Origin of the sequence: Arthrobacter antioxidans (assembly GCF_023100725.1) — a bacterium.
Lineage (GTDB): Bacteria > Actinomycetota > Actinomycetes > Actinomycetales > Micrococcaceae > Arthrobacter_D > Arthrobacter_D antioxidans.
Genome location: NZ_CP095501.1, coordinates 56,930 through 169,748 on the forward strand (window position 1 = coordinate 56,930; position 112,819 = coordinate 169,748).

At 69.5% G+C, this 112,819-nt stretch carries 109 protein-coding genes and 1 tRNA gene (1 of these 110 only partly in view); 71 read left to right on the forward strand and 39 right to left on the reverse strand.

What is annotated here, in order from left to right; translation table 11 throughout:
- Positions 1-60: 60 nt before the first annotated feature.
- On the forward strand, positions 61-654 hold the full coding sequence (locus MWM45_RS00280; RefSeq protein ID WP_336296685.1) for a recombinase family protein: 594 nt from the start codon (positions 61-63) through the stop codon (positions 652-654).
- 136 nt (positions 655-790) lie between these two features.
- Here the strand turns inward: MWM45_RS00280 and MWM45_RS00285 are convergent, their stop codons facing one another.
- From MWM45_RS00285 to MWM45_RS00310, 6 genes are all read right to left on the reverse strand, one after another.
- Entirely contained in the window at positions 791-1,087 is a 297-nt protein-coding gene (locus MWM45_RS00285; RefSeq protein WP_336296705.1) for a trypsin-like serine protease, read from the reverse strand.
- A gap of 61 nt (positions 1,088-1,148) precedes the next feature.
- Positions 1,149-1,346: a hypothetical protein gene (locus MWM45_RS00290; RefSeq protein WP_247827624.1), complete on the reverse strand. Its 198-nt coding sequence runs from the start codon at positions 1,344-1,346 to the stop codon at positions 1,149-1,151.
- 1,170 nt (positions 1,347-2,516) lie between these two features.
- Positions 2,517-3,242: a GAF and ANTAR domain-containing protein gene (locus MWM45_RS00295; protein ID WP_247827625.1), complete on the reverse strand. Its 726-nt coding sequence runs from the start codon at positions 3,240-3,242 to the stop codon at positions 2,517-2,519.
- Between the two features lie 589 nt (positions 3,243-3,831).
- Positions 3,832-4,269 carry a sortase domain-containing protein gene (locus MWM45_RS00300; protein WP_247827626.1) on the reverse strand — a complete coding sequence of 146 codons (438 nt, stop codon included), beginning with the start codon at positions 4,267-4,269 and terminating at the stop codon, positions 3,832-3,834.
- 366 nt (positions 4,270-4,635) lie between these two features.
- Positions 4,636-5,406 (reverse strand): CHRD domain-containing protein, encoded by a 771-nt coding sequence (locus tag MWM45_RS00305; RefSeq protein WP_247827627.1) that lies wholly within the window; start codon positions 5,404-5,406, stop codon positions 4,636-4,638.
- A 919-nt stretch (positions 5,407-6,325) separates the two neighbouring features.
- Positions 6,326-7,500, reverse strand: a protein-coding gene (locus MWM45_RS00310; protein ID WP_418909711.1) for an IS3 family transposase whose coding sequence is annotated in 2 segments (ribosomal slippage) — positions 6,326-7,227 and positions 7,227-7,500 — 1,176 coding nt in all. Because the reading frame shifts where the segments join, the coding sequence is not laid out codon by codon here.
- Positions 7,501-8,520: 1,020 nt separating this feature from the next.
- On the opposite strand from MWM45_RS00310, the gene MWM45_RS00315 reads away from it, so the two are divergent.
- The 4 genes from MWM45_RS00315 (at position 8,521) to MWM45_RS00330 (ending at position 10,902) form a co-directional block, all read left to right on the forward strand.
- Positions 8,521-9,069, forward strand: a complete 549-nt coding sequence (locus tag MWM45_RS00315) for a sigma-70 family RNA polymerase sigma factor (protein ID WP_247827629.1) — start codon at positions 8,521-8,523, stop codon at positions 9,067-9,069.
- Positions 9,070-9,181: 112 nt separating this feature from the next.
- Positions 9,182-9,961 (forward strand): alpha/beta fold hydrolase, encoded by a 780-nt coding sequence (locus MWM45_RS00320; protein ID WP_247827630.1) that lies wholly within the window; start codon positions 9,182-9,184, stop codon positions 9,959-9,961.
- Between the two features lie 212 nt (positions 9,962-10,173).
- Entirely contained in the window at positions 10,174-10,590 is a 417-nt protein-coding gene (locus MWM45_RS00325; protein WP_247827631.1) for an ester cyclase, read from the forward strand.
- Between the two features lie 9 nt (positions 10,591-10,599).
- A complete protein-coding gene (locus MWM45_RS00330; RefSeq protein WP_247827632.1) occupies positions 10,600-10,902 on the forward strand; it encodes a hypothetical protein in 303 nt (100 codons plus the stop codon).
- 995 nt (positions 10,903-11,897) lie between these two features.
- Here the strand turns inward: MWM45_RS00330 and MWM45_RS17625 are convergent.
- Positions 11,898-12,023: a hypothetical protein gene (locus MWM45_RS17625; protein WP_269076565.1), complete on the reverse strand. Its 126-nt coding sequence runs from the start codon at positions 12,021-12,023 to the stop codon at positions 11,898-11,900.
- Positions 12,024-12,721: 698 nt separating this feature from the next.
- On the opposite strand from MWM45_RS17625, the gene MWM45_RS00335 reads away from it, so the two are divergent.
- Positions 12,722-13,519: a GAF and ANTAR domain-containing protein gene (locus MWM45_RS00335; protein WP_247827633.1), complete on the forward strand. Its 798-nt coding sequence runs from the start codon at positions 12,722-12,724 to the stop codon at positions 13,517-13,519.
- Between the two features lie 55 nt (positions 13,520-13,574).
- On the opposite strand, the gene MWM45_RS00340 is transcribed toward MWM45_RS00335, so the two are convergent.
- From MWM45_RS00340 to MWM45_RS00350, 3 genes are all read right to left on the reverse strand, one after another.
- The gene (locus MWM45_RS00340) at positions 13,575-14,327 is read right to left on the reverse strand and encodes a GAF domain-containing protein (RefSeq protein WP_247827634.1); all 753 of its coding nucleotides are present in this window, start codon (positions 14,325-14,327) and stop codon (positions 13,575-13,577) included.
- Between the two features lie 433 nt (positions 14,328-14,760).
- Entirely contained in the window at positions 14,761-15,654 is an 894-nt protein-coding gene (locus MWM45_RS00345) for a YsnF/AvaK domain-containing protein (RefSeq protein ID WP_247827635.1), read from the reverse strand.
- A 174-nt stretch (positions 15,655-15,828) separates the two neighbouring features.
- Entirely contained in the window at positions 15,829-16,452 is a 624-nt protein-coding gene (locus MWM45_RS00350; protein ID WP_247827636.1) for a hypothetical protein, read from the reverse strand.
- Between the two features lie 328 nt (positions 16,453-16,780).
- On the opposite strand from MWM45_RS00350, the gene MWM45_RS00355 reads away from it, so the two are divergent.
- From MWM45_RS00355 to MWM45_RS00375, 5 genes are all read left to right on the forward strand, one after another.
- The gene (locus tag MWM45_RS00355; RefSeq protein ID WP_247827637.1) at positions 16,781-17,563 is read left to right on the forward strand and encodes a mechanosensitive ion channel family protein; all 783 of its coding nucleotides are present in this window, start codon (positions 16,781-16,783) and stop codon (positions 17,561-17,563) included.
- Between the two features lie 132 nt (positions 17,564-17,695).
- The gene (locus MWM45_RS00360) at positions 17,696-18,010 is read left to right on the forward strand and encodes a DUF3040 domain-containing protein (protein WP_247827638.1); all 315 of its coding nucleotides are present in this window, start codon (positions 17,696-17,698) and stop codon (positions 18,008-18,010) included.
- A gap of 444 nt (positions 18,011-18,454) precedes the next feature.
- Positions 18,455-18,628, forward strand: coding sequence for a CsbD family protein (locus MWM45_RS00365; protein ID WP_247829283.1), 174 nt, complete (start codon positions 18,455-18,457; stop codon positions 18,626-18,628).
- A gap of 331 nt (positions 18,629-18,959) precedes the next feature.
- Entirely contained in the window at positions 18,960-19,904 is a 945-nt protein-coding gene (glsA, locus tag MWM45_RS00370; protein WP_247827639.1) for a glutaminase A, read from the forward strand.
- A gap of 405 nt (positions 19,905-20,309) precedes the next feature.
- Entirely contained in the window at positions 20,310-21,218 is a 909-nt protein-coding gene (locus MWM45_RS00375; protein ID WP_247827640.1) for a DNA/RNA non-specific endonuclease, read from the forward strand.
- 182 nt (positions 21,219-21,400) lie between these two features.
- On the opposite strand, the gene MWM45_RS00380 is transcribed toward MWM45_RS00375, so the two are convergent.
- From MWM45_RS00380 to MWM45_RS00390, 3 genes are all read right to left on the reverse strand, one after another.
- The gene (locus tag MWM45_RS00380) at positions 21,401-22,255 is read right to left on the reverse strand and encodes a hypothetical protein (protein WP_247827641.1); all 855 of its coding nucleotides are present in this window, start codon (positions 22,253-22,255) and stop codon (positions 21,401-21,403) included.
- A 359-nt stretch (positions 22,256-22,614) separates the two neighbouring features.
- Entirely contained in the window at positions 22,615-23,523 is a 909-nt protein-coding gene (locus MWM45_RS00385) for a MerR family transcriptional regulator (RefSeq protein ID WP_247827642.1), read from the reverse strand.
- A gap of 1,245 nt (positions 23,524-24,768) precedes the next feature.
- On the reverse strand, positions 24,769-25,263 hold the full coding sequence (locus tag MWM45_RS00390; protein WP_043442723.1) for a Dps family protein: 495 nt from the start codon (positions 25,261-25,263) through the stop codon (positions 24,769-24,771).
- Positions 25,264-25,479: 216 nt separating this feature from the next.
- Between MWM45_RS00390 and MWM45_RS00395 the strand changes: the two genes are divergently transcribed.
- Complete coding sequence (locus MWM45_RS00395; protein WP_336296706.1) at positions 25,480-26,019, forward strand: SRPBCC family protein; 540 nt, start codon at positions 25,480-25,482, stop codon at positions 26,017-26,019.
- 53 nt (positions 26,020-26,072) lie between these two features.
- Here MWM45_RS00395 and pstS (MWM45_RS00400) read toward each other — a convergent pair whose 3' ends face one another.
- The 5 genes from pstS (MWM45_RS00400) to MWM45_RS00420 form a co-directional block, all read right to left on the reverse strand.
- Positions 26,073-27,182 carry a phosphate ABC transporter substrate-binding protein PstS gene (pstS, locus tag MWM45_RS00400; protein ID WP_336296686.1) on the reverse strand — a complete coding sequence of 370 codons (1,110 nt, stop codon included), beginning with the start codon at positions 27,180-27,182 and terminating at the stop codon, positions 26,073-26,075.
- A 78-nt stretch (positions 27,183-27,260) separates the two neighbouring features.
- Positions 27,261-27,479, reverse strand: a complete 219-nt coding sequence (locus MWM45_RS00405; RefSeq protein ID WP_247827643.1) for a hypothetical protein — start codon at positions 27,477-27,479, stop codon at positions 27,261-27,263.
- 103 nt (positions 27,480-27,582) lie between these two features.
- Positions 27,583-28,380: an SDR family oxidoreductase gene (locus tag MWM45_RS00410; protein ID WP_247827644.1), complete on the reverse strand. Its 798-nt coding sequence runs from the start codon at positions 28,378-28,380 to the stop codon at positions 27,583-27,585.
- A 102-nt stretch (positions 28,381-28,482) separates the two neighbouring features.
- Positions 28,483-28,938, reverse strand: a complete 456-nt coding sequence (locus MWM45_RS00415; RefSeq protein ID WP_247829285.1) for an Hsp20/alpha crystallin family protein — start codon at positions 28,936-28,938, stop codon at positions 28,483-28,485.
- Between the two features lie 219 nt (positions 28,939-29,157).
- Positions 29,158-29,231: transfer RNA gene (locus tag MWM45_RS00420), tRNA-Val, on the reverse strand.
- Positions 29,232-29,426: 195 nt separating this feature from the next.
- Between MWM45_RS00420 and MWM45_RS00425 the strand changes: the two genes are divergently transcribed.
- The 5 genes from MWM45_RS00425 (at position 29,427) to nhaA (ending at position 34,198) form a co-directional block, all read left to right on the forward strand.
- The gene (locus tag MWM45_RS00425; RefSeq protein WP_247827645.1) at positions 29,427-29,678 is read left to right on the forward strand and encodes a DUF2630 family protein; all 252 of its coding nucleotides are present in this window, start codon (positions 29,427-29,429) and stop codon (positions 29,676-29,678) included.
- Complete coding sequence (locus tag MWM45_RS00430; RefSeq protein WP_247827646.1) at positions 29,678-30,349, forward strand: haloacid dehalogenase type II; 672 nt, start codon at positions 29,678-29,680, stop codon at positions 30,347-30,349. Before MWM45_RS00425 ends, MWM45_RS00430 begins: the two co-directional genes overlap by 1 nt.
- Before the next feature lie 96 nt (positions 30,350-30,445).
- Complete coding sequence (locus MWM45_RS00435; protein ID WP_247827647.1) at positions 30,446-31,957, forward strand: TrkH family potassium uptake protein; 1,512 nt, start codon at positions 30,446-30,448, stop codon at positions 31,955-31,957.
- Between the two features lie 7 nt (positions 31,958-31,964).
- Entirely contained in the window at positions 31,965-32,648 is a 684-nt protein-coding gene (locus tag MWM45_RS00440) for a potassium channel family protein (RefSeq protein WP_247829286.1), read from the forward strand.
- A 131-nt stretch (positions 32,649-32,779) separates the two neighbouring features.
- Positions 32,780-34,198 (forward strand): Na+/H+ antiporter NhaA, encoded by a 1,419-nt coding sequence (nhaA, locus tag MWM45_RS00445; RefSeq protein WP_247827648.1) that lies wholly within the window; start codon positions 32,780-32,782, stop codon positions 34,196-34,198.
- A gap of 1 nt (position 34,199) precedes the next feature.
- On the opposite strand, the gene MWM45_RS00450 is transcribed toward nhaA, so the two are convergent.
- Together MWM45_RS00450 and ku are read right to left on the reverse strand one after the other, a co-directional pair.
- Entirely contained in the window at positions 34,200-34,454 is a 255-nt protein-coding gene (locus tag MWM45_RS00450) for a hypothetical protein (protein ID WP_247827649.1), read from the reverse strand.
- Entirely contained in the window at positions 34,454-35,296 is an 843-nt protein-coding gene (ku, locus tag MWM45_RS00455; protein ID WP_247827650.1) for a non-homologous end joining protein Ku, read from the reverse strand. Before ku ends, MWM45_RS00450 begins: the two co-directional genes overlap by 1 nt.
- Positions 35,297-35,365: 69 nt before the next feature.
- On the opposite strand from ku, the gene MWM45_RS00460 reads away from it, so the two are divergent.
- From MWM45_RS00460 to MWM45_RS00475, 4 genes are all read left to right on the forward strand, one after another.
- Positions 35,366-35,860, forward strand: coding sequence for an SRPBCC domain-containing protein (locus MWM45_RS00460; protein WP_052274016.1), 495 nt, complete (start codon positions 35,366-35,368; stop codon positions 35,858-35,860).
- A gap of 77 nt (positions 35,861-35,937) precedes the next feature.
- Positions 35,938-38,499, forward strand: coding sequence for an ATP-dependent DNA ligase (locus MWM45_RS00465; protein ID WP_247827651.1), 2,562 nt, complete (start codon positions 35,938-35,940; stop codon positions 38,497-38,499).
- A gap of 40 nt (positions 38,500-38,539) precedes the next feature.
- Positions 38,540-40,924 carry a phosphoketolase family protein gene (locus MWM45_RS00470; protein ID WP_247827652.1) on the forward strand — a complete coding sequence of 795 codons (2,385 nt, stop codon included), beginning with the start codon at positions 38,540-38,542 and terminating at the stop codon, positions 40,922-40,924.
- 34 nt (positions 40,925-40,958) lie between these two features.
- The gene (locus tag MWM45_RS00475; RefSeq protein WP_247827653.1) at positions 40,959-41,423 is read left to right on the forward strand and encodes an SRPBCC family protein; all 465 of its coding nucleotides are present in this window, start codon (positions 40,959-40,961) and stop codon (positions 41,421-41,423) included.
- Positions 41,424-41,504: 81 nt separating this feature from the next.
- On the opposite strand, the gene MWM45_RS00480 is transcribed toward MWM45_RS00475, so the two are convergent.
- Positions 41,505-42,206 carry a FadR/GntR family transcriptional regulator gene (locus MWM45_RS00480; protein ID WP_247827654.1) on the reverse strand — a complete coding sequence of 234 codons (702 nt, stop codon included), beginning with the start codon at positions 42,204-42,206 and terminating at the stop codon, positions 41,505-41,507.
- Between the two features lie 143 nt (positions 42,207-42,349).
- Here MWM45_RS00480 and MWM45_RS00485 point away from each other — a divergent pair, with 143 nt between their 5' ends.
- From MWM45_RS00485 to MWM45_RS00495, 3 genes are all read left to right on the forward strand, one after another.
- Entirely contained in the window at positions 42,350-43,714 is a 1,365-nt protein-coding gene (locus tag MWM45_RS00485; protein WP_247827655.1) for an SLC13 family permease, read from the forward strand.
- A gap of 61 nt (positions 43,715-43,775) precedes the next feature.
- Entirely contained in the window at positions 43,776-44,999 is a 1,224-nt protein-coding gene (locus MWM45_RS00490; protein WP_247827656.1) for a CaiB/BaiF CoA transferase family protein, read from the forward strand.
- Positions 44,996-46,507: an acetyl-CoA carboxylase carboxyltransferase subunit alpha/beta gene (locus tag MWM45_RS00495; protein WP_247827657.1), complete on the forward strand. Its 1,512-nt coding sequence runs from the start codon at positions 44,996-44,998 to the stop codon at positions 46,505-46,507. The genes MWM45_RS00490 and MWM45_RS00495 overlap by 4 nt, the downstream gene beginning before the upstream one ends.
- A gap of 42 nt (positions 46,508-46,549) precedes the next feature.
- Here the strand turns inward: MWM45_RS00495 and MWM45_RS00500 are convergent, their stop codons facing one another.
- Entirely contained in the window at positions 46,550-47,656 is a 1,107-nt protein-coding gene (locus MWM45_RS00500; protein ID WP_043442766.1) for a GTP pyrophosphokinase, read from the reverse strand.
- A gap of 184 nt (positions 47,657-47,840) precedes the next feature.
- Between MWM45_RS00500 and MWM45_RS00505 the strand changes: the two genes are divergently transcribed.
- Positions 47,841-48,626 (forward strand): alpha/beta hydrolase family protein, encoded by a 786-nt coding sequence (locus tag MWM45_RS00505; protein WP_247829287.1) that lies wholly within the window; start codon positions 47,841-47,843, stop codon positions 48,624-48,626.
- Positions 48,627-48,641: 15 nt separating this feature from the next.
- On the opposite strand, the gene MWM45_RS00510 is transcribed toward MWM45_RS00505, so the two are convergent.
- The 3 genes from MWM45_RS00510 to MWM45_RS00520 are packed head-to-tail and all read right to left on the reverse strand — an operon-like array spanning position 48,642 to position 51,050.
- A complete protein-coding gene (locus tag MWM45_RS00510) occupies positions 48,642-49,430 on the reverse strand; it encodes an isocitrate lyase/PEP mutase family protein (RefSeq protein ID WP_247827658.1) in 789 nt (262 codons plus the stop codon).
- Positions 49,423-50,064, reverse strand: coding sequence for an alpha/beta hydrolase (locus tag MWM45_RS00515; RefSeq protein ID WP_247827659.1), 642 nt, complete (start codon positions 50,062-50,064; stop codon positions 49,423-49,425). Before MWM45_RS00515 ends, MWM45_RS00510 begins: the two co-directional genes overlap by 8 nt.
- An 8-nt stretch (positions 50,065-50,072) precedes the next feature.
- A complete protein-coding gene (locus MWM45_RS00520) occupies positions 50,073-51,050 on the reverse strand; it encodes a ring-cleaving dioxygenase (protein ID WP_247827660.1) in 978 nt (325 codons plus the stop codon).
- A gap of 157 nt (positions 51,051-51,207) precedes the next feature.
- Between MWM45_RS00520 and MWM45_RS00525 the strand changes: the two genes are divergently transcribed.
- The 6 genes from MWM45_RS00525 to MWM45_RS00550 all read left to right on the forward strand — a co-directional run bounded on the left by MWM45_RS00525 (position 51,208) and on the right by MWM45_RS00550 (position 56,402).
- On the forward strand, positions 51,208-51,690 hold the full coding sequence (locus MWM45_RS00525) for a PGPGW domain-containing protein (protein ID WP_247827661.1): 483 nt from the start codon (positions 51,208-51,210) through the stop codon (positions 51,688-51,690).
- Positions 51,691-51,742: 52 nt separating this feature from the next.
- Positions 51,743-52,666: a carbohydrate kinase family protein gene (locus tag MWM45_RS00530; protein WP_247827662.1), complete on the forward strand. Its 924-nt coding sequence runs from the start codon at positions 51,743-51,745 to the stop codon at positions 52,664-52,666.
- 35 nt (positions 52,667-52,701) lie between these two features.
- Positions 52,702-53,229 carry a YbhB/YbcL family Raf kinase inhibitor-like protein gene (locus tag MWM45_RS00535; RefSeq protein ID WP_247827663.1) on the forward strand — a complete coding sequence of 176 codons (528 nt, stop codon included), beginning with the start codon at positions 52,702-52,704 and terminating at the stop codon, positions 53,227-53,229.
- 93 nt (positions 53,230-53,322) lie between these two features.
- The gene (locus tag MWM45_RS00540; RefSeq protein WP_247827664.1) at positions 53,323-54,132 is read left to right on the forward strand and encodes an HAD family hydrolase; all 810 of its coding nucleotides are present in this window, start codon (positions 53,323-53,325) and stop codon (positions 54,130-54,132) included.
- Positions 54,110-54,940, forward strand: a complete 831-nt coding sequence (locus tag MWM45_RS00545; protein WP_247827665.1) for a glycerophosphodiester phosphodiesterase family protein — start codon at positions 54,110-54,112, stop codon at positions 54,938-54,940. Before MWM45_RS00540 ends, MWM45_RS00545 begins: the two co-directional genes overlap by 23 nt.
- Positions 54,941-54,980: 40 nt before the next feature.
- Positions 54,981-56,402, forward strand: coding sequence for a dihydrolipoyl dehydrogenase family protein (locus MWM45_RS00550; RefSeq protein ID WP_247827666.1), 1,422 nt, complete (start codon positions 54,981-54,983; stop codon positions 56,400-56,402).
- A 63-nt stretch (positions 56,403-56,465) separates the two neighbouring features.
- On the opposite strand, the gene MWM45_RS00555 is transcribed toward MWM45_RS00550, so the two are convergent.
- Positions 56,466-57,467, reverse strand: coding sequence for a hypothetical protein (locus tag MWM45_RS00555; protein WP_247827667.1), 1,002 nt, complete (start codon positions 57,465-57,467; stop codon positions 56,466-56,468).
- A gap of 56 nt (positions 57,468-57,523) precedes the next feature.
- Positions 57,524-58,852: a uracil-xanthine permease family protein gene (locus MWM45_RS00560; RefSeq protein ID WP_247827668.1), complete on the reverse strand. Its 1,329-nt coding sequence runs from the start codon at positions 58,850-58,852 to the stop codon at positions 57,524-57,526.
- A 97-nt stretch (positions 58,853-58,949) separates the two neighbouring features.
- On the opposite strand from MWM45_RS00560, the gene MWM45_RS00565 reads away from it, so the two are divergent.
- Both MWM45_RS00565 and MWM45_RS00570 read left to right on the forward strand, forming a co-directional pair.
- Positions 58,950-59,801 carry an SDR family NAD(P)-dependent oxidoreductase gene (locus MWM45_RS00565; RefSeq protein WP_247827669.1) on the forward strand — a complete coding sequence of 284 codons (852 nt, stop codon included), beginning with the start codon at positions 58,950-58,952 and terminating at the stop codon, positions 59,799-59,801.
- Positions 59,798-61,186 (forward strand): aldehyde dehydrogenase family protein, encoded by a 1,389-nt coding sequence (locus MWM45_RS00570; RefSeq protein WP_247827670.1) that lies wholly within the window; start codon positions 59,798-59,800, stop codon positions 61,184-61,186. The genes MWM45_RS00565 and MWM45_RS00570 overlap by 4 nt, the downstream gene beginning before the upstream one ends.
- Positions 61,187-61,195: 9 nt before the next feature.
- Here the strand turns inward: MWM45_RS00570 and pgm are convergent, their stop codons facing one another.
- Positions 61,196-62,827, reverse strand: a complete 1,632-nt coding sequence (gene pgm, locus MWM45_RS00575; protein ID WP_247827671.1) for a phosphoglucomutase (alpha-D-glucose-1,6-bisphosphate-dependent) — start codon at positions 62,825-62,827, stop codon at positions 61,196-61,198.
- Between the two features lie 158 nt (positions 62,828-62,985).
- Between pgm and MWM45_RS00580 the strand changes: the two genes are divergently transcribed.
- Together MWM45_RS00580 and MWM45_RS00585 are read left to right on the forward strand one after the other, a co-directional pair.
- On the forward strand, positions 62,986-63,153 hold the full coding sequence (locus MWM45_RS00580; protein ID WP_247827672.1) for a hypothetical protein: 168 nt from the start codon (positions 62,986-62,988) through the stop codon (positions 63,151-63,153).
- Between the two features lie 46 nt (positions 63,154-63,199).
- The gene (locus MWM45_RS00585; protein ID WP_247827673.1) at positions 63,200-64,405 is read left to right on the forward strand and encodes a glycerate kinase; all 1,206 of its coding nucleotides are present in this window, start codon (positions 63,200-63,202) and stop codon (positions 64,403-64,405) included.
- Here MWM45_RS00585 and MWM45_RS00590 read toward each other — a convergent pair.
- The 3 genes from MWM45_RS00590 to MWM45_RS00600 form a co-directional block, all read right to left on the reverse strand.
- Positions 64,402-65,925, reverse strand: a complete 1,524-nt coding sequence (locus MWM45_RS00590) for a long-chain-fatty-acid--CoA ligase (protein ID WP_247827674.1) — start codon at positions 65,923-65,925, stop codon at positions 64,402-64,404. The genes MWM45_RS00585 and MWM45_RS00590 overlap by 4 nt on opposite strands.
- A gap of 166 nt (positions 65,926-66,091) precedes the next feature.
- Entirely contained in the window at positions 66,092-67,555 is a 1,464-nt protein-coding gene (locus MWM45_RS00595) for a peptide MFS transporter (protein ID WP_247827675.1), read from the reverse strand.
- Positions 67,556-67,600: 45 nt separating this feature from the next.
- Positions 67,601-68,995, reverse strand: coding sequence for an amidase (locus MWM45_RS00600; protein WP_247827676.1), 1,395 nt, complete (start codon positions 68,993-68,995; stop codon positions 67,601-67,603).
- An 84-nt stretch (positions 68,996-69,079) separates the two neighbouring features.
- Here MWM45_RS00600 and MWM45_RS00605 point away from each other — a divergent pair, with 84 nt between their 5' ends.
- From MWM45_RS00605 to MWM45_RS00620, 4 genes are all read left to right on the forward strand, one after another.
- A complete protein-coding gene (locus MWM45_RS00605; protein ID WP_043442810.1) occupies positions 69,080-69,406 on the forward strand; it encodes a rhodanese-like domain-containing protein in 327 nt (108 codons plus the stop codon).
- Positions 69,403-70,383, forward strand: a complete 981-nt coding sequence (gene pheA, locus MWM45_RS00610; RefSeq protein WP_247827677.1) for a prephenate dehydratase — start codon at positions 69,403-69,405, stop codon at positions 70,381-70,383. Before MWM45_RS00605 ends, pheA begins: the two co-directional genes overlap by 4 nt.
- Positions 70,384-70,427: 44 nt before the next feature.
- Entirely contained in the window at positions 70,428-71,402 is a 975-nt protein-coding gene (locus tag MWM45_RS00615) for a DNA topoisomerase IB (RefSeq protein WP_247827678.1), read from the forward strand.
- 87 nt (positions 71,403-71,489) lie between these two features.
- Positions 71,490-71,828 carry a hypothetical protein gene (locus tag MWM45_RS00620; protein ID WP_247827679.1) on the forward strand — a complete coding sequence of 113 codons (339 nt, stop codon included), beginning with the start codon at positions 71,490-71,492 and terminating at the stop codon, positions 71,826-71,828.
- Here the strand turns inward: MWM45_RS00620 and MWM45_RS00625 are convergent.
- Positions 71,825-72,973, reverse strand: coding sequence for a diacylglycerol/lipid kinase family protein (locus MWM45_RS00625; protein WP_247827680.1), 1,149 nt, complete (start codon positions 72,971-72,973; stop codon positions 71,825-71,827). The genes MWM45_RS00620 and MWM45_RS00625 overlap by 4 nt on opposite strands.
- Positions 72,974-73,040: 67 nt before the next feature.
- Between MWM45_RS00625 and serS the strand changes: the two genes are divergently transcribed.
- Together serS and MWM45_RS00635 are read left to right on the forward strand one after the other, a co-directional pair.
- Positions 73,041-74,321 carry a serine--tRNA ligase gene (gene serS, locus MWM45_RS00630; RefSeq protein ID WP_247827681.1) on the forward strand — a complete coding sequence of 427 codons (1,281 nt, stop codon included), beginning with the start codon at positions 73,041-73,043 and terminating at the stop codon, positions 74,319-74,321.
- A 46-nt stretch (positions 74,322-74,367) separates the two neighbouring features.
- A complete protein-coding gene (locus MWM45_RS00635; RefSeq protein WP_247827682.1) occupies positions 74,368-75,204 on the forward strand; it encodes an HAD family hydrolase in 837 nt (278 codons plus the stop codon).
- Positions 75,205-75,233: 29 nt separating this feature from the next.
- Here MWM45_RS00635 and MWM45_RS00640 read toward each other — a convergent pair whose 3' ends face one another.
- Positions 75,234-75,863, reverse strand: coding sequence for a hypothetical protein (locus MWM45_RS00640; protein ID WP_247827683.1), 630 nt, complete (start codon positions 75,861-75,863; stop codon positions 75,234-75,236).
- Between the two features lie 141 nt (positions 75,864-76,004).
- A complete protein-coding gene (locus MWM45_RS00645; RefSeq protein WP_043442822.1) occupies positions 76,005-76,571 on the reverse strand; it encodes an inorganic diphosphatase in 567 nt (188 codons plus the stop codon).
- Positions 76,572-76,743: 172 nt separating this feature from the next.
- On the opposite strand from MWM45_RS00645, the gene dacB reads away from it, so the two are divergent.
- From dacB to dhaM, 25 genes are all read left to right on the forward strand, one after another.
- On the forward strand, positions 76,744-78,177 hold the full coding sequence (gene dacB / locus MWM45_RS00650; RefSeq protein ID WP_247827684.1) for a D-alanyl-D-alanine carboxypeptidase/D-alanyl-D-alanine endopeptidase: 1,434 nt from the start codon (positions 76,744-76,746) through the stop codon (positions 78,175-78,177).
- A gap of 75 nt (positions 78,178-78,252) precedes the next feature.
- A complete protein-coding gene (locus MWM45_RS00655) occupies positions 78,253-79,410 on the forward strand; it encodes a zinc-dependent metalloprotease (protein WP_247827685.1) in 1,158 nt (385 codons plus the stop codon).
- Positions 79,403-80,545, forward strand: a complete 1,143-nt coding sequence (gene tilS, locus MWM45_RS00660; protein WP_247827686.1) for a tRNA lysidine(34) synthetase TilS — start codon at positions 79,403-79,405, stop codon at positions 80,543-80,545. The genes MWM45_RS00655 and tilS overlap by 8 nt, the downstream gene beginning before the upstream one ends.
- A gap of 3 nt (positions 80,546-80,548) precedes the next feature.
- Positions 80,549-81,100: a hypoxanthine phosphoribosyltransferase gene (hpt, locus tag MWM45_RS00665; protein ID WP_043442830.1), complete on the forward strand. Its 552-nt coding sequence runs from the start codon at positions 80,549-80,551 to the stop codon at positions 81,098-81,100.
- 171 nt (positions 81,101-81,271) lie between these two features.
- On the forward strand, positions 81,272-83,341 hold the full coding sequence (ftsH, locus tag MWM45_RS00670; protein WP_247827687.1) for an ATP-dependent zinc metalloprotease FtsH: 2,070 nt from the start codon (positions 81,272-81,274) through the stop codon (positions 83,339-83,341).
- 76 nt (positions 83,342-83,417) lie between these two features.
- The gene (gene folE / locus MWM45_RS00675; RefSeq protein ID WP_052274024.1) at positions 83,418-84,035 is read left to right on the forward strand and encodes a GTP cyclohydrolase I FolE; all 618 of its coding nucleotides are present in this window, start codon (positions 83,418-83,420) and stop codon (positions 84,033-84,035) included.
- An 11-nt stretch (positions 84,036-84,046) separates the two neighbouring features.
- Positions 84,047-84,958, forward strand: a complete 912-nt coding sequence (gene folP / locus MWM45_RS00680) for a dihydropteroate synthase (protein WP_247827688.1) — start codon at positions 84,047-84,049, stop codon at positions 84,956-84,958.
- Complete coding sequence (gene folB / locus MWM45_RS00685) at positions 84,955-85,368, forward strand: dihydroneopterin aldolase (RefSeq protein ID WP_247827689.1); 414 nt, start codon at positions 84,955-84,957, stop codon at positions 85,366-85,368. The genes folP and folB overlap by 4 nt, the downstream gene beginning before the upstream one ends.
- Positions 85,365-85,859, forward strand: a complete 495-nt coding sequence (gene folK, locus MWM45_RS00690) for a 2-amino-4-hydroxy-6-hydroxymethyldihydropteridine diphosphokinase (protein WP_247827690.1) — start codon at positions 85,365-85,367, stop codon at positions 85,857-85,859. Before folB ends, folK begins: the two co-directional genes overlap by 4 nt.
- Positions 85,860-85,865: 6 nt before the next feature.
- Positions 85,866-86,357 carry a DUF3180 domain-containing protein gene (locus tag MWM45_RS00695; RefSeq protein WP_247827691.1) on the forward strand — a complete coding sequence of 164 codons (492 nt, stop codon included), beginning with the start codon at positions 85,866-85,868 and terminating at the stop codon, positions 86,355-86,357.
- A complete protein-coding gene (locus MWM45_RS00700) occupies positions 86,350-86,865 on the forward strand; it encodes a PH domain-containing protein (protein WP_247827692.1) in 516 nt (171 codons plus the stop codon). The genes MWM45_RS00695 and MWM45_RS00700 overlap by 8 nt, the downstream gene beginning before the upstream one ends.
- Complete coding sequence (locus MWM45_RS00705) at positions 86,862-88,571, forward strand: PH domain-containing protein (RefSeq protein WP_247827693.1); 1,710 nt, start codon at positions 86,862-86,864, stop codon at positions 88,569-88,571. Before MWM45_RS00700 ends, MWM45_RS00705 begins: the two co-directional genes overlap by 4 nt.
- Positions 88,558-89,532: a Rossmann-like and DUF2520 domain-containing protein gene (locus tag MWM45_RS00710; protein ID WP_247827694.1), complete on the forward strand. Its 975-nt coding sequence runs from the start codon at positions 88,558-88,560 to the stop codon at positions 89,530-89,532. Before MWM45_RS00705 ends, MWM45_RS00710 begins: the two co-directional genes overlap by 14 nt.
- Positions 89,533-89,596: 64 nt before the next feature.
- The gene (gene panC, locus MWM45_RS00715) at positions 89,597-90,526 is read left to right on the forward strand and encodes a pantoate--beta-alanine ligase (RefSeq protein WP_247827695.1); all 930 of its coding nucleotides are present in this window, start codon (positions 89,597-89,599) and stop codon (positions 90,524-90,526) included.
- A gap of 93 nt (positions 90,527-90,619) precedes the next feature.
- Positions 90,620-92,077, forward strand: coding sequence for a lysine--tRNA ligase (lysS, locus tag MWM45_RS00720; protein ID WP_247829288.1), 1,458 nt, complete (start codon positions 90,620-90,622; stop codon positions 92,075-92,077).
- Between the two features lie 38 nt (positions 92,078-92,115).
- A complete protein-coding gene (locus MWM45_RS00725) occupies positions 92,116-92,268 on the forward strand; it encodes a hypothetical protein (protein ID WP_247827696.1) in 153 nt (50 codons plus the stop codon).
- A gap of 92 nt (positions 92,269-92,360) precedes the next feature.
- Complete coding sequence (locus MWM45_RS00730) at positions 92,361-92,696, forward strand: histone-like nucleoid-structuring protein Lsr2 (protein WP_247827697.1); 336 nt, start codon at positions 92,361-92,363, stop codon at positions 92,694-92,696.
- A gap of 124 nt (positions 92,697-92,820) precedes the next feature.
- The gene (locus tag MWM45_RS00735) at positions 92,821-95,328 is read left to right on the forward strand and encodes an ATP-dependent Clp protease ATP-binding subunit (protein WP_247827698.1); all 2,508 of its coding nucleotides are present in this window, start codon (positions 92,821-92,823) and stop codon (positions 95,326-95,328) included.
- Positions 95,329-95,491: 163 nt separating this feature from the next.
- On the forward strand, positions 95,492-97,519 hold the full coding sequence (locus tag MWM45_RS00740) for a S9 family peptidase (protein WP_247827699.1): 2,028 nt from the start codon (positions 95,492-95,494) through the stop codon (positions 97,517-97,519).
- 181 nt (positions 97,520-97,700) lie between these two features.
- On the forward strand, positions 97,701-98,585 hold the full coding sequence (locus MWM45_RS00745; protein ID WP_247827700.1) for a bacteriorhodopsin-like: 885 nt from the start codon (positions 97,701-97,703) through the stop codon (positions 98,583-98,585).
- A gap of 90 nt (positions 98,586-98,675) precedes the next feature.
- Complete coding sequence (locus MWM45_RS00750) at positions 98,676-99,185, forward strand: amino-acid N-acetyltransferase (RefSeq protein WP_247827701.1); 510 nt, start codon at positions 98,676-98,678, stop codon at positions 99,183-99,185.
- Positions 99,186-99,313: 128 nt separating this feature from the next.
- Positions 99,314-99,490 carry a CsbD family protein gene (locus MWM45_RS00755; RefSeq protein ID WP_104121868.1) on the forward strand — a complete coding sequence of 59 codons (177 nt, stop codon included), beginning with the start codon at positions 99,314-99,316 and terminating at the stop codon, positions 99,488-99,490.
- A 214-nt stretch (positions 99,491-99,704) separates the two neighbouring features.
- The gene (dhaK, locus tag MWM45_RS00760) at positions 99,705-100,706 is read left to right on the forward strand and encodes a dihydroxyacetone kinase subunit DhaK (RefSeq protein WP_247827702.1); all 1,002 of its coding nucleotides are present in this window, start codon (positions 99,705-99,707) and stop codon (positions 100,704-100,706) included.
- Between the two features lie 2 nt (positions 100,707-100,708).
- Entirely contained in the window at positions 100,709-101,359 is a 651-nt protein-coding gene (gene dhaL, locus MWM45_RS00765; protein WP_247827703.1) for a dihydroxyacetone kinase subunit DhaL, read from the forward strand.
- Entirely contained in the window at positions 101,356-102,105 is a 750-nt protein-coding gene (gene dhaM / locus MWM45_RS00770) for a dihydroxyacetone kinase phosphoryl donor subunit DhaM (RefSeq protein WP_247827704.1), read from the forward strand. The genes dhaL and dhaM overlap by 4 nt, the downstream gene beginning before the upstream one ends.
- A 51-nt stretch (positions 102,106-102,156) precedes the next feature.
- On the opposite strand, the gene MWM45_RS00775 is transcribed toward dhaM, so the two are convergent.
- The gene (locus MWM45_RS00775) at positions 102,157-103,179 is read right to left on the reverse strand and encodes an HhH-GPD family protein (protein WP_247827705.1); all 1,023 of its coding nucleotides are present in this window, start codon (positions 103,177-103,179) and stop codon (positions 102,157-102,159) included.
- 82 nt (positions 103,180-103,261) lie between these two features.
- On the opposite strand from MWM45_RS00775, the gene MWM45_RS00780 reads away from it, so the two are divergent.
- Positions 103,262-103,984, forward strand: a complete 723-nt coding sequence (locus tag MWM45_RS00780) for a hypothetical protein (protein ID WP_247827706.1) — start codon at positions 103,262-103,264, stop codon at positions 103,982-103,984.
- Between the two features lie 30 nt (positions 103,985-104,014).
- Here MWM45_RS00780 and disA read toward each other — a convergent pair whose 3' ends face one another.
- The 3 genes from disA to MWM45_RS00795 form a co-directional block, all read right to left on the reverse strand.
- A complete protein-coding gene (gene disA, locus MWM45_RS00785) occupies positions 104,015-105,091 on the reverse strand; it encodes a DNA integrity scanning diadenylate cyclase DisA (protein WP_247827707.1) in 1,077 nt (358 codons plus the stop codon).
- A 219-nt stretch (positions 105,092-105,310) separates the two neighbouring features.
- Positions 105,311-106,696 (reverse strand): DNA repair protein RadA, encoded by a 1,386-nt coding sequence (radA, locus tag MWM45_RS00790; RefSeq protein ID WP_247827708.1) that lies wholly within the window; start codon positions 106,694-106,696, stop codon positions 105,311-105,313.
- 50 nt (positions 106,697-106,746) lie between these two features.
- A complete protein-coding gene (locus tag MWM45_RS00795; RefSeq protein ID WP_247827709.1) occupies positions 106,747-107,874 on the reverse strand; it encodes an FUSC family protein in 1,128 nt (375 codons plus the stop codon).
- Positions 107,875-108,096: 222 nt separating this feature from the next.
- On the opposite strand from MWM45_RS00795, the gene pstS (MWM45_RS00800) reads away from it, so the two are divergent.
- The 4 genes from pstS (MWM45_RS00800) to pstB all read left to right on the forward strand — a co-directional run bounded on the left by pstS (MWM45_RS00800) (position 108,097) and on the right by pstB (position 112,269).
- On the forward strand, positions 108,097-109,218 hold the full coding sequence (pstS, locus tag MWM45_RS00800) for a phosphate ABC transporter substrate-binding protein PstS (protein ID WP_247827710.1): 1,122 nt from the start codon (positions 108,097-108,099) through the stop codon (positions 109,216-109,218).
- A 156-nt stretch (positions 109,219-109,374) separates the two neighbouring features.
- On the forward strand, positions 109,375-110,307 hold the full coding sequence (pstC, locus tag MWM45_RS00805; RefSeq protein WP_247827711.1) for a phosphate ABC transporter permease subunit PstC: 933 nt from the start codon (positions 109,375-109,377) through the stop codon (positions 110,305-110,307).
- 1 nt (position 110,308) lies between these two features.
- Positions 110,309-111,412, forward strand: coding sequence for a phosphate ABC transporter permease PstA (gene pstA / locus MWM45_RS00810; protein ID WP_247827712.1), 1,104 nt, complete (start codon positions 110,309-110,311; stop codon positions 111,410-111,412).
- A 77-nt stretch (positions 111,413-111,489) separates the two neighbouring features.
- Entirely contained in the window at positions 111,490-112,269 is a 780-nt protein-coding gene (gene pstB / locus MWM45_RS00815) for a phosphate ABC transporter ATP-binding protein PstB (RefSeq protein WP_043442895.1), read from the forward strand.
- Between the two features lie 91 nt (positions 112,270-112,360).
- Here the strand turns inward: pstB and MWM45_RS00820 are convergent, their stop codons facing one another.
- Positions 112,361-112,819: the final stretch of an inorganic phosphate transporter gene (locus tag MWM45_RS00820; RefSeq protein ID WP_247827713.1), read on the reverse strand. Its footprint extends 552 nt past the window's final position; 459 of the gene's 1,011 nt are visible here — the last part of the coding sequence; the start codon falls outside the window, past its right edge — the gene reads right to left on this strand; it ends in the stop codon at positions 112,361-112,363.

Consider the following 112,819-nt stretch of genomic DNA (forward strand, 5'->3'; position numbering starts at 1 on the left):
ACATGTCCCGGCAATGTGTCTCACTTCGGGTATTCTCAAGAAAGGGGAAAGAAGCCTTTGATGAGCACGAGGAGCATAGGAATGGGAAGTATCGGGTATGCCAGGGTCAGCACGCTGGAGCAGAACGCTGATTTGCAGCACGCCTCGCTTACAGCGGCGGGGTGCGGCCGGATTTTCACCGAGCACGGGGTGAGCGGGACAGTGTCGAGTCGGCCCGAGTTGGACAAGCTCCTGGATCATCTTCGGAAGGGTGATGAGGTGGTGGTGTGGAAGCTGGACCGGTTGGGGCGTAAAACCCGTAACCTGTTGGCTTTAATCGATGACCTGGAACAGCGTGGCGTGCATTTCCGTAGCGTCACCGAAGGCATCAGCACCACCGGGCCCATGGGTCGGGCCATGCTCACCGTGATGTCCGCGTTCGCGCAGCTCGAGCGCGATCAGCTTGCCGAGCGGACCAGGGCGGGCATGGCCGCGGCCGCCGAACACGGGCGCAAGGCCGGCCGGCGGGAGATCACCGTTGACCATGCGAAGGTGAAGCGTGCCCACGAGTTGAAGGCCCAGGGGTTGGCGCCGGCGGACATAGGGAAGATCATCGGGGCGAGCCGGGCGACGGTGTACCGCTACCTCAGCATGGGAGTGAGCGAGGCACTTTGACCTGACCGAGAAGAGGGGTGTTGCATGTTCAGCTGGCCCGGCCAGCTACGCGCACGAAGACCGCCCCTTTCAAGGGTGTTCACCGTTTTGGCTTCGTCGAGCGTCGGGGTTGGCGCGCGGGTCGGAGTGGGTGCTCTCAGGGATGACGGCGACCTGGCGCGGCTGTAATTGGTGTCGGTGACCGCGACGGTCCGCCGTCCCGGGTGGTTATTTGGTCGGTTGTCAGGACGAGCCAGTCCTGGACGACGGCGGCGTCGGTCCGCTGATACCCGTTGATGGACCGGCAGATGGTGTTGAATCCGGACGAACTCACGGTCACGAGGTAGTCATCGAGGAAGACTGGGCCTCCCGAGTCCCCGGAGCAGGTACCTGCACCGCCACGCGTGTCATTGGGATTGCCCTGCAGCTGGAGGATCTGGCGCCGTGGGTGCAGTGATCATGGAGCTGGTGTGTGTGGCAGAGCCGGCACCTGTCACGGCGGGCCGGAGCCGCCCCTACGCCGCCTCAGCATCGAGTGTCGGCAGTGGTACGGGCAGCGGTATGACCCGCGCCGAGACGCTCTGACGCGGCACGACCTGGATGGGCAGTGGAGGCATCAGCCGGCCCCGCTCGATGAGATCGATGGTCCGCTGGGATTGCGGAATGGGAACCGTCGAGTTGGCGTCGTGGTACTCGCCGGGGCGGGTGATCATGGGCGTGCTCTCTTGTCGGTAGGGCCGAGTCGGCCCTGACTGTGGATTCGTTGCCGCCGGCGCTCAGGCAGGCTCGACGACGTCGATGATTTTTTAGAAGAGGTCCGCGCCGAAGAACCCACGGATGAGGCGTTCGATGACCGTTGGCTCGATCTGTTCGAAGGCCAGCGTCTGACGATACCGGGCCAGGTAGCTCTCAACGAACGCACGATTGTCGTTGACACCTTCGGATTTAGCCCGGTAGGAGAAGCCGCCGAGCCAGCCGTCCTCGATGATGTACTTCCAGGTGAACTGGATCTCCTCCGGGGTGTCAAAGGAACGATCCTCCTAATCAGGGTCAAAGGACCCTGATCAGGAGAGTGGTTTTCAGCCACGGCTAGGCCAGTGCGTTCCTGTTCAACTACTGTCCTCCCTGGCGGGCGCTTGCCTGGCATCTCGGGACTTTGTACCCTACCGGCCCGAACCATCACCGGTTCCGATAGAGCATGACTCAAGGTGCCCGCTATTCAGGCGTGGCCAACTCTGGGACCTAGACAGAAAGACTCACAATATGACCTGCATCAGTGTTCTGTGGCCCACTCTCGACTCCAACGTGCAGCAGTGGCTCCTGCAGAACCCCGGTGCGATGGTCCTGCCCCGCACTTACGTCAACCGGGTCGAAGCTGGCATGGGCGAGTGCCTTTCCCTGAACGAGCATGGAGAGCACTGGTTGTCCCCGGAGGAAATACGCTTTTTGAAGATGAAGAGATCCGAAGCCACGAGCGCCGATGGGCCCCTTCTGGCACCCTCCGTCCACACCTAAGCCGGACCGGGTCCACCTCTTCCACCGGAAGGCCCTCTCCACCTGGTGAAGATTTTTTCGAGCGCTTCGGTAATCATCGAAATGTGATAAATACGGCGCGGTCACAAATTCCGGTGTATTGGAGAGTTGGGCGGAAAGTTCCGGATTAACGTGCGTCGCATTATTGCGCGACCGCGAACAAGTCCGAATCTGGAGGCCTTTCACGGCGGGAGAATCGGTGAGTCCACGTCAGCCTCGCGCCCGTGCTGTACAAGCACCCATACTGGCTGTCCTCCAGAGCTGGTTCCACACGATGCTGTGCTGACGATTTTTCGTCATGGATCACGACTTGCATGTGCGTATCCCTATAGAAACTGATGGAGCGGTCCCTAGCGTGCGGTGTTCTCGTTGGGGAGTTCGCCGCTGGTGATGAGGTAGTCGGCGACATCCCGGAGCTTCAGGTGGGTGCGCTGGCTGGCCATGGACAGCACGATGAACGCCTGCTCGCCGGTGATCTTGTGGCGTTCCATGAGAACGCCTTTGGCCTGGCCGATGGCATCCCTGGAGTCCACCGCCGCGTGGAGTTGCCGGCTCTTCTCGGCCTCGGCGAACGCCACGGCAGCATGGGAGGCGACCAGCAGACCGATGTTCTCCGACTCGTCCGTGAACGCGTTCGCCTCGTACGAATAGAGATTCAGGGCGCCCAGGTCATCGCCTTCGACCCACAACTGGATGGACAGCATCCCCTTGGCGCCCGCCTCGGTGGCCCGCTGCGCGAAGAGCGGCCACCGCGTCTCGAGCGCCATATCCGGCACCCGGACCGTCCGGTGCTCGTACGCCGCTTCCATGCACGGGCCCTCACCGGTCTCCATCTGCAACGCATCGATCCGCACGGGCAGATCCCCCGACGGGGCACGGCATCCGATGGCTCTTCGCCCCAACACGATACTGACGGACCCTTCGTCGACACCGGGGATCAGTTCGAGGGCCGCGTGGACGAACCCGCCAAGGATCGCGTCCGAATCCGGTTCCTGCTGCAATCCTCTGGCCAGCTCCGCCAGCTCCGTAGCGAGATCACGTTCCCGCTCATTACCGCCGTACTGTGACGACGGCATACCCCTATTCACCTCAATATTTTCGGTCATCATGCACACTTTCCAGCAATGAGACCACGATGGGTACGGGCGGCGCTGCGCTCGAGGTAGTGCTCGTCATTGCACACCGAGGCCCGCGGGAATATTCATCAGCCGATCACTCCACTGTACGACTTCTTGCCCCGTTCCCACTGGCCGTTGCCCGCGTGAACCGACCGCCACCCTGTGCCCTGTTCTGGGCGCTGCGGTCGAAGGTTGCTTCCACGCGGAATCCGCTCTTGACTGGGAGGAGTCCTCGGGTCGAGCAAACGGCACCGGGGGCGACGGGAGTGCAGGGCCCACCGCCCTGCACTCCCGTTCATACGTATCAGAGCTCAGCCAGGGTCCTCACGCGCGAAAATGCGAGGCTTGAACCCCTGGCATGAGCGCGACGCTACTGGTGAATGTTGCGGATAATGCTCGCTGAGCTGCTTTCAGCTGTTCAGGCCGATCGGAACATGCAACACCACAGATGGACGAGGTCTGTTCTCATCAACGTCAAAGCAGATTCGCTGTTTAGTTCGCCGGGACTGTCCGATACACGCTGTGGGGGGTTTAGCGAAGGGCGAGGTCAGGGGGTGAGGGTGGCGTAGACGACGTAGTTGTCGTCGAAGTCGCCGGTTTCGGGGTCGTACCCGTCACAGGTAATGAGGCGTAGTTCCCATCCTGGGGTGTTGCCGTACACGGTCTGGGTGGGGAATTCATTCTTGGGGTATTGCTCGCCGCGGTCGAAGGTGAAGGTCGCGGTGCTGCCGTCTTCGCGCAGCACCTTGATGGTGTCGCCGGTGGTGAGGGATCGGAGGTCGGCGAAGATGCCGGGTCCACCGTTGGTGGCGTTGACGTGTCCGAGGAGGACGGCGGGTCCGCGTTCTCCGCGGGTGGGGGACTGGGTGTACCAGCTCGCTGGTGCGCCGGGCCCGTCCGGGGGGACTTCCAGGGACCCGTTGTCTCGTAGTCCCGTGCGGAGTAGGTCTGACTCGGCGCCGGTGGAGGGAATGGCGAACGACACGGGCGCTGAGGCTGGCAGGACTGCCGGTTGAGTTGGCGCGGATATCGTTCCCGGCCCTGGTGCGGAACTCGCTGGCGGGGTGACCGCAGGCGATGGGGCCGCAGTGGGCGGGCTGGCTGTTGATGACTGGGTGGGTGTCACCGAAGAGCTAGTGGTGGTGCTGGTGTCGCTGCCGGTGCTGGTTGGGGGGGGGTGAGCAGCCGGTGAGGAGTAACAGAGCGACCGCCGCAGATACCAGGTGGTGTCTGCGGCGGTCGCTGGGTGAGCTGATCATGTGGTGTCTTCCGTGGTCCGATCAGTTCCTACGGCTGGCACTGTAATGCCGTGCTGCTATCCGACACGGGGCGGATGGATGGTGCTGGTGGGTTATGCGTTGTTGCGGCGAACCATGTAGGTGCCACCGGCTGCTGCGGCCAGGACGAGGCCGCCACCGAGGGCGAGGACGCCGGCGTTGGAGCCGGTTTCCTGGGCAACGCCGGTGTCGGCGCCACCGTTAGGCATGGCACCCATCTGCTGTGCGGAGAGGACTCCACACAGTGCGGGCGAGGTCGCGCCGAGGGGAAGTGAGGGCTCCAGGTCGCTGGGAGCGTTGAAGGCCTCTTCGGTGGCGGTCACCGTGGCGGGGTCCAGACCGTGGACGACGACGACGGCGGTGCCGGCGGCGAGGGCTTCCTGGGTGGCCATGTCGAGCGTGATCTCGCGCTCGACGGTGTAGCTGCCACCCTGGCCGCCGAGGGCGAGGTTCAGGCCCTCAGCGGGGGTGGTGGCACCGGAGGTGGTGAGGGTGGTGAGGATGCCGCCGTAGGATGCGGCGCCGTCGGTGGTGCTGAGGATGCCGTCGCCGTTGGCGTCGTCAGCGACCGTGGGGCACTGGCCCTTTGCGCCGCCGTGGATGTGCTGGACGTGGGGGTACGGGGCATCCATGAAGGTCTCGGCGAGACCGGAGACCTGCAGGTTGACCGTCGCCTTGTCGCCTACGACGTCGAGCGTGATCGAGCCGGAGCCGGTGGTGCCGCTGAGCTGGCCCAGGGTCGAGGAGTAGGTGCCGTCATGGGCGGCCATAGCGGGGGAGCCGGCCATAGCAACTGCGCTGATGGCGAGGGCCGGTACGGCGAGGAAACGCATTTTCTTGTTCATAAGATCAATATCCTTCACTGTGCGATGAGAACGGGCCCGGATCCGGACGCGCACTGGGTGTGATTCGGAGCACTGCGCCGCACGGATTGGTTCCCCCAGAAAACTAATATCTGCCGGATCATTCCGGCGCGCCGTTGTGGCTTCCTCCTGCCCGCCCACCATGGGTACACGCGGATCACAGGAGGAAGCAGGCGTGCGCTGATTGTGACGGGTTTGACCTGCCACAGTGTGCTTACGCTGAAGGGGACTGACACGGTCAGTGCCCTCCGGGACGGGTGGTACCCCTGCCAGAGGGCTCACGGTTACCTCTTGAACCGCGAAACGTTAAATCCCTCGTAGCGGCCAGCTCGAACACGGGTGCAAAGAACTGGTCTAAGATACCCGTCAACCATCCACGAACTCCGCAGGCAGTCGACAGGAATAGAGGGCCGTCGTCAGAAGCGATAGTGCTGGACGGAGGGTCCGGTTCCGCGTTCGTGGCGGCGAGGACCACGTTCCCACTCGGAGGCCGGTTGTTGATCTTTGCGGGTGATTCACAGGTATGGGCTGTACAGTCGTAATACCTTCATGTGCGAGTGAGGATTGACCCGGTCCGCCGGGTCCGAGCGTCGACGAACGTTTAGGGACCTCCATCCCGGATGTTCGCCGGCGCTCCTTCATTTCCCCAAGTGGCACCCGAGGCACCTGCCTTCGCACACATGCGGATACCGCTCTCACGTCGACGATCCTCACACCGGCCGCTTCGGGACGATCGGGCTTCCGCTCCCCCACGGGACGCTCCTATAGCTGTCAATGGCTGGGAGAACGCGCCTTGGGTCGCTGTCCACACCCAATCGCGCTACGCGCCAACAATTACACCACCTTTCGAATAGCCCCAACGACTACCTCCAGCAAAGGGTCATTCGGGACTGCTGAAGGTTTAATTTCCAGTTGGGTGTTGCTGGTTTCTGACTGCTTTAGTGGCGGCTTGTCCTAGTATCTCGAACTCGATCGGGGTCAGTCTGCCGAGGGCTCGCTGGCGGCGTTTGCGGTGATAGGTCCGCTCGATCCAGGTCACGATCGCCAGTCTCAAGTCTTCCTTCGTGGCCCACCGCCGCCGGTCTAGAACGTTCTTCTGCAAAAGCGCGAAGAACGACTCCATCGCCGCGTTGTCTCCGCAGGCTCCGACCCGCCCCATCGACCCGGTCAGCCCGTTGCTCTTGAGCATCTGCACGAAGACCTTCGACCGGAATTGCGACCCGCGGTCGGAGTGCAGGATCGTGTCGACCGGGCCGCGGAGCCGAATCGCGTTCCGCACCGCGGACACGGCCAGAGCCGAGGTCATCCGGTCATCCATCGAGTAGCCGACGATCCGCTTGGAATGCACGTCCTTGATCGCGCAGAGGTAGAGCTTGCCGGTGTCGGTGCGGTGCTCGGTGATGTCCGTGAGCCACAGCTGGTTCGGCCGGTCGGCCCGGAACTGGCGCAGCACGAGGTCATCGTGCACGGGAGGGCCGGCTTTCCGGGTCAGTCCGCGTTTCTTGGCGTGCAGGGACCACAGGCGTTGCTGGGAGCAGATCCGCCAGATGCGCCGTTCGGACGCTCTCACACCGTGGTCGGCGATCTCGTCGGCGACGAACCGGTATCCGAAGGTCGGGTCGTCGTGGTGGATGTCCAGGGCGAGGTTCGTCAGGTGCGCGTCGTCCCATTCCCGTTGCGAGACCGGATCACGGCGCCACTTGTTGAATCCCTGGGGTGAGAATCCCAGAACCCGGCAGGCCACCGTGACGGGAATCCCGTTAGCGGCGAGGTCACGGACCAGCGGGTATTTCATTTTGGGGGCAGCTCACGGGCGAAGAACGCCGCCGCCCGGCGCAGGATCTCGTTCTCTTGCTCCAGCAACCGGTTGCGTTTCCTAAGCTCGCGGAGCTCGGCCGCGTCTGCCTGCGTCACTCCTGGCCGGACACCGTCCTCGACGTCGGCGCGTTTCAGCCAGTTGTTCAGTGTGCCTTCGCTGATCCCGAAGTCCTTCGCGATCTGAGCCAGCGGTGCTTCGCGCTTTCGTGCGACGGATACGACGTCGCGACGGAACTCTTCCGGATACGGCTTTGCCATGATGGCCATCCTTCCAGGAGGACAGAATCCTCACAGGGTAGATGGAAACCGAACCCTCAGCAGTCCCAACGTCACCGAGTAATGAGGTGCAGGGCGAGCTGATGAGGATGTGACACCGAGTCCGACGATCACACGGTCGGTGAGGAATCATTGATAGCCCAGCACAGCCTAGTAACCGGTCCTTCCCTACGGGGCGCGTAGAGCCCGTGTCGCTGCTATCAGCCAGTTCGGTAGGCGCCGACCATCGCCCGGGCCGGCCGCGGTGGGCGCTGCATCTTTCTCGACCCTGGAGGCGGCGGCGCTCCTAACGACGGGGTGAGTGCAGCGCGATCGGCACCTGAATTGGTCGTGGTGCAGGGTGAGTAGCAAACCTCTCGTGCGTCGGGTTCAGCGAGAGGGGGCGGGTGCCTGAGTGTGACACGCGACGAGCACGTGCGACATGCTAGGCGGGTTGCCCTGCTCGATCAGTCGCCGGGCATGCGCGCATTTCGACCTCGAGCCCATCTACTCCCCGGCCGCCACAACAGTGAAACCAGTGGCCCCATCGGTGTGAGGGTATCGACGTTCCCACGACCAAGGTTGAACACCCCGGGATTCACTTCAGTGCCCGGAGCCCATCACTTTCGTGTGGAGGGTCGCGCCGCCACCCCGGCGGGGTCCAGGACCGGTTCAGTGCTTCCTGTCGTCGGTAAGCATTTTCACCAGGTAGACCACCGATAGAGCACCGAATCCTGCGGTGAGAAAGGGCGGGTAGGAAGCTCTGGATCTGTGATCCTCCAACAATTTTTGCTATCGGACCCTGGCGGGGGTGTGCTTGGCTGTCCTCGGGGGAACTAGCAATCAGGCAACCAACGGCGCTCAGGTTGGAACGTTGTCTGGATCAAGCAGATGGTCAGCAGAAGGTCTCACGCACATGCAAACCGCTCAACTCACGATCGTTAGCCGCCCCGCTCCCCGGCTTCTTCCTGCCCTTCGCCCCCATCAGTTGTCGGGCCTGCGGCGGTCGGCGCCGACCGACCGGTGAGCGACATCGATTCCCTCCTCGTCCGAGTCGGGCAGGGCGAATCGCAGGCGCTCGAAGACCTGTACCGGCTGACCTCCGCCCGCGTGTACGGGCTCGCCCGGAAGGTGCTCATCGACGCCGAGATGAGCGCCGAAACGACGCAGGACGTCTTCCTTACCCTCTGGCTGAGCGCCGCCGCTCGGTTCGATCCCGGCCTGGGGACAGGAATGTCCTGGATTATGACCCTTACGCATCGCCGCGCGGTCGACAAGGTCCGCTCCGAGGAGTCCCACCGCACGAGGGACCTGAAGTGGGCGATCAAGAACCAGGACATCGACTACGACCAGGTCGCAGACACCGTCGTCCAGCAATCTGAAGCCGAAGCACTTCGGGCTTGCCTGCACACTCTGTCCGCGGCGCAGCGTGAGGCGATCCACCTCGCCTACTACGCCGGCCTGACCTATGTCGAGGTCGCCGCCCACCTGGGCATCCCCGTATCGACTGCCAAAACGCGGATCCGGGACGGGATCAAACGGCTTAGAGCCTCTCTCCAGGGCACGAACTAAAATCAACGACGCCACGAGCAATAAATGCAGGTGCTCCTTCGCGGGCGATAGAGCGCGAAGGAGGATTTCGCAATGCTCTCGATGGTCACCCATCTGCCTCTACAGTGAATTTATGCTGCACTCGACCCGGCAAGGCTCCGGTAAGCCACTCCTGTTGATTCATGGGCTCGGTTCCAGTAGTGGCAACTGGGACCCGATAATCCCGGCGCTGGCCGCTGAACGCGATGTGATCGCCGTCGACCTCCCCGGTTGCGGCGAATCCGCGCCGCTAACCGGCGAAACCACCATTGCCACGCTGACCCATGCCGTCGAAGCGTTTATCCGCGACGCGGAACTGGGCGATATTGATGTGGTGGGCAGCTCCATGGGCGCCCGGATGGTAATGGAAATGGCACGTCGAGGGCACGCTGGCACCACTGTCGCACTGGACCCTGGTGGATTCTGGAATGACCGCCAGGCAGCGATTTTTGGTGCAAGCATCAAGGCCTCCGTCGCACTGGTGCGCCGCATCCAACCGGCGCTCCCCTTCCTCACGGGCAACCCCGTGGGCCGCACGGCCCTGCTGGCACAGTTCTCCGCCCACCCCTGGAAGCTGCCGCAGGATCTGGTCCTGCACGAGCTTCGCGGGTTCAAGACATCAACCAGTCTGGACCCGGCCCTCAACGCGCTGGTTCACGGGCCCCGCCAGGAAGGCGCGCCGGCCGGTTCACTCAAGGGCAAAATGGTCATTGGATGGGGGCGGAAGGATAAGGTCACCGTTCCCAGTGAGGCAGCGCGAGCGACGGAGCTGTTCCCGGATGCAACGCTGCACTGGTTCGAGAACTGCGGTCACTTCCCGCACTGGGACCAGCCAGCGGAAGCGGCGCGCCTGATCCTCGAGAGCACCGCCTGAGCTGCTCCTGAGCGTCGGCGCGAACCCGCCAGGACCTGCCCGCTGACACGTCGACCCGTGCCGCCGGACCCGCCGGCTGTGGGTTCCGGCCCAGGCGGGCCCGGCCGAACCCGATCCCACTTTCCTTGCTCCCGGGCAGACCAGCGCGCACGATGATAGATAACAATGACCGTTCCGCACGGACCGGCCTAACGACCATAAACGGAGGATTCATGACCAGGGACGCCAATATCCACGCCCAGGAGCGCTTCGGCGCCGCTGTAAACAGCGGCAAACTCGAAGGGTTCGACGACGTCGTCGCGGCCGGCTGTGTCGACCACGACCCGGCACCCGGACAAGGACCGGGCCCACAGGGATTCAAGGACCTGTTCACAGGGTTGCGCTCCTCTTTTCCGGATCTACACCTCGACGTCGAACACCTCACAGCCACCGACGGCGACGTCGCGTTCGCCTACACGATCACCGGGACACATCAGGGGCCGCTGATGGGCCACCCGCCCACCGGCAAGAGCTTCAAAATCCGGGGCATGCAGATCGGACGCTTCGAAGACGGCAAACTCGTCGAGCGCTGGGGCAGCAGCGACCAGCTGGGCATGCTTACCCAACTCGGGCTGTCCCCGCAGCCTTAAAAAGCAGCCATGAAGATGGTCCGCGCACTGGCCACCGGGGCCGCAGCAGGCGCCGCCGGGACCACAGCCCTGAACACCCTCACCTACCTGGACATGGTCTGGCGTGCCCGCCCCGCCAGCAGCACGCCCGAGGCCACCGTCGAGAAACTGGCCGGCGTCACAGGGATCAAGATCCAGGGCACCGAGGAAGAACGCACGAACCGGTTAGCCGGGCTCGGCCCGCTGACAGGGCTTGTCGTCGGCGTCGGCGTCGGCGCGGTCCTTAGCCTTGTCAGGGAGGCCGGATACCGGCCCGGACTCCTCGGTTCCTAACTGACTGCGGCGGCCGGCGCACTGATCGGCAGCAACGGCCCCATGACCGTTCTCGGAATTACCGATCCCCGCACCTAGTCTCCAGCGGACCGGGCCAGCGACATCATCCCGCACCTGGCCTACGGCATCGCGACCGGCGCCACGCTGCACACCCTTGACCCGCCCGCCTCCCGCCCACTGTGAGCTAACGGGCAGACTTCCCCGTTGCACCTCCGACCGTCCAAGACTTCTTCTGGCCGGGCGCAGAAAACCCGGGAACCCGGTTCCCGGCAACACGCCGGTGGGGCAGCGATTGCCCACCTCCTGAGAGGGGGCAGAAGCTCGGTCCATCCATAAGGGTCCCGGGATTATGGGGGTGTTCCTGGCTGGCAGCAGGCGGCAACCAGTCCCCTGATTTCGAGTACATATGCCCTGCCGGGATCGGCGTAACCGAACGGTCAGATTCCGGGGCCCCACCGACTCCGCGACCTGGTTCATGGCAGGCCCCGATCAAGGTGCGATCTCCCACCAAAGTGGGCTCAAGTCAGATTAATAAAATCAGCCGACAGCCGCAGACCCGACAACTGATGCAGGTGGAGGGCAGGCAGAAGCCGGAGGACCGGGGCGGCCGACGATCGGCATTTGAGCGGTGTGCATGTGCGTGAGACCTTCTGATGGGCATCTGCTTGATCCAGACGACGTTCCAACCTGAGCGCCGTTGGTTGCCTGATTGCTAATTCCCCCGAGAACAGCCGAGCACACCCCTGACAGGGTCCGACAGCAAAAATTGGTGGACGTTCGCAGATCCAGGACTTCCTACCCGCCCGTTCTCACCGCAGGATTCGGTGGTCTACCGGGTGAAAACGCTCACGGACGACAGGAAGCACTCAGCGGGTCCCGTACTCCGCCGGAGTGACGGCGCGACCCTCCATACGAGAGGCATAGGGCTGCGGGGCGCTTCGGCTACGACCTTCGACGCGCCCGTATCTGGTGCTCTCTACACCCGGATGTCCCGCTTAGCCTTCGCGGCGGTTCCATGTCCGAGCATCCCGGCGGGCAACGTCGTTCAGAGCGAGGGTGGCGATGATGATCGATACCGCGACGGCGGCCAGGCCGATGTAGAGCCCGGTAAGCATTGCCATCGGTGAACTCGCGTCGGCCAGGAAACTGATCCCTGCCTGGCTCGGACGGACGGGCGAGGGTGGCCCGGGACTGCGCAATGTTGCCGTCCGCCTTGACCTTTCCCTCCCCGTCCATGATCAACTAGTCAGTAGGTTTACTAGTTGGTCAAGAAGCCGGCCAAAGCTTAAGCCTCTCGGGCAGGAGCCGGGATCGTTGGTGCATTAGTCCGGCTCCTGCCCCCGCTTTTCTCCTTGCCCCTTCCGCCTGCGGGCTGGACCGACAGATCGTGCGGGCGGGGGAAGCACCCATCTGCTCCTTGGCACTCAGGCCTTGAACATGCTGGACCGATCTCAGAAGGGCTGGCACCCCAACGCGTCATCCTTCCGCTGGCGTGGTGTCGGTCGAGCTCCGTACAGCCCTTTGGAGCACGAATGGAACGAGAGGATCATTTGCCCTCTGCTCGCTGGCATCGCCCCCGAAGCGCCAACCTTCATTTAGGATCGCCCATAGGCGGATGGCCTTGAGCTCCACCCTTGGGGCTCCACCCGCCCGCAGGTGGATGATCCTCAGCAGTCGTGTCTTCAGCGCCGTCACGGACGAACTCGGTGATCGCGGCGCGGCCCCGCGTGCCGTGGCCGTACCCTTGAGGGTGGCTCCGCCTCTACGGTGGCGGCGTCCGTATGTGTTGTTTCGGACAAAGAGAATCAGGAGGCTTATCGTGCCGGATGAGCGGGAGCTTGCTCGCGAAGTTGAGCAGGACACTGTGACCGCGCGGTTGCAGGACCTGGTGATGGAAAGCGATGACGTCCAGGAGTTCCTGACCGGTTTGGTAACCGTGGCCGCCGAGGCTTTTACCGGCGAGCACGGGGAAGTGTTCTGCGCGGTGACCCTGCTTCGGCCGCACTCCAACGTGTCGGTCGCCAGCAGCAGCGAGGAAGCTCAGCGGATGGACGAGATCCAGCTCGGTTTCGATGACGGTCCGTGCCTTCGCGCCGCCCGCGAGGGGGAAACCGTCCATGTCGCTGATTTCCTGACGGAGACGCGTTTCCCCGAGTACAGGAAGGCCATCGCCGCGAATGGCATCCGTTCCGCGTTGGGTGTCCCGATCAGACTCGATGCGGGAGCCAGTGCGGGTCTCGATTTTTACTCCACCGAACCCCATACATTCAACGAGAAGGGGATCACGGTCGCGGAGGGACTCGCGCGTGATGCCTCGCGGTCGCTGCGCCTTGCCGTGCGTATCGCGCACCTCGGCGAGGAGGCACGGAACCGCCAGAGCGCGATGGAATCCCGTACCGCCATTGATATGGCGGTCGGCGCGATCATGGCGCAGAACCGGTGCGGGCAGGACGAAGCCATTGGCATCCTGCGGCGGGCATCGAACTCGAGGAATGTGAAGCTCAAGGACCTCTCCGAAGGCATCCTGGCCTCCCTCGGTCAGACAGACCCGATCCGCACCCACTTCAGTTCAGCGCCGTCCGTTGCGCCGGAACAGTCCCAGTCCCAGTCACAGTAACCGGAGCAGAAGCAGCACCAGGGGCGCCTGCCGGGCGTCCGGGCAAGACTGGTGATCAGTCGTTGATTTCGTCTTCGACGAGGCCGGCCAGTGTGCGCAGGAACCGCCCGTCCTTGGCTGAGAAGTCACGCGGTTTCTGGTCGATGACGCAGAGCGCGCCGACGGTCCACCCGCGCGGGCCCCGCAACGGGTAGCCGGCATAGAAGCGGATGAAGGGATCCCCGGTCACCAGGGGGTTGGTGCTGAACCGATCGTCCTCGAGTGCGTCCTTGACGATCAGAGGCCCGGCGCTGCGGATCGTCGACTGACAGAACGTGATGTCCCGCGACAGGTCCTGCGCCACGGGTCCGAGCACCGATTTGAGGAACATGCGCCGGTCATCGAGCAGGGCAATGGTCGAGGAGCTGACCTGGAAGTAGTCCCTGGCCTGTTGCGTGTATCGGTCGAACCGATCCTCGGGCACAGAATCGAGCAGCTGGGTTCGCTCCACGGCGGCCAAACGCTCACCCTCCTGCTCTTCGGCATTGAACAGGAACGAGCCGGCAGCGCCGAGCTCCCGCCGGGAGCCCCCACCCGATTGCGCCGCTGAATCGTCGACGTCGACCGGCACCCGGATCTGCACCGGTGTCAGCTCGAGCAACTCATTCGTTGCCTCAGCCACCAGGTTCCGCTCACTCGACGGCAGAGGCAACAGGCCAGCCAGATAGGCGTGCAGCTCGAAGGCGGAGATCGCACCTCCCAGCCCGTAGTACCGGACCCACACATCGTCGATGCTCAGATTCGCTTCTGCCAGGGCGAGGGTGGTCATCCTGATCTGTACTTGCCCGTCCATCAGAACCTCACACCCATCCACCTCGTCATGTAAGAGGCCCTCTGGCAGCGTGTGGCTGAGACCCGAATAATCAGCACCCTTAGTAATCGAAGTCTACTCGCTTCGCAACAGGGGATCGACTGCGGACGGATGACCTCCCCGGCTGCGACCAGTTCAGCCGGGCCTGATAGGACGGTTATTTCTGGGTCCGCAGGGCGACTCTTCGGGGTCGTCGGGGCGGTGATGTGTGGCGTCATCCCCACTGGTGGATTCATTAGTTGGTGGGTTCGGTTGAGGCAGGCAGATCAGCGTGGCCCTGCCACCTTCGTACCTTGTCGGCCCGGCGGCTCGTGGCGTTAACGACCGACGGTGGGGTGCTGCTGTCGCAGCACCCCACCGTCGGTGTGGTTCGTATGGTGAGCGCTAGGTTCTAGCGCTTGTTCTTGGTGCTGTTGTTGATGTCGGTTCCGTCGGCGTCGAGGATCTCGATCTTTTCCTTGCGGACCTCGTCGGTGACGGTTTCCTGGGCAGTGACGGTTTCCTTGTTCAGGCGGACACGCTCGACGGGGACGGCTTCCTTGTCCACGACGACCCGCTCTTCGTTGAGGACGACTTCGTGCTCTTCCTCGCTGATCGCCGGCCCGTCCATGGCGTCGCCGCGGTTGGCGTCCGTGATCGGCTCGCGCTCCACGCGGACCTGTTCCTTACTGACCGGGACGGTCTTGGTGACGTTCTCGGTCACCACGTACTTGCGCATGCGCGCCTTGCCGGCCTCGCGGCGCTCCGTGCCGACACGGAGCTCCTCCTCGGAGCGGGTCATCGCATCATCGGTCGTAGGTCCCGACGTGTCATACCCGACAGTGCCTGGCGCATCCTTGCGGTCGACGCGCTCATCGCCGGCCTGGTAGCCACGCTCATTGCGATCGGACTTGCCGGTCCCGACGACCCCGGTCGTGCCGGTCTTGTCGTTCAGGGCGTCGCCCTTCCGGTCGGCCTGGTCGGTGTGTCCGGAGAGGCCGTAGTGGCGGTAGAGGCGGTTCTCTTCTTCGGGGCTGAGGTCACCATCGGATTCGATCCGGGGTGCGTCCTTGGCCTGGTCCTTGCTGTAGCCGACGTGCACGTCGTGGCCGTTGAGGCTTGCGCCCTGCAGGGGGACGAAGGACTCCGAGGTGCCGAACAGGCCCGTCTTCACGGTGACCCAGCTCGGGTCGCCGGTCTGGTCGTCCAGGTAGACCTGACCGGCCGAGCCGATCTTCGTCCCGTTGGAATCCATCACGGTGCTTTTGCTGGAGAGGATGGTGTTGATGTCGTTCTGCGAAATCATGGAAACTCCTTCATCGTGGTACCGGTTCTTGTACCCGGCGTGAGGTGATTTATGCGGCTAAAGAATCCGCGGTTGAGGGTTCTGCGGTTGAGGGTTTTGCGGTTGAGCTTTTTCGGAGCATCGCACTAGCGGCGCTTGGCGGCTCGGTAGTGCCTCATTGGTGCCTGGTGGCGCTTAGTTGTTGATGCCGGTCTGGTGGTCGATGCCGACCTGGTCGACCTTGCGGTGGAAGCTCATGCCGGCCTTGCCGCCGAGGATCGCCCCGATCAGGGGTACCAGGACGGCGATCGCGAGGGCGATGAGGCCGCTGGCGGTCAGCAGGCTGCCGTCGACGGGGATCTGCGGTGCGCCGCCGATGCTGGAGAGGACGTTGAACTGGTCGCCGGCGATGGCAGCGAGGATCGCGACGATGATCGCGATGATGATGCCCCACACCCACACGGCGACGCCCTGCTTCACGCCGTCGAAGCGGGCCATGCGCCCGGCGACGTACCCGCCGCAGTAGTAGGCGACGAACAGGATGATCGCGAGGACGATCCCGCTGACGATGCCGATGGTTTCGGCGTTCTGGGTGGCCTGGTTCGCCGCGTCCGAGGCGCCGGCCGTGTTCGCGGCTCCGACGCCTGCACCGACTGCGGTGGCGAGGGCGCTGAGCAGGACGGTCAGTCCGATGGCGGTGAGCCAGCCGAAGAACGCCGAGCCCCACTTGATGCCGCCGAAGCGTTCCTTTTCCGCCGCGACGACGTCGTTCCTGCGGCTCTTGGGGGTACTCGCCCCGGAAGTGTTGTTTTCTGCCATGTCGGATCTTCTTTCATCTCAGTCATGCACATGCGGTCTCGTCGGAACCTTCTGCACAGTGCGCTCCGGACAGGGCGTCGGGAGGGGTCTACTGTGGAGGGCCGTGAAAGCGGCACGATGATTGTTCACCCGGATCTGGGCGGTGAAAGAGCCTCTTCATAACTCTTCGTGGAGGCAGCGCCTCCTCGTACAAGAAACTAACCATACTGATAGTAAGGCTACTTGTCTTCTTCGCTTGTCTACCCCTACTGTGGGGTTGACATCTGCTGGTGGCGCTTGGGGGCGCCCGGAAAACCGGCCCCTCACTTACACCACGGAGCATTCACTCATGGAAGAAACACTCAGAAGCGGTCTGGCGACCGTTGTCGAGTTCGTACCGAAACTCGTCCTGTTCCTCGTCATCCTCATCGTTGGCCTGATCATCGCGAAGGTCATCGCGAAGGCGTTGGACAAGCTCCTGGAAAAGGTCGGGTTCGACCGTGCGGTGGAGCGCGGCGGCGTGAAGAAGGCACTCGCCCAGTCCAAGCTCGATGCTAGCGACATCGTCTCGAAGATCGTCTACTACTTCCTGGTCCTGTTCGTGCTGCAGTTCGCGTTCGGTGTCTTCGGACCCAACCCGGTCAGCGACCTGCTCGCGGGCATCATCGCGTTCCTGCCGAAGATCATCGTCGCGATCGTCATCGTCGTCATCGCAGCGGCCATCGCCGCCGCCGTGAAGTCCCTCATCCAGAACGCGCTCGGCGGCCTGTCCTACGGCAAGATCCTCGCCAACATCGCTAGCGTCTTCATCCTCGGCATTGGCATCATCGCCGCGCTGAACCAGGTTGAGATCGCCACGACGGTCACCACCCCGATCCTGATCGCCGTCCTCGCTGCCATCGTCGGCGTCCTCGTCGTCGGTGTCGGTGGCGGACTCATCGGCCCGATGTCCCGCCGCTGGGAGGGCTACCTGAACAAGGCAGAAGAGGAAGCCCCGAAGATCAAGGCTCACGCCGATGCCGCCCCATCAGCCGGCCAGCAGCTCAAGGGCAAAGCCCAGCAGGCCAAGAGCCAGGCAGGCCAGGCGAAGCAGTCCACAGCCAGCGGCCTTGAGGGTGCCCACCGCATCTAGTTCCGCACGATTTGTTCGATTGTGAGCCTCGTGAGCGAGGTCCAATGACAGAGGGTGCTGCCCGAAACGGGCAGCGCCCTCTGTCGTCTCCGTTCGTTGCAGGTCGAGGACAGAGTGTCAGGAGCGATGTACATGCCATTGTCTGAAGAGGAACGCCTGCAGTTGGAGGCCCTGGAACGATCACTGATGGCCGAGGACCCGGCGCTGGCCCGCACCTTTCACCAGGGCAGGGGTTCTGCACATCTATCGGTACGCACCGTCCTACCTGCCGTCGTCGCCGTAGTTGCCGCGTTCGCGGTGGTGATGGCGGGAGTTATCGGCCACCTCCCGGTGCTCGGTATTCTCGGCTTCATCCTGATGATCGTCGGCGGCGCCATGACAGGCCCGTCACATCAGCTGAGCGTGCGCAGTATGCGACAGCCGCGCACCTCCGAAGGCGTCCTGTGACGGGCCACGATGACTCGTCAACGTCCAGCTGCTGACCGTCGCGGCGCGGGCACCCTTCAGCGCCAAGCAACCGAGTACCTCAAAGCCCTCGGACTCGAGCAATGGATGACACGTCCGCCCGTGCTCACCACAACCAGGGCATGATCACCATCACGAGGTAGGGCGAAAAATCCTGGCCACTGTGCAGGACCACCCCCGCGCGTTCCCACCCGAGATCACCGTCGAATCCCTACACCCCGCCCTGCTAGCCGTCATCCAGCGCGCCGCTCGGTCCTCAGTCAAAAGCGCGGAAGTGCCCTGTTCTTACCGGGGTGTAGCTCATCATCGCGGAGATCTCCAGCAGGGCGGCCGGCTCATCGCCTGATGCTAGGGCGTGCCTAGACTGGGCCCATCGGCTGAAACGCCGATCGTATGACCACTGAAGTCAACCCGAAGGAGAGCACCATGGGACTCGATGACAAGATCGGCAATGCCGCACAGAAGCTCGGCGGGCAGGGCAAGGAAGCCACCGGCCACGCGACCGGAGACGAAAACCTGAAAGCCGAAGGCCAGGGCGACCAGGCCAAGGGTGACCTCAAGCAGGCCGGCGAAAAGATCAAGGACGCCTTCAAGAAGTAAGACCCTGTCCCGCACCTGACCCGGCTGCGAGACGATGAACGACAGGGAGGGAGCATGCCTACACCGGGTGTGCTCCCTTCCTCATGCCCCCACTGCAGACGAAGGCGCGTCCCGAAAAGGATGGTTAGCCGGGCGGGTCGAGGCGGAGTGTTACGGAGACGCTGTAGCGGATTCGGTATGGCATCCAGATGCCTAGAACACGCCCGTTCGATGGCAGGGGACGGTCGAGTTGGCCGGAAGTCACTCCTGTCGTCGCAGGCCATTGCCCTGCACGCAGTCGATCGCACCCGTTACTGCCTTTATTCAGCACGGCCTGTGTCATTGTGGACGGATGACACCGGACGCAGGAACCTATGACCTCGAGGATCTGCGGGAGCGGGTCATGCAAGAGAACGGCGGATCGGTGGACGACAGCATCCCCGAACTCGCCGCCGCGGATGCCGACCAATGCGCGCTGGCCCTGGCCCTGCCCGACGGGACGGTGCGCGGCACTACGCAGGCGGAGTCGCTGTTCAGCGTGCAGTCGGCGGTCAAACCGTTCCTGTTCGCCCTGGCCCTGCTGGACACGGACGGCGACGCCCTGGACCTCATCGGAATCGAACCGACCGGCGAAGCCTTCGACGCGATCAAGCTCGAGAGCGGCTCCGGCCGCCCACCCAACCCGATGGTCAACGCCGGAGCGCTGCTCACGGCATCGCTCGTCGACGGCAGCGATGTCGACGAGCGTAACGAGCGGATCCTCCGAGGTCTCTCCGCCTTCGCCGGGCGTCGGCTCGAAGTGGATGAAGGCGTCGCCCACAACGAGCACCTCCTCGGCGACCGCAACCACGCCCTCGCACACCTCATGCGGGCGGAGGGAACCCTGCACGTCGGTGCCGACGATGCCGTCGCCGTCTACGCTCGCGCCTGCGCCGTCCTGGTCGACGTGAAGGCCCTAGCGGTGATGGGGGCGACCCTCGCCTGCGGCGGAGTCAACCCGGTGACGGAGGAGCGCGTCGTCCCGCCGGCCGTGGCTCGCGACGTCGTCTCGGTCATGGCGACCTGCGGTGTGTATGACGGCTCAGGCCGTTGGATGCGTGGAATCGGCATCCCCGCGAAGTCCAGCGTCTCCGGGGCGATCGTGCTCTCCGCCCCCGGGCGGCTCGGTGCCGCGGTCATGAGCCCGCCTCTCGACGAGCAGGGGACGAGCGTGCGCGGGCGAGTCGCCTCCGACCTTCTGAGCGTCGAGCTCGATCTGCACGCCTTCGGCTCCGCGACCGGCGGCGACCGCGGGTAACGCGCGTCCCGCACCGAGCAGTGACCTCGTCGAGCATCGCCACCTCGACCCTGGTGGTCACCGACTTGTCGTAAGTCGCCCTTCCTCGTTGTAGTCGCGCTGGGCGCGCTCTCCGCCGCTCTCGTACGAATGCTCTGACCGAGGAAGCAAATCAGCGGGAGCCTCACCTCTGGTTGCTCTGACATCGTTCGTAACCTGTTGCGCCGAGTACACCTCAGCGCAACAGCGCAGGTCGTCTCGAATCCTGTTGCTCTAGGGTCCCAAGGAGGTTTTTGCAACAGAAGCGAGCGAGGGTCTAGACCCCGTGCAGCGTCCGCGCGCTGCCTCGTGATTCGCTAGGCCGGCTGTCTCACTTCTGGTTGAACTGTTCATCGCGTTGTCACCTGTCGCTGGTAGCTTCACCGAATGGACGCCACCCTGCCCACACCCCAGACCGTGCACACTGCCACGACCGCGGCCCTTGCCGGCCGTGAGGGCTTTGATGAGCGGTTCCTTGGCGTCCCGGTGCCCGTGCCGGTGCTGGCCGGCGTCGAGACGGTTCTGCTCCCGTACACGCACTTCTCTGTGTTGATGCGGCCGGATAAGCGCCTGGCGGCGATCACGGCGCTCGGGATCGAGGGTGCGAAGCTCATGGACCTCGACCGCTCCGGGATTCAGTGGCGGTTGGATCCGCGGTTGCCCGAGGACCAGCAGACGGGGGAGCGGGTCTACACGCGCAACGACATCGACCGCGGACATCTCGTGCGTCGGGCATCAGCGGTCTGGGGTGACCCCCGGGCTGAGGCAGCGACTGCGAACGAGAACACGTTCCATTACACGAACGCTGCCCCGCAGGCCGCGAAGTTCAACCAGGGCCTCGAGCTCTGGTTGGGTCTGGAGTCCTACCTGCTCGAGAACGCCGCCGACAATGGGCGGCGCCTAATTGTGTTCACGGGTCCGATCTTCAGCGACGTCGACCCCGTGTACCGGGGCGTGGAGATCCCGTTGCGGTACTTCAAGGTCGCCGTGTTCCTGCAGGATGGTTCACTGGCCGCGATTGGGTACGTCGTGGATCAGACACCGCAGCTGGCTGACCTCGACGACGTGCCGAAGCCCGGCGCTGTTGGGGATGGCGTACCACCGTTGGGGCCGTTCCGGACGTTCCAGGTGCCGATCCGCGACATCGCCGCGCTCACCGGGCTCGAGCTTGACCAGCTGGTCGGGGTTGATCGGATGCCGATCGCTGCGGCCCTGCCGAGTGTGCGCGTGACCTCGGCCTGGCGGGAGCTTTCCCGCCCTGAGTGCCTTGACCTGGATTTCGACCTCAACGACTGACCTCGAGTTCTCGCGGTTGTGTCCCTGTTACCTGTAAGGGCGATGGTGGATCCTCCACCGAACGACGCTCATCTCGACCAGTCGACAGCGGTGTTTCGCTCGAAGTCTGCGATGTGGCCGATGGTGATGGCAGGTACAGCCGTCAGTTCGCGGCAATGCCCCGGGCTGCTCGGCGCCGAGGCTCACGTCGCTTCAAGCCCTCGCACGCTCCAGTCCGCGCAGTTCACGACCTGCCCGCCTTCAGCCGTGATCAGGATCAACGTTCGGCCTCCGCGCATCGTCGCCGTACCGCCGATGCGGAGGTCCCAGGGACGTCGCTCCAGAATCTCCCCTTTGTTGCTGAACCGGAATAGGGAGTTTTTCCCCTCGGGGGGCTCGTGGACCGCGACCCAGGTCCCCGTCACCGGGTCGTGGAGGACATGCCGGAAGTGCTCAGCTATCCTCGCTCGTTCTCGCCCGCCGGAGTCGAGAATGCGTAAGGGTCCGCCCACCTCGGTGACCGCCAGATGCTCCCCGTCGCTAGCCGCGCACCAAACCATATTCAGTCCGGTCGCAATTCGGGACCCCAGCGGATCCAGCGAACGATCCAGCAGACGGCACCAACCGCCACCCACTGCAAGCGAGAGGTCCGAAGTCAGCGCGATCACCCTCAACACCCCGCGCAGGGAACGCACCTCCTCCCCGGTCGCTGCCTCCAGCACGCGGGTGGCCCTGCGGAGGTGAGTGACGACCACACGACCTCCAGCCAGGGCAGTCACGGCCTCTATGTTCGTGCGGCTGCGGTCCTGCCACAGCCGCTGTCCCGTCAGGTCGTACCCGCACACGCCGTGGCGCTCCCACGCGCCGGCCACCACCACGGAGCGCTCACCGGGCACCAGTGCCCCCCGCCAGCCGCCGGAGCCCCAGACCGTTTCGAACGTGGCGCAGCGCGCACCGCGCACCAGTGACCACACGTCCACGACTCCCTTGGGCCGGGCGGTGACCAGCAGGTCCTCCTCCCACGGTGGTGCGGCCACATCGCGAAGGTCGATCACCACGGAGCACCCACTACAAGCCCATCGAAGATCATGCCAAGGACTCTGCAGATGGATCCGGTAGCGGTCAAGTCCATGGAGGTGGTGTACGACATTCCCCGCGTGATGCTTCGTTTAGTCAGGCCTTCGTGGCCGTGTTGGCTCCCCTGATCGTCGGGCTCATTGGTCACAACGTAAGTTGGTTGACTGTCCTGATAGCTCCGGTGCTGCTCATCATTGGAGTGATCATTCGAACGCGTTCGGACCCGGTCTACACCCGGCCTATACCCGGCCGTAGATAAACCCAAAGTAGCCCGCAAGCGGATGCCTGACTGGACGCTGGCCGGCCGAGGTCGTGTTAGCGCCGAGGCTGCAGGCTCCACTCAGGGCGCCGGTGCCGCCGACGCGCCCAGTTGCACGGCCAACTCCATGCAGCGCAGGCGGGCCGGGGAGAAGTCGTAGGGCATGCTTCGGATGACGTGCGCTGCGCTCCTGACGCTGGAGCCCTCTGCCGGGTTGGGGCTGGGCGCCGCGTCGGCATCCTCGGGCGGATGCAGCTCGTCCCAGGCGTTGAAGATGGCGTCGTCCTCTTCGAGTTGACCGGACTCCTCGATGACACGCATCAGCGTGGTCTCGAAGGCGTGCCGTTCGGCCGCCACCTGCGCCACCCGGGGGTCGTCGACGGCGACCGTGTCGTCGAGGGCCTCCTCGGCGGCGTCGACGCGGTCGGACTCGGAGCGCAGCCCGGGATTGAGCGCCAGGGCGAGGAAGCGGCCCGCCTGCATGACGGCGCCGAGCGGACCGAAGATCCGCTCGGTAACCAGCAGGACGTCCAGGTCATCCTCACGCAGCGAGCCCTCGGGCGCGCCCTCGAGGCGGCCGGAAACGAGATCGTCGAGCAGTCCCAGCCGACTGCCGAGAGTCCGCATACGCTGCACCAAGGCCCGCCTTGATCGCAGCTCGGCCTCCTGTGCAGCGAGGGTGTCCTCCAGCCGTGCGAGGACGCCTGCGACCTCGTCCCCGCCGTCCTCACTATCGGCGCCGCCTGGTGCGGCGCCGTCGAACGCGTCGTGGATGTCGTCGAGGGCGATCCCGGCGTCGGCCATGCGGCGGATCCAGAGCAGCCGGATGATTTCCGCGTAGCCGTACCGGCGGCGGCCGTCGCTGCCCCGCTCGCGCTCGGGGAGCAGGCCGAGCTGGTGGTAGTGGCGGATCGCCCGGGGAGTGATGCCGACGAACGCCGCGGCGTCGCCGATCGGGACCTGACGGGGCGGGGTCGGGAACGGGTGCATTGCGGACCTCTCGGAGCGGGACGGGGTGTGCTTCGAGCAGACCACATGACGCTACGGCAGGTGCAAACCCGATCTCACGCAGCGAACGCTCCGGGACCGTCCAGCAGGGGATCGTCCTGCGGAGCATAGAAAGATGCGTTACTGCGCAGCCCGAGATTTTGGCGCTACCGGTGGCAAATCGATCAGGTACAGCGAGAGACCGGTAAGAGCAGCCCATCCCAGGAGCATCACGAAGATGCCTCCTATGTCGCCGGCAGCACCGTCGGCCGATCCGTAGGACAAGTACATGCCGTTGGCAATGAGGACGGGTGCAGCGGCGACCCCAAGTAAGAGTGCGTAGCGTCGAAGGCGGCTACTTGAAAGGCTCCGTTGCCCGCCAATGAAGGCAAAGGTGATGGGCACACTGATCGCTAACACGATGGACACGATGTGCGAGGGGAGGAACAAAGCGTCCTGGCCGAAGTTCAGCCATACAGCTCCGGAGAGGACCGCCAAGATCAAAGGCAGCCAAGCAGGTATCGCTAGCGATTTTCGCGGAGTCAATGGCATGGCTAACTGTCGCACGCGACTGTAGGTTGCGCTGACTGCCGCCGTCCGCAAGCCGGTCGTTTTCCGTACTTACTAGGCGCTCGAGGTTCTGTCGGCGCCGGCGCATGGGGAAGGGGCGTTTACCCGGGACGATGAAAACGGGCGCAGAGGCACCATAAGTGGAACGTCGATCCTGGCTAGCTGCCCGCCGGGGTGTCTCGAAAATTTACAGTTCTAAGAGGCAATGGATCGTTGCCGTCGTGCCTCAGGAAGTTCCCTGGAAATCCGGGACTCTTCATGTCTCGGAAAGTCGTCTCGTCGTAGAGTGTCTCAGCAGTCGTGTCGCCGGACGTTATGCGACGCGGCACCTACGTCAGCGACCTGGACCGGAATTGAGCTGGACCCGGTTCCAGCCTTTGTTTTTGGGCCGGGATCAGGCTGCACGATCCGCGGCTCGGCGCTGTCCGCCCGCCGAGCGGCGCACACCGCTCGGCGCTGTCCGCCCGCCGAGCGGCGCACACCGCCAGGCGCCGACGCTCTCATCGACATTGGAGAGCAACAGGCGCATCCACAATCCTGCAGAGACAGCATCGGTGCAGGACGAGGTCCACCTGACGCGAGCCGACCAGGGGGCAATTGGAAAGTCCCCGGACACACAGGAGGGGGAGGCGCCGATGCGCGTCCCCCTCCCGAGCATCAAGGAATCAGGTCACATCGTCAGACGGTGGCCTTGTCGGTGCCGGCGGGGGAGACGACCTCCGCGGTGGGCTCCATGTTCTCGGCGTCGACCATCCACGCGTACTGCTCGAGCTTGGCGATGAAGCCGTGCAGCAGGTCCGCGGTAGTGGGGTCCTCCTCGTCGATCTGGTCGTGGACGTCGCGCATGGTCGTGACGGTTGCGTTCAGCATTCGGACCACGAGGCCCACGGTGTCCTTGGTCGAGACGAGGCCTGCCGGGAACGGATCGATCTTGGTGCCCTCGGCCACGGCCACGCTGCGGCCGTCGGGCACGGCGTGCAGCGCGCGCATCCGCTCCGCCATCTCGTCCGCGAACAGGCGGGCGTCCTCGATGATCTCGTCCAGCTGCAGGTGGAGGTCACGGAAGTTCTTGCCGACGACGTTCCAGTGGGCCTGCTTGCCCTGCAGGTGCAGTTCGATGAGGTCGACGAGGACGGCCTGCATGTTGTCTGTGAGGGTGGGTGATGCCTTCATGGATCCTCCAGTGCTAGAGAGATTTTCTCCTCCCGGCCGGGCGCCGGAGGCGCTGATTCCCGCCGGAGGGACTCCTTTCACCCTAGCCCTGCGCGTTGGTCAATTCCAGCCGATCTGCCTACGCTAAGGGGACTTACGGTTTCGTCGTGTCGTATGCCCTGCGACGGTGTGCGGGCGGCGCCGGAGTCCGACCAAGGAGGAACCGTTTTGGCTTCAGTGCAGGAATCCATCGACGTATCAGTACCGGTCAGCACCGCCTACAACCAGTGGACGCAGTTCGAGAGCTTCCCCCAGTTCATGGGCGGCGTGGATTCGATCACGCAGACCTCGGACACCTCCACCCACTGGGTGACGAGCATCGGGGGAGTGCATCGCGAGTTCGATGCCGAGATCACCGAGCAGCACCCCGACGAGCGGGTGGCCTGGAAGAGCACCGACGGCGAATCCCATGCCGGCGTGGTCACCTTCCACCGCCTGGACGAGAACACCACGCGGCTCATGGTGCAGATCGACTGGCACCCGGAGACGTTCATCGAGAAGGTCGGGGCCGTCGTCAACGCCGATGCCTCCCAGGTGAAGGGCGACCTCAAGCGCTTCAAGGCGTTCATCGAGAAGAGCGGCGGCGAGACGGGTGCCTGGCGCGGTGACGTCGCGGCACCGTCCTCGGGTGTCACGTCCGAGGCGGAGCCGGCCAACAGCGTCCTGCCGGACACCTCGGCGGACGATCCCGAGTCGGGCGGCCCGCGCGTCGGCTGACCCGGTCCGTGTGGGGGAGGCGGATCCCTTCGGGGGTCCGCCTCCTGCACGTCCTAGGGGATGTCCCCCACCGCGATGGACGCGATCGCGTCGGTGGCCTGCCGTGACAGTTCCGGTGAGAGGGGTGAACTCTTCGCCGCGCCCGCGGCTCCGGTCTGGCCCTCCTCGCTGACGGCGTAGGTGCCGAACGCGCGCACGACGGCGGCGGTCGCCTCGTTCTCGTACTGCGAGCAGTACACGTGGTAGGACACCAGGACCAGCGGGTAGACCCCGGGTTCGCTGGTTCTCCGGTCGAGGTCCAGGGCGATGTCGTGGTCCTTGCGTCCGGGGACACGGCCCGCGAGATCGACGGCGGCTGCCGCGGCCTCCGAGCTCACCTCCACGTACTCCCCGCCGACCTTCAGTGCCACCCGTCCGAGGGGACCACCGACGGCGGAATCGTCGGCGTACGTCACGGCGCCCACGGTGGAGGCCACGGTGCTGACCACGCCTGCGTTGCCCTTGGCGTTCTCGTTGGCCAGGCCCGACGGCCATGTCCCATCGGCTTCCTCGGTCCAGATCTCGGGTACCACGGCGTGGAGGTAGTCGGTGAAGTTCTCGGTGGTGCCCGAGTCATCGGAGCGGCTCACGGTCGCGATGGGCAGCGCAGGGAGGTCGACGTCGTTCTGCGCGGCGATCGCGGGATCGTCCCATGAGGTGATCTCGCCGCGGAAGATCCGGGCCACGGTGGCGGCGTCGAGGTTCAGTGCCCGGATCCCGGGCAGGTTGAACGCCACGCTGATCGGTGAGACGTAGGCCGGGATGTTGAAGGCGCCGTCCGGTCCGCACGCCTCGGTGGACTCGACGAGTTCCTCGTCGCTCAGGTAGGCGTCCGACCCGGCGAAGCCCACGGCGCCGGCGAGCAGCGCACCGCGTCCCGCACCGGAACCATCGGGCGAGTACTGAACCTGGGCGCGGGGGTACAGGGTGGAGAACCCCGTGCGCCACGCGTCCATGGCCGGCCCCTGGGCGGAGGATCCGGAAGCCGTGACCGCGCCCAGGAGGCTCGTGTCGCCGCTCCTGGCCGCCGCTTCCTGCTCCGGCCCCAGCGGGTAGTCGGATCCACAGGCGGTCAGGCCGAGGGTGACGGCGAACATCAGGGGCAGGGTGGCACGAATTCTCACCCCGGCCACGTTACAGGTGGCCCTCCGGTGAACCCAAGGTGGACAGCAGGTGGACGGCGCGTCAGTGGTCGGGTCGGATCAGGCGTGGCCCAGGCGGTAGCCGTCCCCCCGGTGGACGAGCCGACGGCCGCCGCCGTCGTTCAGCAGGATCCACACCACGGAGGCATCATCGGTCCTCATGTCCAGGACGCCGTGGAGCTGGGGCCCCGTGGTGTGGTGGAGGGTGACGTGCTGGCCGCGCCTGAAGCCCGACCAGTCCTGGACCTCGGCATCGGGGGCTGGGGGGAGAGCGTTCATGGTGGGCCTTTCGGGAGGTTCCGGGACTCCCACGCTAGCCACGCTTCCTGAACGGCGTGTGAATGCCCGCTGAAGGTTGATGCCGTTCTGGTTCCGCAGATGGTCACAGGGTCCGCCAGTCCCCGCTCGTCAGGTGCGATCCCGCCTGGGGTCCCATGAGGAGCATGCCGCCGTCGACCACGAACGAGGCCCCGTTCACGTAGCTGGAGGCACCGGAGGCGAGGAAGGCCACGACGTCGGCGATCTCCTCGGGCGCACCGGGGCGGCCGAGGGGGATGCCCGGACGGTCCATGGTGCGTGGGTCCTGCTCCTCGGAGTTGTTCATGGGCGTGTTGATCTCGCCGGGCAGCACGGCGTTGGCGGTGATACCCCGGTCCGCCAGTTCGAGGGCGATGGTCCGGATGAGGCCGCCGAGGCCGTGCTTGGAGGCGTCGTATGCCGCCGAGCCCACGCGGGGCTGTTCCTGGTGCACGCTGGTGACGGCGATGATGCGTCCGCCCCGGCCGCCGTCGATCATGTGCCGTGCCGCACGCTGGAGGCAGACGAACGCGCCGTCGAGGTTCGCCCCCATGGTGCCGCGCCACGTGTCCCAGTCCGTCTCCATGAACATGGTGCCGCCGTTGACGCCGGCATTGTTGACGAAGACGTCGAGGCCGCCGAGCTCGTGGGCGAGCCGGTCCACGACGTCGCCGCACGCGGGTGCATCCGTGGTGTCGAGCTGCGCGACCGCCGCCCGCACGCCCTTCTCCCGGACGAGCCGCGCGGTTTCCTCGGCTCCCTCCCGGTCGGAGTGCCAGGTGACGCCGACGTCGCAGCCCGCCGCGGCGAGGGCGAGGGCCGTTGCGCGGCCGATGCCGGAATCGGAACCGGTGACGATTGCTTTGCTCGGTGTGAAGTCCATGCCCCCATCCTTCGCACCCGGCCGCGCTGCATGCAAGGGGAACCCGGGGATCGACGCCGGGTACCCCCGGACAAGTGTCCGGGGGTACCCGGGTGGGTGGTCCTATGCGTCGACGGCGCCCTGGGGGGCCGCACCGGAAGCGGACGACTGCACCGGCTCGGCGGATTCTCCGCTGATCACCTCGATCTTGCGGGGCCGCGCACGCTCGATGACGGGGATCGTCACGCTGAGCACGCCGTTCTCGTAGCGGGCGGCGATGCCTTCCGTGTCGACGCCCTGGCCGAGGTTGAGCTGGCGCAGGAACGAACCGCTCTCGCGCTCGCGGGTCAGCCACTTGACACCCTCGGCACTGCGCAGCGTGCGCTCGGCGCGGATGGTGAGGAGCTGGCCGTCGACATCGATGTCGACGGATCCCGGGTCGATGCCCGGAAGATCCGCGGAGAGGACGTAGTGGTCCTTCTCGCGGTAGAGGTCCATCGGCATGAGGCGCAGCCCGGGGCGGCCCTCCAACAGGGCGCCGGTCACGCGGTCCAGTTCACGGAACGGGTCGAATTTCATGGCCACGGGAAACAACTCCTTTACTGATGCCACCGGCAGGTGGTTGGGTCGTCGAGAGTTGAGCGCCCTCCGCTCAACTACGGAAAATATTAGCACTCGAACATGGCGAGTGCTAAGGAGTGATGTTCGCCCAGGACGAAATCCCCGGGACACAGAAAAGGCCCGTACCGACGGAGCGGTACGGGCCTTCCCGGTGGTGCTGTCTCCAGCAGATCCTCGTGCCTGCGCGGGGCCTTGATCCCCGGGCCTTCCGCGTGTGAAGCGGATGCTCTACCAGACTGAGCTACACAGGCAATTGGTTCTCCCATAGCTTAGGCCATCCGGGCGCCGCGCCAAATTCTCCCGGTACAGCAGCGCGGGGCACGGCGGCGTCCGGCCTCCTGCCGGGAACCGTGCTGGTCATCGCTGTGCTGCCTCAGTAGCCTGAAGGAAAGCCTGCTGAGCGTTCCAGGCGCCTGCCGGGCACCACCCCACGAAGGGACAGCACCATGGACAACCAGGACATCCTGCAGCGCATCCAGACACTCGTCCAGGAGGAGCACGATCTCCGGGAGCAGCCCCAGGATGCCGGCGCCGGGGCGGAGCAGCAGGACCACGCCGCCCGCCTCAAGCGCGTCGAGGAGGATCTCGACCAGTGCTGGGACCTGCTGCGCCAGCGTCGCGCGAAGGCCGACGCCGGAGAGGACCCGGCCGACGCCGACGCCCGTCCCGTCAACCAGGTGGAGGGGTACCGCCAGTAATGGCCCTGCCCCTCGTGCTGTTCGACGTCAACGGGACCCTCTCGGACCTGGGGCGGATGTCGCAGCACTTCGAGGAGCTCGGAGCTCCTCCGCAGCTGGCCGCGCTGTGGTTCACCTCGGTGCTGCGGGACGGCTTCGCCCTCACGGCCGCCGGGCGGAACGCGCCCTTCGGCGAGATCGCCGAGGACGCCCTCCGCACGGTCCTCACGGGGCAGGCGCTCAATCGGGACATCGATGACGCGCTCGCGCACGTGATGACGAGCCTGCAGGAACTGCCCGTCCACCCGGACGTCGTCGAGGGTTTCCGGGCCCTGACCGGTCGGGGCTTCGAGCTGGCAGCGCTCACCAACGGAGCCGCCGCGACCGCGGAGGCCCTCCTCGAGCGGGCGGGTGCCCGCGACGCCGTAGGCGCCGTCCTGTCCGTCGAGGACGCGCCGCGGTGGAAGCCCGCCCAGGAGTCCTATGCCTACGCCCTCCGGGCGGTACAGCGGGAGGCGGACGACGTGGTGCTCGTCGCGGTCCACCCGTGGGACATCGACGGGGCCGCGCGTGCGGGGCTCCGTACGGTGTGGCTCAACCGCGCCGGGGCGCCGTACCCGATGGTCATGACGCGCCCGGACCACGAGGTGTCGACGATCGCCGAGCTGCCGGACCTCCTCGTCCGGGGCTGACGCCCAGCCGGCGGACCTGCTGCGGCAGGCGAGGCTCCTCCCGCGCCGGTGCATCAAGAAAGCATAAAGACGCCGTGTCCGCGGCAGGTCGTCGGGTTGAATGAGCGTCTGGCGCGGACGGTCCGCGCCGTTCGCACCGTCCCGGAGGTCGAGGGCATCCCCGTCATGTCACGCACCGCACCACTCCGGGAGTTCCGCCGTTCCACGGCAGCAGGTCTCCGCCGTTCCACGGCAGCGGGCCTGCGCCGGTCCGCGCACGCCGTCGCGGTCCGGCTGGAGCGGCTCGGTCCTCGCCACCCGGCCCAGGTGATCGTGCTCGGATTCGGAGCGGCGATCCTCGTCGGAACGGTGCTGCTGATGCTCCCGAGCTCGAAGGTGGGAGAGGGCGGCGCCACGTTCCTCGAGGCGCTCTTCACGGCCACCTCCGCCGTCTGCGTCACGGGCCTGATCGTGGTCGACACGCCGGTCTACTGGACCGGAGCCGGCCAGGTGATCATCCTGGGGCTGATCCAGGTCGGGGGCTTCGGCATCATGGCTTTCGCCTCCCTCCTGGGCGTCCTGCTGGCCCGCCGGATGGGTCTCCGCTCGCGGATCTCGGCGGCGGCGGAGACCAAGAGCGTCGGCTTCGGCGATGTCCGCAGCGTCCTCCTGGGTGTCCTGCGGATCACGCTGGTCGTCGAGACCGTGACGGCGGTGCTGCTCGCTGCGCGCTTCGGGCTGCACTACGGCCACAACCTCGGTGAGGCGGTGTGGCTCGGGATCTTCCACGCGGTGTCGGCCTTCAACAACGCCGGGTTCGCGCTGTTCAGCGACAGCCTGATCGGGTTCGCGGGCGACCCGTGGATCTGCCTGCCGATCTGCGCAGCCGTCATCGTCGGCGGACTGGGTTTCCCGGTCCTCTTCGAACTCCGACGCCACTTCCGGTATCCCCGCAAGTGGCACATGACCACCAAGCTCGTCCTGAGCGGCACGGTGATCCTGCTCGTCCTGGGTACGGTCTTCATCACCCTCGTCGAGTGGTCCAACCCGGCGACCCTCGGTGCCCTACGGCCGCAGGAGAGGATCCTCGCCGGATTCTTCCAGTCCACGATGACCCGGACGGCCGGCTTCAACAGCGTCGACTTCGCGCAGCTGGATCCGGTCACCCTCCTGGTCATGGACGTGCTGATGTTCATCGGCGGTGGTCCCGCCGGAACGGCCGGCGGCCTGAAGATCACCACGTTCGGCGTGCTGTTCTTCATCCTCTACACCGAGATCAGGGGCGGCACCGCCGTCAACGTCTTCGGCAAGCGTCTGCCCCGCTCCGTCCACCGGCAGGCCATCTCGATCGTCCTGCTCGCCGTCGGCCTCGTCACCACCGCGACGATGTTCCTCATGCTCACCACCGACTTCGGCCTCGACCGGATCCTCTTCGAGGTCGTCTCCGCCTTCGCGACGGTCGGCCTCTCCACGGGCATCACGGCCGGCATCCCGCCCGCGGGCCAGGTGGTCCTGATCCTCGTGATGTTCGCCGGACGCCTGGGCCCGGTCACCCTCGCCACGGCGCTGGCCCTCCGCTCCAAACCCCTCTACTACGAATACCCGAAGGAAAGGCCCCTCATTGGCTAGGCAACGCATGTTCTCCTCCAGGCCCGCCGATGCGATCGCAGCCGTGGATTCCGTCGCCGTCATCGGCCTCGGCCGGTTCGGCGGTGCCCTGGCCCTCGAACTCGAGGACGCCGGGACCGAGGTGCTCGGGATCGACGACGACGAGGACGTCGTCCAGTCCTACAACGGCCGGCTCACGCACGTGGTGCGCGCCGATACCACGAAGGAGGAGGCCCTGCGCCAGCTGTCCCTACCCGACTTCGACCGGGTGGTGGTGGGGATCGGCAGCGACCTCGAGGCGAGCATCCTGACGACGTCGATCCTCCTGCGCTTCGAGCGGCCGACCATCTGGGCGAAGGCCGTCAGCGAGCCCCACGCACAGATCCTGTCGCAGCTCGGGGTGGAGCGGGTGATCCGTCCCGAGCAGGACATGGGCCGGCGCGTCGCACACCTCGTCCGAGGCACCATGCTCGACTACGTGGAGTTCGAGGACAACTTCGCCATGGTGAAGACCCGGCCGCCGCGGGAGTACTGGGACCGCGAGCTCGGCACCACGGGGATCCGCGCCCGGCACGGCGTGACGGTGGTCGCCGTGAAGCGGCGCGGAGGCACCTGGGACTACACGACGGCCGCGACCACGCTGTACGACGACGACGAGATCATCGTGGCAGGGCCGACGGACAAGGCCGAGCACTTCAGCTCCCTCGTCTGAGCGGCCGGCGCAAGGCCCATGATGCGGCGTCCTTTTTCACGGTCCGTGCCCGCCTCGCGCTACGCTGGTCATCTTGGTGAGCCGGGAAGTCTGGTCGGCGCTCATACGAGCGAGCCCGATCCTAGGAACTCATGACCTCCCATCACGCACCGTCCGGTCCGCCCGGAACGCCCCACGGCGCAACGGTCTTCGGCCGCAGCAGCTACCCCGAACACCTGCGCATCTCCGGCATCCTGCGCAAGGAGACCGTCGGCGGAGGGCTCCTCCTCCTCGCCACGGTCCTGGCGCTCGTCCTCGCCAACACCGCCGCGGCGGACACATACTTCGCCGTCCGTGACTTCCGGTTCGGCTACGAGCCCTGGCACCTCGAGCTGAGCGTCGGTGCCTGGGCCGCGGACGGCCTGCTCGCCATCTTCTTCTTCCTCGCGGGGCTCGAGCTCAAACGCGAGTTCGTCGCCGGTGACCTGCGCAAGTTCGACCGTGCGATCGTGCCCGTCGCCGCGGCGATCGGCGGGGTCGTCGTGCCCGCCCTGGTGTACGTCGCGATCACGCTGAGTGCGGGCCCCGAGGCACTGCGCGGCTGGGCCATCCCGACGGCGACGGACATCGCCTTCGCCGTGGCCGTCCTCGCCGTCGTCGGCTCCTCGCTCCCGAGCTCGCTGCGCATCTTCCTGCTGACGCTCGCCGTGGTGGACGACCTCCTGGCCATCAGCATCATCGCGTTCTTCTACTCGGAGGACATCTCCGTACCGCCCCTGCTGATCGCGATCCTCCCGCTGGCGGCCTACGCCTTCCTCGCGCAGCGCTTCCCCACCTTCTTCCAGCGTCGAACCTGGGCCCCGTGGCTGATCCTGCTCCCGCTCGGGTTCGTGGTGTGGGCCCTGGTCCACGAATCGGGGGTACACGCCACCGTCGCCGGTGTCCTGCTCGGCTTCGCGATCCCCGTCCTCCCGCGCGGCGTGAAGGCATCCGACCTCGACGACCCGGCACAGCCCGTCGACACCGAGCCGGCGGACGGACCCGGCAAGGCGCACGACGTGCAGCCGGACGGCCTGGCCGACACCCTCGAGCACCGCATCCGCCCGCTGTCCGCGGGCTTCGCCGTACCCGTCTTCGCCTTCTTCTCCGCCGGGGTGGCCATCGGCGGCCTCGAGGGACTCGTGAGCGCCATCACCGATCCCATCGCCGTCGGCATCATGGTGGCGCTCGTCATCGGCAAGCCCGTGGGCATCCTGCTGGCCACCCTCGCCGTCACGAAGACCACCAGGGCGAGCCTGGACCCCGACCTCTCCTGGGTGGACATCGTCGGCGTCGCCCTGCTGGCGGGCGTCGGCTTCACGGTGTCGCTGCTCATCAGCGAACTCGGCTTCGGCCAGGGCACGCCGGAGGACGACCACGCGAAGGTCGCCATCCTCGCCGGCTCCCTGATCGCCGCGCTCGCCGCCGCCGTGCTGCTGCGCCGACGGAACAAGCGGTACCGCGAGATCGCGGAACAGGAGACGATCGACGCCGACAACGACGGCGTCCCCGACGTCTTCGAGCAGCGCTAGGTCAGGCGTTCGCGCGCCGCCACAGCCAGGACAGCGTCAGGGCGCCGGCACTGCGGCGGAAGCCGCTCTGCCCGGACACGACCTCGAGCACGGCCCAGACGGCCAGGCACACGGCGCCGGCCCGGCGCAGGCGCTCGCGGTTCTGCTCGTCGAGCGCCAGGAACGAGGCCGCGCCGAGCACCGCCCACCCCAGGATCGGCGCGTTCGGCTTCTGGGCGACCGTCTGGCGGCCGAGGCTGTCGGTGAAGAAACCCATCACGCACCCTTCTTCCTGGAGGAGCCGGATTCCTTGGCGGACCCGGCCTTCTTCTTCTCGCGGTTCTTCTCGACGCTGCGCCGCAGGGCTTCCATGAGGTCCAGCACGTTGTCGCCGTCGTCCTCGTCCCGGGTGCCGCCGAAAGTCTCCTCGGTGTCGAGGGTGTCGCCCTTCTCGATCTTCGCGTCGATCAGGGTGCGCAGCTGCACCTGGTACTCGTCGGTGAAGTTCTCCGGGTCGAAGTCGGTGGAGAAGGAGTCCACAAGGGCCGCCGACATCTCCTTCTCCTTGGCCGAGATCCGCACCTTCTCCTCGAGGGACGGGAAGGACGCCTCCCGCACCTCGTCGTCCCACAGGAGCGTCTGGAGCATCAGGACGTCGCCCCGCACGCGCAGGGCGGCGAGGCGGCTCTTCTGGCGGAGGGAGAACTGCACGATGGCGGTGCGGTCCGTCTCCTCGAGCGTGCGGCGCAGCAGGACGTAGGCCTTGGTCGAGGTGCTGTCCGGCTCCAGGAAGTATGCGCGGTCGAGCATGATGGGATCGATCTGGTCGCTCGGGACGAACTCGACCACCTCGATCTCCCGGCTCCTCTCGACCGGCAGGGCGGAGAGGTCCTCGTCCGTCAGCACCACGGTGTGCTCGCCGTCGTCGAACGCCTTGTCGATGTGCTTGAAGTCCACCACCTCGCCGCACACCTCGCACCGCCGCTGGTAGCGGATGCGGCCGCCGTCCTTGTCATGCACCTGGTGCAGGGAGATGTCATGATCCTCCGTAGCGCTGTAGACCTTGACCGGCACGTTCACCAGGCCGAACGCGACGGCACCCTTCCAGATGGCTCTCATGGGTCCAGTGAACACCAAGCAGGCTTACCGGGCCAGACCATGCCCGCTGTCCACCCCTAGACTTGGGGGGTGACTTCCGAGACCGTAGAGCCCATCGTCAGCAAGACCACCAGCGACGACGGCGGGACCGTGCTGCGCCTGGAGTTCCAGTTCGCGTTCCCGCCGACCGTGCTGTGGAAGCACCTCACGGAGGTCGAGAAGCTGAAGTACTGGTTCCCGTGCGAGATGGAGTTCGAGCCCCGCAAGGACGAGGAGATCCTGTTCCGCTTCGCCGACCAGAAGCCCCTGCGCGGGACGGTGCTGGAGGCCGAGCGGCCGTCGGTGCTCGCCTACACCTGGGAACGGGATACCCTCCGCTGGGAGCTCGCGCGGACCGCGGAGAACGGCACGCAGCTGGTGCTGTTCCTGACCCCGGGCAGCCCCCGCCACTCGGCCACCATGGCAGCCGGCTGGCACCTGACCATCGCCGGTCTCGACGACTTCCTGAACAAGCGCAGCCTCGGCCAGGACCCCGCGGTATGGGACACCTACGTGGCCCGGTACCGCCGGCAGTTCGGGGACTGAGCCCCCGCAGGGACCCTCCGGGGCTGCTCCGCCGATTGGGACTGGAATACCGCGGGCATCCGGTCAAGACTGGGGGAATGGCCCCTCCCCGCTCCGCAGGGCAGCAGACCGTCACCGTCGAGGGGCGCACGCTGCGCCTCTCCAGCCTGGACAAGGTGCTGTATCCCGCCACCGGCACCACCAAGGCCGAGGTCCTCGCCTACTACGCGGCCGTGGCACCGCACCTGATCCGCCATGCAGCGCACCGCCCGGTGACACGCAAGCGCTGGGTGCACGGGGTCGGCACGCCCGAGGAGCCGGGCCAGGTGTTCTTCCAGAAGAACATCGACGACAACGCCCCCGCCTGGGTCCCGCGGAACACGATCAAGCACAGGGACCACGCCAACGTCTACCCGATGGTCGACGACCTCGCCACGCTCACCTGGCTGGGGCAGATCGCCGCGCTCGAACTCCACGTACCCCAGTGGCGCTTCGCGGCGGACGGCACCCCGGCGAACCCCGACCGCCTCGTCCTGGACCTCGACCCCGGCGACGGTGCAGGACTGGCCGAGTGCGCCGTCGTCGCCCGGCTCGCCCGGCCGATCCTGCAGGGCATGGGGCTCGAGCCCTTCCCCGTCACCAGCGGCTCCAAGGGGATCCACCTCTACTGCGCCCTCGACGGCCGGCAGACCTCCGAGCAGGTCTCCGCCGTCGCCCACGAACTCGCGCGAGCGCTCGAGGCCGACCACCCGGACCTCGCGGTCAGTGGCATGAAGAAGGCCCTCCGCCCCGGCAAGGTCCTCGTGGACTGGAGCCAGAACAGCGCGAACAAGACGACGGTGAGCCCCTACTCGCTGCGCGGGCGCTTCCAGCCGACCGTCGCCGCGCCGCGCACTTGGGAGGAGATCGGCTCCGAGGGCCTCGGCCACCTCGACTACCGCGACGTCCTGCAGCGGGTCGGGACGCTCGGCGACGTCCTGGCTCCGGCGACACACCCCTTCTCCCCGGCCGGGGACGGCGGAGCCGCTTCGGACCGGCTCTCGACGTACCGGTCCATGCGTGACGCGGCGAAGACCCCCGAACCGGTCCCCGAGGAGGTGGGACCGACGGGCGGCAACAGCTTCGTGATCCAGGAGCACCACGCGCGGCGGCTGCACTACGACGTCCGGCTGGAACGCGAGGGCGTGCTCGTCTCCTGGGCCGTCCCCAAGGGGCCTCCCCTCACGCCGGACAGGAACCACCTGGCCGTGCAGACCGAGGACCACCCCCTCGACTACGGCACCTTCGAAGGACATATCCCCAAGGGGGAATACGGGGCTGGGGACGTGATCATCTGGGACGCGGGCACCTACGAACTGGAGAAATGGCGGGACGGCAAGGAGGTCATCTGCACGCTCCACGGGAAGCCCGACGGCGGCCTCGCACGGGGCGGCGCCGCGATCCGCCGCTACGCGCTCATCCACACGGGGGGCGCGCCGGGCGGCAGGAGCAACTGGCTGATCCACCTGATGAAGGACCAGCCCACCCGGGCACACCAGGATCCGGGCACGGAGCAGGACCCGCAGGACCCGGAGGCGGAGTCCGGCACGGACGTCGGCATGGATCCCGTCACGGCCCCCGTCACGGCCCCCGCCAATTCCGCCCCCGGCGCGCCCGCGGCCCCCGACCTCCCTGCATCCGGCCCTGCATCCGGCCCCGACCCCGTGCGGCCCATGTTCGCGACGCTCGGCTCCGAGCAGGCCATCCCCGATCCGGAGGACTGGGCGTACGAGATGAAGTGGGACGGCGTGCGCTGCATCGCCGTCGTCCGGGACGGCGGGGTCCGGTTGATCAGCCGCAACGGCGTCGACGCCACGCCCATCTATCCGGAGCTCGGCGACCTCGGCGGGTTCCTGAGCGCGGACAGCGCGGTGCTCGACGGCGAGATCGTCGCGCTGGACACCAGGGGCCGCCCCGACTTCGGGCTCCTGCAGACACGCATGAAACTGACCCACCGGGCCGAGATCGAGGCCGCGCAGGCCGCCACGCCGGTGCGCCTCATGCTGTTCGACCTCCTGGAGCTCGATGGCAACGACCTGACGGGCCTCGAGTACCGCCAGCGCCGGGAGCTGCTCGGGAAGGCCGTCGACGACGCGGAGGACGGGCACGTGCAGGTCCCCCCGGTGCTCGAGGCCACGCTCCGGGAGGCCGTCGAGGCGAGCCGGCAGCTGGGACTGGAGGGCATCATGGCCAAACGCCTCTCGAGCGACTACCAGCCCGGCGCGCGCTCGGCGTCGTGGGTGAAGATCAAGCACGTGCACACGCAGGAGGTCGTGGTGGTGGGCTGGCGTCCCGGCAGGGGCAGCCGTGCGGCGAAGGTGGGGTCCCTGCTCGTCGCCGTGCCCGACGGCGTGGACCTGCGCTACGTGGGCCGCGTGGGATCGGGCCTGACCGAGCGCGACCTCGCGGAAGTGGGCGCCCGGCTGAAGAAGCTGGCCCGCAAGACCGCCCCGCTCGGCGACGTCCCGGGCGCCGACGCCTCCGACGCCCACTGGGTCCGGCCCACCCTGGTGGGCGAGGTCCAGTACAGCGAGCACACCGGCACGGGCCGCCTCCGGCATCCCGTCTGGCGCGGCTGGCGCCCCGACAAGTCACCGTCCGACGTCGTCGTCGAACTCTGAACGGACCGAGATCCACAGCGCATCACCCAAGGAGGCAGATATGAGCACTCTCGATATCCAGGGACTGGACGCCTGGTGGCGGGCAGCCAACTACATCTCGGTGGGCCAGATCTACCTGCGGGACAACGCCCTGCTGACCCGCCCGCTCGTCGGGGAGGACGTCAAGGCGCGGCTGCTCGGCCACTGGGGCACCACCCCCGGGCTCAACTTCGTCTACACGCACCTCAACCGCGTGATCTCGGAGCGACGGCAGGAGATGCTGTTCGTCACCGGTCCCGGCCACGGCGGGCCCGCGAACGTGGCCAACGCCTGGCTGGAGGGGACGTACTCCGAGGTGTACAGCAGCATCGGCAGGGACGGCGCGGGGCTCAACGCCCTGTTCAAGCAGTTCAGCTACCCCGGCGGCATCCCCTCCCATGCGGCACCGGAGACCCCGGGATCCATCCACGAGGGCGGGGAACTCGGCTACGCACTCGCCCACGCCTACGGCGCCGTCTTCGACAACCCCGACCTCATCGCCGCCACGGTGGTGGGCGACGGCGAGGCCGAGACCGGGCCGCTCGCCACGAGCTGGCACTCGACCAGCTTCGTGGACCCGGCGGTCGACGGCGCCGTGCTGCCCATCCTGCACCTCAACGGCTACAAGATCGCCAATCCCACCGTGCTGTCCCGCATGCCGGAGGAGCAACTGCGGCAGCTGATGTACGGCTACGGCTACGAGCCGCACTTCGTCACGGTGTCCGACCCCGCGGCCACCGAGGCCGCGCACCGGGACTTCGCCGCGGTCCTCGACGCCTGCATCGACGACATCCACGCCATCCAGGCGGCGGCCCGCACCGCACCGGTCGCCCCGGAAGCCCCCGCGTCCCGGTGGCCCATGATCGTGCTGCGCTCGCCGAAGGGCTGGACGGGGCCGGCCGTGGTCGACGGCCTGCCCTCGGAGGGGACGTGGCGTGCGCACCAGGTGCCGCTGTCCGGGATCCACGAGAACGAGGAGCACCTGCACCAGCTCGAGGAGTGGATGCGGTCCTACGATCCGGGCTCGCTCTTCACGGACACCGGGGAGCTGCGGCCGGCGATCGCCGCGCTCGCCCCGGACGGCCCCCTCCGCATGAGCGCCACGCCCTACGCCAACGGCGGGTGGCTGCTCCGCGACCTCGTGCTGCCCTCCTACGCCGAGCACGCCGTCGAGGTGACGCGGCCGGGCGTGGGGAAGGCGAGCCCCATGATGACCGTGGGCGGCTACCTCCGGGACGTCATCGAGCAGAACCCGCACAACTTCCGCCTGTTCGGGCCGGACGAGACGGCGTCGAACCGGCTCTCGGCCGTGTACGAGGTGACGGACAAGGTCTGGCAGCCGCGCATCGAGGACGTCGACGAGCACCTCGCCCGCTCGGGCCGCGTGATGGAGGTCCTCAGCGAGCATCTCTGCCAGGGCTGGCTCGAGGGCTACCTCCTCACCGGCCGCCATGGCGTGTTCAACTGCTACGAGGCGTTCGTGCACATCGTCGACTCGATGTTCAACCAGTTCGCGAAGTGGCTCAAGGTGCACCGCGCGCTGTCCTGGCGCCAGCCCATCGCGTCCTTCAACTACATGCTCTCCAGTCACGTCTGGCAGCAGGACCACAACGGGTTCTCCCACCAGGACCCGGGCTTCATCGACCACGTGGTGAACAAGACGGCGGACATCATCAGGGTCTACCTGCCGCCGGACGCCAACACGATGCTCGCGGTGACCGAGCACTGCCTGCAGACCCGCGACACCATCAACGTGATCGTCACCGGCAAGCAGCCCGCGCCCACCTGGCTCGGGCCCGAGGACGCGCACCTGCACGTGAAGCGGGGCATCGGCATCCTCGACTTCGCGGGGTCCGAGGAGCCGGGCGTGGAGCCCGACGTCGTCCTCGGGTGCGCCGGCGACGTGCCGACCCTCGAGGCCGTGGCCGCGGCGGGGCTGCTCAAGGCGGCCATCCCGGGGCTCAGGATCCGCGTGGTCAACGTCGTGGACCTCATGCGCCTGCAGGACAGCTCGGAGCACCCCCACGGCTTGTCGGCCCGCGACTTCGACACGCTGTTCACCACCGGGAAGCCCGTGGTCTTCGCGTATCACGGGTACCCCTGGCTCATCCACCGCCTGACCTACCGGCGGACCAACCACGCGAACCTGCACGTCCGCGGGTATAAAGAGGAAGGAACCACGACGACCCCGTTCGACATGGCGATGCTCAACCAGATCGACCGGTTCCAGCTGGCCATGGACGTGATCGACCGCGTGCCGGCCCTCGGGGCCACCCAGGCCCGCTTCCGGCAGGACCTCCAGGACCAGCGGCAGCGCGCCTGGCAGTACACGCGCGACGCCGGGAAGGACCTCGAGTCCATCACCGGCTGGACGCTCGACGAATCTTCGCCGGACGACGCGAAGTAAAACCCGTCGTCCACGACCAGAAGGAGAACGCCGTATGACAGAGTCCCGCATTTCCGCGACCCGCACCATCGACGCACCCGCCGGTGCGATCTTCGACCTCCTGTCCAACCCCGCCCGCCACGCCGCACTCGACGGCTCGGGCATGGTGCAGTCGGACAGCAAGTCGGACCGCATCACGGGCGTCGGCCAGACGTTCACCATGAACCAGAACTGGGACAAGATGGGGGGCGACTACCAGACGGACAACCACGTGGTGGGCTACGACCACAACAAGCTGCTCGCCTGGAAGACGGCTCCCGCCGGGGAAGTGCCCCCGGGCTGGGAGTGGGTCTGGGAACTGCAGCCCGCCGGCCCGGACTCCACCGAGGTCTCCGTGACCTACGACTGGTCCGCCGTGACGGACAAGGCCATCCTCAAGCAGCTCAGCTTCCCCGAGGTCTCACAGGATGCCCTGGACTCGACGCTGGCGAACCTCGCGGCGCAGGTCTCCGAGGCCTGATCCCCGGAGCATTCCGGTAGTACCGCCGGCGGCGGCCGGTCCCTCGGGGTCGGCCGCCGCCGGCGTCCCGGCCCGGTACCGCTAGTCCAGTAGGGCGACGTCCGAGACGAGGTCGATATGGCGCTGCATGGCGGCTGCCGCCGCGACGGGGTCCTGCGCCCGGACGGCCTCGAGGATGCTCCGGTGCGAGGCCAGGGACTGCTCCGGCCGGCCGGGCTGGGCGAGGGACTCGAGGCGGGTCTCGAGCACCATCTCACCGATGAAGGCCATGAGCTGCGCCAGCACCGGGGAGTGGGCCGCCACCGTGACGGCCTGGTGGAAGAGCTCGTCGCCGCGCGCCCCGCGCCCGCCGTCGTCGATCTCCGCCCGCATCTCGTCGAGTGCCCGGTCGATCGCGGCGAGGTCCTCGTCCGTCCGGCGCTCCGCCGCGAGGGCGGCGAGCCTGACCTCGAGCGTGCTGCGGGCCTCGACGATATCGGGGAGGCGGCTCCGATGCTCGCGCAGCCCCTTGATGACGGTGGCCACGCTGGCGCGGTGGCGCAGCACCGCTCCGGTGCCGTGCTGCACGTCGATCACGCCGAGGACCTCGAGTGCCACGAGCGCCTGGGCCAGCGTGGCCCGCGAGACACCGAGCCGTTCGGCGAGGTCACGCTCGGCGGGCAGGAGATCGCCGGGGCGCAGCTTCGCCGATTCGATGTAGCCGAGGAGCTGCTCGACGAGCTGTTCGTACAGCCGCGGGCGCGCGAGGCGGCCGAGCGGTGGTGGACTGGCGTCCTCGGTCATCCTGGAGCTCCCCCGTGTCGTGGTGGGGCCATGCTATCGCTCGTCGATTGACAGGGACACCCACTCTCCTACAGGCTAGGCCAGTGGTCCTGTAATACAGGTCACAGCTCGGCCCCCTGTCCATTGCCCGCTGGAGGATAACGATGTCCGCTCCACTCCTATCGATCATCATCCTCGCGGCGATGTTCCTGATAGCCACCCTGCTGCCCATCAACATGGGGGCGCTCGCCTTCGTCGGCGCTTTCCTGCTCGGGGCCGTCGTGCTCGGCATGGAGACCGACGACATCATCGCGGAGTTCCCCGGCGGATTGTTCCTCACCCTGGTCGGGGTGACCTATCTCTTCGCCATCGCCCAGAACAACGGGACGATCGACCTCCTCGTGCAGGGTGCCGTGAAGCTCGTGCGCAACCGGGTGGCGCTCATCCCCTGGGTGATGTTCCTGATCACCGCGGTCATCACCGCGGTCGGCGCGCTCGGCCCCGCCGCGGTCGCCATCATGGCCCCCGTGGCGCTAGGCTTCGCGGCCCGCCACAAGATCTCCCCGCTGCTCATGGGCATGATGGTGGTCCACGGAGCGCAGGCCGGCGGCTTCTCGCCCATCGCCGTCTACGGCGTGATCGTCAACGACATCGTGGGAGAGTCCGGGTTCGAGTACAGCCCGCTCGCCGTCTTCCTGGCGAGCTTCATCTTCAACCTGCTCATCGCCGTCGTCCTGTTCATGGTCCTCGGCGGCCGCACCCTCATGTCCTCACGCGTCACCGAGTTCGTGGAGGAGGCCGCCGAGGCCCGCCTGAGCGTGAGCCCCGGAGCCCGCCGGGCCGACGTCGCCTACAAGGGGACCGGCAGCGGCACCTACGGTCCGCGCGATCCGGCGGGCGACGGCGTCGTCGCCACCAGGACCCGCGAGGACCGCGTCTCCCAGGTCGCCACCATCCTCGGCCTGATCGCCCTCGCGATCGTCGCCCTCGGCTTCAGCGTCGACGTCGGCTTCGTCGCCATCACCGTCGCCGTCGTCCTCGCCCTCATCTCCCCGAAGGCGCAGAGCGGGGCCGTCAACAAGATCGCCTGGTCCACCGTGCTGCTCATCTGCGGCATGCTCACCTTCGTGGGCGTCCTCGAGGCCGCCGGCACCATCGACTACGTGTCCGACGGCGTCGCCAGCCTCGGCATGCCGCTCCTCGCGGCGCTGCTGATCTGCTACATCGGCGCCGTGGTGTCCGCGTTCGCGTCCTCGACGGCCATCCTCGCGGCCCTGATCCCCCTGGCAATCCCGTTCCTCGAGACCGGGGCCGTGGGCGCCGTCGGCGTGGTCTGCGCGCTCGCCGTGTCCTCCACGATCGTGGACGTCTCGCCGTTCTCCACCAACGGCGCCCTCGTCCTCGCGAACGCCCCGGAGGGCACCGACAAGGAGCGCTTCTACAAGCAGATCCTCGGCTACGGGGCGATCGTCGTCGTCGCCGGCCCGATCATCGCCTGGCTCGTCCTCGTGGTCCCCGGCTGGCTCTGAGCCGACCGGCCCGCCGACGCACCGCTCCCGCAGGACCCACCGCACCGACCCCGGAGGAACCATGACCGCCGAGACCACCGCACCGCAACCGACCGCCGGCGGGGAGCGCGGGGGCCCGCTCGCCGGGCGCCTCGTCGTCGACCTCAGCCGGGCCCTCGCCGGACCGCACGCCGGGATGATGCTGGGCGACCTCGGCGCGCGCGTCATCAAGGTGGAGACCCCGGGCACCGGGGACGACACCCGCGGGTGGGGGCCGCCGTTCGTGGGACCCGAGGACGACCGCCAGTCCACCTACTTCCTGTCCTGCAACAGGAACAAGGAGTCGATCGCCCTCGACCTCAAGAGCGACGACGGCAGGACGGTCCTCACCGACTTGCTGCGCCGCGCGGACGTCGTCGTCGAGAACTTCCGGCCGGGCGTCCTGGACCGGCTCGGCTTCTCCACGGACGCGATGCTGGAGCTGAACCCCGGGCTGGTCATCCTCTCCATCACCGGATTCGGGCATGACGGGCCCGAGGCCAAGCGCAGCGGTTACGACCAGATCGTCCAGGGCGAGGCGGGCCTGATGTCCGTCACCGGGCCGGACCCCGACAACCCGCAGCGCGTCGGCGTCCCCATCGCCGATCTGCTGTCCGGGATGTACGGCGCCTACGGGGCGGTCGCCGCCCTGCTGGAGCGCGAACGGACGGGCCGGGGCCAGGTGGTCCGCACGTCGCTGCTCGCCGCGATCATCGGCGTGCACGCCTTCCAGGGCACCCGGACCACCGTGGCGGGCGAGGTGCCGCGGGCGCAGGGCAACCACCACCCCTCGATCGCGCCCTACGGACTGTTCAACTGCCGGGGCGGCAAGGTGCAGATCAGCGTGGGCAGCGAGAAACTGTGGGCCGCCTTCACCGCGGCGTTCGGGCTCGACGCCGGCAGGCCCGAGTTCGGCTCGAACGCGGACCGGGTGCGGAACCGGGACCTGCTGATCGAGGTGGTCGAGGACGCGTTCTCCGCCTACGAGTCCGAGCCCCTCCTCGCGAAGCTCAACGAGGCGGGGATCCCCGCCGGCAAGGTGCGCACGCTCGACGAGGTGTACGCGTGGGACCAGGTGCACTCCCAGGGCCTGCTCCTGGACGTCGACCACCCCGTACTCGGCAGCATCGCGCTGCCCGGCCCGCCCCTGCGCTTCTTCGACGGTGCGTCGGAGACCACCACCCGCACCCACAGCGCACCGCCGCTGCTCGACGGCGACGGCGCGGCGATCCGCGCGTGGCTCGCGTCGGACGATGACGGCTCGTGAGCTCTGAGGCCCGCGCCCGGCACCTGACCGCACGCGAACTGATCGACGCCGTCCTCGACACCGGGTCCTTCGCCTCGTGGGACAGCCCCGTCCCGTCGCCCTACCCCGGTGCCGGTGCGGCCTACGAGGACGAACTGCGGCGGGCACGCGAGAAGAGCGGGGCGGACGAGTCGGTGCTGACGGGCGAGGGCCTCATCCACGGCCGCCGGGTGGCCGTCATCGTCTCGGAGTTCGCCTTCCTCGCGGGTTCGATCGGCAGTGCCGCCGCACACCGGATCACCGCAGCGGTCCGCAGGGCGACGGCGGAGGGGCTGCCCCTGCTGGCCGGCCCCGCCTCCGGGGGCACCCGCATGCAGGAGGGCACGCCCGCCTTCCTGTCCATGGTGGACATCACCGGCGCCGTGCGGGCCCACCGGCAGGCGGGCCTGCCCTACCTCGTCTACCTCCGGCACCCCACCACCGGCGGCGTCATGGCGTCCTGGGGATCCCTCGGCCACGTCACGGTCGCCGAACCCGGCGCCCTGCTCGGTTTCCTGGGGCCGCGCGTCTACGAGGCGCTCTACGGGGAAGCCTTCCCGGCCGGTGTCCAGACGGCCGAGAACCTGTTCGACAAGGGACTCATCGACGCCGTCGTCCCACCCGGGCAGCTGGCGGCGATCGTGGACACGGCACTGTCCGTCCTGCTCGCGGAACCGTCCCGCCTGCCCCCGCCGCCCCCGACCGCCGCCGTCATCCCCGGCGACGGCGACGCCTGGACGTCCATCCTCATCTCGCGCAACGGACGGCGCCCCGACCTCCGGCGCCTGCTCGCCGCGGGAGCCCGCGACGTCCTGCCGCTCAACGGGACCGGGCAGGGCGAGAAGGACCCCGGGCTGCTGCTCGCCCTGGCCCGGTTCGGGGAGCAGCCGTGCGTCGTGCTCGGCCACCAGCGGCCCCGGCGCCCCGAGGATGCGGTGATGGGTCCGGCGTCGCTCCGGGAGGCGCGGCGCGGCATGAAGCTCGCCGAGGAACTGGGCCTCCCGCTGCTGACCGTCATCGACACCGCCGGCGCGGACCTGTCCAGGGAGGCCGAGGAGGGCGGGCTCGCCGGGGAGATCGCCCGGTCCCTGCACGACCTCATCGGGCTCGCCTCGCCGTCGGTCTCCGTGCTGCTCGGCCAGGGGGCGGGGGGAGGCGCGCTCGCCCTGCTGCCCGCGGACAGCACCATCGCCGCCGAGCACGCCTGGCTCTCGCCGCTCCCGCCCGAGGGGGCCAGCGCCATCGTGCACCGCACCGTGGACAGGGCGCCCGAGATGGCCGAGGCGCAGGGCGTCAAGGTCGCCGCGCTCGTGGATCGCGGCGTCGTCGACCACGTGGTGGACGAACGGCCCGACGCCGCCGAGGAGGGACGGGCGTTCTGCGAACGGATGGCCTCGGCCATCGAGTACGAGCTGGCGCGCGTGACGGGCCTGCCGGCCCATGACCGGCTGGAGCGCCGGGCGGCGAAGTACCGGGCGGGAACCCCCTGAGCGGAACGCGCTCCCCGGACGTGGGGCGCGGAGCCGCGGACGTCAGGCGGGGTGCTGCGCCCGGTAGATCTCCATCTGGCGGTGCCGGCGCTGCAGGCTGTCCCGGCGCGGCGTGCTGTCGGCGTCCGCCGCCTCGGCCGTGAGATCGATGTGGCGCTCGCCGTAGTGCCACAGCAGCATGTCGTCGAGGAGCCGGTCCGGCCCGGGGGAGTACCTGTGGTCGAGGGCCTTGCGCACCGTGGTGATGGTGTCCGCCTGCAGCAGGTCCACGAGTTCCAGGGTGGTCTTCCGCCCGTGCGCGGCGAGGAGTTCGGCGGCCCACCCCCAGTTGTCGTCCGATTTCCGGTCCACGTGGGGCAGCAGCGTCTGCCAGACGTCCCGGATCCGGTTGGGGGTCAGCGGAGCGCTGCCCTCGCCGTCCTCGTCCCAGAACCCCGTGACGGTCTCGTACCGCTCGTGCAGTTCCGCGAAGGCCGATTCCACGGTCTCCAGCATGGCCGCCGTCCCCGTGAACTGGCGGTCGAAGTAGGGGCTCCAGGCCTTCGGGTTGGAGGCCTTGAAGCGGATGTCGTGCTCGATCTCGGACCACGCGTGCGCCAGCACGGTGCGCACCTGCACCTCGAAGAGATAGCTCCCCGCGGCCTTCGTCTCCGGGTCCACGGCCTGCTGGAAGCTGCGCACCACGTCGTTGTGGATGGTGCGCATGATGAGGTGGCGGCTCGAGTAGCCGTACGTGCCGGACTCGATGGAGCCGATGTCCTTCTCCCGGTCTCCCCGGCAGTCGAACTCCTGGCGCTGGCGCTTGAGGAGGTTCGCGGCGAGGTCCACCTCATGGGGCAGCGTGGTGATGATGCGGACCCCCACGAGGTCCGTCAGGTTCCGCATCGGATCCGGGAAGACGAGGACGGGCGGGTCCGCGGGGTCCACGGCGGGCAGCGTGCGGGAGGCCTTGTCGCGGAAGGACTCGACGGTCTTGGTGCGGGCCGTGACGAACAGGGGCTTCAGGTCCGAGCTCTCGAAGATCGCCGCGATGCTGGACCGCATGGCCTCGGTGACGCGGTCCAGTGCCGGCCGGACCCGTGCGAACTCCCGCGTATGCGCCTCGACGGCAGGGCGCAGCCGCTCGTCGAGATCGTCCCACGCACCCATGCATCCAGCCTTTCCGAGGAGAGTCTTCATCGTAGCCAACCCTGGTGACCGTTACGCTTCCCCTGTGCATCGCGAGAATCCCGTGCGCCCGCCGGGCCGCCGCTCCGTCCTGACCCTGCTGGCCGCCGCCGGGGCCGCCGTCCTCGCGGCCTGCGGGATCCGCCAGGAGACCGGGGCCGGTTCCGTGACCCCTCGGCGCTACCGCTACGGCGACGATCCCAGCCAGTTCGCGGACCTCTACCTGCCCGGCGGGGAGACCGCCGTGCGCGGCGTCGTGGTGATCGTCCACGGCGGCTACTGGCGGTCCACCTACGGCGCGGAGCTCGGCGAACCCCTCGCGCAGGACCTGGTGAGGCGCGGCTACGCGTGCTGGAACCTCGAGTACCGGCGCGCGGGGAACGGGGGCGGGTGGCCCGCCACGTTCGATGACGTCGCCGCGGGCATCGACCACCTGGCCGTCGCGGCCGGGGACCACGGGCTGGACCTGCGCTCGACGACGGCGCTCGGCCACTCCGCGGGCGGCCACCTCGCGGTGTGGGCGGCGGGGAGGTCGACGCTGCCGGCCGGTGCGCCCGGCGCCGGGACCCCCGCGGTGCCGCTGACCGCCGTCGTCAGCCAGGCCGGGGTGCTGGACCTCGCGCAGGCCCGGGCGCTCGGCCTGAGCGACAACGCGGTCGAGAACCTGCTGGGTGCGCCCGAGGACCCGGAGCGCTATGCGCTCGCCGACCCGATGACGGCTGTTCCCCTCGAGGTCCCCGTGTACGCGGTGCACGGCACGGAGGACACCACGGTGCCGCCCGGCCAGTCGGAGGCGTACGTGGCGGCGGCCACGGGGGCGGGCGCGACGGCGGAACTGGTCCGCGTCCCGGGCGACCACTTCGCCGTCATCACCCCGGGGTCCGAGGCGTGGGAGGCGATCCTCGACCGGCTCGGGACGGCGAGCCGCCCCGGCCCGCCCGCACAGGGCTGACCGGGGTCGGGTCCCCTAGTTGAGGGGCAGCGTCCCCTCGGGCAGGGCTCCACCGGCGAGCAGCTCGCGGGCGGAGTCCGCCAGCGCCGTCAGGGCGACGCGCTGCGTCCACGGGCCGTAGGAGATCCGGGCGACGCCGAGTTCCTGCAGGCGCGCGGGCGCGAGGCTGCCGGGCACGTTGATCACGCTGAGCCGCTGCGGACCGAAGGCCTCCACGAGGGTGCCCACGGCGTGCTCGTCGAGCAGGCCGGGGACGAACACGTTCGTCGCACCGGCGGCCAGGAACGCCGTGCCGCGCTCGACGGCGTCGGCCAGCACGTCCGCCGGATCACGGTCTCCCGCCTTCACGAACGCATCCGTCCGGGCGTTCAGCACGAAGTCGATGCCCTCGGCCTGGCCGGCCTTCACGACCGCCTCCATCCGGGCCACGGCATCGGCCAGCGGCCGCATCTGGTCCTCGATGTTCGCTCCGACGATCCCCACGCCGATCGCCCGGCGCACGGTGTCCCCGGGATCCCCGTACCCGGACTCGAGATCGGCGGACACGGGGAGCGTGGTGGCCGCGGCGATCCGTCCGACCGCCGCGATCATCTCCTCCAGGGGGATGTTCTCGCCGTCCTCGTACCCGAGCGACGCCGCGATGGAGTGGCTCGCCGTGGCGAGGGCCGTGGTACCGGGGACGTCGGCGATGGTCCTGGCGGTGATCACGTCCCACACGTTGACGACCTGCAGGATCTCGGGGGCGGCGTGGAGCCGGGCGAGAGTCGTGGCCTTCGCTGCGAGGTCGTTGCGGGCTTCAGTCATTGAGTACCTTCCGGGTGTGCGAGGCGATCCAGGCGGCGGCGCCGTCCACCTCGGTGGGATGGATTCCATGACCGCCCTCGCGGATGTTCCGTTCTACTTCGGCGCCACGGCTCTCGAGGATCGACCCGAGGCGGGTCACGCTGTCGATCGGGGCCATGGCGTCGGACGTCCCGTTGAACAGGGCCACGGAGGTCCCGGACAGGTCGGCGTCGATGGTGCGCCCCTCGAGGGGGTACATCCCCGAGAAGGCGACGGCGCGCGGGACGGCGTCCGGGTGGAGCAGCGCGGCGGCGAGGGCGATGTTCGCCCCGTTCGAGAACCCGACGGCGACGAGCGGGCGGTCGGCGATGCCGTAGTGGTCCCGCGCCCAGCCGAGGAATGCGGCGAGCTCACCCGCGCGGCGGACGACGTCGTCGACGTCGAAGACGCCCTCGCCGAACCGGCGGAACCAGCGGTTCAGGCCGTGCTCCTGCGCCGGGCCCCGCGGCGCGAGGTAGCCCGCCCCGGGCGCCAGGCGGGCGGCGAGCGGCAGGAGGTCGTGTTCGGTGCCGCCCGTGCCGTGCAGGAGCAGGAGCACGGGGGTGCCCGCTGCTCCTGCCTCGAACAGGTGCGGCCACGTCTGGGTGTCGGTCATGATCGCTCCTACTTGAAGAAGGCCTGGATGGCGGGGTTGTTCTCTCCGGGCAGGTCGATCTTCGCGACCGCGTGGGAGATGGCCTCGCGGTTCGGCTCGAGCCACGGCGGCAGCTTGAGGGAGCGGCCGAGTTCCAGCAGGGGCTCGTCGATGTCGAAGCCCGGGGTGTCCGTCGCGATCTCCAGCAGGGTCCCACCGGGCTCGCGGAAGTAGATCGAGGTGAAGTACTGCCGATCGAGGATGGCTGTGACCCCGTACCCGCGCTCGGCGAGTTCCTGGCGCCACACCTCCTGGGTCTGCTGGTCGGGTACGCGGAAGGCGATGTGGTGCACCGTCCCGCCGGCCACGAGGCCGCGCTCGCCGCGGGGGTCGGTGACGACGTCGACGACGGTCCCGGGCTCCCCGTTGTGCGTGCTGAGGCGGTAGCGGCCGTCCTTCTCGGCGAGGACCGTCATGCCGAGGTCACGCGTGAAGGTCTCGAGCGTGCGGGCGGGGTCCTGGACCGTGAGGACCGAGGAGTGCTGGCCACGCACGGCGTACTCGGCCGGCACGGAGGCGGAGTCCCACGGGTCGCGGGGATCGGAGACGGACGAGGCCACGAGGTCGATCTGCAGCCCGTCGGGGTCGCGGAGGGAGAGGCGCTCCTCCTCGGACGAGGCACGCGCGATGGTCGATTCCACGCCGAGCGCCTTGAAGTGCTCCTGCCACCAGCCGAGGGTGCCCTGCGGCACCGAGAACGCGGTGGTGGTCGACTGCCCGCTGCCCACGCGTCCGCTGCGGATGCCCTGCCACGGGAAGAAGGTCAGCAGGGAGCCGGGGCGGCCGGCCTCGTCGCCGTAGTAGAGGTGGTACGTCCCGGGATCGTCGAAGTTGACCGTCTTCTTGACCAGGCGCAGCCCCAGGCCCCTGATGTAGAAGTCGATGTTCTTCTGCGGGTCGCCCGCGATCGCGGTGACGTGGTGGAGACCTTCGGTTTGTGCGGTCACGCTGTCCTCCTGGGTTCGGACCGGCCTTCCATGCACCGGCATGTTCATGCAAATGCATGTATCGAAGGATTTATTCCGGCCTCGCCACGCCCGTCCCGGGCACCGGGCGGCCTGCCGTCCGTCGTGCGCGCCCCGCAGGCTGTGGCATTCTGTGAGCATGGCAGCGAAAGAGCGGTTCCCGGCGTGGGTTCACCGGACCGCCGCCGAGGTGATCGGGTGGACCCTCGTGGTGGTCGGGGTCGCCGCCCTCGTGCTGCCCGGCCCCGGGCTCCTGATGGTCGCCGCGGGCCTCGCGGTCCTGTCACGGCACTACCACTGGGCACGCCGCTACCTGAAGCCGCTCAAGGAGAACGCCTTCCATGCCGCTGCCCTCGGGGTGAAGACGATTCCCCGGATCACGGCGAGCTGCATGAGCTCGGTCGTGATCATGAGCCTCGGCGTGATCTGGATCATGGAACCCACCACGCCCCACTGGTGGTTCCTCGCGGACAGGTGGTGGCTCTTCGGCGGCACGGGCACGGGCATCAGCCTGATCCTCTCCTCGATGATCGCGCTCGCCCTGATCGTCTACAGCGTGCGGCGCTTCCGGGGCAGGCCCATCCCGCCGCGGCCATCGCTCATCCCCCGGCGCCCGAGGTAGGACCTCGGGAGGCACCCGCACCGGCCTCGACCGCGGCTGGTACGTTGAACGGGTGCTCACCGTAATCGGGGAAACCCTCATCGACGAAGTCGTCAGCGACACCGCGTCCATGCGCGCCCACGTGGGCGGCAGTCCCATGAACGTGGCCGTGGGCCTCGCGCGCCTCGGTCATCCCGCCCAGTTCGTCGGCCGGTACGGCGACGACGACTACGGGCGGATGATCCAGCAGCACCTCCGCGACAACGCGGTGCCCTTCCCCGTCCGGCCGGATGCCGCGCCCACGAGCGTCGCGACCGCGCGCCTGGACCCCGCGGGCGGTGCGTCCTACGACTTCCAGCTGGTCTGGGACCTTCCGGGACTGGCTGGGCAGAAGGACGCGCTCCTCGACGGCTCCACCCTGCTCCACACCGGGTCCATCGCGACCATGCTCGCTCCGGGGGCCGACGACGTCCTGGCCCTGGTGGCGAGCGCCCATCCGCTCGTCACGGTCACCTACGATCCCAACTGCCGGCCGACGATCATCCGCGACGCGGCGTTCGCCCGACAGCAGGCCGAGAGGTTCGTGGCCCTCGCCGACGTCGTCAAGGCCTCCGACGAGGACCTCGCGTGGCTCTACCCCCGCCGCACCCCCGAGGAGTCGGCGCGCGCCTGGCTGGAGGCCGGTCCCGCCGTCGTCGTCGTGACGCGCGGGTCGAAGGGCCCGTGGGGTGTCTGCCGTGCGGGCGAGGTGTCCGTTCCCGCACCGCCGACGTCCGTGGTGGACACCGTCGGCGCCGGGGACTCGTTCATGGCGGCCCTCCTGGGCTCGCTCGTGGACTCCGGTCTCGACGGCGCCCATCACCGCGACGAGCTGCTCCGAATCACCCGTGAACAGCTCACCGGGATGCTGCAGTACGCGGCCCGCGCCGCGGCCATCACGGTCTCCCGCCCGGGAGCGAACCCGCCCACGCGCGACGAGATGGCCCGCAGCGCGTGAGGACACCGACCGACGACGACCACAGGAGCACCGCGATGACCCGCGATCCGTACGCAGACCTTCCGCAGGTCCCCGACTTCGAGCTCACCAGCGAGACCGTCACCGATCATGCGCCCCTCGACGCCGCGCAGGCGTCCGGGATGATGGGCGCGGGCGGCAAGGACGAGTCGCCGCAGCTCGCCTGGAGCGGCTTCCCCGAGGGCACGCGGAGCTTCGCGGTCACCGTCTACGACCCGGACGCGCCGACCGCGAGCGGCTTCTGGCACTGGGCGGTGGCGGACCTGCCGGTCACGACCACGTCGCTGCCCGCCGGCGTGGGAACGGAGGGCTCCGGCCTGCTGCCCGAGGGTGCCGTGCAGCTGCGGAACGACGGCGGTTTCCCCGGTTTCGTGGGCGCCGCGCCGCCCGAGGGGCACGGGCCGCACCACTACCACGTGGTGGTCCACGCCGTGGATGTGGAGTCGCTGGGCCTGCCGGCCGACGCCAGCCCCGCCTACCTGGGCTTCAACCTGTTCTCCCACACCCTCGGCCGCGCCCGCCTGACCGGCACGTACGAGCAGTAGCGGCCCTGCCGAGGAGGTCCCTGCCGACGAGTTCCTGCAGGTGACTGCCCCGCCGCCGGTAGGGTAGAGGTCCCGGACCTGAAGGAGTGGACGATGCGCCTCGTGGCGAGCGACATGGACGGCACCGTCGTCGGGCATGACGGCAAGATGAGCGAACGCACCATCCGCGCGTTCCGGGCCTGCGTGGACGCCGGGGTGGACGTCGTCTTCGTCACGGGCCGCCCGCCGCGCTGGCTCGAGCCGCTCCGCGACCAGCTCGGGCACACGGGGACGGTCATCTGCTCCAACGGCGCCCTCACCTACGATCTCGCGTCGGAGCGCGTGCTCGACGCGAAGCTCCTCGCCCCCGAGAACATCTATGCCGCGCGCGACATCATCCGCGAGCTCTTCCCGGCGGCCACCTTCGCGGCCGAGACCGTGTCGGGGTTCAAGCTCGAGTCGGGGTTCGCCGACGCGTCGACGATCGAACTGCTCGGCGGCCTCGCCGCCCGGCCGTTTGAGGAGTCCCTGCCGGGCGAGGACATCGTGAAGTTCCTGGCCCGGGAGAGGGCCGTCTCACCCGACGACTTCCTGGCCACCGTCCGGCCCGCGGTCGCGCACCTGGTCTCCACGACGCACTCCGCGCCCACGATGGCCCTCCTCGAGATGGCCCTGCCGGAGATCAACAAGTCCGTGACCCTCGCGCAGTACGCCGCAGCGCGCGGGATCGACGCCGCCGACGTCGTCGCCTTCGGGGACATGCCCAACGACGTCCAGATGCTCGACTGGGCCGGCCACGGGTACGCGATGGCCTCCGGGCATCCCGACGCGCTCGCCGCCGCGAACCTCGTGGCCCCCGCCTTCGAGGAGGACGGCGTGGCGCAGATCCTGGAGCAGCGCCTTGCGGCGCTCCGCACGGCCTGACGCGGGCCGCTTCCCCTATCTCGACAACGCGGCGGGGGCCCCGCCCCGGCCGCAGCCGATCGCGCTGTCCCACCGCGGCTTCGCGCCCGACGGCGGGGAGAACACCCTGGCTGCCTTCGGACGTGCCGTGGAGCTCGGCTTCCGATACCTCGAGATCGACGTCCACGCCTCGAGCGACGGCGTCGTCATGGTGTTCCACGACGAGGTCCTCGACCGCGTCACCGGGGACCGCGGCCCGGTTGCCGCACGGACCGCGGAGGAGCTGGGCCGGCTGTCGGTCGGCGGGGGCGGGGGGATCCCGACGCTCGAAGCCGTGCTGCTGCGCTGGCCGGAGCTGCGTCTCAACATCGACGTCAAGAGCGACGCGTGCGTGCGTCCCTTCGCGGAGCTCGTCAACCGCCATGCCGCCCACGACCGCGTGCTCGTCGCGTCCTTCTCCGATCGGCGGAGGCTCGCGGTCCTGCGCCTGCTCGACCGTCCGACGGCGTCGTCCGCCGGGATGGCGGTCAATGCCCTCCTGAGGATTGCAGCGCCGCTGGGGCTGGCCGGGCCGGTTGCCCGGACGGCCAGGGTCCATGCGCTGCAGGTGCCCGAGACGTACCGCGGCGTGCGGGTCGTGACGCGGGGGTTCGTCCGGCGCTGCGAGGACGCGGGCCTGCAGGTCCACGTCTGGACGGTCAACGAGCGGGCCGGGATGGACCGTCTGCTGGACCTCGGCGTCCACGGGATCGTGTCCGATGCCGCGGACGTCCTCGCGGAGTGCCTGCGGGACAGGGCCGTCTGGCCGCAGGGGCGTTCGACGCAGTAGCCGGGACGTCCCCGCACCACCCACCTCGAGAGGCAGCACCATGGCACGCACGACCTACGATGTCGATCTCGCCGTGATCGGTGGCGGTACCGCCGGACTGGTCGGCGCCCAGACCGCCGCGGGCCTCGGCGCGCGGGTGGTGCTCATCGAGGAGCGGAGGACGGGCGGTGATTGTCTCTACACCGGCTGTGTCCCGTCGAAGGCGCTGCTCGCCGCCGGTTCCGCCGCGGCGACCGCACGCGGTGCCGCACGCCTCGGGGTCGAGGTCGGAGCGGTCTCGGTGGACTTCCGGCGCGTGATGCGTCATGTGCGGGCCGCGATCGCCCACATCGAACCGGTCGACTCGCCCGAGGCGCTCGAAGCGGCGGGCGTCAGCGTGGTGCAGGGCCACGCCCGGGTGGTGCAGGGCGGTGTCGGCGTGGGCGGACGGACGATCACGGCCCGGCACGTCCTGATAGCCACCGGCTCCGATCCCTCCGTCCCGGACATCCCCGGCATCGGGGGCGTCCCCGTCCTGACCAACGAGAACCTGTGGGACCTCGACGTGCTGCCCCGCGAGCTCGTCATCCTCGGCGGCGGCCCGGTCGGCTGTGAACTGGCGCAGGCCTTCGCCCGGCTCGGGTGCTCGGTGACGATCGTCCACCGCGGGGAGCGTCTCCTGCCGAGGGAGGACCCCGAGGCGTCGACGATCCTCGCCGCAGCCCTCGGGGACGACGGCGTCCGCATCGTCCTCGAGGACACGGCCGTGGCGGTGGCGGCGCATCGCTCGGGAGGCGGCCGGGTGACGACGGCGTCCGGCCTGGAGCTCCCGTTCACGCACCTGCTGGCGGCGGTGGGACGGACCCCGCGCAGTGCCGGCCTGGGCCTGGAGGAGGCGGGGGTGGCGCTCGACGACGCAGGCTTCGTCGTGACCGACCGCCACCTGCGGACGTCGACGCCGGGCGTCTGGGCCGCGGGTGACGTCACCGACCACCCGAGGTACACCCACACCGCCGGCGTCCATGCGAGCATCGCCGCCGGCAATGCGATCCTCGGACCGCTGCGGAAGGTCAGCCGGATCGAACCACCCCGGGTCACGTTCACCGATCCCGAGATCGCCGCCGTCGGCGCGCCCACGGGCCGCGGCGGGACGGAGCAGACGGTGCCGCACACGCACCAGGACCGCGCCGTCACGGAGCAGCGCATGGAGGGGTTCACCCGGCTGGTGTTCGACCGCAGGGGGCGGATCATCGGTGGCACGATCGTCGGCCCGCGGGCAGGCGAGTCCCTCGGCGAAGTGTGCCTCGCCGTCCGGCGGCGTCTCCCGGCGACCGTCGTCGCCGGCACCACGCACCCGTATCCGACGCACAGCGATGCGGTGTGGAATGCCGCCATCTCCCAGACACGGAAGGTCCTTGCCCGGCCATGGATCCTGGCGGCAGGCCGCCTGGCACGGAGGCTCCAACAGCACCGGACGGGCTGAGATGCTCGCCCCGTCCCTCTCGGTGCGCAGCACCTCGGCGCACCGCGGTGACGGAGTGACGGGCTACGCCGTCAGGACCGGGTCCGTCAGCGTCCTCAGGTAGTGCAGCGCGGCGGGGGCGTACGCGCGCATGGAGTCGTCGTCGGCGTAGACCAGCAGGCGCAGCCACGAGCCGTACCGATGGACGCCAGCCAGCGCCAGGGCGGGTTCGACGGCGGCCCGCAGCTCCGGCAGCGGTGCGTGGTCCGTCCAGCGTTCGAGGTAGGCCGTGATGACGGACCGGATCCGCGGGTCCGCGGCCGTGGTGTTCCACTGCTCCCGCATCTGCGTGATGGGCACGAGCAGGGCGCTGAACGGGTGCGCCCAGTAGGCGTCCGCGAAGTCGAAGAACCGCAGCGGCTCGGCGTCCGTGCCGGGCAGGAAGCAGTTCCGTGCGTGCAGGTCGTTGTGGTCGAGGGACAGCGGCACCGGGAGGGCCCGCAGCGCATCGACGGCGCGGTGGACGGCGGGCAGGCGGCGCACGACGTCGTCGGCCCCCTCCGCGGACAGGTACAGGGGGTGCCCGGCCGGCAGTCCCGTGTGCAGGAGCAGCTGGTTCTCGACGAAGTTCGCCGCCACCTCGGGATTCATGGTGACGAGGCCCGCCTGGGCGAGCCGCTCAGGGTGCTGGGCGGCGATCCGCTGCAGGTCCGCGAAGTCGGTGGTGATGCGGACCCACGCCGCGGCGTCGTCCGATCCGAGGCTGTCGAGCGTCGCGCCGTGGTCCGCCGTGAGCATCCAGCCGCGGGAGGGTTCGATCGCGAGCGGGGCCATGACATGGTCAGGCGCCAGCTCGCCGAGCAGGGACAGGATCGAGGCCTCCGCGAGCTGACCCGGGTTGTTCTCCTTGAACCAGAGCGTGCCGTGGTCCGTGGGGACGGTGAGCTGCGTCGACCAGAAGCGGACGCGCGGCTGGTCGGTCGGACCGGTCCGGGTCACCCCGAACGATTCCAGCACCAGGTCGATCCACTGCTCCGCCTGCTGCCGCCACGCCGGGGAGGCCCACACCGCGCGCGGATCGTTCATCGGCTGCGGGAGAGGGTCGAGGGAGGCATGGACCCCATCTTCGCACCAGCCACGGGTCAGCCCAGCTTCGAGGGCCTGGTGCCGTGGTCGCTCGATTCGAGCTCCTCCGGCCCGGCCACGTGCTCGCTCCCGCGTGCCCGCGCGATCGCCGTCATGCCGTGGAAGATGATGAGCGCGGCGGCCGTCCCGAGGGCGATCCCCGCGAAGGTCAGGTCACCGATCACCCAGGTGAAGTCCGCGATGCCGATGACCAGGGCCACGCCCGCCGTCGACAGGTTGATGGGGTTGGAGAAGTTGACCTGGTTCTGCACCCAGATGCGGACGCCGAGGATCCCGATCATGCCGTAGAGGACCACGCCCGCGCCGCCGAGCACCCCGGCGGGGACGGTCGCGATGAGCGCGCCGAACTTCGGGAAGAGGCTCAGGAGGATCGCGACGATGCCGGCCACCCAGTACGCGGCCGTCGAGTAGACGCGGGACGCCGCCATCACGCCGATGTTCTCCGCATAGGTGGTGGTCCCCGAGCCTCCGCCGGACCCGGCGATCATGGTTGCGAGGCCGTCCGCCATGAGGGCCCGTCCGGTGTACGGGTCGAGGTCCCGGTCGGTCATCGCGGCCACCGACTTCACGTGGCCGATGTTCTCGGCGACGAGCACGAGGACCACGGGGATGAAGAGGCCGACGACGGAGAGGTGGAACTCCGGTGCGGCGAAGTCCGGGAGGCCGATCCACGCGGCGCTGCCGATCGCGGCGAAGTCCACCTCGCCGCGGACCATCGCGACGGCGTACCCGGCGAGCACGCCCACGAGGATCGACAGGCGTCCGAGGATGCCCTTGAACAGCACCGTGACGAGCAGGATCGAGATCACGGTGACCAGCGCGGTCAGGGGTGCCTGCTCGAAGCTCGCCTTCGCGGTCGGCGCGAGGTTGAGCCCGATCAGCGCCACGATGGAGCCCGTGACGATGGGCGGCATGGCCACCTGGATCCACCGGGTGCCCGCCGTGTGGACGATCAGGCCGATCAGCGCGAGGGCGGCACCGGCCATGATGATGCCCCCGAGCGCTCCGGGCGCCCCGTGCTGGGACTGCGCCGCCGCGATCGGGGCGATGAACGCGAAGCTCGACCCCAGGTAGCTCGGCACCCGTCCGGCCGTGATCACCAGGAACAGGATGGTCCCGATCCCGGAGAAGAGCAGGGTGGTCGACGGCGGGAACCCGGTGATGAGGGGGACGAGGAAGGTCGCGCCGAACATCGCGACGACGTGCTGGGCGCCGATGCCGATGGTCCTGGGCCAGGTGAGGCGTTCCTCCGGAGCGACGAAACCGCCCGGCCGGACGGTCTTCCCGTCGCCGTGGAGGGTCCAGCCGATGCCTCGTGCACTCATGGGTATGCCTTCCGAAGCGGGGTGGGGTTCCCGGAAAGCCTACCGGGAGCATCTGCCTTCGGTGTTACGTTGCTTGTCACGGAGGAAGAGGGCACACATGGGATTCACGGTTCAGGGACGCACCGTCCTGGTCACGGGCGCCGGCAGGGGCATGGGCAGGCTGTACGCCGAACGCGCGGCGAGGGAGGGCGCGGCCGCCGTCGTGCTGTGGGACGTGGACGGACGCGCCCTCGAGGACGTGGTCGCGGGCCTCGCCTCGAGCGCCGCCTCCGTGCACAGCTACGTGGTCGACGTGGCGTCCGCGGAATCCATCCAGGCGGCCGCGGGGGCCGTCCTCGACGAGGTCGGCGTGCCGGACGTCCTGGTGAACAACGCCGGGATCGTGCGCGGGAAGTACTTCTGGGAGCACGACCACCACGCGGACATCGACCTCACGCTGCGCATCAACACCGGCGGGCCCATGCACGTCACGCGCGCGTTCCTGCCCGCGATGATGGAGCGCGGCACACCCGCGCGGATCCTCAACGTCGCCTCCGCCTCCGGCACGCTGGCCGTGCCCCGCATGAGCGTCTACGCGGCCTCGAAGTGGGCGGTCATCGGCTGGAGCGACTCGCTGCGCCTCGAACTGTTGTCCAGGGGCCACCCCATCGCCGTCACCACCCTCATCCCGAGCTATATCAGGACCGGCATGTTCGAGGGCGCCCGCGGTCCGCTCATGACACCCCTGATGAAACCGGAGTTCGTCGTCGACAAGGCCTGGCGTGCCACGCTGGCGGGCAAGGCCCGCGTGCAGCTGCCCTGGACCGTGCAGCTCGCCGGGGCCCTCCGCAACCTCCTGCCGCAGCCGGCCTGGGACGTCGTCGCCGGGCGGGTCTTCAAGGTGTACAGCTCCATGGACCGATTCACCGGGCGCCCGAGCGGCGATCCGGACCAGGAAGGCGCTCGATGAGCATCGACACGCACGCGACGGACGCCGCCGATCTGCTGGCGGACCGGCGGCGGTACTTCGCCACGGGGGCCACCCGTCCCGCCGCCTGGCGCCGCGGACAACTGGGTGCACTGCGCCGCCTGCTCGCCGATCGGGCCGGCGAGCTCACCGCGGCGCTCGAGGAGGACCTCGGGAAGAGCGGCACGGAGGCGTTCCTCTCCGAGATCGCCGTCGTGCGGACCGAGCTCGACCACGCCCTGAAGCACCTCGACCGGTGGATGGCACCCGAGAAGATCGCCGTGCCCGCCGGACTGCTCCCGGCACGGGCGTGGACGCAGGCACGGCCACTCGGCGTCGTGCTGATCATCGGGCCCTGGAACTACCCGCTGCAGCTCGTCCTGGCGCCGCTCGTCGGGGCGCTCGCCGCCGGCAACGCCGCCGTCCTCAAGCCCAGCGAGCTCGCCGGTGCAACATCCCGCACGCTCGCCCGGCTCGTGCCGGAGTACCTGGATCCGGAGGCGGTCTCGGTCGTCGAGGGCGGCGCCGAGGCCAGCACGGCGCTGCTGGGGCAGCCGTTCGACCACATCTTCTACACCGGGGGTGAGCGCGTCGGGAAGATCGTCATGAAGGCCGCGGCCGAACACCTGACGCCGGTGACGCTGGAGCTGGGCGGGAAGTCGCCCGTCGTCGTCGTGGGGGGTGACCTCCGCGCCGCGGCCCGCAGGATCGCGCTCGGAAAGTTCCTGAACGCGGCACAGACGTGCGTGGCGCCGGACTACATCCTGACGACACCGGCCGCCGCACCGGCGCTCGCGGCAGCGCTGGCGGACACCGTCCGGGACTTCTACGGCAGCGACCCGAGGACCTCCGGCGACTACGGGCGGATCATCAACGAGCACCACTTCGACCGCCTCGTGGGCCTGCTCGGGGACGGCACCGTCGTCTCGGGTGGACGCCACGACCGCGCCGAGCGGTACATCGAGCCGACCATCCTGCGCGACGTCGACCCCTCGTCCGCGCTCATGCAGGAGGAGATCTTCGGGCCGCTGCTGCCCATCCTCGAGGTCGAGGACCTGGACGCGGCGATCCGCTTCATCGGTGCACGCCCCCACCCGCTCGCCGCCTACCTGTTCAGCGACCGCGAGGAGCACCTGGCCGCGTTCACGGAGCGCGTCCAGGCCGGCGGGATCGCCCACAACGTCTGCACCATCCAGCTCGCGGTCCCGGGCCTGCCCTTCGGCGGCGTCGGCGCGAGCGGGACGGGCAGCTACCACGGGCAGCAGTCCTTCCGGACCTTCAGCCACCTGCAGCCGGTGTTCTCCAAGCCCACCGGCGTGGACACGCTGCGGCTCGCGTACCCACCCTTCGGGCCGATCAAGCGGAAGCTGCTCAGCATGCTCCTGTAGCCGCAGGGGTCAGCTGATGACGCCGTCCACCAGGGCCTTCGCCTCGGCCTGCACCTGCTTCAGGTGTTCCTCGCCCCTGAAGGACTCCGCGTAGATCTTGTAGACGTCCTCGGTGCCCGACGGCCGCGCCGCGAACCACGCGTTCTCGGTGGTGACCTTCAGGCCGCCCACGGGTGCGCCGTTGCCCGGGGCCTCCGTCAGGCGGGCGGTGATCTCCTCGCCGGCGAGGGTGGTCGCGGTGACGTCCGACGGCGAGAGCTTGCCGAGCGCGGCCTTCTGCTCGCGCGTGGCCGCGGCGTCGATCCGCGCGTAGACCGGGGCGCCGAAGCGGTCGGTCAGCCCGGCGTAGTGCTGGGAGGGCGTCCTGCCGGTCACGGCGGTGATCTCCGAGGCGAGGAGGGCCAGGAGGAGGCCGTCCTTGTCGGTGCTCCACGGCGTCCCGTCGAGGCGCAGGAAGGACGCACCGGCGGACTCCTCGCCGCCGAAGGCCAGGTCGCCGCTCAGCAGGCCGGGCACGAACCACTTGAAGCCCACGGGGACCTCGTGCAGCACGCGCCCCAGGTCCGCCGCGACGCGGTCGATGATCGACGACGAGACGAGGGTCTTGCCGATCACGGCGTCCGCGCGCCAGTCGGGCCGGTTCGCGTACAGGTACTGGATGGCGACGGCGAGGTAGTGGTTCGGGTTCATGAGGCCGCCGTCGGGCGTGACGATCCCGTGGCGGTCCGCGTCGGCGTCGTTGCCGGTGGCGATGTCGAACTCCGTGGCCCGCGTGATCAGGGAGGCCATCGCGAACGGGGAGGAGCAGTCCATGCGGATCTTCTCGTCCCAGTCCAGCGTCATGAACGCCCACTGCGGGTCCACGGTCGGGTTCACGACGGTCAGGTTCAGGTTGTGGCGTTCGCCGATCGCGCCCCAGTAGTCCACGGAGGCGCCGCCCATGGGGTCCGCGCCGATGTGCACGCCGGCGGAGCGGATGGCGTCGAGGTTCAGCACGGACGGCAGGTCGTCCACGTAGTGCTGCAGGAAGTCGTAGCTGCCGATCCCCTCCGCCGTGCGGGCCTGGGCGATCGGCAGGCGCTTCACCCCGCGCAGGCCGTCCTCGAGCAGGGCGTTGGCGCGGTCGGCGATCCAGTTCGTGGCGTCGGAGTCGGCCGGGCCGCCGTGCGGCGGGTTGTACTTGAAGCCGCCGTCGCCCGGAGGGTTGTGTGAGGGCGTGATGACGATGCCGTCGGCCTGCCCGGTGTGCGTCGCGTTGTGGGTGAGGATCGCGTGGGACACGGCGGGGGTGGGGGTGTAGGCGCCGCGGGCGTCCACCAGGACGGTCACCCGGTTGGCCGCGAGGACCTCCAGTGCGGTGTTCTGCGCCGGTTCCGACAGGGCGTGGGTGTCCTTGCCCATGAACAGGGGACCCGTGATGCCCTGCCCGGCGCGGTACTCGACGATCGCCTGCGTGATCGCCGCGATGTGGCCTTCGTTGAAGGAGGACTTCAGGGACGAGCCGCGGTGGCCCGACGTCCCGAACGCCACGCGCTGGGCGGGATCGGAGAGATCGGGGTCGACGTCGAAGTACGCGTCGAGCAGTCCGGTCACGTCGATGAGGTCGCTGGGAAGGGCCACTGTGCCCGCTCGGTTAGCCATGGCCCCAGCATGCCAAAGAACGCGCCCGATTACACCAGCGCAGCGCGGGTTACGCGGGAGTTCCGCCGGCGCGGTGGCAGGTTGCCCGCGGACCGATCATCAGTAAGCTGAGTATCAGCGCCCAGTCAGGGAGCAGACGCATCACGGAAGGCAGCACCATGAGCGAGAATCCCAACGACACCCCCACCGCCGATCCCGAGGAGCAGGGCGCCGACCAGGCCGGCACGCCGGAGGAGCAGGACGCCGGCGGCTACGGCGGTCCCGGCATCGAGGACGAGGTGGCCCCCGGCTTCGAGGCGGACAACGGCGGCGCGGCCGACGCCTGACCGGCCCGGGCCCCGGGCGGCCCGGACGCACAGCTAGGGTGGACGCGTGACCACGCCAGCGCATCAGCGTCCGCTCAGGATCGTCCTCGCACCCGACTCCCTCAAGGGCAGCCTTCCCGCGGGGGAGGCTGCCCTCGCCATGTCCGCCGGTGTGAGGGCGGCCGCCGCCCGCCAGGGCCACCCGGCGCCCGACGTCGTCCTGGCCCCCCTCGCCGACGGCGGTGAGGGGACGCTCGACGCCCTCCTCGCGGCCTGGCACGTGGGGGCGCGGACCACGGCCTGCCACGACGCCGCCGGCCGGGCGCGGACCGCGCGCTACGGCATCTCCGAGGACCACGGCGCGCCCGGTGCCCCGGTCCGGGGCGTCCTCGAGGCGGCGGAGGCCAACGGCCTGCCGCTGGTCGCCGACCGGCCCCTCGACGCCCTCGCCGCCACCAGCTACGGCGTGGGCGAGATCGCGGTCCGCCTCCTCGACGACGGCGCGGACGAGATCCTGCTGTGCATCGGCGGGTCGGCGACGACCGACGGCGGTGCCGGCCTCCTGGCAGCCCTCGGGGCCCGCTTCCTCGATGCCGACGGCGCCCCCCTCGCCCCCGGCGGCGGCGCGCTGGGCGCCCTCGCGACGATCGACGTGACCCGGCTCCACCCCCGCGCCCGTGCCGTCCGCTGGCGTATCGCCGTCGACGTCGACAACCCCCTGTGCGGACCACGCGGCGCCGCGACGGTGTTCGGGCCGCAGAAGGGCGCGACGCCCGACGACGTCGTCGTCCTCGAAGCAGGCCTCACCCGCCTGGCGCGGGTGGTCGCCGGATCGACCGGCGTCGACATGCTCGACGTGCCGGGGGCGGGCGCGGCCGGCGGGCTCCCCGCCGTGCTCGTCCCCTTCCTCGGCGCCGAGATCGTGCCCGGCTCCGCCCTCGTGGCCGACGCCGTCGGACTCGCCGGCGCCCTCGCCCACGCGGACCTCGTGCTCACGGGCGAGGGCTCCTTCGACTCCCAGTCGCTCGGCGGGAAAGTGGTCCACGCCGTCCTGGCGGCCGCCCCCGCCGCGTGCGCCGTCGTGGTGATCGCCGGACGCGTCCAGCTCTCGGCCGCCCAGGTGCAGGACGCCGGACTGGCGGCGGCCTTCTCCCTGGCCACCGGGCCCATGGCCCTCGACGAGCTGATCGACGGGGCCGGGGCCCTGATGGAGGATGCCGCCGCGCAGGTCTACGGCGTCTTCAGCGCAGGCCGGGGCCGGATGTACGGCTAGACCGTGATCTCGCGCTTGAGGATCTTGCCCGTGGGCCCCTTGGGCAGCGCCTCGACGAGCACCACGCGGCGCGGGTACTTGTAGGCGGCCACGCGCTCCTTCGCGAAGGCGGTGATCTCCGCCGCGAGGGCCTCCCGGGCGGCGTCGTCGGCCGGTGCGTGCTCTGCCCGGACGCCGATGACCGCGACGATCTCCTCGCCGTGGAGGTCGTCCGGCACCCCGATCACCGCGGCTTCCGCGACGGCGGGGTGCTCGTACAGGACCTCCTCGACCTCCCGCGGGTACACGTTGTAGCCGCCGCGGAGAATCACGTCCTTCTTGCGGTCCACGATGAAGATGAGGCCGTCCTCGTCCACGCGGGCCAGGTCCCCCGTGCGGAACCAGCCGTCGGGGATGGCCGCCTCCGTGGCGTCCGCGTTCTCCCAGTAGCCCTTCATCACGCAGTGGCCGCGCACGGCGAGTTCCCCCACCTCGCCCTGGGGCACCTCGGCGCCCTGCGGGTCGAGCATCCGCACCTCGACGCCGTCCACCGGGGTGCCGATGGAACCGGGCTTGCGGAGCTGTCCCACGCGGTTGAAGCTCACGATCGGGGAGGTCTCGGACAGGCCGTAGCCCTCCAGCAGGTCCGCCTTGAACACGCGCTCGAACTCGTGCAGCACCTCGACCGGCAGCGCGGACCCGCCGGACACGGCCACGCGCACGGAGGACAGGTCCGTGCCGGCGACGTCCGGGTGGCGCAGCATCGCGACGTACATGGTCGGGACGCCCTCGAAGACCGTCACGCGGTCCCGCTGGATGATCTCGAGCGCCTTGCCCGGCTCGAAGCGGGGGAGCAGGGTCACGGTGGCGCCGGTCAGCACCGCGGCGTTCAGCGCGCAGGTCTGCCCGAAGATGTGGAAGAACGGCAGGCCCCCGAAGAGGACCTCGCCCTCCTTCGTCCCCATGAGGTCGCGGGAGATCTCCGTGTTCCGGGAGAGATTGGTGTGGGAGAGCGTGGCGCCCTTGGGCCGCCCGGTGGTCCCGGACGTGTACAGCACGACGGCGGTGTCCTCACCGTCGAGGTCGACGACGCCCGGCGTCGGCTCGGCCGCGGAGACGCGCTGCATGAAGGCGCCGCCGTCGACCGTCACCACGGCGACCTCGCCGCCCGTCCCGGTACCGGAGGCCTCGGCGCCGGCCTGCGCCTCGGCGATGATGCCCTCCCAGGCGAACACGAGCTTCGCGCCGGAGTCGGTGAGGTGGTAGGCCACCTCGCGCCCCTTGAGGAGCGGATTCAGCGGGACCACGACGGCGCCGGCCCGGAGGACGCCGTAGTAGACGAATGCCATCTGCGGAATATTCGGCATGATGAGGGCCACGCGGTCACCGCGCTGCACCCCGTGCTCCGCGAGGAGCGTGGCGACCTTCTGGCTGAGCACCTCGAGGGCGCCGAAGGTGACCTCGACGTCGTCGAGCTTGATGGCCACCGCCGAGGGGCTCCTCGTCGCAGTGGCCACGAGGTTGTTGGCGAGGTTCGACACGCGATCTCCTTTGATCTCTCAACGCTTCGCTGCAGGGATCCTGCAACTGCCGGTACGGATGTTACCGGTGGGTAGAAGTCTGTGGGATCGGGGGCCTCCACGCAACAGGACCCTCCCCGGGGGTGAACTGCTCCCCGGAGAGGGTCCTGTGACGTAGGGTCCGAGGCTACCGGACGCCGCTCATGGCCTTCCGGATCGCCGGGGCTCCCGCGAGCAGCGCCGCGCCCAGGATGATCGCCGTGACGCCGCTGAACGCGAAGTACGGCACCTCCGTCTGCTCGGAGTAGAGGCCCGCGAGCAGGCCGGACACCGTGGTGCCGAGCGAGATGGAGAGGAAGAACAGGGCGAGCATCTGGGTGCGGAACGCCTCGGGCGCGAGCTTGGTGGTCACGGACAGGCCGATGGGGGAGATGAACAGCTCCGCGAAGGTGAACAGCAGCAGGATCCCGGCGAGGCCGATCAGCGGTGTGCTGTTGGGCCCGCCCCCCGCGAAGGGGATGAAGGCGAGGAACGCGATGCCCATGACGATCAGGCCGAGGGAGAACTTCACGGGCGAGGACGGCTGGCGGCTGCCGAGCCGCGTCCACAGGGTGGCGAAGATCCCGGCGAAGATGATGATGAAGACGGGGTTGATGGACTGCACCATGCCGGGGGGCATCTCCCACCCGAACAGGTTCCTGTCCAGGCGGCTCTCCGAGTAGAGCGCCACCACGGTGAACTGCTGCTGGAACAGGGACCAGAACGCGGCGCTGGCCACGAAGAGGGGCATGAAGGAGTAGACGCGGCGTCGCTCGACGCCGGAGACCTTGCTGCTCGAGAGGATCACCGCGAAGTAGGCGATGGTCGCCGCGATCGCCGTGTACGCCATGACGTCGGCCAGGTTGCCGGCGTTGAGGAGGCCGGTGGCCAGGGCCGCGCCGAGGAGTGCGACGGTGGCGGCGGCGATGCCGATCCAGCGCGGGTACTCGGCACGGGGCAGGGGGTTCTCGACCTGGTGCGCCTCCGCCGGGAGGCCCTTGCGGGAGAGGGAGTACTGGATCAGCCCTGCAGCCATGCCGACGGCGGCCAGGCCGAAGCCCACATGGAAGCCGTAGGCGGCCCAGGCCAGGTTCGTCAGCAGCGGGCCCACGAGGGCGCCGATGTTGATGCCCATGTAGAAGATGGAGAATCCGGCGTCGCGCCGGTCGTCCCCCGACCGGTAGAGCGTGCCGACGAGCGAGGAGGCGTTCGCCTTGAGCCCGCCCGAGCCGACGCCCACCAGCACCAGGCCGGTCGCGAGGCCCAGCACGCCGGGCAGCAGCGCGAGGGCGATGTGCCCGCCCATGATGACGATGGCCGAGACGAACAGCACCCGCTCCGAGCCGAACACGCGGTCGGCGAGCCACGCGCCGAGGATCGTCGAGAGGTAGACGCCGCCGCCGTACGCGCCCACGAGCCCGGCCGCGAGCGCCGGATCGAAGCCCAGGCCGCCCTCGGCGAGGGAGTACGTCATGTAGTAGAGGAGCAGCGCCTGCATCCCGTAGAACGAGAACCGCTCCCACAGTTCGACGCTGAACAGGTTGGCCAGCATGCGCGGGTGGCCGAGGAAGGTCTTCCCGCCGGTGTCGACGGTGCGCTGCGTAGTACTCATTCTTTCCATGGTGCCGCGCGGAACCGGAGATGCAAAATCGCGGGACTACTGCCGATGTGCCTCGATGTGTGCTGCCGCGGCGAGGAGTTGCGCCTCCTCCCCGGGCCGGCCGATGAGCTGCACGCTCATCGACAGGCCGTCGGGCAGGCGCAGGGTCGGCACGGTCACGGCCGGCAGGCCGCAGACATTCACCATCGAGGTGTAGGGCGAGTACTGGCACTGCCGCACGTAGTCGGTGTCGCCGCCGGCATCCGTGTACCAGCCGATCGGTCGCGGCGTCATGGCGAGTGCCGGCGTCAGGATCATGTCGTAGCGGGAATACTGCTCGATCGTGTCGTGCTCGAACTGCCGCAGGACGTCGACGGCGCCCGCGAGGTCCGCCGCGCTGCGTCCCAGGGCCCGGCGCCGCAGCACCCGCGTGATGTCCGTCAGCCGGTCCTCGCGGTCGTCGGGGATCGGGGCCGTGGCCAGTCCGGCCGTCCAGACGAGCTGGAAGGCGTCGTGGTAGCGCGGATCGTAGGACAGGTCGGCGTCGACCAGGTCGTGGCCGGCGCGCTGCAGCGTCCGGATGCCGGCGGTGAACGCGTCCGTCGCCGCGCTGTCCAGGCCGATCTCCAGGGCTCCGGCGAAGGGCGACGCCGTGCTGACGCCGATGCGGAAGCGCCCTTCCGCGCGGAGGGCCGCGTCCGTGAAGGAGCCCGGGTAGCGGGAGGCCGCGCTCGTGGGCCGGTAGTTCGGTTCCTGCACCAGCGCGTCGAGCAGCAGTGCGGCATCCACCGCGGAGCGCGCGAGGGGGCCGGCGACCACCAGCTGCCCCAGGTCGGCCTGCCCGGACCCCGACGGGACGCGGCCCCGATTGGGCTTGAGGCCCACCAGGCCGGTGGCCGCCGCGGGGATGCGGATCGATCCCCCGCCGTCGGTCCCGGGCGCGAACGGGATCATCAGCGCCGCCACCGCGGCGGCGCTGCCGCCGGAGGAGCCGCCCGGGCTGAGCCGGCGGTCGAGGGGGTTGCGGGCCGGCGGGGCGATCCGGTTCTCGCTGTAGCAGCTCAGCCCGAACTCGGGCACCTGGGTCTTGCCGAGGCTCACGGCCCCGGCCCGCCGCAGCACCGCGGCGAGGGGGGCGTCCTGCCCGGCGACGGCGTGCTCGAGGGCGGCCGTGCCCAGCGTGGTCCGCACGCCGGCGACGTCGGTGAGGTCCTTGTGCGCGAGCGGCATGCCGTGCAGGGGCCCGAGGGGCGCACCGGAGGCACGGACGCTGTCGGCGTTGTCCGCGGCGTCGAGGGCGTCCTCGTGCGTGACCGTGAGGAACGAGTTGAGCTCGGGGTCCAGGGCGTCGATCCGCCGGAGGAAGTGCTCGGTGACCTCCCGGGCGCCGGCGGCACCGCGCGCCAGGGCGTCCCGGAGGGTGAGTGCGGAGAGTTCGTGGAGTTCGCTCATCAGGGACCACTATAGGAGCCGCCGCGGGGCGGGGGCCGACCGTAGCAATGGCGACGCCCCGCCGGCCCGTGAAAAGGTAGGCGCATGAGCGAAATCCAGAACGTACCGGTGACGGCAGTACCCGACGACGCACGCATCCTCGACGTCCGGGAGCAGTACGAGTGGGAGGCCGGGCACGTGGCCGGCGCGCTGCACGTCCCCCTCGAGGAGCTGCCGGCCCGGCTCGGGGAACTGGACCCGGACGAGGACCTGCACGTGATCTGCCGCAGCGGTGGCAGGTCGCAGCGCGCCGCCGAATGGCTGGAGGGGAACGGCTACACCGCCGTCAACGTGAGCGGGGGCATGGGCGCCTGGCTCGAGGCCGGGAAGCCGATGGTCTCCGAGGTGGGCGGCGAGCCCACGGTCCTGTGACCGGCACCGCCCGGACGGACCGTCCCTCCTACGCGTACCTGGGACCCGAGGGGACCTTCACCGAGGCCGCACTGCTCCAGGTGCCGGGTGCGGACGCCGCCCGCCGCGTCCCCGCCGCGACGGTGGGGGCCGCGCTCGACGCCGTCCGCGCCCGCTCCGTCGACGCCGCGATGGTGCCCATCGAGAACTCGGTCGAGGGCGGGGTGAGTGCCACCCTGGACGCCATCGCCGTGGGGGAGCCGCTGCGCATCCTGCGCGAGGAGCTCGTGCCCATCACGTTCGTCCTCGCCGCGCGGCCCGGCACCACCCCGGACGGGGTCCGGCGCATCGCGACGCACGGGCACGCGTGGGCGCAGTGCCGGAACTGGGTCGACGCCCACGTGCGGGACGCGGAGTACTTCCCGTCGTCGTCGACCGCGGCGGCCGCCTTCGGCCTCGCCGGGGACGAGCACGCCTACGACGCGGCGATCTGCTCGCCGCTCGTGGCCGAACGCCTCGGCCTGGCCGTGCTCGCCACGGACATCGGGGACGTCACCGACGCCGTCACCCGCTTCATCCTGGTGGGCACGCCGGATGCCCTGCCCCCGCGCACGGGAGCGGACAAGACCACCCTCGTGATCCCCCTGCCGGACGACCACCCCGGCGCCCTCATGCAGATCCTCGACCAGTTCGCGGCGCGGGGCGTGAACCTGAGCCGCATCGAGTCGCGGCCCACCGGGCAGTTCCTCGGCGACTACTTCTTCAGCGTGGACGCCGACGGCCACGTGGAGGATGCCCGGGTGGCCGACGCCCTCAAGGGCCTGCACCGCATCAGCCCCGGCCTGCGGTTCCTCGGCTCCTACGCCCGCGCCGACCGCCGCTCGCCGGCCGTGGAACGCCACACCTCCGACGACGCCTTCGGGGCTGCCGACGCCTGGCTGGAGGACATCGTCCGGGGCGGGAGGGCGGCCGAGCGGGGAGGAGCTGAAACACAGTAGGCTTAGTATCGAAGGTCCTCCTCCCACCGAAGGCTGGTTCCACGATGGCTCGATTGCGGCGCAGCAATACGCGCAGGCCCGGTATCACCCGCCGCCGGCACGGCAAGGGCTTCAGCTACCGCGCACCCGACGGCGCGCTCCTCCAGGACCGCGCCGAGGTGGAGCGCATCAGGGAACTGGTGATCCCGCCGGCGTGGAAGGACGTGTGGATCGCGCCCTACCCCAACGGCCATGTCCAGGCCATCGGGACGGACGACGCCGGCCGGCGGCAGTACATGTACCACCCGGCGTGGCGTGAGCAGAAGGACCGCGAGAAGTTCGACCGCGCCCTGGACTTCGGCACGAAACTGCCGAGCGCCCGCCGCGCCATCACCCAGCACCTCCGCAGCGACGGCGTCCCCAGGGAACGCGCCTTCGCCGCCGCGCTCCGGATCGTCGACGCCGGGGCCCTGAGGATCGGCTCGGCCCAGTACGCGGAGGCCAACGGGTCCTTCGGTGTCACGACCCTCCTGGTGGAGCACTGCACCGTGGAGGGGCCCGTCATCCTGTTCGACTTCCCCGGCAAGAGCGGCCAGCTGTGGGACACCCGCCTGGAGGACGAGGACCTCGCCGAGGCGCTGCGTCCCATGCTGGAGCGCGAGGACCCCGACACGGTCCTCGCCTACCGGACGGAGGACGGCGCGTGGCACCACGTGGACGGCTCCCAGCTCAACGAGTTCCTGCGGCAGGTCACCGGCGGGCCGTTCACGGCCAAGGACTTCCGGACGTGGCAGGCCACCGTCGTCGCCGCCATGGCCCTCGCCAAGGAGGACCTCGGTGCCACGACCCGCACCGCACGGCAGAAGGCCGTCAGTGCCACCATGCGGGCCGTCGCCGACCACCTGGGCAACACCCCCACCGTGGCCAGGAGTTCCTATGTGGACCCGCGGCTCGTGGACCGCTTCATGAGCGGCGAGGTCATCCCCATCACCTCCTACTCGGCGTCGGAGAAGGCCGTGCAGGAACTGCTGCGCGACTGACGCCGAGCATTTCCAACCATCCCGTTCCTCAGTACGCTGGCAGCGGGCGCCCAACGAGGAGCGCATCCTCCGATGAAAGGCAGCATCATGACCGAGAACTCGCACGACGGACACATCGTGAACCCCAACAAGGGTGACGGCTCGACGTCGGACCCCAACTGGCACGGCGACGCCGGCGACCAGGGCAACGACCTCCGCTTCGCCGAGGAGCAGGCGCTGATCAACGAGCAGGCCGAGGGCGGCCCGGCGGAGGCCGAGGACGCCGTCGAGCACGAGGGCCACTACACCAGTGCCGAACCCGCGGGCGAGTCCGGCGGCTACACCTCCGCCGAGAATCCGGCCGAGGAGGGCGAGTACACCGACAAGGACCGCCCGCTCATCGACAAGCCCCACGGTGAGGGCGAGTACACCGACCGCGACCGCTAGGAGCGGTCGGAGGACCCCTGCCCGGCGAGGCGCAGGCGCCCCCGCCAGGACGGGAACGACAGCGCCGGAGCGGACCCCGGTGGTCCGGGGACCGGTGGCGGCACCCGGACCACCAGGGCGCCGGGATCCGCGCGGGCCGTCAGCGAGGTGATCGTCCCCGATGCGTCGCCGTCGAGCTGCGTGGCGATCGGCTCGCCGGACCACACGGTGACCTCCCGGACGCGGTAGTAGCTGATCACGGGGGTGCCGCCGCGGTGACGGAGGAGGATCTTCGCGGCCATGAACGTCCAGCCGAGCAGGCTGCGCGGACTGAGCACGACGACGTCGAGATAGCCGTCGTCGATCCGTGCGTCGGGCACGAAGTCCACGCCCGCCGGCAGCTTGCCGCAGTTGGCGACCAGCAGGCTGCGCACCTTCCGGGTCTGCGGGGGCTGGCCGTCCAGGCTGATCGCGACCCGCCGCCGCCGGCCGGGCAGGTGCCGCACGCCCGCCTCGCTGTAGGCGAGCCAGCCGTACTTCTCCTTGAGGTCGTCCTTGGTGGCCGCCATGACGCTCGCGTCGAAACCGATCCCGCCCATCACGAGGAAGGGATACTCCGACGCCGTCATCGTGTGCTCGTTGCGGAGCATGATCCGCGCCATGTCGATCCGCCGCTCGAAGCCGTGCAGCGCGAAGCGGAGGCACCCGGCGACGTCGTTGTACGGCAGGCCGAGATTGCGCACCAGCAGGTTGCCGGTCCCGAGCGGCAGCAGGCCGAGGGCCGCGGGCTGATGCGCGAGGGCCCGTGCCACGGCGCGCACCGTCCCGTCGCCGCCCGCCGCGATCACGAGGTCCGCCCCGGCCGCCAGCGCCTGCTCCGCCTGGCCCGTACCCGGGTCCTCGAGCGTGGTCTCGAGGATGAGCGGAGGCCTCCAGCCGGCGTCGGAGCACGCCTGTTCCACCAGGGCCCGCGTGGCCGCGGCCTGCAGCTTGGTGGGATTCAGGACGAGGGCCACGCGCTGCGGTGTGTCGTCCACCGGTATGGGTTCATGGACGGACGGGGCAGGCGTCCGGGTCTGCTGGAGGCGCCGCACGGACCAGAACGACTGGATGGACGCGACGGCGGCGGACGCCGCGGCGGTCCCGGCGAGCAGTTTGCGGCGCATGATCACCCACAATAGCGGCCCGTCCTGCCGGGCCGGGCGGGCACCGGAGGTTGGGTAGTCTTAGCGGGTGATCGACGTCAACGACCTCCGCCTGAATCCCGAGCAGTTCCGAGCATCGCAGCGTGCCCGCAGGGCGGACGAGTCGCTGGTCGACGCCGTCCTCGCCGCCGACACGCACCGCCGGGAGTCCGTGACGGCCTACGAGACGCTCCGCGCCGAGCAGAACGCCTTCGGCAAGCGGGTGGCCCAGGCCCGGGGCGAGGAGAAGCAGGCGCTGCTCGCCGAGGTCAGGGAGCTCGCCGGCGCCGTGAAGGCGGCCGCAGCGGCGTCCGAGGAGGCCAAGGCCGCGCAGGAGACGCTGCTGCGGAAACTCCCCAACCTCGTGCAGGACGGCGTCCCCTCCGGTGGCGAGGCCGACTACGTGGTCGTCAGGACGGTGGGGACCCCCCGCGACTTCACGGCCGAGGGCTTCGAACCCCGCGACCACCTCGAGATCGGTGAGCTGATCGGGGCGATCGACATGGAGCGGGGCGCCAAGGTCTCCGGATCGCGCTTCTACTTCCTGAAGGGCGTGGGCGCGCGCCTCGAGCTGGCCCTGCTGCGGATGGCGCTGGACCAGGCGATGGAGGCGGGCTTCACGCCCATGATCACCCCCACCCTCGTACGCCCCGAGACCATGCAGGGCACCGGTTTCGACATCGCCCACGACGCCGAGATCTACCGGCTCGAGGAGGACGACCTCTACCTCGTGGGCACCTCCGAGGTGGCCCTCGCCGGGTACCACTCCGACGAGATCCTCGACCTCGGCGCGGGCCCCCTGCGCTATGCGGGCTGGTCCTCCTGCTACCGCCGCGAGGCGGGCTCGCACGGCAAGGACACCCGCGGGATCATCCGCGTGCACCAGTTCAACAAGGTGGAGATGTTCACCTACACCACGGTGGAGGACGCCGCGGCGGAGCACGGGCGCATGCTGGCCTGGGAGGAGGAGATGCTCGCGAAGGTGGAGCTGCCCTACCGGGTCATCGACACCGCTGCCGGTGACCTCGGGATGTCCGCCGCCCGCAAGTTCGACTGCGAGGCGTGGGTCCCCACGCAGGGCGACTACCGCGAGCTGACCTCGACGTCGAACTGCACCACCTTCCAGTCGCGCCGCCTGAACATCCGCGAACGCCAGGAGGGGGAGGGCCAGAAGGGCACGCGCGCCGTCGCGACCCTCAACGGGACCCTCGCCACCACGCGCTGGATCGTCGCGATCCTCGAGCACCACCAGAACCCGGACGGCTCGGTGACGGTCCCCGCCGCCCTGCGTCCGTACCTGAACGGACTGGAAATCCTTCCCGTACTGTGAGCGCTGCCCTACCCGGAGGTCGGGGGCGTCTGCTTCACTAAGAGGTATGACTACCCTGATCAATGCCGGCATCGATGACCGGCAGGAAAACCGTACACAGCATCTGGTCGCCCTCGACGTCGACGGTACCCTCGTGGATCACGAGGGCAACATGACGGACGAGGTCCGCGACGCAGCCCGGGCCGTCCTCGACGCCGGGCACGACGTCATCATCGCCACGGGGCGATCCCTCGGGGCCACGCTGCCCGTGATCGAACACCTCGGCATCACGCGGGGCTACGCCGTGTGCTCCAACGGGGGCGTCACGCTGAGGCTCGATCCCGCCCTTTCGGCAGGGTTCGAGGTCGTCGACCGCGTGACCTTCGACCCGAAACCCGCCCTCAGCGCGCTGCGGCACCGCCTGCCGTCCGCCAAGTACGCGCTCGAGGACGACCGCGGCAGGTTCCTCTCGACCGAGAGCTTCCAGGACGCGAGCTTCGGCTCGGAAGCGGAGAGCGTGGGGTTCGAGGAGATGCTCGAGTCACGCGCCGTGCGCGTCGTGGTCTTCAGCACCGACAGTTCGGCCGAGGAGTTCGGCGAGGCCGTCGCAGCCATCGGCCTGCACGGCGTCACCTACTCGGTGGGCTGGACCGCGTGGCTCGACATCGCCGCGTCGGGCGTCACGAAGGCCAGCGCCCTGGAGGTCCTCCGGGACCGCCTCGGGACGGCCCCGTCGCTCACGGTCGCCGTGGGCGACGGCCGCAACGACATCGAGATGCTCCAGTGGGCCGGGCGCGGCGTCGCCATGGGGCAGGCGCCGGACGAGGTCCGCTCCGCCGCCTCGGAGGTCACGGGCAGCGTGTACGACGACGGCGCGGCGAAGGTCCTCCGCTCCCTGATCTGACCCCGGGCACCAGCGGCTGGTCCTGCGGATCAGTAGGCCAGGGCCGCGGAGGGGAGCGACGCAGGACCGTGCGCGAGGTCCAGCAGCCGCGCCGCTGCGGGCCGCGTGGCCCACTCCTCCGTCCAGTGGGACCGGACGACGGCCCGGCTGACGGCCTGCGTGGTGATCCCCAGTTCCTGCGCCACGAACTTCTGCTGTCCCCGTGCGCCCGGCGTCATGAGGTCCACGACGGCCCATTCGGCGTCCGTCCGCGTGGCGACGATCTGCCCGAGCAGCCGCAGCACGGCCTCCGCCTCGGCGGCGATGCCGCCGTCCGGCCCCTCGACCGCGAGCGGGATCCGCTCGCCGGTCCTCCGGGCCCTGTCGACCGCGCGGCGTGCGTACACGAGGCCGTAGCCCTCGGCGTCCACGAGGCGTTCGGGCACCGGGGGCGTCAGGCCGCCGCCGCCGATGCCGACGTGCCAGCGCCGGTGGCGGAGGGCGCGGAGCGCCGCCTCCACCGCCGCCGTCGCCGAGTCCACCACGCCCTGCACCTCGTCACCGACCGACCGCTGGAACGGCACCGCGGCGGGCACATGGCGCAGGTCCCTCAGCAGGTCGGCGGTGAGGTCCCCGACCTCACGCGAATCGCGCTGGTTGATCGTCAGGACGAAGTGCATTGCATCAGTATGGAGTCCCGGGGCCGCGAATCAACGCAAGTGCGTTGATTTCGCGCGGCTCCCGGAGCCCGGACACGGGAGAGCCCCCGCCCTCCTCCCCCGAGGGGGACCGACGGCGGGGGGCTCCGGGCAGGCTCCTGCCTAGCGTCCCTCGGGCGTCTCCGTGGCGTTCTTCGCCTCGACGTCGACGGAACGGCCCTGCGGCTCGTCCTCCGCGCTCGCATCGCCGAGGTCCTTGAAGCGCTGGAGGGAGGCCGCGACCTCCGCCTCGGCCTCCTCACGGCCCGCCCAGTCCGCGGCCTCGACCCACTTGCCCGGCTCGAGGTCCTTGTACTTCGTGAAGAAGTGCTTGATCTCGTCGAGCAGGAAGTCCGAGACGTCGGACAGGTCCTTGATGTGGTCGAAGCGCGGGTCGACGGGCACGCAGAGCACCTTGGCGTCCCCGCCGCCGTCGTCGGTCATGTTGAAGACGCCGATGGGGCGCGATTCGACGAGGACTCCCGGGATGAGGTCGAAGTCCTGCAGCATGACCAGCGCGTCCAGCGGGTCGCCGTCCTCGCCGAGCGTGTTCTCGAAGTAGCCGTAGTGCGTGGGGTACTGCATGGCCGTGAACAGGACGCGGTCCAGGCGCAGCCGGTGGGTCTCGTGGTCGATCTCGTACTTGACGCGCGAGCCCTTCGGGATCTCGATGGTGACGTCGAGCTTCATGGCAACTCCTGGGGTAGGTCGATGGTGTCCGCCTGCGGCCGCGCCCTCGGGACAAGGGGGCTCCGCCGGTCTACTGTTTGATCGTCAGCCCTAACATATCGGTCGTCCGCCGGTACCCGGGCATTTCCCGTACCTGCTGTGCTCCTCCCCGCACCGCGCGAAAGGACACCCCGTGCGCCCGCTCCGCCTGCTGACCGGCCTCCTCCTGGTCCTGGTCATGGCAGCGGTCGCGGTCCCCGTGGCCACCCATCTCACGCCGGGCGTGCTGGCCGCGGTGGCCCCGGCGCCCGTGCCGGCACCACCGGTCACGCCGGCAGCCCAGGTCCCGCCGACGGCCGTCGCGGTGCCCGACGTCGTCACCCCGCTCTCGCCGTCCGCGCCGGTGCCGGACCCGGCGGTGCTGGGGCCGGAGCTCGACGCCGCCCTCCGGATCCCGGGGGCGGGCACCTTCGCCGGGACCGTCGTCGACTCCACGGACGGCAGCGTCCTCTACGCCCGGGACGCCGGACGCCTCCAGGCCCCGGCCTCCAACATCAAGCTCCTCACGGCGGTGGCCGCCATGACGTTCGGACAGCCGGGGCAGGTGCTGACGACGTCGGTCCTCGGCGCGGAATCCACGCCCGGAGCCCTGTACCTCCACGGCGGCGGCGACGTCCTCCTCGGCTCCGGCGCGTCGGACCCGGACGCCGTCGTCGGGCGTGCCGGCCTCGGGACCCTCGCCGCGGAGGCGGCCGCCGCCATGCCCGGTCCGGGGACCTACACCGTGTACCTCGACGACACCCTGTTCGTCGGGGCGACCCTCAACCCCACCTGGGCGGAGGGGGACGTGGCGGCCGGCGAGATCGCACCGGTCCACTCCCTGGCCGTCGATTCCGCCTGGCTCGAGGAGGGGCGCCGCGGTGGGCCGCGCTCGCAGGACGCGGCCCTCGATGCGGCCCGCATGTTCGCCGCGGACCTCGTGGCGGCGGCCGCGGACCGCGGGATCGTCGTGGTCCCCGACGTGCAGCGCCGGCCGGCGCCCGAGGACGCCGAGCCGCTCGCGGCCGTGGACTCGGCACCTCTTCAGGACCAGGTCCGGCACATGCTGGAGACCTCCGACAACTACCTCGCGGAGGCCCTGGCCCGCGTCGCCGCACGCGCGAGCGGACGGCCGGCGTCGTCCGGTGGAGCCACGGAGGCGCTCACGGCGGCCGCCGTGGCCACGGGGGTCCCCGGGGACGGGCTGCTGGTCGGGGACGCGGCCGGCCTGTCCACCCGGAACGCCGTCTCACCCGCGCAGCTCGCGGCGCTGATGCGCGGGATCACCACCTCGGAGCTGCCCGGTGTCGCCGGCGTCGCCGGATCGCTGCCCATCGCGGGCCTCACCGGCACCCTCTCCACGCGGTTCACGGCGGAGGACGGCCCCGCCGCCGCCGGTGCGGGCACCGTCCGCGCCAAGACGGGGACGCTCAACGCGGTCACCGGGCTCACCGGGCACGTGGTCACCGCGGACGGGCGCCTCCTCGTGTTCTCCTTCCTCGCGGCCGGGCTGGACGGCACCACGGTCGAGGCACGCGCGGCCGCCGACCGCGCGGCGGCGATCGTCGCCGGGTGCGGCTGCCGCTGACCGTCCTCCGCCCCGGGCGGAGCGGCCGGTTCGTCCCTGGGAGCCGCCGTCGGCGGGATGTGATCGAATAGGCGCATGTCCAGGAACGAGTCAGCCACGCCCCGCCCGCAGCTGGTCAACTGGGATCTCGCGGCCTCCACGGCCGCGTCCCTGACCCCCGCCGGACCCACCATGACACCGGCCGACATCAACCGTGCAGTCGAGAACATGCGCCACCTCGCGGGCGTGTCCGTGAACCATGTCCACGCGATCTCGCGGCTCGACGCGGCGCGGGACCTGCGGGACTCCGAACTGCTGGTCGTGGACCGCGCCTCCTGGTCCCGGGCCAATTCGCAGAGCTTCCGCGCCCTCATGGAACCCGCGCTGGACCAGCTCGCCGCAACGAGGCCCGAGGTCCTGAAGTCCGCGTCCCTGACCCTCGGCGGGACCGTGACGGGGGCGCAGCTCGGCGCGATCCTCGCGTTCCTCTCCAGCAAGGTCCTCGGGCAGTACGACCCGTTCGTGCCGCCGCGCACCGGGCTGGGCGGCCGGCTCATGCTCGTGGCCCCGAACATCATCTCGGTGGAGCGGGAACTGAACGTGGACCCGTCCGACTTCCGGCTCTGGGTCTGCCTCCACGAGCAGACGCACCGGGTGCAGTTCGCGGCAGCGCCCTGGCTGAAGGACCACATGACCAGCCATATCGGGCAGCTGACCTCGGGCCTGATGGACCAGGCGGACACGCTCTCCGAACGGCTCGGCGCCGCGGTCAGGAACATCACCGCCGCCAAGGCCCGCTCCCGCGGCGAGGTCGTGGCGCGCGAGGAGGGTGCAGGGACCGAGGGTGTGCCGCCGCGGCCCGCCGGCGTGCTCTCCCTCCTGCAGGCCCCGGAGGACAAGGCGCTGCTGTCCCACCTCACCGCCGTCATGAGCCTGCTCGAGGGCCACGCGAACGTCGTGATGGACGGCGTCGACGGCAGCATCGTCCCGTCCGTCAAGACCATCCGCCGGCGCTTCAACGCCCGCGGCAAGTCCCGCGGCCCCCTGGAGAAGATCATCCGGCAGCTGATGGGGCTGGACGCGAAGATGCGCCAGTACAGCGACGGCTCGAAGTTCGTCCGGAGGGTCGTCAGCCAGACCGGGATGGACGGCTTCAACGCGGTGTGGGAGTCGGAGTCGCACCTGCCCACCGAGCGGGAGATCCACGCGCCCGACGAGTGGATCGACAGGATGAGCCTGCGGCGACATGGCTAGGCGCCCGCGCCTGCTCCCGGCGGTCGGCACCGCACGCAACCTGCTCGCCGCGAGCCTCGAGGGACTCCTCGCGGAGCCCGCGCGGCCGGGCGGGCACCCCGGTGGAGCCGACGGGACGCCGTCGGCCCCCGGGGACCTGCCGCTGGTCCTCGTCGCGTGCAGCGGTGGCCCGGACTCGCTGGCCCTCGCCGCGGTCGCGGCCCACCTCGCGCACACCGGGCGGTGCCGCGTGGGCGCCGTCGTCGTCGACCACGGACTGCAGGCCGGCAGTGCCGGGACGGCCGAGCGGGCCGCCGCCGCCGCCCGGGGTCTCGGACTCGACCCGGTCGAGGTGTGCCGCGTCACCGTGGAGCGCGACGGCATGGGCCCGGAGGCCGCGGCGCGCGGCGCCCGCTACGCCGCGCTCGACGACGCCGCCTCCCGGCTCGGGGCGCTCGCCGTGCTGCTCGGCCACACGCTCGACGACCAGGCGGAGCAGGTGCTGCTCGGCCTCGCCCGCGGTTCCGGCACCCGGTCCCTGGCCGGCATGCCCGAGCGCCGCGGACCCTACCTCCGGCCGTTCCTCGAACTGCGCCGGGCCGACACCGAGGCGATCTGCGCCTTCTACGGCCTCGACCCGTGGCACGACCCCACCAACCTCGACCCCTCCTACGCGCGGTCCCGCGTCCGCGCTGAGGTGCTGCCGTTCCTCGAGGACCAGCTGGGGCCGGGCATCGCCCGGGCGCTGGCGCGGACGGCACGCATCCTCGGGCAGGACGCCGACCTCCTGGAGCAGCTGAGCGCCGACGCGTACGCCTCCCTGCGCACCGAGGGCGACGACGGCACGGTGCTCCTGCCGGAGGAGGGCCTGAGGTCGCTGCCCGCTGCGCTCCGCCAGCGCGTCCTCGCGCTCGCGGCCCTCGAGCTCGGCGCGTTCCAGCCGAGCTTCGAGCGGCTCCGCGCGGCCGAGTCGCTGCTGGACCGGAAGGGTTCGGCCGGTCCGGTGCAGCTGGGCGGGAAGGTGAGCGTGCACCGCCAGGTGCGCGGGCGATCGGTTCTCCGGGGACAACCAAGCTATGGCAGTCTTGTTCTACGGAACAATGGCAGCAACAACGGTCCCGGCGTGAAGCAGTTCCGCCGGCCAAACCAGGAGTAATCGGTGGATTCCAACGACGTCCAGGCAGATCTCAAGCACGTCCTCTATACCCGGGAGGAGATCCAGCAGCGGATCAACGAGCTCGCGGAGCAGATCGATGCCGACTACCAGGGCCGGGACATCCTCCTCGTGGGCGTGCTCAAGGGCGCGGTGATGGTGATGGCCGACCTCGCACGGGCGCTGAACTCCCACATCACGATGGACTGGATGGCCGTCTCCTCCTACGGGTCGGGCACGCAGTCCTCCGGTGTCGTGCGGATCCTCAAGGACCTCGAGACCGACCTCATGGGCAAGCACGTTCTGATCGCCGAGGACATCATCGACTCCGGCCTGACGCTCTCCTGGCTCAAGGCGAACCTCCTGTCCCGCGGTCCCGCCTCGGTCGAGATCTGCACCCTCCTGCGGAAGCCCGAGGCCGCGAAGGTCGAGATCGACGTCAAGTACGTGGGCTACGACATCCCGAACGAATTCGTGGTCGGCTACGGCCTCGACTTCGCGGAGAAGTACCGCAACCTCGACTTCATCGGCACCCTGGCGCCGCACGTCTACGAGTAGGCCCCGCGGCCTGCCGCCGATACGCCAAGAGGGAACTATTGGCCTGATCCGCGCGTGGTCAATCTCAGACGGTGTATATGTTGAGGTGCTCAGGGGGCACCTGCACGGCAGTGCGCCCGCACATTTTTACTTGCATCAGCAGGAGGGACAGGGCTTGCCGCCCTGAGACGAATGAAATTCAAGAACATCTTCAAGGGGCCCATCTTCTGGATCGTCCTGGCCGTCGTGGCGCTCCTGCTGGTCCTGCCCAGCCTGTTCGGCACGGGCAGCTCCCGCGTCGACACGAACGTCGGGCTCCAGCTCCTCGAAGATGACCAGGTCTCCCAGGCCAAGATCTACGACGGCGAGCAGCGCGTGGACCTCACCCTGCGCGAGGACTACGAGGACATGGGCCAGAGCGTCCAGTTCTTCTACAGCACCGCGCGGGCGGAGGGCGTGGTGGAGGCGATCGACGCCTCCGACACGGACGGCTTCACCGACCAGCCCGCCGAGAGCAACTGGCTCCTCAGCCTCGCCGGCCTGATCTTCCCGATCCTCATCCTCGGCGTCATCTTCTGGTTCCTCCTCAGCCGCATGCAGGGCGGCGGCTCCAAGGTCATGCAGTTCGGCAAGTCCAAGGCCAAGCTCATCACCAAGGACATGCCCCAGGTCACGTTCAACGACGTCGCCGGCGCGGACGAGGCGGTCGAGGAACTGCTCGAGATCAAGGAATTCCTCCAGGAGCCCGCGAAGTTCCAGGCCCTCGGGGCCAAGATCCCCAAGGGCGTGCTCCTCTACGGTCCTCCCGGCACCGGCAAGACCCTCCTCGCCCGCGCGGTCGCCGGCGAGGCCGGTGTGCCGTTCTACTCCATCTCGGGTTCCGACTTCGTGGAGATGTTCGTGGGCGTCGGTGCGTCCCGCGTCAGGGACCTGTTCGAGCAGGCCAAGAACAACGCACCCGCCATCATCTTCGTCGACGAGATCGACGCCGTCGGACGCCACCGCGGTGCCGGCGTGGGCGGCGGCAACGACGAGCGGGAGCAGACCCTCAACCAGCTCCTGGTCGAGATGGACGGTTTCGACGCCACCACCAACGTGATCCTGATCGCCGCGACCAACCGCCCCGACGTCCTGGACCCCGCGCTCCTGCGCCCGGGCCGCTTCGACCGCCAGATCGGCGTCGAGGCCCCGGACATGAGGGGCCGCGAGCACATCCTCTCCGTGCATTCCAAGGGCAAGCCGATGGCCGGCGGCGTGGACCTCAAGGGCGTCGCCAAGAAGACCCCGGGCTTCACCGGTGCCGATCTCGCGAACGTCCTCAACGAGGCGGCGCTCCTCACGGCCCGCTCCAACGCACAGCTCATCGACGACCGCGCCCTCGACGAGGCGATCGACCGCGTCATCGCCGGGCCGCAGAAGCGCAGCCGCGTCATGAAGGAACTCGAGCGGAAGATCACGGCCTACCACGAGGGGGGCCACGCCCTCGTGGCCGCGGCCCTCCGCAACACGGACCCGGTCACCAAGGTGACCATCCTGCCGCGCGGACGCGCCCTCGGGTACACCATGGTGATGCCGAGCGACGACAAGTACTCGGTGACGCGCAACGAACTCCTCGACCAGCTCGCCTACGCGATGGGCGGCCGGGTCGCCGAGGAGATCGTGTTCCACGACCCCTCCACGGGCGCCTCGAACGACATCGAGAAGGCCACCGGGACCGCGCGCAAGATGGTCACCCAGTACGGGATGAGCGAGCGCATCGGCGCGGTGAAGCTGGGCCAGGGTGCGGGGGAGCCGTTCCTCGGACGTGACATGGGCAGCGACCGCGACTACTCCGACCAGCTCGCCCTCGTGGTGGACGAGGAGGTGCGCCGGCTGATCGACAACGCCCACGACGAGGCCTACCAGATCCTCACCGAGAACCGAGACGTGCTGGACCGCCTCGCCCTGGAGCTGCTCGAGCGCGAGACGCTCAACCAGGCCGAGATCGCCGAGGTCTTCACCCACGTCCGCAAGCGCGAACTGCGGGAGGTCTGGCTGTCCAAGCAGACCCGCCCCGTGCACTCGCTGCCGCCGGTCACCTCGCGCAAGGAACGCGCGGAAGCCCTCGAGGGGGGTCAGCCCGCTCCGGAGAGCGTGGCGCCGCAGGACCAGATCGCCCACGCGAACCTCCCCAACGACTTCGACGTGCACGCGTCGGACCTGCCGTCGCCCGAGCCGTCGGAGAACGGGCCGCGGAACACCGGGGGCGGCACGGACCGCTAGGACGGCTGGTCCTGCAGAGGAACGCCTCCGGCCATGGGGCCGGCGGCGACGAGTGCCACACCGAAGGGGAGAACCCGTGACAGATTTCGACGACGAAGTAGTGGATGCAGCCCTGGCCGCCACGGGATCGCCTGTCGACCAGCTCCGCATCCAGCGGGCGGTCCGGGAGATCCTGGCGGCCATCGGCGAGGATCCCGAGCGCGACGGGCTGCTCGAGACCCCGAAGCGCGTGGCGAAGGCCTACGCGGAGATGTTCTCGGGGCTGCACCAGGACGCCGGCGAGGTCCTCTCGACGTCCTTCGACATCGACCACCAGGAGCTCGTGCTGGTGAAGGACATCCCCTTCTACTCCACCTGCGAACACCACCTGGTCCCGTTCCACGGGACGGCGCACATCGGCTACATCCCCTCGGCGGACGGGCGCGTCACGGGTCTGAGCAAACTCGCGCGACTCGTCGAGGTCTATGCGCGGCGTCCGCAGATCCAGGAGAGGCTGACCAGCCAGATCGTTGATGCGATGATGGAACACCTGAAACCCAAGGGCGCGATCGTCGTCATCGAGTGCGAGCACATGTGCATGTCGATGCGCGGGGTGCGGAAGCCTGGCGCCAAGACCGTCACGTCGGCCGTCCGCGGCCAGCTCCGTGAGACGGCGACGCGCGCCGAGGCCATGAGCCTCATACTCGGAAGGTAGGACCGATCCCGATGGATTCACTCGCCGCAACGCCCGGAACCGGACCGGCGACCTCGCCGCTGCCCGTCATCCGGCCCGTCCGCGTCGCCCGGACGGTCCAGGACCTTCCCGCGGACCGCGCCGTCGTCCTCGGCATCCTGAACGTCACCCCCGACTCCTTCAGCGACGGCGGCCGGTACGCCACGACGGACGACGCCATCGGCCACGGACTGCGGATGCACTACGGCGGAGCGGACATCATCGACGTCGGCGGCGAGTCCACGCGCCCCAACGCCCGCGAGGTGCCGGTCGAGGAGGAACTGGCGCGCGTCCTGCCCGTCGTCACGGCGCTCGTGAAGGCGGGGGCGCTGGTGAGTATCGACACCATGCACGCGGAGACCGCCCGGCAGGCCCTCGACGCCGGCGCGTCGATCGTGAACGACATCTCGGGTGCAGGGTACGAGGACGCGATGCCGGCGCTGATCGCCGAGCGCAAGGTCCCCTACATCCTCACGCACCGCCGGGGGACCGCCGCGACGATGGGCGGCCTGGCGGAGTACGACGACGTCGTCGCCGACGTGGTGCGCGAGCTCACCACGCTGCGCGACCGCTTCGTCGCGGCGGGGGTCGCCCCCGAGCAGATCATCCTCGACCCCGGGCTGGGCTTCGCGAAGACCGACGAGCAGAACTGGGCCATCCTGCAGAACCTGGACGCCTTCACCGGCCTCGGTCACCGCGTCCTCGTGGGCGCGTCCCGGAAGCGTTTCCTCGGGACCCTGCTCACCGCGGCGGGGAAGACGGCCGCGCCGGTGGAGCGCGACCACGCCTCGCTGGCCGTCGCGACCCTGGCCGCCGCAGGCGGCACCTGGGGCGTCCGCGTCCATGACCCCGCCGCGACGCTCGACGCCGTCAAGGTCGCGGCCGCCGCCGGCCGGCGACCGTGACCACGGGCGCGACCGTGCGGCCGGGCCGGCCCGGCTCGCCCTCCGGGGACCTCGACACGGTGCTGCTCACGGGCATCACGGCCACGGGCCACCACGGCGTCTTCGAGCACGAGCGCCGCGACGGCCAGCCCTTCGTGGTGGACCTCATCCTCCACCTCGACCTGCACCCCGCCGGGACCAGCGACGATCTCGCCCGGACCGCGCACTACGGCGAGGTCGCCGAGCTGGTGCACGGCATCATCCAGGGCGATCCCTTCGACCTCATCGAGGCCCTCGCCGAGACGATCGCCGCGGCGATCCTCGCGGCCTTCCCCGTCGCGGCCGTCGACGTCACCGTCCACAAGCCGAAGGCCCCCATCGCGGTGCCGTTCGGCGACGTGGCCGTGACGCTGCGCAGGAGCCGGGCGTGAGCAGCACCGTGCGGTCCGTCCTGGCCCTCGGCAGCAACCTCGGCGCCAGCAGCGACACCCTGGTGCGCGCCGTCGCCGACCTCGTCGGGTCGGACCGCGTCCGCCTGCACGCGGTCTCCCCCGTGGTGCGGACCAGGCCCGTCGGCGGCCCGGAGCAGCCCGACTACCTCAACATGGTGATCGAGGTCGAGACGGACCTGGGGCCGTACGAGCTGCTCGCCCACTGCCAGGCCGTCGAGGAACGGCATCACCGCACGCGCACCGTCCGCTGGGGCCCGAGGACGCTCGACGTCGACATCATCACCTACGGCACCTGGGTCTCCGACGACGAGACCCTGACCGTCCCGCACCCGCGCGCGGCAGTCCGCGCCTTCGTCCTGCAGCCCTGGGCGTGGATGGATGCGGGGGCCGAGCTCGGCGGACGGCCCGTGGCCGAACTCGCCGCGGAAGCCGAGGACCTCGCGGGCCTGGTGCCGTTCGAGGGAGTCTAGGACACCGTGAGCACCCTTCGGTTCCGCTGGCTGGGCCTCGTGGGGCTGGTGGCCGGGCTCGCCGGCTGGCTGGTCAACTGGTTCGCCACCCGCAACGGCTACGGCACGCCGGCGCTCCCGCTGACCTCCCTGGTCACCACGGCGGCGATCATCGCGATCACCCTGGTGTTCGGCCGCCGCGTGCTGCGCTGGCGCAACGGCAGGCGCGACCGGCCGCTCGATCCGATCCTCGCCACCCGAACCCTCGTCCTCGCCCAGGCCTGCGCCTACGCCGGCGCGGTGAGCCTCGGCTGGCACGCGGGGATCTTCGTCGACCAGGTGGCGCTCCTGTCGGTGCGGTCCACCGTGGCACCCCTCTGGGGGTCGGTGGCGCTCATGGCAGGCGGGATCGTGATGATTATGGTGGGATTGGTGGTCGAGGACTTCTGCCGGCTCCCGTCCGACGACGACGACGGCACGGGCGCACCGGGCGGGGAGAGCGAGGGGGAGTATGCGTAGGGAACCGATAGACCCATCGGGGCTCGAGTGGTCCAGGGTGTCACCGAAGTACCTGCGGGTCCGGGTGCTCGGCTGGCTCATCGGATCGCTGGTCTGGCTCGTCCTGGCCTGCGTCCCGCTCGTCCTGCGCCTCACCGGTGTCTGGGAGTCCTTCCCACCCCTGTGGCTGGCCTGGGGGCTGCCCGCCGTCGTCCTCGTCGGCGCGGTGTGGCGCGGGCTGCTCCTTCCACGCCAGGTGGCCGCGATCGGCTACGCCGAGCGCGACGACGACCTCCTCGTCCGCCAGGGCGTGATCTTCCAGCGCACCATGGTGGTGCCCTACGGCCGGATGCAGTACGTCGACGTCGCCGTCGGCCCCCTCGAGCGGGCCTTCGGGATCTGCACCCTCAAGCTCCACACCGCGTCCCCCGCCACGAACGCCGAGATCCCCGGGCTGCCGGCCGACGAGGGGGCACGACTGCGCGAGCAGCTGTCCGCCCGCGGACAAGCCCGGCTGGCAGGGCTGTGACCGAGCCGGTGCAGCCGCCGCCCGAGCCGCCGCACCCCGCGACCGGGGACACGCAGGCCGGCCCCGGCGAGAAATGGCTGCGCGTGCACGTCATCTCGCCCCTCGTGCGCGGCTGGATCGCCCTCGTCGCCATCCTCTTCATCGTGGGCCGGGACTGGTTCGAGGGACTGTTCGGCCCGGGGCCGCGCGGTCGCTCCCCCCTGCCCGAGGGGTTCGGGGTCCTCGCGGCCGTCGGGATCCTGCTGGGCGTCGTCGTCGTCATCGCCGGCGCGTTCCTCCTGTCCTGGTACTGCACGCGCTACCAGGTCACGCGTGACCACGTCCGCGTGCACTCCGGCGTCGTCTTCCGCCAGCAGCGGCAGGCGAGGCTCGACCGCGTCCAGGCCATCGACATCGTGCAGCCGTTCCTGGCCCGCATCTTCGGACTCGCCGAACTCAAGTTCGAGGTGGCCGACGCCGGGGAGTCGGCGGTCAGGCTCGCCTTCCTGAAGCTCGACGACGCCCGCCGGCTGCGCGCCATGATCCTCGCCCGGGCCGCGGGGGTGGAACCGGACCCGGAGCACCCCGAGGAGATCGCCGAGGCGCCCGAGCGCGAGGTGGTGGTGGTCCCGCCCGGCCGGGTCGTCGGATCCGCGCTCCTGTCCGGGACGAGCCTCGCCCTGGTGCTGGCCACCATCGTCATCGTCACCCTCGGCGTGGTGTTCGAGACCCCGATCGTGGCGACGTCCTTCATCCCGATCCTGATCGGCGTGGCCGGAGCCTACTGGTCGGCCCTGAGCACGGGCTACAACTTCCGGGCGGCCACCTCCCCCGACGGCCTCCGGATCAGGTACGGACTGCTGGACACCCGTGCGCAGACCGTGCCTCCCGGGCGCGTGCAGGCGCTGGGGATCGTCCAGTCGCCGCTGTGGCGGCTCAAGGGGTGGTACCGCGTGACCGCGAACGTGGCCGGATACGGCGCGTCGGCGTCGAACGAGGGGCAGGCACGCGCCACCCTCCTGCCCGTCGGCACGCGCGACGAGGTGCTGCAGATCCTCGCCCTCGTCCTGCCCGACCCCGGCACGGAGCGGCCCGTCGAGCTCTTCGCTGCCGGGATGGCGGGCCGCGACGGCGGGGAGGGGTTCGTCACCACGCCCCGCCGCGCACGGTGGCTCGCGCCGCTGGCGTGGCGGCGTACCGGGTTCGCGGTGACCGCGACGGCCCTGCTCCTGCGCTCCGGTGTCCTGTGGCGGCGGCTCGCCGTCGTCCCCCACGAGCGGACCCAGTCGCTGGCGATCGAGCAGGGACCCGTGGACCGCCGCTTCCGGGTGGCACAGCTGATCCTGCATACGACGCCCGGTCCGGTCAGCCCGCGCGTGAGCCTCGCCGACGCCCCGACGGCGTGGGAGCTGTTCCACGGTCAGGCGGCACGTGCCGCCGACGCGCGGCGCCGCAGCGGCCCCGAACAGTGGATGCGGCCTCTTCCGGCGCCGCCGGCCGCCGCGCCGCCGCTCCCGGACCATTCCCCCCTCGCCGTCGACTCTCCCCTCGCCGTCGACCCCGCACCGTCCGCGGTTGCGCGCCTCGCGGAGGGCGAGGCTCTCCCCGACGGCGCCGCGCGGCAGCCCCGGCAGGTGACGCCGGCCACCCACCAGGTGATGCCGGTAGCCCCGCGCTACACGCCGTCGCCCCGGAACACCGAGGAGGCCGCCGATGGCCCGCACTGACGCCTCCCGGCGCCCCGGCCGGCTCGGTGTCGGCATCGTGGGTGCGGGCCGGGTCGGCTCCGTGCTGGGTGCCGCCCTGCGATCGGCAGGCCACGCCGTCGTCGGGGTCTCCGCCGTCTCCGAGGCGAGCCGCGAGCGGGCCGAGAACCTCCTGCCCGGGGTGCCGGTGCTCGAGATCCCGGACATCATCGAGCGGGCGGAACTCGTGCTGCTCGCGGTGCCCGACGACGCCCTCCCGGAGCTGGTCGAGGGACTCGCGCGGCTCGGCGCGTGGCAGGCCGGCCAGCTCGTGGTCCACACGTCCGGCCGCTACGGGACCTCCGTGCTGGCGCCGGCCCGCGCGGCCGGGGCCATCCCGCTGGCGATCCACCCGGCGATGACGTTCACCGGGCTGTCGCTCGATCTCGGGCGCCTCCCGGACAGCGTGTTCGGGGTCACCGCCCCGTCCGCCGTGCTGCCGATCGCCCAGGCGCTCGTCGTCGAGATGGGCGCCGAGCCGGTGGTCATCGAGGAGGAGTCGCGGGCGCTGTACCACGCGGCCCTGGCCCACGCGTCGAACCACCTCGTCACCATCGCCGCCCAGTCGGCGCAGCTCCTCGCGGACCTCGGCGTCCAGCAGCCGGACCGCCTGCTCGGCCCGCTCATGAAGGCCTCCCTCGAGAACGCGCTGTCCTCGGGTGAGGGCGCCCTGACGGGGCCGGTGGCGCGCGGTGATGCGGAGACGGTCCGGGCCCACCGCGCGGCGCTCGAGGCGCACGACGCGGCGGACACCCGGCAGGCCTACCTGGGGATGGCACGCGCCACGGCCCTGCGCGCCCTCGAGCGGGGCGTCCTCGCGCCAGCCCAGGGCGAGGCGATCCTCGCGATCCTCGCGGACGGTCCGGGCGGGGGCGGACCGTCCTCCGCCGAGGCCCCCGAGGGCCCGGACGGTCCGGGTGCCTCCGACGTCCGGCCCGCCTGACTCCTCCTGCACCAGCGGACCGCACCCGCGCGTCGGCCGTCCCACCACCTCCCGAAGGACCCTCGTGACCCCGACCGGCCCCGACAGCCCGGCCCTCCCGTTCCTCGTCTCCACCCCCGCGGACCTCCGCGCGGCCACGGCCACCCTGCTGGACGCCGCCCGGTCCCGGACGGCGGCGGATGATCGGCCCTCGCTCGGTCTGGTCCCCACCATGGGGGGCCTGCACGCCGGCCACGCCGCGCTCGCGGGTGCGGCGCGGGCCGCCAACGACGTCGTCGTCGCCTCCGTCTTCGTGAATCCCCTGCAGTTCGGGGACCAGGCCGACCTCGAGCGCTACCCGCGGACGCTCGACGAGGACCTGCGGCTGCTCGGGGCCCGGGGCGTCGACCTCGTGTTCGCCCCGGCCGTCGAGGACATGTACCCGGGCGGGGAGCCGCTGGTCCGCGTGAGCGCCGGACCCATGGGCGAGGTCTTCGAGGGGGCCTCGCGGCCGGGCCACTTCGACGGCATGCTGACCGTCGTCGCCAAGCTCCTCCATCTGGCGCAGCCCGCCACCCGCGCCCGGTACCGGGCGTACTTCGGCGAGAAGGACGCCCAGCAGCTGGCCCTCATCCGCCGCATGGTCCTCGACCTCAACCTGCCGGTGCACATCGAGGGCGTGCCGATCGTGCGCGACGACGACGGCCTGGCGCTGTCCAGCCGCAACCGGTTCCTGGCCGACGACGAGCGCGCCGCCGCCCTGGTCCTGTCGCGGACGCTGGCCGCGCTCCGCGACCGGGCAGCGCGCGGGGAACCGCTCGACCTCGCCGCCGCCCGTACGCAGGTCGCCGCCGAGGAGGGTGTGGACCTCGACTACCTCGACGTCGTCGACCCGGCCTCGTTCGCACCGGTGGGGGGCCCCGGCCCGGAGCGGCCCGCGGCCCTCGCCGTCGTCGCCGCCCGGGTGGGCGCCGTCCGGCTGATCGACAACATCCTCCTGCCCGTCCCGCGCTGACCCGCACCCGCACCGGACGCCCGGGCGGGAGCCGTAAACTTGTCTACCGTGACCCACGACGACACCCTCCCCGCGGACGACCTCAACGAGCAGATGCGCTTCCGGCTGCAGAAGCGCGCAGCCCTGCTCGACGCCGGAACACAGCCCTACCCGGTCCGCCCGGAGCGCACGCATTCCCTGGGGGAGGTCCGCGAGCAGTTCGCCGACCTCGGGACGGGGGAGTCGAGCGGGACCCACGCCGCCGTCGTCGGGCGCGTGGTCTTCATCCGGAACTCGGGCAAGCTGTGCTTCGCGACCCTGCAGGAGGGCGACGGCACGCGGCTCCAGGTCATGCTGAGCCTCGCCGACATCGGCGCGGACAGCCTCGCCGAGTGGAAGGCCCTCGTGGACCTGGGCGACCACGTGCAGGTGCGCGGCGAGGTCATCAGCTCCCGCCGCGGTGAACTGTCCGTCATGGCCGACGCGTGGACCATGGCCTCCAAGGCCCTCCGCCCGCTGCCCACGCTGCACGCCGGCGTCAACGAGGAGACCCGCGTGCGCCAGCGCTACGTCGACCTCATGGTGCGCGAGGAAGCCCGCCGGATGGTGCGCACGCGCGCCGCCATCACGCGGACCGTCCGGGAGACGCTCCACCGCCACGACTACATCGAGGTGGAGACCCCCGTCCTCCAGCTCGTCCACGGCGGTGCCACGGCCCGCCCCTTCGACACGCACCTCAACGCGTTCGACCAGAAGATGACCCTCCGGATCGCCCTCGAGCTGTACCTGAAGCGCGCGGTGGTCGGCGGGATCGACCGCGTCTACGAGATCGGGCGCATCTTCCGCAACGAGGGCGTGGATTCCACGCACAGCCCGGAATTCACGATGCTCGAGTGCTACGAGGCCTATGCGGACCAGTTCGTCATGGCGGACCGCATGAAGGAGATCATCCTCGCCTGCGCCGACCTGCTCGGGTCGCGCACCATCGAGACCGCGAAGGGCACGATCGACCTGGACGGTGAGTGGGCCTGGCTCGGTGTCTACCCGGGCCTGTCCTCGGCTGTGGGCCGGGAGATCACGCCGGACACCCCGGTGGAGGACCTGCGCGCCGTCGCCGGGCGGCACGAGGTCTCCCTCGACCCGGCGTGGGGTGCCGAGAAGGTGGTGCTCGAACTGTTCTCGGAGATCGTGGAGCCCACGCTCATCCAGCCGACCTTCGTCTACGACTACCCGCCGTCCGCGCAGCCGCTCGCCCGCCCGCACCGTGAGGACCCGCGGCTCATCGAGGCCTGGGACCTGATCATCGGGGGGATGGAACGCGGAACGGCCTTCTCCGAGCTCATCGACCCTGTCATCCAGCGCGAGCGGCTCACGGAACAGTCCCGCCAGGCCGCGGCCGGCGACGACGAGGCCATGCAACTGGACGAGGACTTCCTCCGGGCGCTCGAATACGGGGCCCCGCCCATGGGCGGCATCGGACTCGGAATCGACCGCCTCGTGATGCTTTTCACGAACGTCGGAATTCGCGAGTCGATCCTCTTCCCGATCCTCAAGCCCGAAGGCGGCCAGTAGTCGTGGAATACATAGCGGTCCTCCTACCCTCAGCCTGCTTGGCAGTTCTTTTCTACTTCGTGATCAGGGCCATATTCAACGTCGACCGGGCCGAGCGCGAAGCCATGGCGCGCGCGGAGGAATTGCAGGACGCCGAGGACGCGCGGAAGCGCGGAACGGCGGACGAAGAAAAGGGCGAGCAGGAAAACTGATCCACATAGAAAAGTCCTTCTTTGACCTCGATCTAATAGTGCCGCATAATCAATTGAGGGGCATTCACATCGAGGAATATTAGGAGATCACCGTGGCACAGAAGGTAAAGATTATTCTCATCGATGACATCGACGGCGGAGAAGCCGAGGAAACCGTCCGGTTCGGCCTCGACGGCGTGCAGTACGAGATCGACCTCTCGGAGACGCACGCCTCGGAACTGCGGTCGGCATTGTCCGACTACGTCGGCGCGGCCCGTCGCGGCAGCCAGTCGAAGCAGCGGTCGAGCACCTCGAGCGCAGCGTCGTCCTCCCGCAACCAGGAAGCCGCCCGGATCCGCGAGTGGGCGAAGGAGAACGGCTACAACGTCTCCTCCCGCGGGCGCGTGAACGGGGAGATCGTGGAGGCGTACCGGGCGGCCCAGCGCTGACCCACCCCGAGGATGCGCCGGGGTGGGGGCCCTCCGGCGTTATCTCGCCTGTGGCGAACACGCGCCCAAAGCACACCCCGTACCCGTAGCATCGAATTACGCGTTAGCTAGGAGTGTGTGTCTGATGTTTGAGAGATTTACAGATCGTGCCCGTCGTGTTGTTGTGCTGGCCCAGGAAGAGGCCCGCATGCTCAACCACAATTACATCGGCACCGAGCACATCCTGCTTGGCCTGATCCACGAGGGTGAGGGTGTCGCCGCCAAGGCGCTGGAGTCGCTCAGCATCTCGCTGGGCGCCGTGCGGGAGCAGGTCCAGGAGATCATCGGCCAGGGCCAGCAGGCCCCGTCCGGTCACATCCCCTTCACCCCCCGCGCCAAGAAGGTCCTGGAGCTCTCCCTGCGGGAGGCCCTCCAGCTCGGCCACAACTACATCGGTACCGAGCACATCCTGCTCGGTCTCATCCGCGAGGGTGAGGGCGTCGCCGCGCAGGTCCTCGTCAAGCTCGGGGCGGACCTGAACCGTGTCCGCCAGCAGGTCATCCAGCTGCTGTCCGGGTACCAGGGCAAGGAGCCCGCTGCCGCGGGCGGTCCCCAGCAGGAGGGAACCCCTGCCGGATCGGTGGTGCTGGACCAGTTCGGCCGCAACCTGACCCAGGCTGCCCGCGAATCCAAACTCGATCCCGTGATCGGGCGCGAGCAGGAGATGGAACGCGTCATGCAGGTCCTCTCCCGCCGCACCAAGAACAACCCCGTCCTGATCGGCGAGCCGGGTGTCGGCAAGACTGCCGTCGTCGAGGGCCTCGCCCAGGCGATCGTGCGCGGTGACGTCCCCGAGACCATCAAGGACAAGCAGCTCTACACGCTCGACCTCGGGTCCCTCGTGGCCGGTTCGCGCTACCGCGGTGACTTCGAGGAGCGGCTGAAGAAGGTCCTCAAGGAGATCCGCACCCGCGGCGACATCATCCTGTTCATCGACGAGATCCACACCCTCGTCGGAGCGGGTGCCGCCGAGGGCGCCATCGATGCCGCCTCGATCCTGAAGCCCATGCTCGCGCGTGGGGAGCTCCAGACGATCGGCGCGACCACCCTGGACGAGTACCGCAAGCACATCGAGAAGGATGCCGCCCTCGAGCGCCGCTTCCAGCCCATCCAGGTCGCCGAGCCCTCCGTGGCGCACGCGATCGAGATCCTCAAGGGCCTGCGCGACCGCTACGAGGCGCACCACCGCGTCTCGATCACCGACGGCGCGCTGACCAGCGCGGCGACGCTGGCCGAGCGCTACATCTCGGACCGTTTCCTGCCGGACAAGGCGATCGACCTCATCGACGAGGCGGGAGCGCGCCTGCGCATCCGCCGGATGACCGCGCCTCCCGAGCTCAAGGAGATCGACGAGCGCATCGCGAACGTCAAGCGCGAGAAGGAATCGGCCATCGATTCCCAGGACTTCGAGGGCGCCGCGTCGCTGCGCGACAAGGAGCAGAAGCTCCACGACGAGCGCAGCGACAAGGAGCGTCGCTGGAAGTCCGGCGGACTGGACGACATCGCCGAGGTGGACGAGGAACTCATCGCCGAGGTGCTCGCGAACTCCACCGGCATCCCCGTGTTCAAGCTGACCGAGGCCGAGTCCTCGCGACTGCTCAACATGGAGGCCGAGCTGCACAAGCGGGTCATCGGGCAGAACGAGGCCATCAAGGCCATCTCCCAGGCCATCCGCCGCACGCGGGCCGGCCTCAAGGACCCGAAGCGTCCGGGCGGTTCGTTCATCTTCGCCGGTCCCACCGGCGTGGGTAAGACGGAGCTCGCCAAGGCTCTCGCGGAGTTCCTGTTCGGCGAGGAGGATGCCCTCATCACGCTGGACATGTCCGAGTACTCCGAGAAGCACACCGTCTCCCGGCTCTTCGGTGCCCCTCCGGGCTACGTGGGCTACGAGGAGGGTGGTCAGCTGACCGAGAAGGTCCGTCGCAAGCCGTTCTCCGTGGTGCTCTTCGACGAGGTGGAGAAGGCGCACGCCGACCTCTTCAACTCGCTGCTCCAGATCCTCGAGGACGGCCGCCTGACGGACAGCCAGGGTCGCATGGTGGACTTCAAGAACACGGTGATCATCATGACCACCAACCTCGGCACGCGGGACATCTCGAAGGGTGTCATGACGGGCTTCCAGTCCGGCACCGACACCAGCACGAGCTACAACCGGATGAAGGCCAAGGTGCAGGAGGAGCTCAAGCAGCACTTCCGGCCCGAGTTTCTCAACCGTGTGGACGACACCGTGGTGTTCCCGCAGCTCACGCAGGACGAGATCGTCCAGATCGTGGACCTGTTCCTCGAGCGGCTGAGCGGCCGCATGGCCGACAAGGGCATGTCGATCGAACTCACGCCCGCAGCCAAGGTGCTCCTCGCGACCCGCGGCTACGATCCGGCGATGGGTGCGCGGCCGCTGCGCCGCACCATCCAGCGCGAGATCGAGGACCAGCTCTCGGAGAAGATCCTCTTCGGCGAGATCAAGTCCGGTGAGCGGATCGACATCGACGTGGAGGGCGAGGGTGCCGACGCACGCTTCACCTTCGTCGGACATGGCGCTCCCAAGGAGATCGAGGACGCCCCGGCCGCTCTCGAGGCGACCGTCCCCGAGTAGCACCGGCGTTCCGACGTCAGCATCCGAACCCGCTCTGGACCACCAGGGCGGGTTCGCTGTCTCCCCGGGGTGTTCCCTGCGGCGGGTAAGTGCCCACGGCAACCACATTCGTCCCTGAGTGAACGGCTGTGACGGCGACCACAGGCGGTGGTAGAGATGAAGCATGACCACGCCCTTCTCCTCCCTCGAGGACTTCGTCGCCCTTCCCCGCCTGAGCGGGCTCGCCCTCAACCGGGAGGGCACGCGGCTCGTGACTTCCGTGGCGACCCTCGATCCCACGAAGACCGCCTACCGGACGGCGCTCTGGGAAGTCGATCCCACCGGCGGGCAGCCGGCCCGGCGGCTCACCCGCAGCACCGCCGGCGAATCCGGGGCGGCGTTCCTCGCGAGCGGTGACCTGCTGTTCACGTCGTCGCGGCCGGACCCGGACGACACCGACGGCGAGAAGCGCCCGGCACTCTGGCGCCTCCCGGCCACGGGCGGGGAGGCCTCGCTGGTGCTGACCCGCGCAGGCGGAGTGGCAGGGGTGGCGACGGCGGAGACGGCCGACGTCGTCGTCCTGACGGGCAGCGCACTCGCGGGCTCGGCGAACGAGGAGGACGACGCCGCGCGCCGGAAGTCCCGCAAGGAGGCGGGCGTCGCCGCCATCCTGCATGCCGGGTATCCCGTCCGCTACTGGGACGCCGATCTCGGCCCCGACGAGCCGCGCTACTTCGGGCTGAAGGACCTCGGCGGTTCCGACGGTGGGGCGTCACTCGACGACCTCGTCCCGTCGGCACGCGGCGGCCTCAGGGAGGCCCGCCCCGTCCTGGACCCCGAGGGGGCCGCCCTGTTCTCCTCCCTCACCCTGCCGGAGGAGCGCGGATCCCAGCGCTCCGTCCTCGTCCGCGTCGACGTCGGCACGAAGGAACTGACCGTCCTGCTCGACGACCGCGAGAACGACTACGCCCCGGGGCCCGTCAGCCCCGACGGACGCTTCCTCGTGGTCGTCAGGGACCGGCGCACCACGGTGGACCTCGCGCCGCGGACCACCCTGCTGCTGCTCCCGCTGGACGGCGGGGATCCGGTGACGCTGGCGGAGGACTGGGACCGCTGGCCGTCCCCCGCGGCCTGGCTGCCGGACGGCTCGGCCCTCGTGGTCACGGCCGACGACGACGGCGCCGCGCCGGTGTTCGTCATCGACGTCGCCACCGGTGCCGTCCGGCGGGTGACGCAGGACGCCGCCGCCTACACCGACGTCCGCGTGTCCCCCGACGGCGCCACCGCCTACGCCCTGCGCAGTTCCTATCTCTTCCCGGCGGAGGTGGTCCGCATCGACCTCGCAACCGGCCGGACGGAGCGCCTCCACAACCCGGCGGAGCGCCCCGAGCTGCCCGGCTCGCTCGAGCGGATCGAATCCGTGGGCGAGGACGGCCAGCCCGTCAGGTCCTGGCTCGTCCTGCCGGAGGGGGCCTCGGCAGACCATCCGGCACCGGCCCTGCTGTGGATCCACGGTGGACCGATCGGCTCCTGGAACGCCTGGACCTGGCGCTGGTCGCCCTGGATCATGGCGGCCCGCGGCTACGCCGTCCTGCTCCCCGATCCGGCGCTCTCCACGGGGTACGGCCAGCACATGGTGGACCGCGGGTGGGGGCAGTGGGGGCGCGCTCCCTACACGGACCTGATGGCCGCCACGGACACCCTCGTGGCGCGCGAGGACATCGACCGCACGCGGGTCGCCGCGATGGGCGGCAGCTTCGGCGGCTACATGGCGAACTGGGTGGCCGGGCACACCGACCGCTTCGCGGCGATCGTCACGCACGCGAGCCTCTGGGCCCTCGACCAGTTCGGCCCCACCACGGATGCCGCCTTCTACTGGGAGCGGGAGATGACGCCGGAGGCCAGGGAGGAGAACTCCCCGCATCACCACGTGGGCAGCATCGGGACGCCGATGCTCGTCATCCACGGGGACAAGGACTACCGCGTCCCCATCGGGGAGGGCCTCAGGCTCTGGTACGAGCTGCTGTCGGCCTCGAAGCTGGCCGCCGGCGAGGGTGGTGAGACCCCCCACCGGTTCCTCTACTTCCCCGACGAGAACCACTGGATCCTCAAACCCCAGCACGCCCGGATCTGGTACGGGGTCGTCGAGGCGTTCCTCGCCACCCACCTCCTGGGCGAGGAGCGTGACCTGCCCCCCGAGCTCGGACTGTAGGCGTCGCGGTCGGGGAGGGCCTCCGGCTCTCCCCGACCCTCGGCGAGGGTCGGGATCTGCCTCTGGACAAGTCTTCTACAGCGCGTAGAATCGAGGCACGCTCCGCGTAGGACAGGTCTCCACTGGGGTTCACCGGGGTGCAGGGTTCGATGCCACTGATTCCGTCCGAAGGAGCACGCTCATGATCCCAGACGCCCTCACCCAGGGCCAGTACGATACGGTCTACAACTTCCTCTCGCTCGTCATCGCCGCCCAGCTGTTCACCGCACTCTTCCTGGTACTCGCCCTCCAGCGGGTACTTCCCCGCTACCGGCAGGCCCTGATCATCGCGGCGGTCGTCTGCGGTATCGCCGCGTACCACTACTTCCGCATCTTCGACTCGTTCAGGGAGGCCTTCGTCACCGAGGCCGTCGGTGGCCGTGGCACGTACGAGCAGGCCGCCGGGGCCTCGTTCAACGAGGGCTACCGCTACGTCGACTGGCTGCTGACGGTGCCGCTCCTGCTCGTGGAACTCATCGCCGTGCTCGCCCTGGCCCGCGCGGTGCAGGCACGGCTGCTGCGGCAGCTCATCCCCGCGGCGACCCTGATGATCCTCCTCGGGTACCCCGGGGAGATCAGTTCGACGGACGGCGCCCGCGTGTTGTGGGGTGTCCTGTCGACCATCCCGTTCCTGTTCATCCTGTACGTTCTGTTCGTCGAACTGACGAAGTCCCTCGACCGGCAGCCTCCGGGCGTGAAGTCCCTGATCAGCCGGCTGCGGATCCTGCTCCTGGTCAGCTGGCTCGTCTACCCGGTGGCCTACGCCCTGCCGCTGCTGGGGATTTCCGGCGCGGACGCCTGGGTCCTCAAGCAAGGGGGCTACTCCCTCGCGGACATCGCGGCGAAGGCGGTCTACGGTCTCATCATCTATCGTCTCGCGAAGCTGAAGTCCTACGCGGACGATCCGGCCTTCGCCGCCGTCGAAGGGGGACTCGACGAGGAGGACGACGCACGGCCCGGGCGCCGCAGCACTGCCGCGGAACCTGCACGGAGCATCCCTCGCCGCGACGCGGACGAGGCGGCCTGACCGCGGCATCCATCGGCACCATGCGACAGGCCCGACCGGGGAGTCCCGGTCGGGCCTGTCGCATGGTGGGGGCTCAGTAGAGTGGGGTCAATGACCGAGTCCATCACCATCCGCCGCGCCCGCACCTCGGACGTCCCCGCCATCAAGGCACTCGTCGAGCCGCTCGCCGAGGAGCGCATCCTGATGGCGAAGGAGACGGTGGCCTACTACGAGGGCCTCCCCGAATTCCGGATCGCGGAGTCCGACGACGGCGAGGTGCTCGGGTGCGGGGCACTGCACATCATGTGGGAGGACCTCGCGGAGGTGCGCACGCTGGCTACCTCGCCGGCCGCCCGCGGTCGTGGCGTGGGGCACGCCCTGGTGGAGCAGCTGCTGGAGGAGGCCCGGGCATACGGCGTCAGCCGGGTCTTCTGCCTGACGTTCGAGGTCGGGTTCTTCCGGCGTCACGGGTTCGAGGTCATGGCCGACCAGTCCGCGGTGGACCCCCGCGTCTACTCCGAGCTCCTCAGGTCGCACGACGAAGGCGTCGCCGAGTTCCTCGACCTCGCACGCGTCAAGCCGAACACCCTCGGCAACACCCGCATGATCCGGGAGCTGTGACCCGCCGGGCGCGGTGTTGGCCTTCCGCCCGTCCACGAGGATAAGGTAAGAGGGCTTAGCGTTCCTCAGGGATGCCGGCAGGCCACCGGAACCGGTGGCCGTACACCGAGTTGAAGGAGGTCCTCACTATGGGACTGGATGACAAGATCGGGAACAAGGGCCAGGATCTCGGCGGCAAGGTCAAGGAAGGCCTGGGCAAGGCCACCGGCAACGAGAACATGGAAGCCGAGGGCCACAAGGACCAGGCCAGCTCGAGCCTCAAGGATGCCGGCGAGAACGTCAAGGACGCGTTCAAGCGCGACTGATGCATCACGGGGCCGCCCCTCAGGGGACGGTCCACCAACCTGAGGGAGGGGCCCGTACGGGCCCCTCCCTCAGGCGTTCGACGGGCGGGAACGGGCCACGCCGACCTATAGGCAGGGGCAGGAACGGACGGTAACGTTCACAGTGGCCAGGGTGGTCCATGTGAGGCGGGCTGCAGGCTGTCAAAACGTCCGTTCGCAGTCAAGGAGCAGCGCCATGAAGAAGCTCATCAATGACCCCAAGGCCGTGGTCAACGAGTCGGTCGAAGGGTTCGGTATCGCGCACGCCGACCTCGTGACCGTCCACCCCGAGCCCCTGTTCATCACCCGCAAGGACGCCCCCGTCCGGGGCAAGGTGGGCCTCGTCTCCGGGGGCGGCAGCGGCCACGAACCGCTCCATGCGGGGTTCGTGGGCCGCGGGATGCTCGACGCCGCCGTCCCGGGTGCCGTCTTCACCTCCCCCACACCGGACCAGATCATCCCGGCGACCACCGCGGTCGACGGCGGTGCGGGCGTCCTGCACATCGTGAAGAACTACACCGGGGACGTCCTCAACTTCGAGACGGCGGCCGAGATGGCCGAAGCGGAGGGCGTCACGGTGCGGTCCGTCCTCGTGAACGACGACGTCGCCGTCGAGGACTCGCTGTACACGGCGGGCCGGCGCGGCGTCGGGGGGACAGTCCTCGTGGAGCGGATCGCCGGTGCTGCCGCGGAGCGCGGGGACGATCTCGACGGCGTGACCGCCGTGGCCCAGCGCGTCGTCGACAACGTCCGTTCCATGGGCGTGGCCCTCGCGGCCTGCACCGTCCCGCACGCCGGCGTGCCGAGCTTCGACCTCTCCGACGAGGAGATCGAGATCGGCATCGGCATCCACGGGGAGCCGGGGCGGCACAAGATCGCCATGGAGAATGCGGACGGCATCACGCAGCGACTCCTGGACCCCATCGTGGCGGACCTCAAGCTCGCGTCCGGTGACCGCACGATCGTGATGGTGAACGGCATGGGCGGGACGCCCGCCAGCGAGCTGTACATCGTGTTCCGGAAGGTCGCGCAGCTGCTCGAAGGGCTCGGCGTGAGCATCGACCGCTCCCTGGTCGGGAACTACATCACGGCGCTCGAGATGCAGGGGGCGTCGCTGACCGTCCTGCGGGCCGACGACGAGATGCTGGAACTCTGGGACTCGCCCGTGCTCACCGCCGCACTGCGCTGGGGGGCATGAGGATGACGCAACCCCTGGACTCCCGGTGGGCCGTGCTGTGGGTCCATGAGGCCGCCCGGGTGGTCGCCGAGAACCGCACGCGCCTGATCGAACTCGACAGGGCCATCGGGGACGCCGACCATGGCGAGAACATGGACCGGGGCTTCAGCGCCGCCGTCGCCAAGCTCGATGCGGGGGAGGCCCCCGGTACGCCGGCGGCGGTACTCAAGCAGGTGGCCATGACACTGATGTCCACCGTCGGAGGCGCCGCCGGGCCCCTGTACGGGACGGCGTTCCTGCGGGCCGCGACCTTCCTGGGCGACGCGGAGGAGATCGACGCCGCGGCGGCCGCCGGGATGATCAGGGCCGCGCGTGACGGCATCGTCGCGCGCGGAAAGGCGGAGGTCGGGGACAAGACCATGGTCGACGCCTGGACCCCCGCCACCGACGCGGCCGAGACCGCCGCCCAGGCAGGTGCGAGCGCGTCCGATGTCCTGGCGGCGGCGGCCGCCGCGGCACACGCCGGAGCCGTCGCCACGGAACCGCTGATCGCCCGGAAGGGCAGGGCGAGCTACCTCGGCGAACGCAGTGCCGGGCATCGGGACCCGGGCGCGGAGTCGACGGCCCTCATCCTGCAGGTCGCGGCGGAGACCGCCGGAGGGCCGGTCGGATGAGCGTAGGCCTCGTCATCGTGTCGCACAGCGAGAAGATCGCGGAGGGCGTCGTCGAGCTCGCAGCCCAGATGGCACCCGACGTCGTCCTCGCGTCCGCCGGGGGAACGGGCACCGGCGCCGGGCCCGCCCGGATCGGCACGAGCTTCGACCTGGTCCAGGCCGCGATCGAGCGGGCGGACGGCGGCGACGGCGTCGTCATCCTCACGGACCTCGGCTCGGCCGTCATGACGGCCGAGATGGTGCTCGAGTTCCTCGAACCCGAGGTGCGGGAGCGGGTCCGCCTCGCGGAGGCGGCGCTCGTGGAGGGGGCCGTCGCCGCCGCGGTGCAGGCCCAGGGCGGTTCTCCCGTGGACGACGTCGTGCGGGCAGCCGAGGGTGCCGTCGTCTCCATCCGGCCCGAGGAGCTCGAACCCTTCGTGACACACGCCGCGGCAGCGCCGGGGGCCGGACCGTCCGCCGGCCAGGCACCGGAGGGGGACGCAGGACCGACGGCCCGCGGCTCGTGGACGCTGCCGAACCAGATGGGCCTGCATGCCCGCCCTGCGGCCACGCTCGCCACCGGACTCACGGACCTCGACGCGGAGATCACCGTGAACGGCGTCGACGGCAAGTCGGTCATGCTCCTGATGAGCCTCGGTCTCGGCCAGGGCCGGACGCTCACGGTCGAGGCCGTCGGCCCCGACGCGCAGGCAGCAGTGGACTTCGTGGGCAGGGAGGTCGAGGCGGGCTTCGGCGAACCGGCCTGACGGCGTCCCGCTCCGTCCTGCCCGGCCCGCTCCCGCGCTCGGGTGCCCCGTTCAGCCCGGCAGCCGGATCCCCTCGGCCAGTTCCTCGGCCAGGCCGTCGGCGAGGAGGCCGGCGAGGGCCCGTTCGAGCTGCTCGGTCGGTGCCCGCAGCCCGTGCAGGGCCGCCAGGGGGCCGGGCAGGGAGACGGCGGGACCGGTGGCGCCGTCGGACGATCCCATGCCGAGGTCCACGGGTGCTTCCAGCAGGAGGGGCCGCGGGACCGGGGCGTCGGCGTGCCGCAGCACGGCGACGATGGCGCCGCGCACCTGCCGGTCCGTCCCGGCCCAGGCCTGGCCCTTCGGGACGTAGTCCGGGGCGGGCCGTCCCGCGGCCACCCAGGCGCAGGCGTCCAGCACGGGACAGGCGTCGCACTGCGGGGCCCGGGCCGTGCACACGACGGCCCCGAGTTCCATCACGGCGGCGTTCCACCGGACGGAGAGCGCCGCCTCGCGGGGCAAAAGTGCCACGGCGCGCTTCGTCTCGGCGACCGTCAGCGCCGGGGCCGGTAGGGCGCTGCCCCCGACGAGGCGCGCGTGGACCCGGCGGATGTTCGTGTCGACGACGGTCTCGCGCCGGCCGAACGCGAAGGCGGCCACCGCGGCTGCGGTGTAGGTGCCCACCCCGGGCAGGGCCAGGAGGTCGTCGTAGGTCGAGGGGACGGCGCCGCCGTGGCGCTCGAGGATGGCGGTTGCTGCGGCGTGGAGGCGCAGGGCGCGCCGGGGGTAGCCGAGGCGCCCCCAATGCCGCACGGCGCTGCCGGAGGGTTCCGCGGCGAGGTCCGCGGGGGTGGGCCAGCGGTCGAGCCACTCGTGCCAGACCGGGAGCACCCGGACCACGGGGGTCTGCTGGAGCATCACCTCGCTGACGAGGACGCCCCAGGGGGAGCAGCGGGCATCCCGCCACGGAAGATCACGCGCCGAGGCGGTGAACCAGTCGGTCACCCGGCTGTGCAGTGCGGCCAGGGTGGTCGGTGCCGCGCCGATCGCGTCCGTCGGTCGTGCGGGACCGGCGGACGTCGCGGTGCCGGGTTCCATGGGTGCTCCTGGGTTCTTGTCCTGAATACTCTATCCACCGGCGCGGTGCCCGGAAGAACGGAGGACCCCCTAGCCTTGATGGATGGAATCCACGGAGCATGGCACGGGACCGACAGGCGGCGGTGGGCGGCGGCCCAGCCCCGGCGTGTACCGGCGGCGGCGCCTGGCGGTGACCATCCTGGCGCTCCTGGTCGTGGCGGCGCTCGCCGTCGGGGGTGCTGTCGCGACAGGGCTCTTCGGCCGGCAGGACACCGCGGACGGTCCGCCCGCGGCCGGGTCGACGACCTCGCCGACGGGCCCCGCCTACTCAGCGAGCCGGACGCCTCCGAGCGCGAGTGCGTCGACGAGTGCTGCTTCCTCCTCGGCGCCGGCATCCCCCCGGGCCGGTGCCACTGCCGGCGGGAGCCCGTCGGCGTCGGACAGGTGCGATCCCGCCGACGTGGTGGTCGTCGCCGAGACCGACGAGCGCACCTACTCCCCGGAGGAGGCCCCGGTCCTGTCCCTGGTCATCCGCAACGGGGGGACTGCGGCGTGCACCGTGAACGTAGGTACCTCGCAGATGGAGTTCGTCCTCACCCGGGGCGCGGACCGCGTCTTCTCGTCGGTCGACTGCCAGGAGTCCTCGGAGGATCTCGACCGCGTGATCGAGCCCGGCGGCGAGGAGCGGGCGACCTTCGAGTGGGCACGCAACCGCACGGTCCCCGGATGCACCGTCGTGGAGGAGGAGCCGGCCAAGGGCAGCTACACCCTGACCACGCGGCTGGGTGCGAGGAGCAGCCCTCCGGTGACGTTCACGCTGCAGTAGGCCGGCAGCCGCGCCGGGTGGCGCAGCGGCCTACATGAAGCGGTCGAGGAGGCTCGTCTCGGCGATGCGCGACAACCCCTCACGGACCGTCCGTGCGCGCTGCTCGCCGATGCCGTCGACGGCCATGAGGTCCTCGATGTTGGCGGCCATGAGGTTCTGCAGGCCGTCGAAGTGCTCCACCAGCCGGTTCGCCACGGCGGGCGGCATGGCCTTGATGCCGGAGAGCAGCCGGTAGCCCTTCGGCTGGATGACCGCCTCCAGCGAGTCCAGGGAGGGATTGAAGCCCAGCACGCTCGCGATGGTGCCGAGGTCGATGAGGTCCGCGGAGCTGAAGCCCTGCAGTTTCGCCACGCGCTCCTCGACCGGCGCGGTGCTGTTGCCGAGGTCCATGTAGTCGCGCAGCACCATCTCGCTGCCGGGGCCGAGGCCCGTGGTGAGCTCCTCCACCTGCAGCGAGAGCAGGCGGCCGTCGACGCCGAGTTCCAGCACGTACTGCGAGATCTCCTCGGAGATCCTGCGCACCATCTCCTGGCGCTGCAGGGTGACGGCGACGTCGCGCACCGTGACCATCGCCTCGATCTCCAGGGCGGACAGCGAGCTGGTGACCTGGTCGAGCCGCGCGCGGTACCGCTCGAGGGTGGCCAGCGCCTGATTGGCCCGGGCGAGCACCGGCTCGGAGCCCTCGAGGACATGGCGCAGGCCGTCGATGTACAGGGCGATGATCTGCATCGACTGGCTGACGCTGATCACAGGGAGGCCGGTCTGCTTCGCGACCCGCTCGGCGGTGCGGTGGCGTGTCCCGGATTCCTGCGTCTCGATGGTGTGGTCGGGCACCAGCTGCACCGCGGCGCGGAGGATCTTGCTCGCGTCCTTGTCGCAGACGATCGCGCCGTCCATTTTCGCGAGTTCGCGCAGGCGCGTGGGGGAGAACTCGATCCCGATGTCGAATCCGCCGGAACAGATGGAATCCACCGTGCGGTCGAAGCCGAGGACGATCAGCGCACCGGTCCGTCCCCTCAGGATTCGCTCAAGACCGTCGCGGAGGTGCGTGCCCGGGGCTACTCTGGCGAGGGTGGCTTTGAGCGCGTCCTCGGGAGTCCGAACCATGGCCCCATCCTTTCACCGCCCGCGCTCCTGAAGGCCCGGCGCAGTCGGGCGGCTGCCGTCGAACCCGGACGGTGGTCGAACCCCGGGCGGCGGGCAGCGGCTCCCGGCATAACGCCGGGGCCGCACCCAATACTACCGGCGCGCACAAAATCTTCCGTACCCACCGCAGACGCAGAACCGTAACACACCCGCGTCCCGCGGCCGAGCCGCGGGCGTACCTCAGAACAGCAGCGCCAGGGCCTCCGCGAGCGTGGAGACCTCCCGCACCGAGAAGCCCTTCGGCACCGGCTCCGTACCGGCAGGCGAGGCGGGGACGATCGCATGCGTGAAGCCGAGACGCTGAGCCTCCTGGATGCGCCGGCCGATGCCCGGGACCGGGCGCACCTCGCCTGCGAGGCCCACCTCCCCGAACGCCACGAGCCGCGCCGCCAGCGGATGGTCCGTCTTCGCGGAGGCGATCGCCAGCGCGACGGCGAGATCGGTGGCGGGCTCGGTCAGCCGGACCCCGCCGACCGTCGCGACGTAGCTGTCGTCCTTGTGCAGGCTGACCGACGCGCGGCTCTGCAGGACGGCCAGCAGCATCGCGACGCGGGAGCTGTCGAGCCCGCTGGTGGCACGCCGCGGCTGCGAGTTCGGCGACTCGGCGAGCAGGGCCTGGACCTCCGCCAGGAGCGGGCGCCGGCCCTCCAGCGTCACCGTGATGCACGTGCCCGACACGGGGTCCTTGGTGCGGGACACGAAGAGGCCGCTGGGGTCGGCCAACCCCTCGATACCGCTGTCCGTCAGGTCGAAGCATCCCACCTCGTCCGTGGGCCCGTACCGGTTCTTCACCGCGCGCAGGAGGCGGAGGCGGGAATGACGCTCGCCCTCGAACTGGCACACGACGTCGACGAGGTGCTCGAGGAGCCTCGGTCCGGCGATGGAGCCGTCCTTGGTGACGTGCCCCACGAGCAGCGTGGTCATCCCCCGCGCCTTCGCCGCCCCGATGAGCGACGCCGCGACCTCCCGCACCTGCGTCACCCCGCCCGCGCTGCCGTCCACCGCGGCGCTGCTGAGCGTCTGCACGGAGTCGACGATGAGCAGCGCGGGGTCCACCTTCTCCACCTGGCCGAGCGCCTGGCCGAGATCCGTCTCCGCGCTCAGGTACAGGGAGTCGGCGACGGCGTCGATCCGGTCTGCCCGCAGCTTCACCTGGGCCGCCGATTCCTCACCCGTCACGTAGAGGACGTTCTTGCCGAGCCGTGCGACCCGCGCGGCGACGTCGAGGAGGAGGGTGGACTTGCCGACGCCCGGTTCGCCGGCGAGGAGGATCACGGCGCCGGGCACCAGTCCGCCGCCGAGGACGCGGTCCAGTTCGTCGATCCGGGTGGGCTGGTACCCGGAGAGCGTCGCGTCCACCTCGGCGATCCGCCGGGCCGGCGTCGTGACCGCCGTGGCGGCAGTGGTGCGCGCGACGACCTGCCCGGTCTCCTCGACGGTGCCCCACGCCTGGCACTCGCCGCAGCGACCCACCCACTTGGCGGTGGTCCACCCGCATTCGGCGCAGCGGTAACCCGGGGTGTTGTTGCGGCCCGCACGTGAGGCGGGAGAGGTCTTCGTGGCCATGCTGTCAGGCTACCGGCGCCCACCGACAGCCCCGGCCACGCCGGCGGTCCTCAGAGCCGCGGCAGGTAGTCGGCGGCGTCCTCGTGCGGGAGTCCCGTGGCGCTGAGGAGGTCCACGATGAGCGGCCGGAAGAGGAGTACGAGGCCCTCGCCCTCGAGGCGGCTGATGTGGAGGGTCCTGGGGTGGAGGTCCGTCGCGACGGCCGCCAGTTCGTTGCGTGCCTGCCGCAGATTGAGGCGCCGCTCGGCAGGATCGCCGGCCGACAGTGCGCGGCTCAGCACGTCGACGGCGTCGGCCGTGTCCTCGAGGGACTGGCTCAGGGCGTCGATCGCCTCGTCGGTGAGCGCCGCGTGGTTGATGACGGAGGTCAGGCGGCGGGAGAACACGCGGCTGTTGCGGATGGCGAGGTCGATCGAGTCGATGGCCTCCCCCAGGGAGCCGAGTTCCTCGCGGTGGCGCCGGTGCGCGGGGGAGATGCGTGCCACCTCCCGGGCGGCCTTCATGCTGCCCGTCAGGCCGTCCAGCTGGGACTGGCAGTTCCGCGCACGGATCAGCGCGTGCCATGCCAGCGTGGAGTCGCTCTTCCGGAGGGCCGAGGCGCCGTCGCGGAGCACTCCGGAGAGTTCGTCCAGGAGCCCACGCACGTTCGTCTTCGGCTCGCGGCGCGGGTCGCGGGGCAGGAACACGGTGATCACGAGCGCGAACAGGCCACCCACGATCGCGTCGGCACTCCGCGTGAACGGCCCGCCCTCCGGCGCCGGGAGCAGCACCACCAGCAGCGACTGCAGTCCGAGCTGCGTCGTGAAGATGGTCCCGCTGTCCAGGAACCGGGCCAGCAGGATCGAGATGAACAGCACGAGGGCGGCCTGCCACAGACCGGTGCCGAACAGGGCGAGCAGGAGATCCCCCACGGCGATCCCGAGGGTGCAGCCGATCGCCACCTCGAGGACGCGCCGCAGGCGGGGATCCCGGGAGAAGCCCAGCGAGATCATGGAGGACGTCGCCGCGAACAGCGGTCCGTTGTGACCCAGGACCTGCTCCGCGAAGGCATAGGCACCCACCGCGCAGACGGTCATCTGCAGGGCGGGGACCACGGAGTTGGCGCTGCGCTTGAAGCCGATCCGGGAGCGCTTGCGTAGGAAGTCCAGCGTGGTGGACATTCCCTGGCGCGGCGGCATGGACCCAGTCTAGGAGGTGCGCCCCGCACCGGGGCGCCACCCCTCCAGCCACGACCCGGCGGACCGGCGGGGCAATGGACCGGCGCTGTTCACCTTCCGTTAATGTTCTTTGGTCAGTCTCTTCACTTACGCTGCCTAGCTTCGATGGAGTACAGGAACGCGTACATCTCTCGAGCGCCGTCCGCGCATCGATGAATTGATCCCTGGAAGGGGCAAAATCTAGTGAAGGTTCTTCGCTTTGGCCGCGCTGCGGCAGTTATCTCTGTAGCCGCGCTGGCGCTGACCGCATGTGGTTCCGACAACGCCACGGGCGAGACCCCCGCATCCGAGGGCGGCAACGCCTCTGAGGGCGCGGCTGCAGTCAGCGGCACTCTGACCGGAGCAGGTTCTTCCGCCCAGAACGCGGCGATGACGGCCTGGCAGGAAGGGTTCTCCTCGGCCAACAGTGGCGCCACCGTGCAGTACTCGCCGGACGGTTCCGGCGCGGGCCGTGAGGCCTTCCTCGGGCAGGCCGCCCAGTTCGCGGGCTCCGATGCCTTCCTCGACGACGAGGAGTACGAGGCCTCGAAGGAGTTCTGCGGCCCCGACGGCGCGATCAACATCCCCGTCTACGTCTCCCCGATCGCCGTCGCCTTCAACCTCGAGGGTGTCGATTCCCTGAACCTCGACGCCGCGACCATCGCGTCGATCTTCCGCGGCGAGGTCGCCACCTGGGACGCCGAGCCCATCGCCTCGCAGAACCCGGACGCCGAGCTTCCCAGCACGCCGATCACCGTGGTGCACCGCTCCGACGACTCGGGCACCACCGAGAACTTCACCGAGTACCTCGCCGCGGCCGCTCCCGACGTCTGGACCGACGAGGCCGACGGCGCGTGGCCGGCCGCTTATGTTGCCGAGAACGCCCAGGGCAACAACGGCGTCGTCTCGACGACCACCAGCACCGACGGTGCCATCACCTACGCCGACGCGTCTGTCGTCGGTGACCTCGGTCAGGTGTCCGTGAAGGTCGGCGAGGAGTACGTGCCGTTCAGTCCCGAGGCTGCGGCGCTGGCCGTCGAGACCGCGACCCCCGTCGAAGGCCGCTCCGACGTCGACATGTCCCTCGAGCTCGAGCGCGACACCACCGAGTCGGGCGCCTACCCGGTCGTCCTCGTCTCCTACCACATCGTCTGCAGCACCTATGAGGACCAGGAGACCGTCGACCTCGTCAAGGCCTTCGAGACCTACGTGGTCAGTGAAGACGGTCAGCAGACCGCCGAGGGTTCCGCAGGGAACGCTCCGATCTCCGACAACATCCGCATGGATGCCGAGGCCGCGATCGAATCCATCACGGTGGCCTCCTAACCGATGCTGATGCCCCGTCCGGTTTCCCTCGGGAATCGGACGGGGCTGTCCACTGTCCGGGGTCCTGCTCGATGGGGACGCGTAGTCGAGATTCCCGTACCGTGAAACTGTTCTGAGCGCGCAGCGCCCACCACCACCCGCTATGAAGGATTCCCCGTGTCGACCAACACCCTGACCAGAAGTGACGTGGGAGGGAAGTCCGGAGACAAGATCTTCTCCGGGGCCACCCTCGCGGCAGGCTGCCTCATTCTTGCGATCCTCTTCGGCGTCGCACTGTTCCTCGTTGTCGAGGCGCTCCCGATCTTCGGCGCGGATCCTGCGGACATCACCGGTGGTGAGGGCTTCGGGGCCTACATCTTCCCGATCGTCATCGGGACGATCATCGCGGCCTCGATCGCCCTCCTGATCGCGACGCCCCTCGGGATCGGCGTCGCGCTCTTCATCTCGCACTACGCGCCGCGGCGCCTCGCCCAGGGCTTCGGCTACCTGGTGGACCTCCTCGCGGCGATCCCGTCCGTCGTCTACGGGGCCTGGGGATACGCGGTCCTCGCCCCGCAGCTCGCCATCGGCTACGGCTGGCTGGCGGAGAATCTCGGCTGGCTGCCGATCTTCGAAGGTCCCGCGAGCCAGACCGGGCGCACCATCCTGACGGCCGGCATCGTCCTGGCCGTCATGGTGTTGCCCATCATCACCTCCCTCAGCCGGGAGATCTTCCTGCAGACCCCGACACTCCACGAGGAGGCGGCGCTGGCCATGGGTGCTACGCGGCTCGAGATGATCCGCATGGCCGTCCTTCCCTTCGCACGGGCGGGCATCGTCAGCGCGGCGATGCTGGGCCTCGGCCGGGCGCTGGGAGAGACGATGGCCGTCGCGCTGGTCCTCTCCGGGGGGGCGCTCACGGCGAGCCTCATCCAGTCGGGCAACCAGACGATTGCCGCTGAGATCGCCCTCAACTTCCCCGAAGCCTTCGGCCTGAGACTGAGTGAGCTCATCGCTGCCGGCCTGGTGCTCTTCGTCATCACCTTGGCAGTCAACATCATCGCGCGCTGGATCATCAGCCGCCACAAGGAATTCTCAGGGGCAAACTGACATGAGCAGCTCAACACTCCAGAAGCGGCGCTCGCAGCTGACGAAGGGCAGGATGCCCGGGTACGTCGTATGGGTGGTCCTGGCTGCCGCGGTCGTCTTCGGCGCAGCAGTCTCCGCCCTCATCGGATTCAACGTGATCGTCTGGGCCATCCTGACCGCGGTCTTCTTCGTCGCCGGTGCCACGATCATCACGGCGGCCTTCGGGGGCACCCGCAAGGCCTCCGACTCCCTCATGACGTATCTCGTCTACGGCTGCTTCATCGTCGCCCTGCTTCCCCTCCTGTCGGTCATCTGGACGGTCCTCGTGCGGGGCCTGCCGGGGTTGTCCTACGACTTCCTCTTCACGTCGATGAGCGGCGTCACGGGAGCCACCGACAATGCGTCGGCGGAGAACGGGACGCCCGTCCTGGGTGGCGCCTACCACGCCATCATCGGGACGCTCCAGATCACTTTCTGGGCGACGCTCATCTCCGTTCCCATCGGATTGATGGCGGCCGTATACCTCGTCGAGTACGGGACCGGCGGACGGCTCGACCGCGCAATCACGTTCTTCGTCGATGTCATGACCGGCATCCCGTCGATCGTCGCGGGCCTGTTCGCGGCGGCGTTCTTCGGACTGCTGTTCGGTCCTGGAACCCGGACGGGTTTCGTGGCGGCCGTCGCGCTGTCCGTGCTGATGATCCCTGTGGTGGTCCGCTCCACCGAGGAGATGCTGAAGATCGTCCCGAACGAGCTCCGTGAAGCCGCCTACGCACTGGGGGTCCGCAAGTGGCGGACGATCGTGAAGGTCGTGGTGCCGACAGCCATCTCGGGCATCGCCTCCGGAGTGACGCTCGCGATCGCGCGGGTCATCGGGGAGACGGCGCCCATCCTCGTCACGGCGGGCTTCGTGAGTTCGATCAACACGAACGTGTTCGGCGGCTGGATGAGCACCCTGCCGACGTTCATCTATTATCAGATCCTCACGCCGACGTCCCCCACCAGCATCGATGCCAGCACCCAGCGCGCCTGGGCGGCGGCGTTGATCCTGATCGTGATGGTCATGCTCCTCAACCTGGCCGCCCGTCTCATCGCGCGCGCCTTCGCTCCGAAGACCAGTCGATGACGCCAACTCCCGGCTCGATCCAGACCTCTCCCAAGACCGGCCGCTGACAGCACGCGGTTACTACCGATAAGGAAGCAATGTCCAATCGCATCGACGTCAAGGACTTGAACGTCTACTACAGCAAGTTCCTTGCCGTGGAGGACGTCAACATCAACATCGAGGCACGTTCGGTGACGGCGTTCATCGGCCCCTCGGGCTGCGGCAAGTCCACCTTGCTCCGCACGCTCAACCGCATGCACGAGGTCATTCCCGGTGCCCGCGTGGAGGGGGAGGTGTTGCTCGACGGTGACAACCTGTACGACTCGGATGTGGACCCGGTGACAGTGCGCGGACGGATCGGCATGGTCTTCCAGCGCCCCAACCCGTTCCCCACGATGTCCATCCGCGACAACGTGCTGGCGGGCGTGAAGCTCAACAACAAGCGCATCAGCAAGTCGGATGCCGACGACCTCGCCGAGAAGTCGCTGCGCGGCGCGAATCTGTGGAACGAGGTCAAGGACCGCATGGCGCGTCCGGGCTCGGGACTCTCCGGCGGACAGCAGCAGCGCCTGTGCATCGCCCGCGCCATCGCGGTCTCGCCCCAGGTGATCCTGATGGACGAGCCCTGCTCGGCGCTGGATCCCATCTCCACGCTGGCCATCGAGGACCTCATCAACGAGCTCAAGGCCGAATACACCGTGGTGATCGTCACGCACAACATGCAGCAGGCGGCGCGCGTGTCCGACAAGACGGCGTTCTTCAACATCGCCGGAACGGGTATGCCGGGCAAGCTCATCGAGTACGGGGAGACCACTGCGATCTTCAACAACCCCGCCGTGAAGGCCACCGAGGACTACGTCTCCGGCCGGTTCGGGTAGGCGCACCCCGGCAGCAGGCGGTACGACGACGGCGGCTCCTGAGGGGGCCGCCGTCGTCGTGTCCGGTGATCGCGGGCCGCCCGGTGCCGACCTACAGGAGCGGGCTGAGGGCCAGGAAAAGGACCGCTCCGAGGAGGGCGGTGGCGGGGGCCGTCGCGAGCCATACGCCGAGGATCCGGATCACCCGCGGACGCTGGACGGAGGCGAACCGCTGGTTCGCGCCGGAGCCGACGATCGCCGCGGCCATCGTATGCGTGCTGGACAGAGGCATGTGGAGGGAGATGGCACCGACGAACAGCATCGCCGAGCTCACGCCCTGCGCCGCCATGCCCCGCAGCGGGTCGATGTGCACCAGGCGGTTGCCGAGCGTGTGGGTGATCCGCCACCCGCCGAAGAGGGAGCCCGTCGCCAGGAGCACGGCGGCGAACAGCTGGACCCACAGGGGCATCTCGGATCCGGCCGCGTAGCCCGAGCCGACCAGGGCCAGCAGGATGACCGCCATGGTCCGCTGCCCGTCCTGGAGCCCGTGCCCCAGTGCGAACGTCCCGGC

What these genes read in the sequence shown, in the direction of transcription:
- MWM45_RS00280 (WP_336296685.1), top strand. Translation starts at nt 61, where the DNA reads ATGAGCACGAGGAGCATAGGAATGGGAAGTATCGGGTATGCCAGGGTC.
- MWM45_RS00290 (WP_247827624.1), bottom strand. Translation starts at nt 1,346, where the DNA reads ATGATCACCCGCCCCGGCGAGTACCACGACGCCAACTCGACGGTTCCC.
- MWM45_RS00295 (WP_247827625.1), bottom strand. Translation starts at nt 3,242, where the DNA reads ATGCCGTCGTCACAGTACGGCGGTAATGAGCGGGAACGTGATCTCGCT.
- MWM45_RS00305 (WP_247827627.1), bottom strand. Translation starts at nt 5,406, where the DNA reads ATGAACAAGAAAATGCGTTTCCTCGCCGTACCGGCCCTCGCCATCAGC.
- MWM45_RS00320 (WP_247827630.1), top strand. Translation starts at nt 9,182, where the DNA reads ATGCTGCACTCGACCCGGCAAGGCTCCGGTAAGCCACTCCTGTTGATT.
- MWM45_RS00325 (WP_247827631.1), top strand. Translation starts at nt 10,174, where the DNA reads ATGACCAGGGACGCCAATATCCACGCCCAGGAGCGCTTCGGCGCCGCT.
- MWM45_RS00330 (WP_247827632.1), top strand. Translation starts at nt 10,600, where the DNA reads ATGAAGATGGTCCGCGCACTGGCCACCGGGGCCGCAGCAGGCGCCGCC.
- MWM45_RS17625 (WP_269076565.1), bottom strand. Translation starts at nt 12,023, where the DNA reads ATGGCAATGCTTACCGGGCTCTACATCGGCCTGGCCGCCGTCGCGGTA.
- MWM45_RS00340 (WP_247827634.1), bottom strand. Translation starts at nt 14,327, where the DNA reads ATGACCACCCTCGCCCTGGCAGAAGCGAATCTGAGCATCGACGATGTG.
- MWM45_RS00345 (WP_247827635.1), bottom strand. Translation starts at nt 15,654, where the DNA reads ATGATTTCGCAGAACGACATCAACACCATCCTCTCCAGCAAAAGCACC.
- MWM45_RS00350 (WP_247827636.1), bottom strand. Translation starts at nt 16,452, where the DNA reads ATGGCAGAAAACAACACTTCCGGGGCGAGTACCCCCAAGAGCCGCAGG.
- MWM45_RS00355 (WP_247827637.1), top strand. Translation starts at nt 16,781, where the DNA reads ATGGAAGAAACACTCAGAAGCGGTCTGGCGACCGTTGTCGAGTTCGTA.
- MWM45_RS00360 (WP_247827638.1), top strand. Translation starts at nt 17,696, where the DNA reads ATGCCATTGTCTGAAGAGGAACGCCTGCAGTTGGAGGCCCTGGAACGA.
- MWM45_RS00365 (WP_247829283.1), top strand. Translation starts at nt 18,455, where the DNA reads ATGGGACTCGATGACAAGATCGGCAATGCCGCACAGAAGCTCGGCGGG.
- glsA (WP_247827639.1), top strand. Translation starts at nt 18,960, where the DNA reads ATGACACCGGACGCAGGAACCTATGACCTCGAGGATCTGCGGGAGCGG.
- MWM45_RS00375 (WP_247827640.1), top strand. Translation starts at nt 20,310, where the DNA reads ATGGACGCCACCCTGCCCACACCCCAGACCGTGCACACTGCCACGACC.
- MWM45_RS00385 (WP_247827642.1), bottom strand. Translation starts at nt 23,523, where the DNA reads ATGCACCCGTTCCCGACCCCGCCCCGTCAGGTCCCGATCGGCGACGCC.
- MWM45_RS00390 (WP_043442723.1), bottom strand. Translation starts at nt 25,263, where the DNA reads ATGAAGGCATCACCCACCCTCACAGACAACATGCAGGCCGTCCTCGTC.
- MWM45_RS00405 (WP_247827643.1), bottom strand. Translation starts at nt 27,479, where the DNA reads ATGAACGCTCTCCCCCCAGCCCCCGATGCCGAGGTCCAGGACTGGTCG.
- MWM45_RS00410 (WP_247827644.1), bottom strand. Translation starts at nt 28,380, where the DNA reads ATGGACTTCACACCGAGCAAAGCAATCGTCACCGGTTCCGATTCCGGC.
- MWM45_RS00415 (WP_247829285.1), bottom strand. Translation starts at nt 28,938, where the DNA reads ATGAAATTCGACCCGTTCCGTGAACTGGACCGCGTGACCGGCGCCCTG.
- MWM45_RS00425 (WP_247827645.1), top strand. Translation starts at nt 29,427, where the DNA reads ATGGACAACCAGGACATCCTGCAGCGCATCCAGACACTCGTCCAGGAG.
- MWM45_RS00430 (WP_247827646.1), top strand. Translation starts at nt 29,678, where the DNA reads ATGGCCCTGCCCCTCGTGCTGTTCGACGTCAACGGGACCCTCTCGGAC.
- MWM45_RS00440 (WP_247829286.1), top strand. Translation starts at nt 31,965, where the DNA reads ATGTTCTCCTCCAGGCCCGCCGATGCGATCGCAGCCGTGGATTCCGTC.
- nhaA (WP_247827648.1), top strand. Translation starts at nt 32,780, where the DNA reads ATGACCTCCCATCACGCACCGTCCGGTCCGCCCGGAACGCCCCACGGC.
- MWM45_RS00450 (WP_247827649.1), bottom strand. Translation starts at nt 34,454, where the DNA reads ATGGGTTTCTTCACCGACAGCCTCGGCCGCCAGACGGTCGCCCAGAAG.
- ku (WP_247827650.1), bottom strand. Translation starts at nt 35,296, where the DNA reads ATGAGAGCCATCTGGAAGGGTGCCGTCGCGTTCGGCCTGGTGAACGTG.
- MWM45_RS00465 (WP_247827651.1), top strand. Translation starts at nt 35,938, where the DNA reads ATGGCCCCTCCCCGCTCCGCAGGGCAGCAGACCGTCACCGTCGAGGGG.
- MWM45_RS00470 (WP_247827652.1), top strand. Translation starts at nt 38,540, where the DNA reads ATGAGCACTCTCGATATCCAGGGACTGGACGCCTGGTGGCGGGCAGCC.
- MWM45_RS00475 (WP_247827653.1), top strand. Translation starts at nt 40,959, where the DNA reads ATGACAGAGTCCCGCATTTCCGCGACCCGCACCATCGACGCACCCGCC.
- MWM45_RS00480 (WP_247827654.1), bottom strand. Translation starts at nt 42,206, where the DNA reads ATGACCGAGGACGCCAGTCCACCACCGCTCGGCCGCCTCGCGCGCCCG.
- MWM45_RS00485 (WP_247827655.1), top strand. Translation starts at nt 42,350, where the DNA reads ATGTCCGCTCCACTCCTATCGATCATCATCCTCGCGGCGATGTTCCTG.
- MWM45_RS00490 (WP_247827656.1), top strand. Translation starts at nt 43,776, where the DNA reads ATGACCGCCGAGACCACCGCACCGCAACCGACCGCCGGCGGGGAGCGC.
- MWM45_RS00500 (WP_043442766.1), bottom strand. Translation starts at nt 47,656, where the DNA reads ATGGGTGCGTGGGACGATCTCGACGAGCGGCTGCGCCCTGCCGTCGAG.
- MWM45_RS00510 (WP_247827658.1), bottom strand. Translation starts at nt 49,430, where the DNA reads ATGACTGAAGCCCGCAACGACCTCGCAGCGAAGGCCACGACTCTCGCC.
- MWM45_RS00515 (WP_247827659.1), bottom strand. Translation starts at nt 50,064, where the DNA reads ATGACCGACACCCAGACGTGGCCGCACCTGTTCGAGGCAGGAGCAGCG.
- MWM45_RS00525 (WP_247827661.1), top strand. Translation starts at nt 51,208, where the DNA reads ATGGCAGCGAAAGAGCGGTTCCCGGCGTGGGTTCACCGGACCGCCGCC.
- MWM45_RS00535 (WP_247827663.1), top strand. Translation starts at nt 52,702, where the DNA reads ATGACCCGCGATCCGTACGCAGACCTTCCGCAGGTCCCCGACTTCGAG.
- MWM45_RS00540 (WP_247827664.1), top strand. Translation starts at nt 53,323, where the DNA reads ATGCGCCTCGTGGCGAGCGACATGGACGGCACCGTCGTCGGGCATGAC.
- MWM45_RS00550 (WP_247827666.1), top strand. Translation starts at nt 54,981, where the DNA reads ATGGCACGCACGACCTACGATGTCGATCTCGCCGTGATCGGTGGCGGT.
- MWM45_RS00555 (WP_247827667.1), bottom strand. Translation starts at nt 57,467, where the DNA reads ATGAACGATCCGCGCGCGGTGTGGGCCTCCCCGGCGTGGCGGCAGCAG.
- MWM45_RS00560 (WP_247827668.1), bottom strand. Translation starts at nt 58,852, where the DNA reads ATGAGTGCACGAGGCATCGGCTGGACCCTCCACGGCGACGGGAAGACC.
- MWM45_RS00565 (WP_247827669.1), top strand. Translation starts at nt 58,950, where the DNA reads ATGGGATTCACGGTTCAGGGACGCACCGTCCTGGTCACGGGCGCCGGC.
- MWM45_RS00570 (WP_247827670.1), top strand. Translation starts at nt 59,798, where the DNA reads ATGAGCATCGACACGCACGCGACGGACGCCGCCGATCTGCTGGCGGAC.
- pgm (WP_247827671.1), bottom strand. Translation starts at nt 62,827, where the DNA reads ATGGCTAACCGAGCGGGCACAGTGGCCCTTCCCAGCGACCTCATCGAC.
- MWM45_RS00580 (WP_247827672.1), top strand. Translation starts at nt 62,986, where the DNA reads ATGAGCGAGAATCCCAACGACACCCCCACCGCCGATCCCGAGGAGCAG.
- MWM45_RS00595 (WP_247827675.1), bottom strand. Translation starts at nt 67,555, where the DNA reads ATGAGTACTACGCAGCGCACCGTCGACACCGGCGGGAAGACCTTCCTC.
- MWM45_RS00600 (WP_247827676.1), bottom strand. Translation starts at nt 68,995, where the DNA reads ATGAGCGAACTCCACGAACTCTCCGCACTCACCCTCCGGGACGCCCTG.
- MWM45_RS00605 (WP_043442810.1), top strand. Translation starts at nt 69,080, where the DNA reads ATGAGCGAAATCCAGAACGTACCGGTGACGGCAGTACCCGACGACGCA.
- MWM45_RS00615 (WP_247827678.1), top strand. Translation starts at nt 70,428, where the DNA reads ATGGCTCGATTGCGGCGCAGCAATACGCGCAGGCCCGGTATCACCCGC.
- MWM45_RS00620 (WP_247827679.1), top strand. Translation starts at nt 71,490, where the DNA reads ATGACCGAGAACTCGCACGACGGACACATCGTGAACCCCAACAAGGGT.
- MWM45_RS00625 (WP_247827680.1), bottom strand. Translation starts at nt 72,973, where the DNA reads ATGCGCCGCAAACTGCTCGCCGGGACCGCCGCGGCGTCCGCCGCCGTC.
- MWM45_RS00635 (WP_247827682.1), top strand. Translation starts at nt 74,368, where the DNA reads ATGACTACCCTGATCAATGCCGGCATCGATGACCGGCAGGAAAACCGT.
- MWM45_RS00640 (WP_247827683.1), bottom strand. Translation starts at nt 75,863, where the DNA reads ATGCACTTCGTCCTGACGATCAACCAGCGCGATTCGCGTGAGGTCGGG.
- MWM45_RS00645 (WP_043442822.1), bottom strand. Translation starts at nt 76,571, where the DNA reads ATGAAGCTCGACGTCACCATCGAGATCCCGAAGGGCTCGCGCGTCAAG.
- MWM45_RS00655 (WP_247827685.1), top strand. Translation starts at nt 78,253, where the DNA reads ATGTCCAGGAACGAGTCAGCCACGCCCCGCCCGCAGCTGGTCAACTGG.
- tilS (WP_247827686.1), top strand. Translation starts at nt 79,403, where the DNA reads ATGGCTAGGCGCCCGCGCCTGCTCCCGGCGGTCGGCACCGCACGCAAC.
- ftsH (WP_247827687.1), top strand. Translation starts at nt 81,272, where the DNA reads ATGAAATTCAAGAACATCTTCAAGGGGCCCATCTTCTGGATCGTCCTG.
- folP (WP_247827688.1), top strand. Translation starts at nt 84,047, where the DNA reads ATGGATTCACTCGCCGCAACGCCCGGAACCGGACCGGCGACCTCGCCG.
- MWM45_RS00700 (WP_247827692.1), top strand. Translation starts at nt 86,350, where the DNA reads ATGCGTAGGGAACCGATAGACCCATCGGGGCTCGAGTGGTCCAGGGTG.
- MWM45_RS00710 (WP_247827694.1), top strand. Translation starts at nt 88,558, where the DNA reads ATGGCCCGCACTGACGCCTCCCGGCGCCCCGGCCGGCTCGGTGTCGGC.
- lysS (WP_247829288.1), top strand. Translation starts at nt 90,620, where the DNA reads ATGCGCTTCCGGCTGCAGAAGCGCGCAGCCCTGCTCGACGCCGGAACA.
- MWM45_RS00735 (WP_247827698.1), top strand. Translation starts at nt 92,821, where the DNA reads ATGTTTGAGAGATTTACAGATCGTGCCCGTCGTGTTGTTGTGCTGGCC.
- MWM45_RS00740 (WP_247827699.1), top strand. Translation starts at nt 95,492, where the DNA reads ATGACCACGCCCTTCTCCTCCCTCGAGGACTTCGTCGCCCTTCCCCGC.
- MWM45_RS00745 (WP_247827700.1), top strand. Translation starts at nt 97,701, where the DNA reads ATGATCCCAGACGCCCTCACCCAGGGCCAGTACGATACGGTCTACAAC.
- MWM45_RS00750 (WP_247827701.1), top strand. Translation starts at nt 98,676, where the DNA reads ATGACCGAGTCCATCACCATCCGCCGCGCCCGCACCTCGGACGTCCCC.
- MWM45_RS00755 (WP_104121868.1), top strand. Translation starts at nt 99,314, where the DNA reads ATGGGACTGGATGACAAGATCGGGAACAAGGGCCAGGATCTCGGCGGC.
- dhaK (WP_247827702.1), top strand. Translation starts at nt 99,705, where the DNA reads ATGAAGAAGCTCATCAATGACCCCAAGGCCGTGGTCAACGAGTCGGTC.
- dhaL (WP_247827703.1), top strand. Translation starts at nt 100,709, where the DNA reads ATGACGCAACCCCTGGACTCCCGGTGGGCCGTGCTGTGGGTCCATGAG.
- dhaM (WP_247827704.1), top strand. Translation starts at nt 101,356, where the DNA reads ATGAGCGTAGGCCTCGTCATCGTGTCGCACAGCGAGAAGATCGCGGAG.
- MWM45_RS00775 (WP_247827705.1), bottom strand. Translation starts at nt 103,179, where the DNA reads ATGGAACCCGGCACCGCGACGTCCGCCGGTCCCGCACGACCGACGGAC.
- MWM45_RS00780 (WP_247827706.1), top strand. Translation starts at nt 103,262, where the DNA reads ATGGAATCCACGGAGCATGGCACGGGACCGACAGGCGGCGGTGGGCGG.
- disA (WP_247827707.1), bottom strand. Translation starts at nt 105,091, where the DNA reads ATGGTTCGGACTCCCGAGGACGCGCTCAAAGCCACCCTCGCCAGAGTA.
- radA (WP_247827708.1), bottom strand. Translation starts at nt 106,696, where the DNA reads ATGGCCACGAAGACCTCTCCCGCCTCACGTGCGGGCCGCAACAACACC.
- MWM45_RS00795 (WP_247827709.1), bottom strand. Translation starts at nt 107,874, where the DNA reads ATGCCGCCGCGCCAGGGAATGTCCACCACGCTGGACTTCCTACGCAAG.
- pstA (WP_247827712.1), top strand. Translation starts at nt 110,309, where the DNA reads ATGAGCAGCTCAACACTCCAGAAGCGGCGCTCGCAGCTGACGAAGGGC.
- pstB (WP_043442895.1), top strand. Translation starts at nt 111,490, where the DNA reads ATGTCCAATCGCATCGACGTCAAGGACTTGAACGTCTACTACAGCAAG.